The organism is Herbaspirillum frisingense GSF30, assembly GCF_000300975.2.
In the GTDB taxonomy this organism is placed as follows: domain Bacteria; phylum Pseudomonadota; class Gammaproteobacteria; order Burkholderiales; family Burkholderiaceae_D; genus Herbaspirillum; species Herbaspirillum frisingense.
The window spans coordinates 55,024-170,366 of record NZ_AEEC02000003.1; the positions used below are offsets into that span (position 1 = coordinate 55,024).

The 115,343-nt window shown below is 63.2% G+C and carries 96 protein-coding genes and 1 pseudogene (2 of these 97 only partly in view); 44 read left to right on the forward strand and 53 right to left on the reverse strand.

Translation table 11 applies throughout. From position 1 onward, the window contains the following. The 3 genes in view from HFRIS_RS03065 to HFRIS_RS03075 are tightly spaced (at most 1 nt apart) and all read left to right on the forward strand, a layout consistent with a single transcriptional unit that may run on beyond the window. Nucleotides 1-996, forward strand: partial view of a sensor histidine kinase gene (locus HFRIS_RS03065; RefSeq protein ID WP_006461759.1) — the 3' portion only. It extends 603 nt beyond the left edge of the window; only the last 996 of its 1,599 coding nucleotides appear in the window; its start codon lies off the left edge, out of view; its stop codon occupies nt 994-996. 1 nt (nt 997) lies between these two features. Next, on the forward strand, nt 998-1,282 hold the full coding sequence (locus HFRIS_RS03070; RefSeq protein ID WP_039874156.1) for a DUF4212 domain-containing protein: 285 nt from the start codon (nt 998-1,000) through the stop codon (nt 1,280-1,282). Next, entirely contained in the window at nt 1,272-3,323 is a 2,052-nt protein-coding gene (locus HFRIS_RS03075) for a sodium:solute symporter family protein (RefSeq protein ID WP_006461762.1), read from the forward strand. The genes HFRIS_RS03070 and HFRIS_RS03075 overlap by 11 nt, the downstream gene beginning before the upstream one ends. Nucleotides 3,324-3,338: 15 nt before the next feature. On the opposite strand, the gene HFRIS_RS03080 is transcribed toward HFRIS_RS03075, so the two are convergent. The 4 genes from HFRIS_RS03080 to HFRIS_RS03095 form a co-directional block, all read right to left on the reverse strand. Then, nucleotides 3,339-4,283 (reverse strand): transglutaminase family protein, encoded by a 945-nt coding sequence (locus HFRIS_RS03080; RefSeq protein WP_006461764.1) that lies wholly within the window; start codon nt 4,281-4,283, stop codon nt 3,339-3,341. Nucleotide 4,284: 1 nt separating this feature from the next. Next, nucleotides 4,285-6,786, reverse strand: coding sequence for a circularly permuted type 2 ATP-grasp protein (locus HFRIS_RS03085; RefSeq protein ID WP_006461766.1), 2,502 nt, complete (start codon nt 6,784-6,786; stop codon nt 4,285-4,287). Nucleotides 6,787-6,870: 84 nt separating this feature from the next. Beyond that, nucleotides 6,871-10,257, reverse strand: a complete 3,387-nt coding sequence (locus HFRIS_RS03090; protein WP_006461767.1) for a transglutaminase family protein — start codon at nt 10,255-10,257, stop codon at nt 6,871-6,873. Between the two features lie 244 nt (nt 10,258-10,501). Beyond that, a complete protein-coding gene (locus HFRIS_RS03095) occupies nt 10,502-11,728 on the reverse strand; it encodes a polyhydroxyalkanoate depolymerase (RefSeq protein WP_006461768.1) in 1,227 nt (408 codons plus the stop codon). 358 nt (nt 11,729-12,086) lie between these two features. Here HFRIS_RS03095 and HFRIS_RS03100 point away from each other — a divergent pair, with 358 nt between their 5' ends. The 5 genes from HFRIS_RS03100 to HFRIS_RS03120 all read left to right on the forward strand — a co-directional run bounded on the left by HFRIS_RS03100 (nt 12,087) and on the right by HFRIS_RS03120 (nt 17,013). After that, on the forward strand, nt 12,087-12,743 hold the full coding sequence (locus HFRIS_RS03100; RefSeq protein WP_006461769.1) for a glutathione S-transferase family protein: 657 nt from the start codon (nt 12,087-12,089) through the stop codon (nt 12,741-12,743). 76 nt (nt 12,744-12,819) lie between these two features. Beyond that, nucleotides 12,820-13,263: a cupin domain-containing protein gene (locus HFRIS_RS03105; RefSeq protein WP_006461770.1), complete on the forward strand. Its 444-nt coding sequence runs from the start codon at nt 12,820-12,822 to the stop codon at nt 13,261-13,263. 258 nt (nt 13,264-13,521) lie between these two features. Further along, nucleotides 13,522-14,949: a circularly permuted type 2 ATP-grasp protein gene (locus HFRIS_RS03110; RefSeq protein WP_006461771.1), complete on the forward strand. Its 1,428-nt coding sequence runs from the start codon at nt 13,522-13,524 to the stop codon at nt 14,947-14,949. A gap of 2 nt (nt 14,950-14,951) precedes the next feature. After that, complete coding sequence (locus tag HFRIS_RS03115) at nt 14,952-15,962, forward strand: alpha-E domain-containing protein (protein ID WP_006461772.1); 1,011 nt, start codon at nt 14,952-14,954, stop codon at nt 15,960-15,962. Between the two features lie 172 nt (nt 15,963-16,134). Further along, nucleotides 16,135-17,013, forward strand: a complete 879-nt coding sequence (locus HFRIS_RS03120; protein ID WP_006461773.1) for a proteasome-type protease — start codon at nt 16,135-16,137, stop codon at nt 17,011-17,013. Nucleotides 17,014-17,402: 389 nt separating this feature from the next. Here the strand turns inward: HFRIS_RS03120 and purM are convergent, their stop codons facing one another. Further along, entirely contained in the window at nt 17,403-18,446 is a 1,044-nt protein-coding gene (gene purM / locus HFRIS_RS03125) for a phosphoribosylformylglycinamidine cyclo-ligase (RefSeq protein WP_006461774.1), read from the reverse strand. A gap of 104 nt (nt 18,447-18,550) precedes the next feature. Here purM and HFRIS_RS03130 point away from each other — a divergent pair, with 104 nt between their 5' ends. The 5 genes from HFRIS_RS03130 to folK all read left to right on the forward strand — a co-directional run bounded on the left by HFRIS_RS03130 (nt 18,551) and on the right by folK (nt 23,274). Next, nucleotides 18,551-19,633, forward strand: a complete 1,083-nt coding sequence (locus HFRIS_RS03130) for an AI-2E family transporter (RefSeq protein ID WP_039874161.1) — start codon at nt 18,551-18,553, stop codon at nt 19,631-19,633. A 127-nt stretch (nt 19,634-19,760) separates the two neighbouring features. Beyond that, complete coding sequence (hda, locus tag HFRIS_RS03135) at nt 19,761-20,477, forward strand: DnaA regulatory inactivator Hda (RefSeq protein WP_006461776.1); 717 nt, start codon at nt 19,761-19,763, stop codon at nt 20,475-20,477. Then, a complete protein-coding gene (locus HFRIS_RS03140) occupies nt 20,474-21,157 on the forward strand; it encodes a histidinol-phosphatase (protein ID WP_006461777.1) in 684 nt (227 codons plus the stop codon). Before hda ends, HFRIS_RS03140 begins: the two co-directional genes overlap by 4 nt. Further along, a complete protein-coding gene (gene pcnB, locus HFRIS_RS03145) occupies nt 21,154-22,782 on the forward strand; it encodes a polynucleotide adenylyltransferase PcnB (protein ID WP_006461778.1) in 1,629 nt (542 codons plus the stop codon). Before HFRIS_RS03140 ends, pcnB begins: the two co-directional genes overlap by 4 nt. Before the next feature lie 6 nt (nt 22,783-22,788). After that, a complete protein-coding gene (gene folK / locus HFRIS_RS03150; protein WP_006461779.1) occupies nt 22,789-23,274 on the forward strand; it encodes a 2-amino-4-hydroxy-6-hydroxymethyldihydropteridine diphosphokinase in 486 nt (161 codons plus the stop codon). A gap of 27 nt (nt 23,275-23,301) precedes the next feature. On the opposite strand, the gene HFRIS_RS03155 is transcribed toward folK, so the two are convergent. The 9 genes from HFRIS_RS03155 to HFRIS_RS03195 form a co-directional block, all read right to left on the reverse strand. Then, on the reverse strand, nt 23,302-24,564 hold the full coding sequence (locus HFRIS_RS03155; protein ID WP_006461780.1) for an EAL domain-containing response regulator: 1,263 nt from the start codon (nt 24,562-24,564) through the stop codon (nt 23,302-23,304). Next, nucleotides 24,542-25,723: a protein-glutamate methylesterase/protein-glutamine glutaminase gene (locus tag HFRIS_RS03160; RefSeq protein WP_006461781.1), complete on the reverse strand. Its 1,182-nt coding sequence runs from the start codon at nt 25,721-25,723 to the stop codon at nt 24,542-24,544. Before HFRIS_RS03160 ends, HFRIS_RS03155 begins: the two co-directional genes overlap by 23 nt. Beyond that, a complete protein-coding gene (locus tag HFRIS_RS03165; RefSeq protein WP_006461782.1) occupies nt 25,720-26,595 on the reverse strand; it encodes a CheR family methyltransferase in 876 nt (291 codons plus the stop codon). Before HFRIS_RS03165 ends, HFRIS_RS03160 begins: the two co-directional genes overlap by 4 nt. A 5-nt stretch (nt 26,596-26,600) precedes the next feature. Further along, the gene (locus tag HFRIS_RS03170) at nt 26,601-27,176 is read right to left on the reverse strand and encodes a chemotaxis protein CheW (RefSeq protein ID WP_006461783.1); all 576 of its coding nucleotides are present in this window, start codon (nt 27,174-27,176) and stop codon (nt 26,601-26,603) included. Between the two features lie 103 nt (nt 27,177-27,279). After that, nucleotides 27,280-29,067, reverse strand: coding sequence for a methyl-accepting chemotaxis protein (locus HFRIS_RS03175; RefSeq protein ID WP_039874164.1), 1,788 nt, complete (start codon nt 29,065-29,067; stop codon nt 27,280-27,282). 26 nt (nt 29,068-29,093) lie between these two features. Next, complete coding sequence (locus HFRIS_RS03180; protein ID WP_006461785.1) at nt 29,094-31,295, reverse strand: chemotaxis protein CheA; 2,202 nt, start codon at nt 31,293-31,295, stop codon at nt 29,094-29,096. After that, entirely contained in the window at nt 31,292-31,627 is a 336-nt protein-coding gene (locus tag HFRIS_RS03185; protein WP_006461786.1) for an STAS domain-containing protein, read from the reverse strand. The genes HFRIS_RS03180 and HFRIS_RS03185 overlap by 4 nt, the downstream gene beginning before the upstream one ends. A gap of 87 nt (nt 31,628-31,714) precedes the next feature. Then, a complete protein-coding gene (locus tag HFRIS_RS03190) occupies nt 31,715-32,083 on the reverse strand; it encodes a response regulator (protein ID WP_006461787.1) in 369 nt (122 codons plus the stop codon). Nucleotides 32,084-32,092: 9 nt separating this feature from the next. Continuing rightward, nucleotides 32,093-33,259, reverse strand: a complete 1,167-nt coding sequence (locus HFRIS_RS03195) for a hypothetical protein (RefSeq protein WP_006461788.1) — start codon at nt 33,257-33,259, stop codon at nt 32,093-32,095. Between the two features lie 404 nt (nt 33,260-33,663). Here HFRIS_RS03195 and HFRIS_RS03200 point away from each other — a divergent pair, with 404 nt between their 5' ends. Then, nucleotides 33,664-34,305 carry a deoxynucleoside kinase gene (locus HFRIS_RS03200; RefSeq protein WP_006461789.1) on the forward strand — a complete coding sequence of 214 codons (642 nt, stop codon included), beginning with the start codon at nt 33,664-33,666 and terminating at the stop codon, nt 34,303-34,305. A 7-nt stretch (nt 34,306-34,312) separates the two neighbouring features. After that, complete coding sequence (gene panB, locus HFRIS_RS03205; protein WP_006461790.1) at nt 34,313-35,140, forward strand: 3-methyl-2-oxobutanoate hydroxymethyltransferase; 828 nt, start codon at nt 34,313-34,315, stop codon at nt 35,138-35,140. A 109-nt stretch (nt 35,141-35,249) separates the two neighbouring features. Here the strand turns inward: panB and dnaJ are convergent, their stop codons facing one another. The 6 genes from dnaJ to HFRIS_RS03235 all read right to left on the reverse strand — a co-directional run bounded on the left by dnaJ (nt 35,250) and on the right by HFRIS_RS03235 (nt 43,715). Further along, complete coding sequence (gene dnaJ / locus HFRIS_RS03210; RefSeq protein WP_006461791.1) at nt 35,250-36,380, reverse strand: molecular chaperone DnaJ; 1,131 nt, start codon at nt 36,378-36,380, stop codon at nt 35,250-35,252. Between the two features lie 264 nt (nt 36,381-36,644). Further along, nucleotides 36,645-38,594, reverse strand: a complete 1,950-nt coding sequence (dnaK, locus tag HFRIS_RS03215) for a molecular chaperone DnaK (protein ID WP_006461792.1) — start codon at nt 38,592-38,594, stop codon at nt 36,645-36,647. 155 nt (nt 38,595-38,749) lie between these two features. Further along, nucleotides 38,750-39,313 (reverse strand): nucleotide exchange factor GrpE, encoded by a 564-nt coding sequence (grpE, locus tag HFRIS_RS03220; protein WP_039874169.1) that lies wholly within the window; start codon nt 39,311-39,313, stop codon nt 38,750-38,752. Nucleotides 39,314-39,919: 606 nt separating this feature from the next. Then, nucleotides 39,920-41,029 carry a ferrochelatase gene (gene hemH / locus HFRIS_RS03225; protein WP_006461794.1) on the reverse strand — a complete coding sequence of 370 codons (1,110 nt, stop codon included), beginning with the start codon at nt 41,027-41,029 and terminating at the stop codon, nt 39,920-39,922. A gap of 53 nt (nt 41,030-41,082) precedes the next feature. After that, nucleotides 41,083-42,729, reverse strand: a complete 1,647-nt coding sequence (gene recN, locus HFRIS_RS03230) for a DNA repair protein RecN (RefSeq protein WP_006461795.1) — start codon at nt 42,727-42,729, stop codon at nt 41,083-41,085. 68 nt (nt 42,730-42,797) lie between these two features. Next, nucleotides 42,798-43,715 (reverse strand): NAD kinase, encoded by a 918-nt coding sequence (locus tag HFRIS_RS03235; protein ID WP_006461796.1) that lies wholly within the window; start codon nt 43,713-43,715, stop codon nt 42,798-42,800. Between the two features lie 36 nt (nt 43,716-43,751). Here HFRIS_RS03235 and HFRIS_RS03240 point away from each other — a divergent pair, with 36 nt between their 5' ends. Both HFRIS_RS03240 and hrcA read left to right on the forward strand, forming a co-directional pair. Beyond that, entirely contained in the window at nt 43,752-44,468 is a 717-nt protein-coding gene (locus HFRIS_RS03240; protein ID WP_006461797.1) for an HAD family hydrolase, read from the forward strand. A 78-nt stretch (nt 44,469-44,546) separates the two neighbouring features. Further along, nucleotides 44,547-45,575, forward strand: a complete 1,029-nt coding sequence (gene hrcA, locus HFRIS_RS03245; RefSeq protein WP_006461798.1) for a heat-inducible transcriptional repressor HrcA — start codon at nt 44,547-44,549, stop codon at nt 45,573-45,575. 119 nt (nt 45,576-45,694) lie between these two features. On the opposite strand, the gene fur is transcribed toward hrcA, so the two are convergent. Next, nucleotides 45,695-46,120 (reverse strand): ferric iron uptake transcriptional regulator, encoded by a 426-nt coding sequence (fur, locus tag HFRIS_RS03250; protein WP_006461799.1) that lies wholly within the window; start codon nt 46,118-46,120, stop codon nt 45,695-45,697. A 210-nt stretch (nt 46,121-46,330) separates the two neighbouring features. Between fur and HFRIS_RS03255 the strand changes: the two genes are divergently transcribed. From HFRIS_RS03255 to HFRIS_RS03275, 5 genes are all read left to right on the forward strand, one after another. Beyond that, nucleotides 46,331-46,879, forward strand: coding sequence for an outer membrane protein assembly factor BamE (locus tag HFRIS_RS03255; RefSeq protein WP_006461800.1), 549 nt, complete (start codon nt 46,331-46,333; stop codon nt 46,877-46,879). Nucleotides 46,880-46,926: 47 nt separating this feature from the next. Further along, nucleotides 46,927-47,733 carry a 4-hydroxy-tetrahydrodipicolinate reductase gene (gene dapB / locus HFRIS_RS03260; RefSeq protein ID WP_006461801.1) on the forward strand — a complete coding sequence of 269 codons (807 nt, stop codon included), beginning with the start codon at nt 46,927-46,929 and terminating at the stop codon, nt 47,731-47,733. A gap of 160 nt (nt 47,734-47,893) precedes the next feature. Then, nucleotides 47,894-48,592, forward strand: coding sequence for a MotA/TolQ/ExbB proton channel family protein (locus tag HFRIS_RS03265; RefSeq protein ID WP_006461802.1), 699 nt, complete (start codon nt 47,894-47,896; stop codon nt 48,590-48,592). A gap of 16 nt (nt 48,593-48,608) precedes the next feature. Continuing rightward, nucleotides 48,609-49,052, forward strand: coding sequence for an ExbD/TolR family protein (locus HFRIS_RS03270; protein WP_006461803.1), 444 nt, complete (start codon nt 48,609-48,611; stop codon nt 49,050-49,052). Between the two features lie 12 nt (nt 49,053-49,064). Beyond that, nucleotides 49,065-49,391, forward strand: a complete 327-nt coding sequence (locus tag HFRIS_RS03275; RefSeq protein WP_006461804.1) for a barstar family protein — start codon at nt 49,065-49,067, stop codon at nt 49,389-49,391. 100 nt (nt 49,392-49,491) lie between these two features. On the opposite strand, the gene HFRIS_RS03280 is transcribed toward HFRIS_RS03275, so the two are convergent. The 6 genes from HFRIS_RS03280 to HFRIS_RS03305 are packed head-to-tail and all read right to left on the reverse strand — an operon-like array spanning nt 49,492 to nt 55,291. Next, entirely contained in the window at nt 49,492-50,313 is an 822-nt protein-coding gene (locus HFRIS_RS03280; RefSeq protein WP_006461805.1) for a phosphodiesterase, read from the reverse strand. Further along, nucleotides 50,310-51,413: an ABC transporter ATP-binding protein gene (locus tag HFRIS_RS03285; protein WP_006461806.1), complete on the reverse strand. Its 1,104-nt coding sequence runs from the start codon at nt 51,411-51,413 to the stop codon at nt 50,310-50,312. The genes HFRIS_RS03280 and HFRIS_RS03285 overlap by 4 nt, the downstream gene beginning before the upstream one ends. After that, on the reverse strand, nt 51,410-52,213 hold the full coding sequence (locus tag HFRIS_RS03290) for an ABC transporter permease (RefSeq protein WP_006461807.1): 804 nt from the start codon (nt 52,211-52,213) through the stop codon (nt 51,410-51,412). Before HFRIS_RS03290 ends, HFRIS_RS03285 begins: the two co-directional genes overlap by 4 nt. 18 nt (nt 52,214-52,231) lie before the next feature. Next, complete coding sequence (locus HFRIS_RS03295) at nt 52,232-53,125, reverse strand: ABC transporter permease (protein WP_006461808.1); 894 nt, start codon at nt 53,123-53,125, stop codon at nt 52,232-52,234. Between the two features lie 21 nt (nt 53,126-53,146). Continuing rightward, the gene (locus HFRIS_RS03300; RefSeq protein WP_006461809.1) at nt 53,147-54,154 is read right to left on the reverse strand and encodes an ABC transporter substrate-binding protein; all 1,008 of its coding nucleotides are present in this window, start codon (nt 54,152-54,154) and stop codon (nt 53,147-53,149) included. Between the two features lie 45 nt (nt 54,155-54,199). Then, nucleotides 54,200-55,291, reverse strand: coding sequence for a LacI family DNA-binding transcriptional regulator (locus HFRIS_RS03305; RefSeq protein WP_006461810.1), 1,092 nt, complete (start codon nt 55,289-55,291; stop codon nt 54,200-54,202). A 551-nt stretch (nt 55,292-55,842) separates the two neighbouring features. On the opposite strand from HFRIS_RS03305, the gene leuS reads away from it, so the two are divergent. The 16 genes and pseudogenes from leuS to HFRIS_RS03390 all read left to right on the forward strand — a co-directional run. After that, a complete protein-coding gene (gene leuS / locus HFRIS_RS03310; RefSeq protein ID WP_006461811.1) occupies nt 55,843-58,500 on the forward strand; it encodes a leucine--tRNA ligase in 2,658 nt (885 codons plus the stop codon). Between the two features lie 28 nt (nt 58,501-58,528). Beyond that, nucleotides 58,529-59,068 carry an LPS-assembly lipoprotein LptE gene (locus HFRIS_RS03315; protein ID WP_006461812.1) on the forward strand — a complete coding sequence of 180 codons (540 nt, stop codon included), beginning with the start codon at nt 58,529-58,531 and terminating at the stop codon, nt 59,066-59,068. A gap of 17 nt (nt 59,069-59,085) precedes the next feature. Further along, the gene (holA, locus tag HFRIS_RS03320; RefSeq protein ID WP_006461813.1) at nt 59,086-60,105 is read left to right on the forward strand and encodes a DNA polymerase III subunit delta; all 1,020 of its coding nucleotides are present in this window, start codon (nt 59,086-59,088) and stop codon (nt 60,103-60,105) included. Between the two features lie 79 nt (nt 60,106-60,184). Then, complete coding sequence (locus HFRIS_RS03325; RefSeq protein ID WP_006461814.1) at nt 60,185-61,453, forward strand: glutamate-5-semialdehyde dehydrogenase; 1,269 nt, start codon at nt 60,185-60,187, stop codon at nt 61,451-61,453. Nucleotides 61,454-61,492: 39 nt separating this feature from the next. Beyond that, a complete protein-coding gene (locus HFRIS_RS03330) occupies nt 61,493-61,918 on the forward strand; it encodes a CopD family protein (protein WP_006461815.1) in 426 nt (141 codons plus the stop codon). Between the two features lie 55 nt (nt 61,919-61,973). Further along, nucleotides 61,974-62,579 (forward strand): 2-hydroxychromene-2-carboxylate isomerase, encoded by a 606-nt coding sequence (locus HFRIS_RS03335; RefSeq protein WP_006461816.1) that lies wholly within the window; start codon nt 61,974-61,976, stop codon nt 62,577-62,579. Nucleotides 62,580-62,680: 101 nt separating this feature from the next. Then, complete coding sequence (locus HFRIS_RS03340; protein ID WP_006461817.1) at nt 62,681-63,937, forward strand: THUMP domain-containing class I SAM-dependent RNA methyltransferase; 1,257 nt, start codon at nt 62,681-62,683, stop codon at nt 63,935-63,937. A 179-nt stretch (nt 63,938-64,116) separates the two neighbouring features. Continuing rightward, a complete protein-coding gene (locus HFRIS_RS03345) occupies nt 64,117-64,524 on the forward strand; it encodes a DoxX family protein (RefSeq protein ID WP_006461818.1) in 408 nt (135 codons plus the stop codon). A gap of 141 nt (nt 64,525-64,665) precedes the next feature. After that, entirely contained in the window at nt 64,666-65,496 is an 831-nt protein-coding gene (locus HFRIS_RS03350; RefSeq protein ID WP_006461819.1) for a dioxygenase family protein, read from the forward strand. Between the two features lie 52 nt (nt 65,497-65,548). Continuing rightward, a complete protein-coding gene (locus HFRIS_RS03355; protein ID WP_006461820.1) occupies nt 65,549-66,448 on the forward strand; it encodes a LysR family transcriptional regulator in 900 nt (299 codons plus the stop codon). Nucleotides 66,449-66,765: 317 nt separating this feature from the next. Then, the gene (locus HFRIS_RS03360; protein WP_039874181.1) at nt 66,766-67,293 is read left to right on the forward strand and encodes a 2,4'-dihydroxyacetophenone dioxygenase family protein; all 528 of its coding nucleotides are present in this window, start codon (nt 66,766-66,768) and stop codon (nt 67,291-67,293) included. A gap of 11 nt (nt 67,294-67,304) precedes the next feature. Next, nucleotides 67,305-68,039, forward strand: coding sequence for an SDR family NAD(P)-dependent oxidoreductase (locus HFRIS_RS03365; RefSeq protein ID WP_006461822.1), 735 nt, complete (start codon nt 67,305-67,307; stop codon nt 68,037-68,039). Between the two features lie 237 nt (nt 68,040-68,276). Next, nucleotides 68,277-69,563 carry an MFS transporter gene (locus HFRIS_RS03375; protein WP_006461824.1) on the forward strand — a complete coding sequence of 429 codons (1,287 nt, stop codon included), beginning with the start codon at nt 68,277-68,279 and terminating at the stop codon, nt 69,561-69,563. Between the two features lie 95 nt (nt 69,564-69,658). Further along, complete coding sequence (locus tag HFRIS_RS03380) at nt 69,659-70,384, forward strand: SDR family NAD(P)-dependent oxidoreductase (protein ID WP_006461825.1); 726 nt, start codon at nt 69,659-69,661, stop codon at nt 70,382-70,384. A gap of 142 nt (nt 70,385-70,526) precedes the next feature. Beyond that, nucleotides 70,527-71,324 carry an IclR family transcriptional regulator gene (locus HFRIS_RS03385; RefSeq protein WP_006461826.1) on the forward strand — a complete coding sequence of 266 codons (798 nt, stop codon included), beginning with the start codon at nt 70,527-70,529 and terminating at the stop codon, nt 71,322-71,324. A gap of 45 nt (nt 71,325-71,369) precedes the next feature. After that, nucleotides 71,370-72,311, forward strand: a pseudogene (locus HFRIS_RS03390) (ammonium transporter); the annotation flags it as partial. A 220-nt stretch (nt 72,312-72,531) separates the two neighbouring features. Here the strand turns inward: HFRIS_RS03390 and HFRIS_RS03395 are convergent. The 4 genes from HFRIS_RS03395 to HFRIS_RS03410 are packed head-to-tail and all read right to left on the reverse strand — an operon-like array spanning nt 72,532 to nt 78,712. Next, nucleotides 72,532-73,875, reverse strand: coding sequence for an MFS transporter (locus tag HFRIS_RS03395; RefSeq protein WP_006461829.1), 1,344 nt, complete (start codon nt 73,873-73,875; stop codon nt 72,532-72,534). A gap of 57 nt (nt 73,876-73,932) precedes the next feature. Continuing rightward, nucleotides 73,933-75,384 (reverse strand): aldehyde dehydrogenase, encoded by a 1,452-nt coding sequence (locus HFRIS_RS03400; protein WP_006461830.1) that lies wholly within the window; start codon nt 75,382-75,384, stop codon nt 73,933-73,935. 34 nt (nt 75,385-75,418) lie between these two features. Beyond that, nucleotides 75,419-77,002: a benzoylformate decarboxylase gene (gene mdlC / locus HFRIS_RS03405; RefSeq protein WP_006461831.1), complete on the reverse strand. Its 1,584-nt coding sequence runs from the start codon at nt 77,000-77,002 to the stop codon at nt 75,419-75,421. A gap of 45 nt (nt 77,003-77,047) precedes the next feature. After that, nucleotides 77,048-78,712 (reverse strand): FAD-dependent oxidoreductase, encoded by a 1,665-nt coding sequence (locus HFRIS_RS03410; RefSeq protein WP_039874186.1) that lies wholly within the window; start codon nt 78,710-78,712, stop codon nt 77,048-77,050. A gap of 157 nt (nt 78,713-78,869) precedes the next feature. Between HFRIS_RS03410 and HFRIS_RS03415 the strand changes: the two genes are divergently transcribed. Continuing rightward, nucleotides 78,870-79,361 carry a MarR family winged helix-turn-helix transcriptional regulator gene (locus HFRIS_RS03415; RefSeq protein WP_006461833.1) on the forward strand — a complete coding sequence of 164 codons (492 nt, stop codon included), beginning with the start codon at nt 78,870-78,872 and terminating at the stop codon, nt 79,359-79,361. Nucleotides 79,362-79,766: 405 nt separating this feature from the next. Here HFRIS_RS03415 and HFRIS_RS03420 read toward each other — a convergent pair whose 3' ends face one another. From HFRIS_RS03420 to HFRIS_RS03430, 3 genes are all read right to left on the reverse strand, one after another. Further along, entirely contained in the window at nt 79,767-81,089 is a 1,323-nt protein-coding gene (locus HFRIS_RS03420) for an MFS transporter (protein WP_006461834.1), read from the reverse strand. A 120-nt stretch (nt 81,090-81,209) separates the two neighbouring features. Beyond that, nucleotides 81,210-81,848, reverse strand: a complete 639-nt coding sequence (locus HFRIS_RS03425) for a 4-carboxy-4-hydroxy-2-oxoadipate aldolase/oxaloacetate decarboxylase (protein ID WP_006461835.1) — start codon at nt 81,846-81,848, stop codon at nt 81,210-81,212. 30 nt (nt 81,849-81,878) lie between these two features. After that, entirely contained in the window at nt 81,879-82,745 is an 867-nt protein-coding gene (locus HFRIS_RS03430) for an NAD(P)-dependent oxidoreductase (RefSeq protein WP_006461836.1), read from the reverse strand. Nucleotides 82,746-82,921: 176 nt separating this feature from the next. Between HFRIS_RS03430 and HFRIS_RS03435 the strand changes: the two genes are divergently transcribed. Continuing rightward, entirely contained in the window at nt 82,922-83,611 is a 690-nt protein-coding gene (locus HFRIS_RS03435; protein ID WP_006461837.1) for a GntR family transcriptional regulator, read from the forward strand. A gap of 132 nt (nt 83,612-83,743) precedes the next feature. On the opposite strand, the gene HFRIS_RS03440 is transcribed toward HFRIS_RS03435, so the two are convergent. Continuing rightward, nucleotides 83,744-84,241: a winged helix DNA-binding protein gene (locus tag HFRIS_RS03440; RefSeq protein WP_233207520.1), complete on the reverse strand. Its 498-nt coding sequence runs from the start codon at nt 84,239-84,241 to the stop codon at nt 83,744-83,746. On the opposite strand from HFRIS_RS03440, the gene HFRIS_RS25780 reads away from it, so the two are divergent. Continuing rightward, nucleotides 84,171-84,446, forward strand: a complete 276-nt coding sequence (locus HFRIS_RS25780) for a hypothetical protein (RefSeq protein ID WP_233207524.1) — start codon at nt 84,171-84,173, stop codon at nt 84,444-84,446. The genes HFRIS_RS03440 and HFRIS_RS25780 overlap by 71 nt on opposite strands. Before the next feature lie 9 nt (nt 84,447-84,455). Here the strand turns inward: HFRIS_RS25780 and HFRIS_RS03445 are convergent, their stop codons facing one another. The 8 genes from HFRIS_RS03445 to HFRIS_RS03480 form a co-directional block, all read right to left on the reverse strand. Continuing rightward, nucleotides 84,456-86,120: a methyl-accepting chemotaxis protein gene (locus HFRIS_RS03445; protein ID WP_006461839.1), complete on the reverse strand. Its 1,665-nt coding sequence runs from the start codon at nt 86,118-86,120 to the stop codon at nt 84,456-84,458. 203 nt (nt 86,121-86,323) lie between these two features. After that, nucleotides 86,324-87,400, reverse strand: coding sequence for a porin (locus HFRIS_RS03450; protein WP_039874197.1), 1,077 nt, complete (start codon nt 87,398-87,400; stop codon nt 86,324-86,326). Nucleotides 87,401-87,575: 175 nt separating this feature from the next. After that, a complete protein-coding gene (locus HFRIS_RS03455; protein ID WP_006461841.1) occupies nt 87,576-88,166 on the reverse strand; it encodes a nuclear transport factor 2 family protein in 591 nt (196 codons plus the stop codon). Between the two features lie 151 nt (nt 88,167-88,317). Then, nucleotides 88,318-89,025 (reverse strand): ABC transporter ATP-binding protein, encoded by a 708-nt coding sequence (locus tag HFRIS_RS03460; protein ID WP_006461842.1) that lies wholly within the window; start codon nt 89,023-89,025, stop codon nt 88,318-88,320. Beyond that, entirely contained in the window at nt 89,025-89,738 is a 714-nt protein-coding gene (locus HFRIS_RS03465; RefSeq protein WP_006461843.1) for an ABC transporter ATP-binding protein, read from the reverse strand. Before HFRIS_RS03465 ends, HFRIS_RS03460 begins: the two co-directional genes overlap by 1 nt. Beyond that, a complete protein-coding gene (locus tag HFRIS_RS03470; RefSeq protein WP_006461844.1) occupies nt 89,735-90,769 on the reverse strand; it encodes a branched-chain amino acid ABC transporter permease in 1,035 nt (344 codons plus the stop codon). The genes HFRIS_RS03465 and HFRIS_RS03470 overlap by 4 nt, the downstream gene beginning before the upstream one ends. A gap of 33 nt (nt 90,770-90,802) precedes the next feature. Next, entirely contained in the window at nt 90,803-91,669 is an 867-nt protein-coding gene (locus tag HFRIS_RS03475) for a branched-chain amino acid ABC transporter permease (RefSeq protein ID WP_006461845.1), read from the reverse strand. Between the two features lie 133 nt (nt 91,670-91,802). Further along, nucleotides 91,803-93,089: an ABC transporter substrate-binding protein gene (locus HFRIS_RS03480; RefSeq protein ID WP_006461846.1), complete on the reverse strand. Its 1,287-nt coding sequence runs from the start codon at nt 93,087-93,089 to the stop codon at nt 91,803-91,805. A 693-nt stretch (nt 93,090-93,782) separates the two neighbouring features. Here HFRIS_RS03480 and HFRIS_RS03485 point away from each other — a divergent pair. Continuing rightward, on the forward strand, nt 93,783-97,409 hold the full coding sequence (locus tag HFRIS_RS03485) for a hydantoinase B/oxoprolinase family protein (RefSeq protein WP_006461847.1): 3,627 nt from the start codon (nt 93,783-93,785) through the stop codon (nt 97,407-97,409). Nucleotides 97,410-97,620: 211 nt separating this feature from the next. Here HFRIS_RS03485 and HFRIS_RS03490 read toward each other — a convergent pair whose 3' ends face one another. From HFRIS_RS03490 to HFRIS_RS03505, 4 genes are all read right to left on the reverse strand, one after another. After that, entirely contained in the window at nt 97,621-97,923 is a 303-nt protein-coding gene (locus HFRIS_RS03490) for a hypothetical protein (protein WP_006461848.1), read from the reverse strand. Between the two features lie 147 nt (nt 97,924-98,070). Further along, nucleotides 98,071-99,204 (reverse strand): sensor histidine kinase, encoded by a 1,134-nt coding sequence (locus HFRIS_RS03495; RefSeq protein ID WP_006461849.1) that lies wholly within the window; start codon nt 99,202-99,204, stop codon nt 98,071-98,073. A 199-nt stretch (nt 99,205-99,403) separates the two neighbouring features. After that, entirely contained in the window at nt 99,404-99,781 is a 378-nt protein-coding gene (locus tag HFRIS_RS03500; protein ID WP_006461850.1) for a response regulator, read from the reverse strand. A 173-nt stretch (nt 99,782-99,954) separates the two neighbouring features. Beyond that, the gene (locus HFRIS_RS03505; protein ID WP_006461851.1) at nt 99,955-103,281 is read right to left on the reverse strand and encodes an autotransporter outer membrane beta-barrel domain-containing protein; all 3,327 of its coding nucleotides are present in this window, start codon (nt 103,279-103,281) and stop codon (nt 99,955-99,957) included. A gap of 491 nt (nt 103,282-103,772) precedes the next feature. Here HFRIS_RS03505 and HFRIS_RS03510 point away from each other — a divergent pair, with 491 nt between their 5' ends. Then, the gene (locus tag HFRIS_RS03510; protein ID WP_039874268.1) at nt 103,773-106,304 is read left to right on the forward strand and encodes a chemotaxis protein CheW; all 2,532 of its coding nucleotides are present in this window, start codon (nt 103,773-103,775) and stop codon (nt 106,302-106,304) included. Between the two features lie 83 nt (nt 106,305-106,387). Here HFRIS_RS03510 and HFRIS_RS03515 read toward each other — a convergent pair whose 3' ends face one another. Both HFRIS_RS03515 and HFRIS_RS03520 read right to left on the reverse strand, forming a co-directional pair. Next, nucleotides 106,388-107,362: an XdhC family protein gene (locus HFRIS_RS03515; protein WP_006461853.1), complete on the reverse strand. Its 975-nt coding sequence runs from the start codon at nt 107,360-107,362 to the stop codon at nt 106,388-106,390. 16 nt (nt 107,363-107,378) lie between these two features. Further along, complete coding sequence (locus tag HFRIS_RS03520; protein ID WP_161625959.1) at nt 107,379-108,929, reverse strand: methyl-accepting chemotaxis protein; 1,551 nt, start codon at nt 108,927-108,929, stop codon at nt 107,379-107,381. Nucleotides 108,930-109,546: 617 nt separating this feature from the next. On the opposite strand from HFRIS_RS03520, the gene HFRIS_RS03525 reads away from it, so the two are divergent. Beyond that, nucleotides 109,547-110,644, forward strand: coding sequence for a porin (locus HFRIS_RS03525; protein WP_006461855.1), 1,098 nt, complete (start codon nt 109,547-109,549; stop codon nt 110,642-110,644). Between the two features lie 144 nt (nt 110,645-110,788). Here the strand turns inward: HFRIS_RS03525 and HFRIS_RS03530 are convergent, their stop codons facing one another. The 4 genes in view from HFRIS_RS03530 to HFRIS_RS03545 are tightly spaced (at most 54 nt apart) and all read right to left on the reverse strand, a layout consistent with a single transcriptional unit that may run on beyond the window. After that, complete coding sequence (locus HFRIS_RS03530; RefSeq protein ID WP_006461856.1) at nt 110,789-113,200, reverse strand: xanthine dehydrogenase family protein molybdopterin-binding subunit; 2,412 nt, start codon at nt 113,198-113,200, stop codon at nt 110,789-110,791. After that, the gene (locus HFRIS_RS03535; RefSeq protein WP_006461857.1) at nt 113,197-113,691 is read right to left on the reverse strand and encodes a (2Fe-2S)-binding protein; all 495 of its coding nucleotides are present in this window, start codon (nt 113,689-113,691) and stop codon (nt 113,197-113,199) included. Before HFRIS_RS03535 ends, HFRIS_RS03530 begins: the two co-directional genes overlap by 4 nt. After that, a complete protein-coding gene (locus tag HFRIS_RS03540; protein ID WP_006461858.1) occupies nt 113,684-114,589 on the reverse strand; it encodes an FAD binding domain-containing protein in 906 nt (301 codons plus the stop codon). The genes HFRIS_RS03535 and HFRIS_RS03540 overlap by 8 nt, the downstream gene beginning before the upstream one ends. 54 nt (nt 114,590-114,643) lie before the next feature. Next, nucleotides 114,644-115,343: the 3' portion of an ABC transporter ATP-binding protein gene (locus HFRIS_RS03545; RefSeq protein ID WP_006461859.1), read on the reverse strand. It continues 20 nt past the right edge of the window; only the last 700 of its 720 coding nucleotides appear in the window; its start codon lies beyond the right edge, outside the window; it ends in the stop codon at nt 114,644-114,646.

The following is a 115,343-nucleotide window of genomic DNA, read 5'->3' on the forward strand; positions in this document are numbered from 1 at the left end:
GGCGAGACCCTGGAAAAACGCGCCCAGCTGGCCAACGAAATCATCAAAGGCGTGATCCTGCCGCAGTTCGTGATCCTGCCGGTCGCACTGGCGCTGGTGTGGTTCGCACTCTCGCGTGGCCTGTCGCCCCTGTCCGAATTGCAGCAGCGCATCCGCGCGCGCCGGCCGGATGACCTCTCACCCATCGACTCCGGCCAGGTACCCGAGGAAATCTCGCCCCTGGTCCGGTCGCTCAACGACATGCTGGCGCGCCTGTCGCAGACCATCGCCATCCAGAAACGCTTCATCGCCGACGCCGCACACCAGATGAAGACCCCGCTGGCCGGCATGCGCATGCAATCCGAACTGGCCCTGCGCCAGGATGATCAGGTGGATGTGCGCCGCTCGCTGGAACAACTGGCCAAGAGTTCGGAAACCGCCACCCGCCTGGTCAACCAGCTGCTGTCGCTGGCCCGCGCCGAGAACCAGCAATCGCAGTCCGGCGGCATGGCCGCACTGGAATTGAACGAACTGGCCCGCAGCGTGGTGCAGGAGTGGGTGCCGATGTCCTTCACCCAGCGCATCGACCTGGGTTTCGAGCAGCCCAACCATCCCATCATGATCACCGGCAACGCCATCATGCTGCGCGAGCTCTTGTCCAACCTGCTGGACAATGCCCTGCATTACACGCCGCATGACGGCAGCGGCCGCGTCACCGTGCGCGCCCGCACCGACGAAGGGGGCGGCCTGGCCATCCTGGAAGTGGAAGACAACGGCCCCGGCATCCCCGCCGCCGAGCGCGCCAACGTGTTCGAGCGCTTCTATCGCATCCTCGGCACACCCAGCACCGGCAGCGGCCTGGGCCTGGCCATCGTGCGCGAGATCGCCCAGCAGCACGATGCCGCCGTCGAGATCACCCACAACCCGCGCAGCACCGATCCCAAACAACCGGGCAGCCTGTTCCGCGTGAGCTTTCGCATGATGCCCAATACGCCTTTCCTAGACGACATCACCTGACATGGACCACGGCTCCCCTCCCCTCGACCCCGGCAACCAATGGCACCGCACGCGCCGCATGACCGGATGGCTGCTGGCGCTGTGGTTCCTGGCCACGTTCTTCTTCATCTACTTCGCCCGCGAACTGGACCAGGTACACCTGTTCGGCTGGCCGATCTCCTTCTACATGGCGGCGCAGGGCATGATGCTGATCTACCTGGCCATCGTCGTCATCTACGTACGGCGCATGCGGCGCATCGAACAACTGGTCAGACGTGAACAAGGCGAGCCCTGGCATGGAGAGTAACAAGGACTTTTTCCGGCGCCTATGCCGCTACTACGGTTTCTACACGCTGGGCTTCATCGCCTTCCTGTGCGTGCTGGCCATCCTGGAACGCGAAGGCATGCCACGTTCCTGGATCGGCTACCTGTTCCTGTTCGTCACCATCGGTCTGTATGCCGGCATCGGCGTGGTCTGCCGCACCTCCGACGTGCCCGAATACTATGTGGCCGGACGGCGCGTGCCACCCCTCTTCAATGGCATGGCCACCGCCGCCGACTGGATCTCGGCCGCCACCTTCATCAGCCTGGCCGGCGGCCTCTACCTGCAGGGCTTCGACGGCCTGGCCTACATCCTCGGCTGGACCGGGGGCTATTGCCTGGTGGCGCTGCTGATCGCGCCCTACCTGCGCAAATTCGGCCAGTACACCATCGCCGACTTCCTCGCTGCGCGTTATCCCGGCCGCGCCGGCAGCCATGGCGTCAACTTCATCCGCATCCTCGCGGTGGCGGCCACCATCCTCATCTCCTTTACCTATGTGGTGGCGCAGATCTATGGCGTGGGCCTGATCACATCACGCTTCACCGGCATCGATTTTTCCATCGGCATCTTCCTCGGGCTGGCCAGCATCCTGGTGTGCTCCTTTCTGGGCGGCATGCGTGCCATCACCTGGACCCAGGTGGCGCAATACATCATCATCCTGTTCGCCTACCTGATCCCGGTGATCTGGCTTTCCGCCAAGCACGCAACGGTGCCGGTGCCGCCGGTGGCCTACGGCGCGGTGCTGCCCAAGCTCAGCGCCATGGAACACAAGCTGGAAGACGATCCCAAGGAAAAGGAAGTCCGCCAGATCTTCCAGGCCCGCGCCGACGACTACGAACGGCGGCTGCGCAACCTGCCGCAATCCTGGCTCGATGGCCGGGTGGAAGCGCAGAACCAGGCCGACCAGATCCGCCGTGATGTGCACGCGTCCCTGGCCGACATCAAGGCCGCCAGTCGCACGCTGTCGGCCTACCCAAAGTCGCCCGAGGAAGCCGAACGCAAATGGACCGAAGCCCGCGCCGCCAACCTGGCCCGAGCGCAACCGCCGGTCTCGCAGACCGAACCCTTCCCCGGGCGCGACAAACAGAGTTCCGACATCAAGCGCAACAATTTCCTGGCGCTGGTGTTCTGCCTGATGCTCGGCACGGCGGCACTGCCGCACATCCTCATGCGCTACTACACCACGCCCACCGTGGCCGGCGCGCGCAGTTCGGTCTTCTGGACCCTGTTCTTCATCATGCTGATCTACCTCACCGTGCCGGCCCTGACGGTGCTGGTGAAGTACGACATCTATACCTCGCTGGTGGGCAGCAGCTACAGCCACCTGCCGGACTGGGTCTATTACTGGGGCAACATGGACAAGCTCAATCCGCTGCTCTCCATCAATGACCTGAACCGCGACGGGCTGGTGCAACTGGGCGAGATTTCCATGGATGGCGACATCATCGTGCTGGCCATGCCCGAGATTGCCGGCCTGCCCTATTTCGTGTCCGGCCTGGTGGCTGCAGGTGGCCTGGCGGCGGCGCTGTCGACCGCCGACGGCCTGTTGCTGACCATTTCCAATGCGCTCTCGCACGATGTCTATTACAAGGTGGTCGACCCCAGTGCGTCGACCCAGAAGCGGGTGACCATTTCCAAGCTGCTGTTACTGGTGGTGGCGCTGCTGGCAGCCTACGCGGCCTCGCTCAAGCCGGGCGATATCCTGTCGATGGTGGGCGCAGCGTTTTCGCTGGCCGCCTCGACGCTGTTCCCGGCACTGGTATTGGGGGTGTTCTGGAAACGCGCCAACCAGGCCGGCGCGATTGCCGGCATCGTGTGCGGCTTCCTGATGTGCGTGTACTACATGCTGCACACCAACCCGTCATTCGGCGGCAGTGCAGCCGGACAGTGGTTCCACATCGCACCGATCTCGGCGGGCATCTTTGGCGTGCCGGTGGGCATGGCGGCCATGGTCATCGTCAGCCTGCTCACGCCGCCACCGGATGAGGCCACCATCGCGCTGATCGACCATATCCGCACGCCCTGAGCGCGGAGCATCACCTCAGATCGACAGCTGCAGCCCTCGCGCCTCTTCGCCCGGCATGACGGTGACCGCCACTTGCATGGTCTGCTGGCCGCCGCCGATGAGGACACCACGCAGCGGCGAGATATCCAGGAAATCGCGGCCCCAGCCCAGCGTGATATGGCTGGTATCGGGGAAGACGCCATTGGTCGGATCGGCATCGACCCAGCTGCCCTCGCCCCCTGCGGGGTCGGGGCAATACACCGACACCCAGGCATGCGAAGCATCGGCGCCGATCAGGCGTGGCTGCCCCGGTGGCGGTTCGGTCAGCAGATAGCCGCTGACATAGCGCGCCGCCAGGCCGATGGAGCGCAGACAGGACAGCATCAGGTGCGCAAAGTCCTGGCAGACCCCGCGCCGGTTGACGAAGACCTCGGTCACCGGAGTGGAGACAGTGGTAGCAGTCGGATCGAACGCGAACTCTTCATGGATACGCATCATCAGCGCACGTACCCCCTCCACCACCGACACACCCGGCACGAAGCACTCAGCCGCATACCGGATGAATTCACGCTTGATGCGCACGTGCGAGGATTCGAACAGGAAGTTGGATGCGTCCAGCATCCCCGGCGCCATCATCCGCCCGCCGTGATAGGCCATCAACATCGCCGCCTCGTCCCAGGCCATGCTCTCCTGCGGCTGGCCACGGGGTGTCAAGGCGACCCAGGAATCGGCCTGCACATCCAGGCTGGTGTGGTCCGTATCGAGGGAAAAGGCCTTGATGATATTGCCGAAATTGTCCGCATAACTGCGCACCAGCTGGGGTGCCGGCAGCACGTTGACGGTATGCGACAGGCACTGCTGCCAGGGCAGTTCGCGTGGTGTCAGGTGCAGCACCTGATGCGACAGGCGTACCGGTAGCGCATAGCCGTAATGGGTCTGGTGGTGGATGCGATAGACCACGCGCTGGCTATCCGCACTCATCTCAGACCCCCTGGCTGACCGGTGCGGTCAGCGGCGTGAAGTAATGACGCGACAGGTCATCGGAGAGCATGTAGCCGCCGCTGACCGCATCGCGCATCAGTTGCACCAGGCGTGCATTGGCTTGCTCCATGTTGGGATGATCGTGGGCGAATTCGTTCAGGTTCATCGCCTCCAGCTGGCTGGACAGGTGCGTGGGGATGCTCATGCTGAGCAGGCCGAGCTGCTGGGCGATATCGCTGATGTATTGCTGCAGCATGCGGAACTGGTAGGCCATGCCATGCGGATTGCTGACATCGAACACCAGCAGGTGCAACACCGGCAGCCATTCCGGCGTGCGGCGATAGCGCACCCGATAGGTCACGATACTGCTGGCCGCCTCCAGCAGCCACGACAGCGCCGCCGTCTGGCGCTGCGGCGGCAACCGCAGGAAGTTGTCGAACAGCGCGGCCATGTTGGCCATGCGCTCGATGTGACGGCCCACCATCAGGAACTGCCAGCCGGCATCGCGCGTCATGTCGTCCAGCGCATGTCCGGCCAGACCGGAACAGGCATCGATCACATTGCCCAGCACATGCTGGGCTGCAGCCGGGGTATGGATGCGTTCCTGCACCATGGCCGGCATCTTGGTCAGCGCATGCCAGTTGTCCAGCGAAAGATGTTCCCGCACCTGATAGGCGGCATTGGCCAGCTGTCGCAATTGCGTGGCCACGCTGACCGGCACCGACGGATCGATCACCGCCGCCTGCAGGCTCTGCTGCAGGCCGGTGATGGTCGGTCGTGGTTCCGACTTGGGCATCTGCACGCCGAGCTGGCTGCAGATCCATGAAACGCTACCCAGCATGCCCCGGCTTTCGCTCTGGCCATCAAGGGTGAATTCCAGCGTGGTCCGCAACAGGCGCGAGAGATTCTTCACCCGCTCCGAATACCGCCCCATCCAGAACAGGTTTTCACCAGAGTGCGACGACACATCGACCGTGCCCTTGATGACGGTGACGTTGTTGACACCCTGAACGACCTCCACAGCACTCGGCGCCCACTGCTCCGCCTCGCGCAACACCCACACATCCTTGCTGGTGCCCCCCTGCTGCATCGACACCACATCCCGCCGCTGGCGCGGCGCCACCCGGGTCAGGCCCCCCGGCATCACCTGGTAGCCGCCTTCGCCATCGGCCACTGCGAACACGCGCAGGCTGATGGTGCGGTTCATCAGGCGATAGTCACCGCTGCGCGACATCACCGGTGCCTGCGACAGGCGCACCCATTCCTGCGCCGCATAGGCGTGCGGCTGCAGTTGCAGGCTTTCGATCAGGCGCCGGCGCGCCGTGCCGGTAAGGGCATGGCCGAACACCGGCTGCATGCGCATCGAGGAAAACGCCGGCACGATCACCAGATCATCGAGATGCGCCAGTGTGTAATCCAGCGCAGGTTTTTCACCGCACCACCACGACGCCACCGAAGGCAGCATCAGCGGCTCGCCAAACAGCCGCTCGTTGATCGCCGGCAGGAAACCGTGCAGCGCGGTCGACTCCAGCACGCCGCTGCCCAGCGAATTGGCGATCACCACATTGCCCAGGCGCGCCGCCTGCGTCAGCCCCGGTACGCCCAACGCCGAATCGGCGCGCAACTCCAGCGGATCGCAGTAGTCGTCGTCCATGCGGCGCAGGATGGCATGCACGCGACGAAGGCCATTCAGGGTCTTCAGGAACACCTGCTCGCCACGCACCGTCAGGTCCACCCCTTCCACCAGCGGAAAGCCCAGCGTATGCGCCAGGAAGGCATGTTCGGAATAGGTTTCGTTGTAAGGGCCGGGGGTGAGCAGCACGATCAGCGGCACCTCGCCCTCGGACGGTGCCAGGCGCGTCAGCATCGCGCGCAGCGTATGGAAGTAGCGATGCGGCGACTCCACATGCATGTCGCGCAGCGCCTCCGGCATGGCACGCGCCATGATCTGGCGGTTCTGTAGCGCATACCCGGTGCCGGACGGTCCCTGGGTACGATCCGAGACCACCCACCAGGTACCGTCGGCCGAGCGTGCCAGGTCGATCGCATAGGCATGCAGATGCACGCCGCCCGGCGGCTGCCAGCCATGGCAGGGCATCAGGTAACCGTGCTGGCCGAACACCAGCGCCGGCGGCAACAAACCCTCGGCGATCAACGACTGCGGCCCGTAGATGTCGGACAGCAGGCCGTTCATCAGCCGCGCCCGCTGCGCTACGGCGCGCTCCAGGAAATCCCATTCCTCCGAGGACACCAGGTGTGGCAGCAGATCCAGCTCCCATGGGCGATTGGCGCCCTTGGGATCGGCATAGACGTTGTAGGTCACGCCATCGGAAGCGATGGCGTCACGCACCTCGTTGGCACGCCGGCGCAACATCTCCGGCGAGAGGTTTTCAAGCTGGTCGATCAGCGTTCGCCAGTGCGGGCGCAGGCGGCCGTCGGCCGCCAGCATCTCGTCGAAACGATCGCTGGCTACCGAATAGCTCTCCAGTAGACGCTGGTGCATAGGTCATTGGCGGCCAGGCTGCGCTGCGCGACGGCCTGCATCGCGCAGCGCCAGAGGCGGCAAGACGCCGCGCCCGGCTCAGTTTTAGAAGTAGCGTAAGTCTAACGTAAAAGGAAACTCGATAGACGGCCGCGCCGGGGTGACTCGCAATTTTCCCGGGGTATGGTTCATGCGGAAGTAGCGCGCCAGGCGGCGACTTTCCGCCTCGAAGGCATTGACCGGGAAGGTCTCGTAGTTGCGTCCGCCCGGATGCACCACGTGGTACTGGCAACCGCCCAGGCTGCGGCCGTTCCAGGTATCGACCAGATCGAAGGTCAGCGGTGAATCCACCGGGATGGTCGGATGCAGCGCCGACGGCGGCTGCCAGGCGCGGTAACGTATGCCCGAGACGAACTGTCCGACCGTGCCAGTGGGCTGCAACGGCACCGAGACACCATTGCAGGTCAGCACGTAGCGATCCGAGGCCATGCCGCTGACCTTGACCTGCAGGCGCTCCAGCGAGGAATCGACATAGCGCGCGGTACCGCCGCCGCTGTTCTCCTCGCCCAGTACGTGCCAGGGTTCCAGCGCCGTGCGCAATTCGATCTGCATGCCCTTGACGGCATAGTCGCCGATCTTGGGGCAACGGAATTCCATGTGCGGCGCGAACCACTCGGCGCGCATGGGATAGCCGGCCTCGTTCATGTCGGCCATCACATCGGCAAAGTCCTGTTCGATGAAATGCGGCAACAGGAAGCGGTCATGCAGCTCGGTTCCCCAGCGCACCAGGCGCGCCGGCTTGTACGGGTCCTTCCAGAAACGCGCCACCAGGCCGCGCAGCAGCAGTTGCTGGGTCAGGCTCATGCGCGCATGTGGCGGCATCTCGAAGGCGCGCAATTCCAGCAGACCCAGGCGACCGGTGGCACTGTCGGGGGAATACATCTTGTCGATGCAGAACTCGGCGCGGTGCGTATTGCCGGTGACGTCGATCAAGAGATTGCGCAACAGCCGGTCCACCAGCCAGGGGGGGCAATCCCCCTTGGCGACCTGCTTGTCCATCTCGGCAAAGGCCAGTTCGATTTCCACCGTCGAGTCGTTGCGCGCTTCGTCGATGCGCGGCGCCTGCGAGGTCGGACCGATGAACATGCCCGAGAACAGGTAGGACAGCGAGGGATGGTTGTGCCAGTAGGAAATCAGGCTGCGCAACAGGTCCGGCCGGCGCAGGAATGGCGAATCGCTGGTGGTGATGCCGCCCAGCACCATGTGGTTGCCGCCGCCGGTGCCGGAGTGATGGCCATCCAGCATGAACTTCTCGGTCGTCAGACGCGAGGCGCGGGCAGCGTCGTACAGGTGCGTGGTCTGCTCGACCAGTTCGCTCCAGTTGTTGGCCGGCTGGATGTTGACCTCGATCACGCCCGGGTCGGGGGTGACGCTGAACTTGCGCAGGCGTGGATCATTGGGCGGCTCGTAGCCTTCCAGCAGCACCGGCTGCTTCAGTTCCTCGGCCACGGCCTCGATGGCGGCCACGAGTTCAAGATAATGTTCCAGTTGCGACAGTGGCGGCATGAAGAGGTAGAGCACGCCATTGCGCACTTCGGCGCAAAGTGCAGTGCGGGTGATCCAGTTGGCCGACTCGAAGCTGGCCGGCGCCGCCTGGGTGGCAGTCGTTTCCCTACCGACGGTACCGGCAGTGCCGATCTTGCCCTCAGCGCCCCCGCCGATGGCCGCTCCCATGCTGCTGGCCCTGTCAACGCGACCACCTGGCTCCTGGGGGCTACCCAACTGACGACGGATCTCAGTATTGCTGGGCAAGGGTCGGAAGCTCTGGGCGGGATCGGCCGGATACACCGCCGGGTATTCCCCTTCCTTGACCCACGGCAGCGAATCCAGCGGCATGCGATAACCCAGCGGCGAATCGCCCGGATACAGATAGCAGCGCTCGCTGCGCAGGAACCATGCTCCGCTCTGCCAGCCGCGTCCGTCATCGCGTCGCGCCAGCGGCAGCACATGCCCCACGGCGCTTTGCAGGCCCTGCGTGAAGACACGCATCAGGCGTTCACGTTCCTGCTTGTCATCCACCCGCGAGTCGAAGGGGTCGACATTGCCCGGCAGGCGGCGCTCGCGCCACATGTAGTAGAACACGTCTTCGTAAGCGGGGAAGACGTTCTTGCCATCCACCTTCAGTCGCTGCGCCACGCGGTGCAGGAAGTGGCTGGTCACGATCTTGTCGGTCACGTTGGGCTTGGTCTCGTCACCGATCAGGGCCGGGTTCATCCAGATCGGCTCGCCATCGCGACGCCAGTAGCAATTGAGCGCCCAGCGCGGCAGTTGCTCACCGGGGTACCACTTGCCCTGGCCGAAGTGCGGCAGGCCCTGTGCCGCATACTTGTCGCGCATGCGGTGGTACAACTCGGCCGCCAGCGGCTTCTTGGTCGGCCCCATGGCGGCAGTATTCCATTCCGGCTCGTCCGGATGATCCAGCGAAACGAAGGTCGGCTCGCCGCCCATGGTCAGGCGCACGTCATTGGCCTGGAGGTCGGCGTCGATGGCATGACCCAGCTGTTCGATCGCGGCCCACTGCTCCTCGGTATAGGGCTTGGTCACACGCGGCGCTTCCCAGATGCGCTTGACCGACATCAGGTGTTCGAACTCCACTTCGCAGGGATCGACCAGGCCACTCACCGGCGCGGCCGACGCCGGCTCCGGCGTGCAGGACAAGGGGATGTGTCCTTCGCCGGCAAACAGGCCCGAGGTCGGGTCCAGCCCCACCCAGCCGGCACCCGGCAGGTAGACCTCGCACCAGGCGTGCAGGTCGGTGAAATCGGCCTCGGGGCCGGAAGGACCATCAAGCGACTTCTGGTCGGCCGTCAGCTGGATCAGGTAGCCGGAGACGAAACGCGCCGCCAGCCCCAGGTGGCGCAGCAACTGCACCAGCAACCAGGACGAATCGCGGCAGGAGCCGGACTGCAGTTCCAGCGTTTCTTCCGGCGTCTGCACGCCCGGTTCCATGCGGATGGTGTAGCCGATGTGCGAAGCCAGCTTCTGGTTCAGCGCCACCAGGAAGTTGGCACTGCCCACCTTCTCGCGCGGAACACTGTCCAGGAATTTCTTGAACAGCGGCGACAGCGGCAGCTTCTGCCGGTACGGCATCAGTTCGTTCTGCAGGTCCTTGGCGTACTCGAAGGGGAATTGCTCGGCATACGGCTCAAGGAAGAAATCGAAGGGATTGATGACCGACATCTCGGCCACCAGATCGACTTCGATCTTGAATTCAGTGGTCTTCTCCGGGAACACCAGGCGTGCCAGGTAGTTTGATTCCGGGTCCTGCTGCCAGTTGATGAAATGTGGCTCGGGCAAAACCCGCAGCGAATAGCTCAGGATGCGCGTACGACTATGCGGAGCGGGACGCAAGCGGATGACTTGCGGTCCCAGGTTGATGGCACGGTCGTACTTGTAAGAGGTGACATGGTTCAGGGCCACGTGGATCGACATGGAATTCCTTTACGACAAGCAATGGTTCAAGCACAGGGCTTGGTTGTTGGCGACATGCAGTGACAGACGCAGAGCCCCGTCATGCATACCTTGTTTTTCTTACCGCCTGATTACTTTTCTGAAGACATCCTGAAGGCGACCTCGCTGTGAGTGTAAGTGAGACTGTAAGTGCCCGGCCTGCGACAACCTGGATTTCTGATCCGGAAAACCAGGTCTTCAACAAGACGGGACAGGCGCCGAAGGCTCACCTGTGATGCATATTAATGAAATCCCGCAGACGCGGATAGATTTCGTTTTCCCAGCGCCGGCCATTGAAGACGCCGTAATGCCCGACCGCCGTCTGAACATGGTGCATGCGCATATAGGGCCGGATGTTGCTGCACATTTCCTGTGCGGCCACGGTCTGGCCGACGGCGCAGATGTCGTCCTTCTCGCCTTCGATGGTGAACAGCGCGGTGCGGCGAATGGCACGTGGCTCCACCACACGCTCGCGATAGGTCAGCTTGCCCAGCGGCAGCGCATGTTCCTGGAAGACCGTGCGCACCGTTTCCAGGTAGAACTCGGCCGGCAGGTCGGACATGGCGAAGTACTCTTCGTAGAAATCCTTGATCTGCGCCGCCTGCGCCTCCTCGCCCTCGACCAGATGATGGTAGAGCTTGCGGAAGGCGTCGACGTGGCGGTTCAGGTTCATGTTCATGAACGCCCCCAGCTGCACGAAGCCCGGATAGACGCGCCGCCCCGCACCCGCATGGCGTGCCGGCACGGTACTGATCATGTTCTTCTCGAACCAGGCGATGGGCTTGCTCTTGGCCAGCGCATTGACGGCGGTCGGATTGACCCGGGTATCGAGCGGCCCCGCCATCAGGGTCATGGTGCGCGGCTGGGCCGGATGGTTTTCCTCGGCCATGACCGATGCCGCAGTCAACGCCGCCACCGTGGGCTGGCACACCGCCAGCAGGTGGGCGCCCGGCCCCAGCACGGTGAGGAACTGGATCACATGGGAAACGTATTCATCCAGGCCGAAAGGGCCATGCTCCAGGGCGATGTCGCGTGCATTGCGCCAGTCGGTGATGTAGACGTCGTGGTCACGCAGCAAGGTCTTGACGGTACCGCGCAGCAGCGTGGCGAAGTGGCCCGACATGGGCGCCACTACCAGCACCTTGGGCTGATGGGCTGAAGTTTCCTTGCGGAAATGCAGCAATCCACAGAAGGGCGTACCGGCGACTTCTTCCTCGTGCACCGCAATTGTGCGTCCACCGTCGACCACCTCGCCGATGGCGAAGGGTGGGCGGGCATGGGTCAGCTGCGTGCGCGCAAAGACCTCGCAGGCCGACGCCATCTTGCGCAGATAGGGCTGGGCCGGCACGCCGGGCCAGGTCATGCCCAGCATGGGCGCCATCATGCGGGCACAGGCCCGCAGTGGATCGGTGGCGTCGGCGTAGTTCTGGTAGAGCTGATAGGTATTGATCATGAAAACGCCGCCCTCGGGAGTGTCTCTTCTTGGTTTCCTTGACTGCCGCTCGCTGACCACGGGATGCAATTGTCGTGCCATTGCCGTGCCATCGATGGGCCGCAAACGCCGCCGCCCACCGCTTTTCCAGGCCCTGCACCGGCATTGATGGCCGCACGGAAACCCCGCGGTCGGGCAGGCGGGCATTTCCCGCGAGCTGGCACAAGCTTTGCAAGCAATCCCCTCGCATGCCGGTGACCGGCCTGTGCCTTTCCTGACGCGCAGACAGGAAGGGCTGATCAAGATGATGAAGATGACACCGCCGCTCACGCGGCAGCGTGCCCAAAGTCAACCTGCACAAAACAGAAAAAGGACTGACATGCCTAAGACGACTTTGCGCATCACCAGCAAGAACTACTCCTCGTGGTCCCTGCGCGGCTGGCTCATGGCCAGGTTCGCAGGGCTCTCCTTCGAGGAAGACATCGTGCCGCCGGACGACCCGTCGGCACGGGCAGAGATCCTGCTCCTGTCTTCCTCCATCCTGGTACCCAGCCTCCACCATGGCGATGTACTGGTATGGGATACGCTGGCCATTGCCGAATATCTCAACGAAATCCGCCCCGGCGCCAAGCTGCTGCCCTCCGACCTGGCCGCCCGCGCCCATTGCCGCTCGGTCTGCGGCGAAATGCATTCCGGCTTCTCGGCCCTGCGCGCAGCGCTGCCGATGAATCTCAAGGGACACTTCCCCAACTTCAAGGTGTGGTCGCGCGCGGAAGCCGACATCGTGCGCATCACCACCATCTGGAAGGAATGCCTGGCCAAGTACGGCGGGCCTTTCCTGTTCGGCGAACAACGCACCATGGCCGATGCCATGTATGCCCCGGTGGTCACGCGCTTCATGACCTATGACGTCAAACTCGATCCCGTCTGCACCGCCTATGCCAAGCGCATCATGGCCATGCCGGAGATGCAGGAATGGATCACCGCCGCCAAGAAGGAGCCGGAGGATATCGACGAGCTCGACGTGGAATTCTAGGGCGCTGCATTGAAGAGGATCGCGCCCGTTTTTTGTCGCAGGCCCATTGCGGGAGACCGCAGAAAGGATGGATGTGATGAATACCGTAGCTGATGCAAGCGTACTGGCGCAAAACACCTTCTCGCATGTGAGCGAGGGCGACACGCCCTATGAAACGGGCGGACTGCGCGACTTCTTCCTCTACCGCGACCTGGGCATCGCCGCCGCCACCGGCGGCCAGGTGGTAGCGCAGCTGGTCAAGGCCAACATGGCACCCGAGACCGGCACCGGATGGCATCGGCACGAGGCCAACTTCCACATCGTCATCATGCTCAAGGGCTGGGCGCGCTTCATGTACGACACCGAGGTCACGCTGGTCAAGGCCGGCGACTGCGTGCACCAGCGACCGGGCATCGTGCACTTCCTGTTCGACTATTCGCCGGACATGGAGTACCTGGAAATCGTCAGTCCGGCCGACTTCAAGACCATCGACATGCCGGCGCCCTGCGAGGTACCCGCACCCACTCCATGGAACAACTGAAGCCAATGCGGGTCTGCAGGACATGGCTGCAGACCCGCGCATGAGAGGAGCAAAAGCGTGCAATTTTCCACTGTCAAAAATTTCAGGGCTCTGTTAGTCTTTCTTCGTGCACGCCCCCTCTGGCGTGCCGCTGCAGTCCCCTAGGGTCATTGCTTCACGCTGCAATCCCGCTGGTGTTTTGCCGTACCTACCGCCTCTGTTTTCGTTACAACCTACTTAGAAAGATTCCCGCTCCCCACGGGAACGCGAAGCAAACCTATGGCACATTTTTTTGATGAGATGTATTCAGGAGGCTCCGGCAGCGAAGATCGTGAAGTGCGTCAGCACTATGCAGAATTCGCCAGCTGGCTTTCCGCGCAATCGCCGGAAATCATCGCCCGCAAACGTGCCGAATCCGACCTGATCTTCCGCCGCGTCGGCATTACCTTCGCCGTCTATGGAAACGATGCCGGCACCGAACGCCTGATCCCCTTCGACATCATCCCGCGCATCATCCACAAGGCCGAATGGGCCAAGCTGGAAGCCGGGCTGGTCCAGCGCGTCAAGGCGCTCAACATGTTCATCCACGACATCTACCACGAGCAGAAGATCGTCAAGGCCGGCATCATCCCGCCCGAGCAGATCTTCCAGAACGCCCAGTACCGGCGCGAGATGCAGGATGTGAACGTGGTCAACGACATCTACGCACACATCGCCGGGGTCGACATCGTGCGCGCCGGCGAGGGTGAGTTCTACGTGCTGGAAGACAATCTGCGCGTGCCTTCCGGCGTGTCCTACATGCTGGAAAACCGCAAGATGATGATGCGGCTCTTCCCCGATCTCTTCAAGCGCCACAAGATCGCGCCGGTCGATCACTATCCCGACCTGCTGCTGGACAATCTGCGCTCGGTGGCCCCTGCCGGCGTGACCGATCCGACGGTGGTGGTGATGACACCGGGCATGTACAACTCGGCCTACTTCGAGCATGCCTTCCTGGCCCAGCAGATGGGCGTGGAACTGGTCGAAGGCCAGGACCTGTTCGTCAAGGACAACGTGGTCTACATGCGCACCACGCGCGGCCCCAAGCGGGTCGACGTGATCTACCGCCGCATCGACGACGACTTCCTCGATCCGCTGGCCTTCCGTCCCGATTCGGCGCTGGGCGTACCGGGACTGCTGCAGGCCTATCGCGCCGGCAAGGTCACATTGACCAATGCCATCGGTACCGGCGTGGCCGACGACAAGTCGATCTATCCCTACGTGCCGGACATGGTGCGTTTCTACCTTTCCGAAGAACCCATCCTCAACAACGTGCCCACCTACCAGTGCCGCAAGAAGGAGGACCTCTCCTACACGCTGGCCAACCTGGAAAAGCTGGTGGTCAAGGAAGTCCACGGCGCCGGCGGCTACGGCATGCTGGTCGGCCCGGCCTCGACCAGGCAGGAGATCGAGGACTTCCGCGCCCGCATCATCGCCAAGCCTGACGGCTACATCGCCCAGCCCACGCTGGCCCTCTCCGTCTGCCCGACCTATGTGGAGTCCGGCATCGCGCCGCGCCACCTGGACCTGCGCCCGTTCGTGCTGTCGGGCAAGCAGATCACGATGGTCAAGGGCGGCTTGACGCGCGTGGCCTTGAAGGAAGGCTCGCTGGTGGTGAACTCGTCGCAGGGCGGCGGCACCAAGGACACCTGGATTCTGGAGAAATAACGATGTTGAGCCGCACCGCCGATCACCTCTTCTGGATGGCCCGCTACACCGAGCGCGCCGAGAACACCGCCCGCATGCTCGATGTGCATGTACAGACCGCGCTGCTGCCGCAATCGACCGACGACGCCGAGCAGGGCTGGCGCGCCGTGTTGGGCATCTCGGAACTGCTCTACGGCTACAACCAGAAATACGACAAGCTCACGCAGAAGGACGTCATCGACTTCATGGTGCGCGATCCCAACAACCCGTCGTCGATCGCCTCCTGCCTGCGCCAGGCCCGCGAGAATGCGCGTGCCGTGCGCGGCGCGCTGACCACGGAAGCCTGGGAAATCCAGAACGCCACCTGGATCAAGATGCAGTCCTACCTGCAGACCAATGCGCTGGAGCAGAACCCCAGCGATTTCTTCGAGTGGGTCAAGCATCGCTCGCACCTGTCACGGGGCGTGACCATCGGCACCATGCTGGAGGATGAGGCCTTCCACTTCATCCGCCTGGGGACCTTCCTGGAACGTGCCGACAACACCGCGCGCATCATCGACGTCAAGTTCCACGGCGCCAAGGAAGCGCAGTCGCAGAAGCAGAACGGCCAAGCGCAATCCCAATCGCAGTCCCAATCACAGAGCCAGGCCGCACGCGACGAAGCCGGGCAACTGGACTTCTACTACTGGGCCGCGATCCTACGTTCGGTGTCCGGCTTCGAGATCTACCGCAAGGTCTATCGTGACGTCATCACCCCCGAGCGCGTGGCCGAACTGCTGATCCTGCGCGCCGACATGCCGCGCTCGCTGCTGGCCTGCATGGGCAATGTGATCTCCAACCTGCACCATGTGCGCAACGATGTCTCGGCCGACACCGAGCGCTTCGCCGGCAAGCTCCATGCCGACCTGAAGTTCGCCCGCATCGAGGAAATCCTGGAAGCCGGTCTGCACGACACCCTGACCGAATTCCTGGAACGCATCTTCGAGCTGGGCAATCGCATCAGCCGCGATTTTCTTGTTCCTTTGGCAGCGTAAGTGGCCCCGGCTGTGCTCTGCAGCATGAGAAAGGAGCACAGCCGCTGTCATCTTTTCCGGAAACAGGCCGTTACTGTAGGTACGTCACGACAGATGCCCCCGGTGCGCAAGCTCTGGCGCCGGGCCTTACGGTAAAATCCGGCTTTACGTTTCCAAGTACCAAGATTCCATCATGACCTACTGCGTAGCCATGCGCCTCAACAGCGGCCTGGTGTTCCTGTCCGATTCTCGTACCAATGCGGGTGTCGATCATATCGGCACCTTCCGCAAGATGAGTGTTTACGAGAATCCGGGCGACCGCGTCATGGTCTTGATGACCGCCGGCAACCTGTCGATTTCGCAATCCATCCGCCAGATGCTGACCGAGCGCACCAATGCCGAGGGCCGCAGCATCTGGACTGCGACCTCCATGTACGAAGCGGCCCAGATCCTGGGCGACGCCATCCGCGCCGTGCATGACCGCGAAGCGGCCGAGCTCAACAAGTTCGGCATCGACTTCAACGTCAGCATCATCTTCGGCGGCCAGATCCGCGGCGAGCGCTGCCGCCTGTTCCAGATGTACTCGGCCGGCAACTTCATCGAGTCGCACGACGAGAACACCTATTTCCAGATCGGCGAATCCAAGTACGGCAAGCCCATCATCGATCGCGTGGTGACTCCGCAGACCTCGCTGGACGAAGCCGCCAAGTGTGCGTTGATCTCCATGGATTCCACGCTGAAGTCCAACATCTCGGTGGGCCTGCCGCTGGACCTGCTGGTCTATGAGAGCGAAGACCTGGCCGTGACCCGTTTCGTCACCATCGACGAGCAGAACCAGTATTTCCAGATGATCCGCCGCAGCTGGGGTTCGCAGTTGCGACGCGTCTTCGAGGCCATCGACGACCCGGTCTGGGATGCCCTGCCGGAAGACACGCTCAATGTCCTCTCGACCGCCTCCGACATCAGCGAACCGGTGCGCGTGCCGCCGCCCAATGGCATGGCCCGCGGCGTACAGACGGGGCCGCGACAGATCCTGGCAGAGCAGGATGGGGATGTGGGACAGGCGGGCTGAGGGTACGCCCCCCGAATTTCCTTGAAGAAACTTGTTCTCGTGTTTCTTGAAACACGACGAACACTCGACTATTGCCGGATTGCTGACTACCGTTCGTCCTGAGTAGCGGCGTTGCCGCGTATCGAAGGCGCGCCCCGGATTGTCGCAACAGGCTGCCGTATATTGGCCGGAGCGTCTTCGATACGGCCCTATGGGCCTACTCAGTCCGAACGGGTGAAGTTGTTTCAAGGGCGAGCCTAGTTCGGGCTTCTCGCGGATCACCTCTGCTGCCTGGAATGGCCGACATAGAAAAGGCTGCATTCAATTCAATGAATGCAGCCTTTTATCTTTATAAATCGTTAAAACGATTTATATCGCTGATTGAACACATCGGTCAGCGATCACACCATTCAACGCACGATGGTCTGCGCTTCACCCTCGGCGCGGGCGCGGATGGTACCGATGCGGTAGACGGTCTCGCCCGCAGCCTTCAGGTGGGCTTCGGCGGCGTCCGCGTTTTCCTTGGAGACGATCACGGTCATGCCGATGCCGCAGTTGAAGACGCGGTGCATTTCTGCATCGGCCACGCCCCCATGCTGCTGCAGCCAGGTGAACAGCGGCGGCATGGTCCAGGACTTGGCATCCAGTTCGGCGGTCAGGTGGTCCTGCAGTACGCGCGGGATGTTCTCGACCAGGCCGCCACCGGTGATGTGGACCATGCCCTTGACTTCCAGCTTTTCCATCAGCGACAGCAGCGGCTTGACGTAGATGCGGGTCGGGGCCATCAGCACGTCGGCCAGCTTGCGGCCGTGGAAGTCGGCTTCCAGGTCCGGCTTGGCCACGTCCAGGATCTTGCGCACCAGCGAGTAGCCGTTGGAGTGCGCGCCCGAGGAAGCCAGGCCCAGCACCACGTCGCCCGGAGCGATCTTGGTGCCGTCGATGATCTTGGATTTTTCCACCGCGCCGACGGCAAAGCCGGCCAGGTCGTATTCACCGTCCGGGTACATGCTGGGCATTTCGGCAGTTTCACCACCGATCAGGGCGCAACCGGCCTGTTCGCAGCCAGCGGCGATACCCTTGATCACATCGGTGGCCGAAGGCACGTCCAGCTTGCCGCAGGCAAAGTAATCCAGGAAGAACAGCGGCTCGGCGCCCTGTACCAGGATGTCGTTGACGCTCATGGCCACCAGGTCGATACCGACCGTATCGTGACGATTCAGGTGGAACGCCAGCTTGAGCTTGGTACCCACGCCGTCGGTCCCGGACACCAGCACCGGCTCCTTGAACTTCTTGCTGATCTCGAACAGGGCGCCGAAACCGCCAATGCCGCCCAGCACGCCTTCGCGGGTAGTGCGCTTGGCGAAAGGCTTGATCGCTTCGACCAGGGCGTCACCGGCATCGATATCGACGCCAGCGTCACGGTAGGAGAGGGAGACATTGGAAGGTGAAGTCATGATGAAATATTGCCAGTGAAGACGGTAAAATAGGGGATTCAGGGTGGAGAATGCCCTGCCAAAGCGTGATTTTAACAAAACCGACACTCCCGAACTCCGAATCCATGCCTTTTTCTTTGTCCGAAGAGCAAAAACAAAACCTGGCGTGGCTGATTGTCGGCATTTTGCTATTGTCCCTGCTGGTGGCGCTGGGGCCGATGCTGTCCCCTTTCGTCGCTGCCGGCATCCTCGGCTATGCACTCAACCCGGGCGTGGACTGGATCGCCAGCCGCCGGCTGGGCCCGGTGCGGGTGCCGCGCTTCGTGGGCGTGACCATCATGGTGTTGCTGCTGATCCTGGCCGGCCTGGCGCTGGTGCTGATCGTGGTGCCGCTGGTGCTGCGCCAGATCCCGTTGCTGCAGGCCCAGGTGCCGCCGCTGCTGGACAAGCTGAACGCCTTCCTCTCGCCGCGGCTGCACCAGCTGGGCATCGACGTGCGCCTGGACATGGCCGGCATCAAGGCCCTGCTCACGCAGCAGATCAGCACCAGCGGCGACGAGCTGTGGAGTTCAGTGCTGGCCTCGGCCCGGGTGGGCGGCACGGCGTTGCTGGCGTGGCTGGCCAACCTGCTGTTCGTGCCGATGGTGCTGTTCTACCTGTTGCAGGACTGGCATCCCTTCCTCAAGCGGGTGCAGATCATGATTCCGCGCCGCTGGGCCGGTCGCGTCAATACCATGGCCGCCGAGGTCGATGGCCTGCTGGGACAGTATCTGCGCGGACAATTGCTGGTGATGCTGGTGCTGGCAGTCTATTATTCGGTTGCGCTCACGGTGGCAGGCTTCGACAGCGCGCTGCCGGTGGGCGTATTGACCGGCTTGCTGGTATTCATCCCCTACGTCGGTTTCGGCCTGGGGCTGGTGCTGGCGGTCCTGGCGGCGATCCTGCAGTTCGATGGTGCCATCGGCCTGCTGTGGGTGGCCTTGATTTATGGCGTGGGACAGGTGCTGGAAAGCTTCATCCTCACGCCCAAGCTGGTGGGCGAGCGTATCGGCCTGCATCCGCTGGTCGTGATTTTCGCCCTGCTGGCCTTTGGCCAGCTGTTCGGCTTCGTCGGCGTGCTGCTGGCGCTGCCGGCCTCGGCCATTGTCTCGGTGATCGCCATGCATGTGCGGCGCGAGTACCTGGCCAGCAATTTTTACAACCGCTAGATAGAGTGTCCATGTCTTATCACAGCCTCCATGCAGGACCGGGAAGCTGCGCAGTGTCCGGCGCCGCGCGCCGACCTGCATTAACTTGCCGCAGCACAACTGCGGCACCCGTAGCTGATACACGCCGATGAAACAGATTCCGCTCGATTTGAGCGCGGACCAGCCGCAAAGCTTCGACAGCTTCGTGACCGGCCGCAACGCAGAACTGCTGGAGCGCTTGAAGCTGCTGGCCTCTGCCGGCGTGGGCAAATCCACCCATACCGGCAGTGCCAGCACCGATCGCTTCATCTACCTCTGGGCCGAAGCCGGGGCCGGCAAGAGCCACCTGCTGCACGCCCTGGCCACCAAGGCCGGCCAGGAAGGCAATCATGCCCGCCTGATCCACGCCGACTCGCCCGAGTCGGCCTTCGAATACAGCCCCCGCACCAGCCATTACCTGCTCGACGACGTGGACCAGTTGTTCGAGGAGCAGCAGATCGCTGCCTTCAACCTGTTCAACCAGATCCGCGAACAGGGCGGTTGCATGGTCTGCAGCGGCACCTTGCCCCCTACCCGCCTGGAGTTGCGCGAAGACCTGCGCACCCGGCTGGGCTGGGGCCTGATCTACCAGGTCCATGATCTCTCGGATGACGAGAAGATCGCCGCCCTGCTGCAGATCACGCTGGACCGCGGCCTGGAAATCCCCCCGGCCGTGATGATGTACATGCTCACCCACTACCGGCGCGACATGCCTTCGCTGTCGCGCATGCTCGACGCGCTGGACCGCTACTCGCTGGCTACCAAGCGCGCCATCACCCTCCCCTTGCTACGCGAACTGTTACAACAGGAATCCGGAGAACAATGAACCTCGCCCTTTTCGATCTCGACCATACCCTGCTGCCGCTCGACTCCGACCACGAGTGGGGCGAATTCATGGCGCGCATCGGCGCCGTGGATGCCGACAGCTTCCGGAAAGCCAATGACGAATGGTTCGCCCATTACCAGAACGGCACGCTGGACCCGGTGGCCTACCTGGAGTTCGCGCTGGGCAACCTGTCGCGCATCCCGCGCCAGCAACTCGACGAGATGCACCAGCAGTTCATGGAAGAAGTGGTCAAGCCGGCCATCCTGCCGCAAGCCGTGGCCCTGGTGAAGAAGCACCTGGACGCCGGCGACCTGGTGGCCATCGTCACCGCCACCAACCATTTCGTGACCAAGCCCATCGCCTCGCATTTCGGCGTGGAGCACCTCATCGCCGCCCTGCCGGAGCTGGACGCCCTGGGCAACCTCACCGGCAAGCTGCGCGGCACGCCGACCTTCGGCCCGGGCAAGATCGTCCATACCGAAGCCTGGCTGGACCAGCTGGGCCATACCCTGGACAAGTTCGAGCGCAGCTATTTCTATAGCGATTCGCAGAACGACATCCCCCTGCTGGAACGCGTCACCGACCCCATCGCCACCAACCCCAACGACAAGCTGCTGGCGCATGCACAGTCCCGTGGCTGGCCGGTACTGAACCTCTTCGCCGACGGCCACGTGCAATGATCAAGAAACTGATTCGCTCCATCCTGGGCCGCGGCAAGGCTGCTGCAGCCGCAGAGAGCGCCGAACCGGTCAAGAAGTCGCGGGCCAAGGCCGGCACAGCAGGCGGCAAGATCGAACCCGACGTGCTCGGCCCCAAGCAGCATGGTATCGATCCGGCGCTGGTCTCGCCCAATGCGGTGCGCGTGACGCAGACCCTGCAGGATGCCGGCTACAAGGCCTTCATCGTCGGCGGTGCAGTACGCGACCTGCTGCTGGGCATCAAGCCCAAGGACTTCGACGTCGCCACCAACGCCACCCCGGAACAGGTCAAGCAACTGTTCCGGCGCGCCTTCATCATCGGCCGCCGTTTTCAGATCGTCCATGTCATGTTTGGTCAGGAACTGATCGAGGTCACCACCTTCCGTGGCGCCTCGGCCGAAGCTGCGCCCAAGGATGAACATGGCCGCGTGCTGCGCGACAACACCTTCGGCGAACAACATGAAGACGCAACCCGACGCGACTTCACCATCAACGCCATGTACTACGATCCGGCCAGCCAGACGGTGCTGGATTATCACGGCGGCATCGCCGACATCCGCGACAAGAAGCTGCGCATCATCGGCGAGCCCGAAGCGCGCTATCGCGAAGACCCGGTGCGCATGCTGCGCGTGGTGCGCTTCGCGGCCAAGCTCAAGTTCAGCATCGACCCGGCCAGCAGCGCCCCCATCCGCGTGATGGCACCGCTGATCGACAACGTGCCGGCCGCGCGCGTGTTCGACGAAATGCTGAAGCTGCTGATGAGCGGCCATGCCCTGGCCTGCCTGCAGCAACTGCGCAAGGAAGGCCTGCACCATGGCCTGCTGCCGCTGCTGGACGTGGTGCTGGAACAGCCCCTGGGAGAGAAATTCGTCAGCCTGGCGCTGGCCAATACCGACGCCCGCGTCAAGGAAGGCAAGGGTGTCTCTCCGGGCTTCCTGTTCGCCTCGCTGCTGTGGCATCAGGTACTGGAGAAATGGCGCGCCTACCAGGCTGCCGGCGAATACCCGATTCCTGCACTGCACCTGGCCGCTGACGATGTGCTGGATGCCCAGACCGAGAAACTGGCCCTGCAGCGCAAGATCGCCTCGGACATGCGTGACATCTGGGCCATGCAGCCACGCTTCGAGCGCCGTGTCGGCAAGGCTCCCTACAAGCTGCTGGAACACCTGCGCCTGCGTGCCGGTTTCGACTTCCTGCTGCTGCGCTGCCAATCCGGTGAACTCGATGCCGAACTGGGCGAATGGTGGGAAGCCTTCATCGCCGGCAACGCTGCGGAACGCGAAGAACTGATCGCCCGCAAGCCGGCCGATACTGCCAGCGGCAGTGCCGGCGCCGGCCCCAAGAAGCGCAAGCGACGCGGTGGCCGCAGCCGCAGCAAGTCCGTCGGCGACAGCGGCGGCAATGAGGGCGGTGATGAACAGCAGGCCGCGCCGGCAGAAGTGGCCGACGCGCCAGCCAGGAAGCCTGCCGCGGCGCCCGCCGAGGCAGTTGGCGAAGCAGGCAGTGAAGGCGGCAGCGCCGAAGCGCCCAAGCGCCGTCGTCGCCGCAGCCGCACCAGCACCGGCGGCGCGGGCCCCGATGCAGCGCCCACCGGCGACGACCAGTAAGCAGGCATGAACCGGCCCGAGACCCTGGCCTGGATCGGCATTGGCGGCAATCTGGGCGACGCCCGGGCCACGGTCGAGCAGGCCATCGCGCGGCTCGCAGGATTGCCGCAGTCACGCCTGATGCACAGCTCCTCGCTGTATCGCACCGCCCCCATCGACTCCAGCGGCGACGACTATGTCAATGCGGTGGTGCTGGTCAGCACCACCCTGCCTGCACTGGAGCTGCTGCACGCCTTGCAGGCGATCGAACTGCAGCACGGGCGCGAGCGGCCCTATCGCAACGCGCCGCGTACGCTCGATCTGGATGTACTGATGTATGGAAATGCCAGCATCGCCAGCGCGGAACTGACCGTCCCCCATCCGCGCATGGCACAGCGCGCCTTCGTCCTGGCACCGATGCTGGAGATCGATGAAACGGTGGAGATTCCCGGACTGGGACCGGCCCGCCCGTTTCTGGATGCCATCACGGATCAGCCGGTCAGCAGGCTGTGAACCCTCCGCTGCGGCCTTGTCCGTCGCCTACGCGACCCCGCCCGTAGCCGCCCCGCGCCCCAGCGGTCGCAACTCGTGCAGGCGGCGATGATGTCCCTTCAACCACAGCGACAACTCATTGGCCGGCATGGGCTTGCCGATCAGGTAGCCCTGCCCCAGGCTGCAACCGAAATCCTGCAGCAGGCGCCAGTCTTCCATGGTCTCCACACCTTCGGCGACGGTCACCAGTTCCAGGCGCTGCGCCATGTCCAGCGCGGATTGCAGGATCACGCGCAAGTTCTTGCGTTCATGCGCACCATGCACGAAGGAACGGTCGATCTTCAGTTCCGTGAAAGGGATGCGGGCCAGTTGCTGCATCGATGAGAAGCCGGTGCCGTAATCGTCAATCGACAGGCCGAAGCCCTTGAGCCGCAAACGCGCCAGCATCCCCAGGGAATTTCCCTTGTGCGCGACCACCGAGCTTTCGGTGATTTCCAGCACCACGTTCTCGGCCGGCAAGGCATGCTTGTCCACCAGTTCCAGGATGCGATGCAGGAAGTCGGGTTGCTCCAGCGACAGCGGCGACAGGTTCACCGCCACCTTGATCGCCAACCCCCGGCTATGCCACACCGCCGCCTGCGCCATGGCCTGGTCCATCATGCGGATGGTCAGGTCGTGGATCAGGCCGCACTGCTCGGCCAGGGGAATGAAACGGTCCGGCGGCACCATGCCGCGTTCCGGATGAATCCAGCGCGCCAGTGCCTCGACGCCCTTGAGGATGCCCGTCTGCACATCCACCTTGGGCTGGAAGTAGGGCAGCACCTGCCCACCCTCGAGTGCCACGCCCAGGTCGGTTTCGCACATCGAGGGCAAGGGATCGTCATGCGCATGCGCATCGCCGCCATGACGCCGGAAGCCTTGCAGTGCGGCGCGCAATTGGCCGAGATTGAGTGGTTTCTGCAGTACGCCGATCAGGTTCATGCCCAGCGCATGGATCATGGTTTCCACCGACAGCAGCAAGGAAGTCTCGCGACTGGAGGCCACGATCAGCGGAATGTCGATGCCCTTCTGCTGCAATTGCTGGATCAGCTCGATGCCATCCATGCCCGGCATTTCCAGATCGATCACCACCAGCCCGGGAGGCAGCTTGAGCAGCGCCAGCAGATCCAGCGCCTCGTTGCCGTTACCGGCCTCGTAGATCAGATCGACGCCCAGCTCCTGCAGCAGCGACACGCTATGGCCGCGCTGCAGGGCGCTGTCGTCGACGACCAGCGCGGATTCGATCAGCTCATTGAGATTCTCTAGAGGCATATTTTTCGATCACGGCAGAGATATTGTCGAGCGGGAGGACATCACCGACGCCCCCCATGTGTATCGCTTCTTTCGGCATGCCGAAGACCACACTGCTGGCCTCGTCCTGGGCGTAGGTCGCGGCGCCGCAATCGGCCATCTCCCGCATTCCCCGCGCTCCGTCGTCCCCCATGCCTGTCATGATGATGCCTACTGCATTGCTGCCGGCGGCCTTCGCCAGCGAGCGGAACAGCACGTCCACCGATGGCTTGTGCCGGCTCACCAGCGGCCCTTCCAATGTTTCCACATAGTACTGCAGGCCATCGCGCCGCACGACCAGATGCTTGCCGCCCGGCGCGATCAATACGCGTCCGGGCAGGATCACGTCGAGATGCTCGGCTTCCTTGACCTCGGCTCCCGAGAGACGATGCAACCGCTCGGCGAAGCTGCGCGTGAAACGCTGCGGCATGTGCTGCACCACCACGATGCCGGGACAACGCTGGTCCAGTCGGCCCAGCACCCTCTCCAACGCCTGCGGTCCGCCGGTGGAAGCACCGATGGCGACGATGCGCGCCGTCGGTGGACGGTAGCCGTCTTCCGGCCCTGGCGGGTTCAGGACGGCATCGGCGGTGTAGCGCTGCAAGCCCGAGGTCCAACCCGCATCATGCAGTATTTCGCGCGATGCTGCTTTGACCGGGCGCAGCCTGGACAGCTGTGGCACGGACCGTGTCGGCGCCGGGGTGGCTACGCCGCCATTGCGGCTACCGGGTCCGGCCTGCATCGCGGTGCGGATGGCGCTGGCCAGTTCGACCACGGCCTCCTGCAGGAACTCGCGCACACCCAGTTGCGGCCTGGCAATGACGCTCACCGCGCCGGCCGCCAGTGCTTCGGCCGCGACCTGGCTGCTGTCGCCGGCCCGCGCGCTGCACATGATGACCGGCGTGGGTCGGGTGGCCATGATCTGGCGCAGGAAGGTGATGCCATCCATGCGCGGCATTTCGATATCCAGCAGGATCACGTCCGGCCACTCCTGATGCATCTTGCGCAAGGCAAACACCGGATCGGGTGCCGTGCCGATCACACGGATGTCGGCAGTCTGCGCCAGCAGTTGTAGCATCAACTGCCGTACCACCGAAGAGTCATCGATGACCATGACCCGGATTGCCGGCGGCGCGTTCATTGCGGCCTGCGGTAGATGGAGGGTGAATGCATCAGCAGGTCCAGCTCCATGCCGTGCAGGGATTCCGAATGCCCGACCACCAGATAACCGCCCGGACGCAAGCGCGCAATCACGTCACGCAATACCTTGAGCTTGGTCTCGCAATCGAAATAAATGATCACGTTGCGCAGGAAGATCAGGTCATACATGCCATCGTCATGGGCATGCAGTGCGGTCAGGTTGCGCTGGGCAAACTCGACCTTGGCGCGCAGGTCGGCCTGCACCAGGAACTGGCCCTCGTATTCACCGGTACCAAGCAGGCAATAGCGGCGCAGGTAAGGGCGCGGAATGTTCTGGCCGCGCGCCATCGGATACAGGGCGCGGCGCGCGAAACGCAGCACCCGCGTGCTGATGTCTGAGCCGAACACCGACCACGAGGCGCTCGGCCGGTGATGGTCCAGCAACATGGCCAGGGTATAGGCCTCTTCCCCGGTGGAACTGGCGGCGCTCCAGACGCGCAGGCTCTTGCGCTCGCTCCACAGCGGCAACAGTTCGTCGGCCAGGAAATCGAAATGCCCCTGCTCGCGGAAGAAGTAGGTCTCGTTGGTGGTGATGAGGTCGATGGCGCGCTGCCGCTCCTGGCCACCCTGCTCACTGCTGATGAGGGCATAGTACTGGCCCAGCTCGCGCAGGCCCAGCTCGTGCACGCGGTTGCTCAGGCGGCTTTGTAGCAGGGCCTTCTTCGATAGCGGCAGGTGCAGGCCGATATGCTTCTTGAACAACTGCTGGAACAGCTGCATGTCATGATCGCTGACCTCATCATCCAGTTGCAGACCCAGGCCTGCACTGCCGCTCAGGTGGGTGATGCCGCCGGAACCGCCGATGCTGGCCATGGCCGCTACTCCCGCGTAGCCTGGACCGACAGCACCGGCACGCCGCCCAGGGCGTCGTCGGCGCTCATGCCCAGCAGGCTGGCCAGCTCATCGACCGACAACACGCGCTGCACGTCCAGCACCACCACGAAACGCTCGCTGACGTTGATCATGCCCTCGATGAAATCGGCCCGGATGCCGGCGCCAAAGGAGGGCCGTGGTTCGATGTGATCCACGCCGATGCTCAGCACCGCGCTGACCGCGTCGACCATCACGCCCAGCAGCAGCATCTGCTCGTCCTGCACCAGTTCCATGATGATGATGCAGGTACGCTTGGCCTCGACGGTGGGCGGGCGACCGAAACGCACCGACAGGTCGATCACCGGCACCACCGAGCCGCGCAGGTTGATCACCCCGCGCAGGAATTCGGGCATCAACGGCACTTCGGTCAGACCACCGAATTCGATGATCTCGCGGATGTTGAGGATGGGCATGGCAAAGCATTCCGCACCGACCAGGAAGGTCAGGAACTGGCGGGTCTCGATGACTTCTTCCTGTTGCCGCTTGCGGGCCGATTCGCCGTTCAACGATACGCTGGGCATGGCCTGCTCTCCTGGCTGTGCCGGCGGGGGCCGAACCGGTCTACTGCGCGCCGTATGGGCGCTGACGTGAGGGTGGATGCAATCTTGCTCATGGCTTGCGACCTCAGAAACGCTTGAACGCGGACTCGTCCACGCCGGGCTCGTTCTCGTCCACATCCAGCATGGACAGCCGGCGCACCCGCTCGTGCTTTACACCAGGGGTACGGGGCTCGCCGGGCTTGTCGCCACGCGGTGGCATCTTCTGCATCTCGCCCACGCGGAAGAAGCGCATCAGGTCCTGCAGATGGATGGCCTGGGCACTCATCTCTTCCGAGGTGGCCGACAGTTCTTCCGAGGCCGAGGCCGTCATCTGGGTGGTTTGCGCCATCTGGTGCACGGCGTTGTTGATCTGTTCCAGACCGGTGGATTGCTCGGCCGAGGCCGCAGCGATCTCCTGCACCAGGTCGGCAGTCTTGCGGATCGACGGCACCATCTGGTTGAGCAGGCCGCCGGCCTTTTCGGCCAGGCCCACGCTGTTCTCGGCCACGGCAATGATTTCCTGGGCGGCGGTCTGCGAGCGCTCGGCCAGCTTGCGCACTTCGGCCGCGACCACGGCAAAGCCCTTGCCATGCTCACCGGCGCGTGCCGCTTCGATGGCCGCATTCAGGGCCAGCAGGTTGGTCTGGTAGGCGATGTCGTCGATGATGCCGATCTTGCTGGCGATCTGCTTCATCGCAGCCACCGTCTCGCGCACCGCTTCGCCACCTTCGGTAGCGGCATTGGCCGAGAGGCTGGCGATGCCATCGGTGGTACGGGCGTTATCGGCGTTCTGGGCGATGGTGGCGGTGATCTCTTCCACCGAGGCACTGGTTTCCTCGACGTTGGCGGCCTGTTGCGAAGCATTGTGCGACAGCGCCTGGGAAGACGATGAAATCTGCTCCGATGCCGAGGCCAATGCGCTGGCTGTGCCACTGACATCGCCGATGACGTCGGTCCACTTGGTGACCATCTGTTGCGTGCTGTAGAGCACACTCACCTTGTCGCGCTTGCGCAGCGGCACGGTCACGGTGAGGTCGCCCTCGGCCACCCGGCGCAGCACGCTCATGGCATCACGCGGTTCGCCCCCGATCTGGGAACGGATGGTGCGATAGGCAAACCCCAGGCAGGCGAACAGCACCACCACCGAGGCAGTGAGCAGCCAGAAGATCTTCTGTTCCAGTTCCGCGTAGTCGGTACCGGCCTTGACCACCCGGGCCTGGGTGCGCTCATCGACCAGGCGCAGGAAATCGTTGACCGGACTCATCACCTTGCCGAACAGGGTGCGATAGGTCTGGTCGAACACCAGCTCCTGCGCCATGGCCTGGTTGGGCGCGCCCACCACGCTGTACTTGCCTTCGCCATCGTCGAACTCGCCCTTGACGGCGTGGAAGGCGGTGATCTCGATGCGCGACAGCTGGTCGGCCAGTTTCAGCGCCTCCTGCATCTTGGCCAGTTCCACTTCGGTGAAGCCGGAGCGCTGCATCAGCTCGGACAGCGGCACCGCCTGGGCACCCGCTTCCAGCGGAAGCTTGCGGGCGCTCACCAGGTCCCAGTTGAAGCGGTCATAGTTGGCAGGACGAGGACGCTTGCCGTTACGGATGTCCAGGATCATGTAGTAACGATCTTCGTCGTTGGGATCGCCCGTGGTCACATAGGCACGCGCGAACTTGGTCATATCCTCGGTGGTCCGGCGCAGCTCATTGGCCAGCGCAGCCGACGAATAGCGCGACTGGTGGGCATGCTCCAGGGCCGTGTTGGCCTGCCTGAGGGTATCGGTGAGACTGATCACCACCGCCACCAGGATGGACAGCACCACTGCCAGCCAGATGAAGATCTGCTTGATGCTCATTCTGTTGGTCATCGATTCTTGCATGCTCGCGTCCCCTTGTGCTGCACTCGTCATTGCGCGGACGTCACGCCGCGTTCGGCGTAGACCGCCGTATTGCCTTGTTCCTGCTGCTGGGTGTGATGGACCAGGTGCGGGATGTCCAGGATCAGCGCCACCCGGCCGTCACCGAGGATGGTCGATCCCGACAGTCCCTTGACCTTGCCGAACAGCCTGCCCAGCGGCTTGATCACCGCCTGGCATTCGCCGAGCAAACCATCGACCAGCAAACCTGCGCGCAGCTGGCCGTATTGCACAATCACCAGGCTCTTGCGCGCACGGCCCTGCTGGCGCTCAGGCAGGTCGAACAGCTCGCGCAGCGGGACAAAGGGCAAGGGTTCGTCGCGTACCGCCACGATGTGGCTGCCGCTCTGGTGGGGCGGCATGTCAATGCATTCCACCACCATGTCCAGCGGGATCACGAAGACTGCATTGCCCACCACCACCTGGAATCCGGAGATGATGGCCAGCGTCAGCGGCAGGCGGATACGCACCACGGTGCCGCGCCCGCCCTCGGTATCGATGGAGACCTCGCCATGCAAGGCCTCGATATTGCGCTTGACCACATCCATGCCGACCCCGCGTCCCGACAATTCGGTCACCTGCCGGGCCGTGGAAAAACCGGGCTCGAAGACGAAGCGATAGATGTCGGCATCGCTGAGGTCTTCGTCGCCGCTGGTCAAGCCCTGTGCCACGGCCTTTTCCAGGATGCGGTCGCGGTCCATGCCGCGTCCGTCATCCATGACTTCGATCAACACGCTGCCCGATTCGTGGGTGGCATTCAGGCGCAGGGTGGCCTTGGGTGGTTTGCCGGCGGCGAGGCGCTCGTTGGCCGGTTCAATACCGTGGTCGATGGCATTGCGCACGATGTGCATCAGCGGATCGGCCAGGCGCTCGACCATGGATTTGTCCAGCTCGGTATCGGAGCCGGTCATGATGAGGTCGATGTCCTTGTCGAGGTCGCGCGCAATGTCACGCACGATGCGCGGGAAGCGCTGGAACACTTCATTGATCTGCACCATGCGCAAGGTCAGGGCAGCATCGCGGATCTGTTCCATCAGGCCGTCGATGGCCTGGGTCGCTTCCTCGAACTGGCTGTCCTTGCGACGCCGCGCAATCAGTCGTGCACTGGCACCGGCAATCACCAGCTCGCCCACCAGGTCGATCAGTTGATCGAGCTTGGACACTTCGATCTTGATGAACTTCTGCTCCTGCGCACGACGTTCGTCCAGCAGGCGCGGTCGCTGGCGCGTATCGGGCACGGCCACCGGCACCACCGGCGCGGCGGCTTCGTCAACCGTGGCCGCGCCCAGGCAGCGCCATTGCGTTTCATTGAACAGTCCGTGGTGGCGCCAGAGACCGGCCAGACGCGCCGCATCCTCACGCGCCAGGCGTTGCAGCACGGTGGCGTAGTCAGCCAGCACGCTATGTGGTGACAGGATATCGATGCGACTGTCGTCACGCACGAACTCGAAGACATCCTCCAGCGTCTGGCGGGAAGAGCCCGAGGCAAAACAGATTTCCACGCCCAGGTAGCAGCTTTCGGCATCCATGCTGGCGGCATCGGGGATGCCGCTTTCCACCGGCAGGATGGCGACGATACGGCCGAGCGAGCGCAGATAATGCAGGAAGGACAGGGGGTCGAGGCCATCGCGTAGCACGTTCTCGTTGAACTGCAGCGACAGGTGCCAGTAGGGATAGTCGGCCGGGGCCTGGGCAGTGAGTTCGTCGATCGCCCCCGTGCCCTCCCGCTGGCCCGCCACCGCGTCGCCTGCTGCGGCAGGCTGGCCGGCGCCGGCTGCCTCGGCTGCATCGGCCGTGCTTGCAGTCAGCGCCACCAGGGCCAGCTCGGCCAGCAGCGCCGTGCGCCGCTCGGCATTGGGTTCCTCGGCTTCCTGGCCGCGTTCGATGGCATCGACCAGTTCACCGATGTAATCGCCACACTGCAGCAACAAGGACATCAGGTGGCCATTCAGAGGCAGGCGATCCTGGCGCACCAGGTCCAGCAAGTGCTCCACCTGGTGCGTGAACTGGACGATGCTGTCGAAGGCGAACAGCCCCGCCGATCCCTTGATGGTATGGGCGGCGCGGAAGATGGCGTTGATGCACTCGCGGGTCGGACCTTCCATCTCGATCTGCAGCAATGCGGCTTCCATCGCCACCAGCAGTTCGCGGGCTTCCTGTACCACGGCATCGCGGGCAGAATCCTTTTTCATGCGACCTCCCCTGCCGGCAGGAGCAGGGCATCGGCGGGACTGAAGCGCTCATGCAGTTGCAGCAGGTCCAGCGCCGCCACCACCGCCGGGCTGTAGGCGCCGATCTCCAGCTGGCGGCCCCGCTCTGCCAGTTCGCGCCGCAGCAGCAACAGCAACTGGATGCCCGCGGTGTCGATCTCGTCCACTCCGGCCAGGTCCAGCACCACGCGTGGCTGCACCATCGTCAATGCGTGCAGCAGCTCCGGCTTGCGCTCGGCCGCCTGGAAAATGCTCAGTCCGCCGCTCACGGTGAGCAGCAGGCTGTCCTCTTGCACGGAGTACGTCAGTGGCATGTGGTGGGTCTCGGCTTTCTATCGGTCTTCTATCGGTCGCTTGCTGTCGGTCTATGGCTATCGCTCGGCGGTTCGGCGGTTCGGTGTTCAGGGTTGTACCAGCTTGGCCACCGCATCGAGCAGCACCGGTGGCTGGAAGGGCTTGTGCACCCAGGCACGGATACCGGCGGCCTTGCCTTCCTGCTTGCGCGCTTCGCTGCTCTCGGTGGTCAGCATGATGACGGGGGTGAACTTGTAGGCGGGCATCTGCTTCATCTCGCGCACGAAGGACAGGCCGTCGAGGTTGGGCATGTTGAGGTCGGAGATGACCAGGTTGAACTTGCGGCCGTCCAGTTTCTTCAGGGCTTCGCGCCCGTCAGCGGCCTCTTCCACGTGGTAGCCGGCACTCCTCAAGGCGGCCGAGATGGTCTGCCGCAGGCTGAAGGAATCGTCGACGATCAAAATGCTCTTTTCCATCTCGGTTCCTCAGAAGAAATCCACTTGGGACGGCGCTGCGGGATGGCCCTGCTGGCCGGCGTGTATCTGACGCTGTTCCTGCGTGGTATAGGTCTTTTCGAGATCGGCCAGCCATTGCTGGGGGGAAGGCAGCGCGTCCTGGCCAGGTTCGGCAGCACCGCGCAGACGGGCGATATCCTGTTGTACGTGGTCCAGGATCTGGCTGATGCGGTCCTGGAATTGCAGGTGGACCAGGATGTCGCAGACTTCGCGATCGACTTCGCGGCCTTCGTCTTCCAGCTCCTCCACGGTGGTGGTCAGCTTCATGGCGGACTGGCGGAAGTCGGCAATGATCTGGTCAATCACGGCCCGCGAGTTTTCCACGATCTCGCTGGCGCCGGCGGCCATCTCGCCGGTGCTGCCGATGGCCGCCAGGATCTGCTGGCGGGCACCCTTGGCGCGGGCGGCGATCTGCCGACTGTTCTCGGCCGAACGCTCGGCCAGCTCCTGCCAGCTCTGGGCATCGCTGAGGAGATCGGTCACACCGGTCTGGCCGGCCAGTTGTTCATTTTGCTGGGCCAGACGGCGGATGTCGTCATTGGCGGCCATGAGCGCGTCGAAGCGGGTCGCCAGCACCTGACGGGCGGCCTGCATGCCTTCCAGCGCCGAGGCGATGATGCCCAGTTGCTCTGCAGCATCCTGGATGGTCTGCAGGATGTCGCCGTTGGCCGCGCGGCTGGCGGGGTCCAGCGTGCCACCGAGACGCTCGTGGATGCCGACGAAACGGGCCGTGAGGCTATCGATGGCCGACTGGGTCTGTGCACGTGCCAGCTGGACATTGCCTTGCCACACCGGCAGCACTTCGCGCAGCAGGTCGGTCAGCGGGTGGGCCTGAGTGGCCTGGGAGGGGGACGCCAATTCCGGCTCCAGTACGGGTTCCATTGCAGGCACCAGGACTGGCTCACCCAAGGCTGCGCCCGGCGCCTGGACGCCCGCTGCCTCGCGCGCCTCGGGGGCCCCGGCCACGGCGGTCCGCGAGACGTCTGCGGCGGCGGGTGCCGGCAGGCAAGTCAGATAGAACGCACCGCCGATCAGGAGGCCGACCAGCAAACCCAGCCACCAGTGCTGGGCCAGCATCATGAACAGCAGCAAATTGACCAGGCACAGCACTGGCAAGATATTGCGAAGCGATTTCAAAGCCACGATCCCGATTTGTTGTTCACAGCTTGGGTCAATGCGCGTGGCGCCACGGGCGCACCATGCTCTTGACAGCGTTTACGGCAGGTATTGGCCGATCTTGGGGCAACAGGCAACAGACCGGCACACCGCCTGCTCGGCATGCCGCCCTGCAGCGAACCCGGCACTAATCTCCCACCGGGTTGGTCTATCCTGCGCGCACCAACCCACAGTCTATTGTGCTGGTTGCCAGAGTGTCGCCTTTCGTCGAATAAAGGCCAATTTCCGTTTGAGTTATCGACGCAGTGGATAGGCGAACGGGGATTATTGCAATAGTTACAACAAAACCAAGCTTCCGCGGGTGCCGCCCGTCGGGGGAAATCAACTACAATGCCGCACCCGGCGTGCCGGGGGAAAGAGGACGCATGGAACTGGAAAGTTACCGCTACATTGCAATCGACGGGCCGATCGGCGCCGGCAAGACTTCCCTGGCCAAACGCCTGGCCAGCTTGTGGGACGCCCAGGTGGTGCTGGAACAGCCGGAGGAGAATCCCTTCCTGGCCGACTTCTACCGCAATGCCGGCCAGCATGCCTTCCAGACCCAGGTGTTCTTCCTGTTGCAGCGGATCCGACAGTTGCAGGCGCCGCTCGATCCGGCGCTGCTGGAGGGGCGCTTCGTCGCCGATTTCATGCTGGAAAAGGACATGCTTTTCGCCGGGCTGACCCTGGCCGGCGAAGAACTGGCGCTCTATGAAACCTTGTACCTGCAGTTGCGCCCGCAGGCGCGGCTGCCGGACCTGGTGATCCATCTGCAGGCCGCACCCGAGATATTGCAGGCGCGCATTGCCGAGCGCGGCGTGGCCATCGAAGAAGGTATTTCGCTGGATTACCTGCAACGGCTTTCCGAGTGCTACAGTCAGTTTTTCTATCATTACGAAGGGGCGCCGGTATTGACCGTCAATACCGAACACCTGGATCCGGCGCACAACGACGCCGATCTGCGCACGCTGCTGCAGCACATCGAAGAGATGCGCGGCAAGCGCGCCTTTCTCAATCAAGGAGGTTGAATTTCCAATGGCAGGCTATCTTCAGGAATCCGGCGCGGCACGCGCCAAGCCGGTGACGACCCACACCCTGCAGGCCATGCGCGCCAAGGGCGACAAGATCAGCATGCTGACCTGTTACGACGCCAGCTTTGCGACGCTGATGGAGCGTGCCGGGCTGGAGACGGTATTGATCGGAGACTCTCTCGGCATGGTCTGCCAGGGTCATGATTCGACACTGCCGGTGAGCATCCAGGACGTGGCCTACCACACCGCTGCCGTGGCGCGCGGCAGCCACACCATGCTGATCATCGCCGACCTGCCCTTTGGCACCTATCCGACCCGTGAAGAAGCCTTCCGCAACGCCGCCCTGCTGATGCAGGCGGGGGCGCAGATGGTCAAGCTGGAAGGCGGTGTATGGCTGGCGGACACGATCAAGTTCCTGACCGAGCGCGGCATCCCGGTCTGCGCCCATATCGGCCTGACGCCGCAGTCGGTGCACCAGCTGGGCGGCTTCAAGGTGCAGGGCAAGACCAGCGATGGCGCTACGCAATTGCACGCCGATGCACTGGCCGTGCAGCAGGCGGGGGCGTCGCTGGTGGTGATCGAGGCAGTGCCGGCAACGCTGGGCAAGGAAGTGACCGACCGCCTGGCCATTCCCACCATCGGCATCGGCGCCGGCCCGGACTGCTCCGGCCAGGTGCTGGTGATGCATGACATGCTGGGCGTCTTCCCGGGGCACAAGAGCCGCTTCGTGCGCAACTTCATGGACGGCGCCGGCAGCATCGAGCAGGCGGTGCGCGCCTACGTGGCCGCAGTCAAGGACGGCAGCTTCCCGGCGCAGGAGCATTGCTTCTGAGACTGCCTGATGCATCAATCGCCTGCAGCCTGACGCAGGCGGACAGCAAAACGGCCAGCGATCTGCTGGCCGTTTTGCTTTGCTGCTGTCGCGCGAAGGAGCTCCGGTCTTACTCGAAGAATTCCTTGACCTTGTCCTTCCAGGTCTTGGTCTGCGGGCTGTGCTTGGCGCCGCCTTCGGTGGTCAGCTGCTCGAACTCGCGCAGCAGTTCCTTCTGGCGTTCGGTCAGCTTGACCGGCGTTTCCACCACGACGTGGCAGAACAGGTCGCCGGCATAACCGGAGCGCACACCCTTGATGCCCTTGCCGCGCAGACGGAAGGTCTTGCCGCTCTGGGTTCCTTCGGGAATGGAGAAGGATGCCTTGCCGTTCAGGGTCGGGGCTTCGATCTCGCCGCCCAGCGCTGCCTTGGCAAAGGAGATCGGCATTTCGCAATGCAGGTCGTCGCCATCGCGCTGGAACACGTCATGCGGCTTGATGTGGATTTCCACATACAGGTCGCCCGGAGGACCGCCGTTGACACCCGGCTCGCCGTTGCCGGAGGAGCGGATGCGCATGCCGTCGTCGATGCCTTCGGGAATCTTCACCTCCAGCGTCTTGTTGCGCTTGATGCGACCGGCACCGGCGCAGGTGGGGCAAGGTTCAGGAATGATCTTGCCGCTGCCGTGGCACTTGGGGCAGGTCTGCTGGATGCTGAAGAAGCCCTGCTGCATGCGCACCTGGCCATGACCGCCGCAGGTGGTGCAGGTGACCGGCGAGGTGCCAGGCTTGGCGCCGCTGCCGTGGCAGGTGTCGCACTGGTCCCAGGAGGGCACGCGGATGGTGGTATCGAAACCGTGGGCCGCCTGTTCCAGGGTGATTTCCAGGTTGTAGCGCAGGTCGGCGCCACGATAGACCTGCGGGCCCGAATTGCGCCCGCCACGTCCGCCGCCGCCACCGAAGATGTCGCCGAAGATATCGCCGAAGGCGTCGGCAAAGCCGCCCGCGCCGGCACCGCCGCCGGCTCCCATGTTGGGATCGACACCGGCATGTCCGTAGCGGTCGTAGGCCTCGCGCTTCTGCGGGTCCGACAGCATCTCGTAGGCTTCCTTGACCTCCTTGAACTTGTCTTCCGCGCCCTTGCTGTCGGGGTTGCGGTCAGGATGGTACTTCATCGCCAGCTTGCGATAAGCCTTCTTGATTTCGTCGTCGCTGGCGTTCTTGGCCAGTCCGAGCACTTCGTAAAAATCGCGTTTTGCCATGTTGTATAACCCACCTTGTTATTGTGTTCCGTCGCTGCTGCGAAGGCCTGCACTGCGGCCGCCCTTGCGCGACCGGAAACCAACAATGTGAAAAAGCCGAGTTCAGCTTTTGACTGCGGACTCGGCGTACCGGCCTGGCCGATCAGACAACCCGGCCGGGTGGATGCTGCTGGAGCTGATTTCCTAAAAATCCGCCCGGGCTGCGGAAAAACCGCACCCGGGCGCGAGCGCTGACGTCAGGTGAAACGACGCGTCAGTCCCGGATTACTTCACTTCCTTGAAGTCGGCGTCGACCACGTTGTCGTCCTTCGCGGCTGCACCACCGGCACCGGCCGCACCCGCCTGGGCGCCCGCAGCACCGGCTGCGCCACCGGCGGCAGCGGCTTGCGCCTGCTGGTCGGCGTACATCTTCTCGCCCAGCTTTTGCGCCGCGGTCGACAGGGCAGCGGTCTTGGCATCGATGGAGGCCTTGTCGTCACCCTTCAGGGCCTCTTCCAGCTCCTTGATGGCCGCTTCGATGACTTCCTTCTCGCCGTCTTCGAGCTTGTCGCCGTACTCGCCCAGGGCCTTCCTGGTCGAGTGCACCAGCGCGTCGCCCTGGTTGCGGGTCTCGGCCAGTTCCTTCAGGCGCTTGTCTTCCTCGGCGTTGGCCTCGGCGTCGCGCACCATCTTTTCGATCTCTTCCTCATTGAGGCCAGAGTTGGCCTTGATGGTGATCTTGTTTTCCTTGCCGGTGGCCTTGTCCTTGGCGCCCACGTGCAGGATGCCGTTGGCGTCGATGTCGAAGGTCACTTCGATCTGCGGGGTGCCGCGCGGTGCCGGCGGGATGCCTTCCAGGTTGAATTCACCCAGGGCCTTGTTGCCCACGGCCATTTCACGCTCGCCCTGATAGACCTTGATGGTCACGGCCGGCTGGTTGTCGTCGGCAGTGGAGAACACCTGGCTGAACTTGGTCGGGATGGTGGTGTTCTTCTTGATCATCTTGGTCATGACGCCGCCCATGGTTTCGATACCCAGCGACAGCGGGGTCACGTCCAGCAGCAGCACGTCCTTGCGGTCGCCCGAGAGGACCGAACCCTGGATCGCGGCGCCCACGGCGACGGCTTCGTCGGGGTTGACGTCACGGCGCGGGTCCTTGCCGAAGAACTCCTTGACCTTCTCGATGACCTTGGGCATGCGGGTCATGCCGCCGACCAGGATCACGTCGTCGATGTCGGAGACCTTCACGCCGGCATCCTTGATGGCGGTGCGGCAGGGTTCGATGGTCTTGGCGATCAGTTCCTCGACCAGGGATTCCAGCTTGGCACGGGTGATCTTCAGGTTCAGGTGGACCGGCGCGCCATTGGCCATGGCGATGTAGGGCTCGTTGATCTCGGTCTGCTGCGAGGACGACAGCTCGATCTTGGCGCGTTCGGCCGAAGCCTTGATGCGCTGCAGGGCGATGGCGTCCTTGGACAGGTCCAGACCGTTGATCTTCTTGAATTCCTCGATGATGTAGTCGATCAGGCGCTGGTCGAAGTCTTCGCCACCCAGGAAGGTGTCACCGTTGGTGGAGAGCACTTCGAACTGCTTTTCGCCATCGACGTCGGCGATTTCGATGATGGACACGTCGAAGGTGCCGCCACCCAGGTCATACACGGCGATCTTGCGGTCGCCCTTCTCTGCCTTGTCCAGGCCAAAGGCCAGCGCAGCCGCGGTCGGCTCGTTGATGATGCGCTTGACATCCAGACCGGCGATGCGACCGGCATCCTTGGTGGCCTGGCGCTGGGCGTCGTTGAAGTAGGCCGGCACCGTGATGACGGCTTCGGTGACTTCTTCGCCCAGGTAGTCTTCGGCGGTCTTCTTCATCTTGCGCAGGACTTCTGCGGAGATCTGCGGCGGTGCCAGCTTCTTGTCGCGCACGCCGATCCAGGCGTCGCCGTTGTCGGCAGCCACGATCTCGTAGGGCATCAGGTTGATGTCCTTCTGCACTTCCTTTTCGGTGAACTTGCGGCCGATCAGACGCTTGGAGGCGTAGATGGTGTTGCGCGGGTTGGTCACCGCCTGACGCTTGGCGGGTGCGCCGACGAGGATTTCGCCGTCTTCCTGGTAAGCAATGATGGAGGGCGTGGTACGCGCGCCTTCCGAGTTTTCGATCACCTTGGGCTGATTGCCTTCCATGACGGAAACGCAAGAGTTGGTGGTGCCCAGGTCAATGCCAATGATTTTTCCCATGATTTTTCCTTCGATCTTTCAGCCCTGGATGCCGGGCTACAGTAGTTTTGGATGTTTTTAATATGTGGAGAAAAGATGGACTTTCAAGCGTCGAAACCACCGGAACAAGCAAAAATGATGCCTTTGGCGCTGTTCCCCCTTCGACGCCGGTCCGCTTACTTTCCCTGGGCCACCGTCACCAGCGCGGGGCGCAACAGACGGTCGGAAATCATATAGCCTTTTTGCAGCACGGCCACGACGGTGTTGGCTTCCTGCTCGGCCGGCACGGCCGAGACGGCCTGGTGCTTCATCGGGTCCAGCTTGTCGCCGGTTTGCGGGCTGACTTCCTGCAGCTTGTTCTTGTCGAAGGCCGAGGTCAGTTGCTTCAAGGTCATGTCCACGCCTTCCTTCAGGGATTCCAGCGAGGCGTTTTCGATCTTCAGGGCCATTTCCAGGCTGTCCTTGACGGCCAGCAGGGATTCGGCAAAACCTTCGATGGCGAACTTGTGGGCCTTGGCGATGTCTTCCTGAGCGCGGCGGCGGATGTTCTCGCCTTCGGCACGGGCGCGCAGGAAGGCGTCCTGCATCTCGGCAGCACGGGCTTCCGCGGCGGCCAGCTTGTCTTCCAGGGTGGGCTCGGCCGGAGCAGCCTGCTCGGTGGCATGGGCGGCAGCGGCGGCATCCTGCGACTGCGGATCTTGCTGGGCGGTTTGGGCTTCCTGTTTTTCCATGTCTTGCATTCCTGAATTACCTCCAACGAATCGATTGGTGACGTGCATCCGGCAAATTGCGTGCAGTATCGCCGGCGCAAGATGCGGCTCAAGTAAGGCATATCCCTGCATTTTCAAGGGCTATTTAGCCTTTTTTGAGTGGTTTTTTGCCTGATTCTGCCGTTGCCGCGTGAAATCCCGAGCGTTGGATAGCTTTTACCAGGCCGGCCTTCATGTTCACTCGATGCCGGCCTAATATGAATTTAGCCCCATAGCGGGCTGCCCTCGGACTTATCGTATCAACAAGGTGACATCATGAAACCGCCACTGATTGCGGCCACCATCCTCATCGCCGCCTACAGCCTCTTGGCAACCGCCTGGATCAGCTATACCCATCTGGTCGGCGAATTCACGCTCTGAGACTGCCTCCGGGCTGACATCCTGCTTCTGCCGTCGCGACCGCTGGCAAGCTGTGGCGACCCGCGGAACGGCTGCTTTGTTCTTCTATAGAGCAGGCGATTGTGCAGCAGAGAGTTGCATAATAAACAACAGCGATGCATCCCGTCCGTATTCTAGCAGGCTGCACGCGGCATTCTGTCGATTCCGGGCAACTTGTTGTTGCCCCATGACAATGCGTTATTGGGAGGCCCCCAGGGCCTTGGCGCGTTCGACGGAAATGAGCGCTTGCCGGGCCGCCTCGTCGCGGGCCGCCACGTTGCTCATGGTGGGCCAGCCGGCCAGGTGCTGCTCGACGATCTCCACCATGCCACCGATCCAGGCTGGGGCTTCATTCAGACATGGAATAAAGTGAAACTCCTTGCCACCAGCCTGCAGGAAGTCATGCTTGACCTCCATGGCGATTTCTTCCAGCGTTTCCAGGCAGTCACTGGTGAAACCGGGGCACATCACATCGACCCGGCGCACACCCTGGCGCCCCAGTTCCTGCAGGGTCGGGGCGGTGTAGGGTTGTAGCCATTCCGCCTTGCCAAAGCGCGACTGGAAGGTGACCAGATATTCTCCTTCGGACAAACCCAGCGACTGCGCCAGCAGGCGCGCCGTCTTGTAGCACTCGCAATGATAGGGATCGCCCAGCAGCAGCGTGCGCTTGGGAACACCGTGGAAACTCATGACCAGCTTGTCGGGGCGCCCATTGAGCTCCCAATGATCCAGCACCGACTGGCGCAGGGCCTGGATGTAGCCGTCCTGGTCGTGATAATTGCGGATCAGGCGCAGCTCGGGGATGTTGCGCACCTGGCGGTAGTGCTCGAACACGGCATCGAAGATGGAGGCCGTCGTGGTACCGGAATATTGCGGATAGGCCGGCAGCACCAGGATGCGGGTGCAGCCCTGTTCCTTCAATTGGTCCAGCACCTGCGGCAGCGAAGGCGTGCCGTAGCGCATCGCATACGTCACCTGCAATTGATGATGGCCGCGCGCAGCCAGCTGCACGCCCAATGCGGCCGCCTGGCGCTGCGTATGCACGCGCAGCGGCGAGCCCTCCTCGGTCCAGATGCTGGCGTACTTGGCGGCGGATTTGGAAGAACGGAACGGCAGGATGATGCCATTGAGGATGAACCACCAGACCGCCCGCGGGATTTCCACCACCCGCGGGTCCGACAGGAATTGCCTGAGGTAGCGGCGCAGTGAGGGGGCATCGGGAGCATCGGGCGTGCCCAGGTTGACCAGCACCACCGCAGTGGAGGCCGGACTGCCGTGGGTGTAGGGAGGTTCTTTGCGGAAGGCCATGGTCGCTTGATTGGATGTTCTTGTGGTGATCGCGGACGATCAGGGATCTGGGATCAGGAGGCCAGCAGTTCGCGCGCGTGCTTGCGCGTGGTGGCGGTGATTTCCAGGCCACCCAGCATGCGGGCGATTTCCTCGACACGGGCCTTGGCATCCAGGCCGTCGATGTCGGACAGGGTCTTGCCACCCTCGCTGCGTTTCTTGACCTGGTAATGCTGGTTGGCCTGGCTGGCGACCTGCGGCAGGTGGGTCACGCACAGTACCTGGCGTTCCTGTCCCAGGCGCTTGAGCAAGCGTCCCACCACTTCGGCCACGGCGCCGCCGATGCCGCTGTCGACTTCGTCGAAGATCAGGGTCGGCACGGTCGTGGCCGCCGAAGCGATCACCGAGATGGCCAGCGAAATACGCGCCAGCTCACCGCCCGAAGCCACCTTCGCCAGCGCACGCGGTGCCACCCCGGCATGACCGGCGACCAGGAACTCCACCTGTTCCAGGCCATACGCAGCGGGCTCGCCGACGTTGAGCACGATCTCGAAACGACCGCCGGCCATAGACAGGTCCTGCATGGCTGCCGTGACGGCCTCACCCAGTGCAGTTGCCGCCTTGGCCCGGGCCTTGGACAATTTCTGCGCCTGAGACAGGTAGGCGGCCTGCAGCTTGTCTTCCTGGGCGCGCAGGGCGTCGAGGTCGCTGGCGTCGGCCAGCTGCTTCAATTGTTCGGAGAGCTTGCGATATTCCTTGGGCAGTTCATCGGGCTGCACATGGAATTTGCGGGCGCTGGAATGAATCGCTTCCAGGCGCTCTTCCACTTCCTGCAGACGCGCCGGATCGAGCTCCACCCGCCCCAGGTAATCATTGAGTGCATACACGGCTTCCTGCAGCTGGATCTGCGCCGGCTCCAGGGCGTCGAGCACCGGCTTGAGGGCGGTATCGACATCCACCAGCTTGCCCAGCTTCTGCGTGATCGAGGACAGTTGCGAGAGGATCGGCGACTCCGATTCGGAGATCACGCCCAGCGCTTCCTGCGCACCGCCGATCAGCGCTGCCGCATGCGAGAGGCGGCTATGCTCGGTGCTGATCTCGGCCCATTCACCGGGCTTGACGGACAGTTTCTGCAGCTCCGCCACCTGCCATTCCAGCCGCTCGCGCTCCAGCAGCACATTGCGGGCATCCTGCTCGAACTGCTCGCGTTGACGTGCCAGGGCGCGCCAGGTGCGGTGGGCAGCGGCGACCTCACGCGCCTGGTCCAGCAGGCCGGCCTGGCTATCCAGCAACTGGCGCTGGGCATCGGCCTTCATCAGCGACTGGTGCGCATGCTGGCCGTGGATATCGACCAGCATCTCGCCGACCTCACGCAATTGCCCGGCGGTGGCCGCGCTGCCATTGATGTAGGCCTTGCTGCGACCGGCATTGTCGATCACCCGACGCAGCAGCACGCCGCCATGTTCGTCGGCGAACTCATGCTCTTCCAGCCAGGCCTGGACCTCGGGCGTAGCGGTGAAATCGGCGCTGACGTCGGCCTTGGCCGCGCCCTCGCGCACCACGCTGGGATCGCCGCGACCGCCCAGGGCCAGCGCCAGGGCATCGATCAGGATGGATTTGCCGGCGCCGGTTTCGCCGGTGAAGACGGAAAATCCGCGCGCAAATTCGAGCTCGATGGCATCGACAATCACGAAGTCGCGGATCGTTAAGGTACGCAGCATGGTGGTCTCGCAGCGGGTTGGACGGACAGGCCTGAAGAATGGCGCAAGCCGGCATGCGCCGGCCGCGCTTATTGTAATCGGCCTTCTATCGAGGGGTATTCATTCCAGTGCAGCTTCTCGCGCAGGGTGTCGAAATAGCTCCAGCCCTGGGGATGCAGGAAGGTGATCTTGTGTGCCGAACGGCGGATCACGATACGGTCGCCATGCAGCACGCTGGTGAGCGACTGCATGTCGAAGTTGGCGCTGACCTCGCGCCCGGAAACCACCTGGATCACGATCTCGCAGGAATCCGACAGCGTGATCGGACGATTGGACAGCGAATGCGGCGAGATCGGCACCATCACGATGCCATGCAGGCTGGGGTGCAGGATGGGTCCGCCGGCCGAGAGCGCATAGGCGGTGGAGCCGGTCGGGGTGGCCACGATCAGGCCGTCGGAGCGCTGGTTGTACATGAAGCGGCCATCGACCTCGACCCGCAGCTCGACCATGCCGGAGGTGGAACCCCGCGCCACCACCACATCGTTCAGGGCCAGGGCGCGGAAGATCTCGCCACCCTCGCGATAGACCCGCGCTTCCAGCAGCGAGCGCGACTCGGCTTCGACATTGCCGTCCAGCATTTCGGCCAGAGCCGGTATCATGCGGTCTTGCGCGATGTCGGTGATGAAACCCAGGCGCCCCTGGTTGATGCCGATCAGCGGTACGTTGTACGGTGCCAGCTGGCGCGCGATGCCCAGCATGGTACCGTCGCCGCCGACCACGATGGCCACGTCCGCGTGATGACCGATCTGCTCGGGAGTCATGCTGTCATAGCCTTGCAGGGCGATGTTCTCGGCGGTTTCGGTCTCGAAGACCACGGTGTGGCCGTGCGACTCCAGGAACACGGCGATGTCCGACAAGATCTGCGCGATGCCGACGGCCTGGTACTTGCCGACGATGGCGACGGTTTTGGGTACGGCTGCCTGAACGGGTAATTTGATGGGCCACATGCTGCGGATTAGACCATAATTTGAGATGACATTGTAATGAAACCAAGCGCTTCCACCCTGCCTCCCCCGCCTATCGAAGCGGTCCTGTTCGACCTCGACGATACCCTCTGGGCCATCGAACCGGTGCTGGTGCGCGCCGAAGGCCTGCTCTACGACTGGCTGCGCCAGCACGCACCGGCCGTGGCTGCCGCGCATACCGTGGCCAGCCTGCGCGAACGCCGCATGGCCCTGATGCGGACCGATCCGGTCTACCGCATCGATCTCTGGAAGTTGCGCCATACCGCCTTGACCGAGGTCTTCCGCGAACATGACGTGGACCTGGCCCTGGTCGATCCCGCCATGGCCCTGTTCTCCGAAGCACGCAGCACGGTCGCGCTGTTCGACGATGTGGAACCGGCACTGCTGCGCCTGAAAGACAAACTGACGCTGGGCTCGGTCTCCAATGGCTTCGCCGACCTCGAACGCATCGGCCTGGCCGGGCACTTCGGCGTCTCCATCGCAGCCCACCGCTTTGGTCGCGCCAAGCCCGATCCGGCGATCTTCCACGCCGCCTGCGAAGCGCTGCAGGTCGCGCCGGGCGCCACGGTCTATGTCGGCGACGATCCCCTGCTGGATGTGCAGGGTGCGCAACAGGCCGGCCTGCGCGCGGTGTGGATGAACCGCTTTGCGCGAACGCTGCCCGATGGCATCAGCCCCGATGCCATCTGTCGCGATCTGCACGAGCTGCACGACTGGCTGGCGGCTCAGGCCTGAAGTGCCGGCTGGCGCCAATTCACATCCGCCGTCACGTAGCTGTCACTCTTTGCATCATAAGCCGCTAGAATATGCACCATGCAACTCGATAACCGCGCCCGCACACTCCTGAAGGCACTGGTCGAACGGTACATCGCCGACGGCCAGCCGGTGGGCTCGCGCGCCCTGTCGAAACTGTCCGGCCTGGAACTGTCACCAGCGACCATCCGCAACATCATGGCCGACCTGGAAGAGATGGGCTTCGTCGCCAGCCCGCACACCTCGGCCGGACGGGTGCCGACGCCGCGCGGCTACCGCATGTTCGTCGATACCCTCCTGACGGTCGAGGCGATCGACGAAAGCGCGCTGGAGGGCCGCCTGCAGGCTCGCCTGCAGCACAACACCTCGCCGCAGAAGATCATCACCAACGCAGCCCAGGTGCTGTCGTCGCTGTCGCAGTTTGCCGGCGTCGTGATGACGCCCAAGCGCGAATCGGCGTTCCAGCAGATCGAATTCCTGCGGCTGTCGGAAAAGCGCATCCTGCTGGTGATCGTGGACCAGGGTGGCGATGTGCAGAACCGCATGCTGCTCACCGAGGTCGATTACACCCCCAGCCAACTGGTCCAGGCCGCCAACTACATCAACCAGCATTACGCCGGCCAGTCCTTCGATCAGGTGCGGCTGCGCCTGCAGGGCGAGCTGCGCCAGTTGCGCGACGACATGACCGTGCTCATGCAGGCCGCCGTGGAAGCCGGCAGCGACGCCATGAGCGAGGAGGCCGACAACAACGTGGTCATCTCCGGCGAGCGTAACCTGCTGTCGGTGAGCGACCTGTCCTCCAACATGAATTCCCTGCGCCGCCTGTTCGACATGTTCGAGCAGAAGACCGGCCTGCTGCAGTTGCTGGATGTGTCCAGCAAGGCCACGGGCGTGCAGATCTTCATCGGCGGCGAATCGCAACTGGTACCGATGGACGACATGAGCATCGTCACCGCCCCCTACGAAGTCAACGGACGCATCGTCGGCACCCTGGGCGTGATTGGCCCCACCCGCATGGCCTACGAACGGGTCATCCCCATCGTCGACATCACCGCCAAGCTGCTCTCCAGCGCGCTGAGCCAGCACTGAAGACGGATACGGCTTCCGCCGGCGGAGCCAACGAAAAAAGCCACGTGGGACATCACGTGGCTTTTTCATTTTCTTTGCAAAGGATTGCCTGCGTAAAAATCCGCAAGCAAGGCCCTGACTTATTTCTTCAGTTTCTTGCAGTTCTTGCAATGTCCGTACAATGCCAGCGCGTGGTCGGCGATTTCGAAACCGTGTTCCTGGGCGATCTTGATCTGGCGCTTCTCGATCTCGGCATCGAAGAATTCCTCGACCTTGCCGCAGTCCAGGCAGACCAGGTGGTCATGGTGCGAACCTTCGTTCAGTTCGAAGACCGCCTTGCCGGTCTCGAAGTGGTTGCGCTGGAGCAGGCCTGCCTGCTCGAACTGCGTCAGCACGCGGTAGACGGTGGCCAGGCCCACGTCAAGATTGTCGGAGAGCAACTGTTTGTAGACGTCTTCGGCGCTCAGGTGGCGCACGGAGGTGTTCTGGAAGATTTCCAGGATCTTCAGGCGTGGCAGGGTGGCCTTCAGGCCGCTGGCCTTCAGTTCGGATGGATTGTTCGGCATGGTAGAGTGGGTTCCCGGTTTTTACTGGTCTCAAACAGGCGCGCTGGTCCGCTGGGAGGGCCTGGGGACCGCTCCGGCCGGGCTGGTGGGGCAGCCTTTTGCGTCCGGAACGCACTCATGCCTATTTAAGAAGTAAGTTCTAGCTTATCATATAGCGCTTTAGGCTCATGGCTCAACCCGGTTGAAAACTTTATGCGCATGCTTTCCCGAATGAAGTCCCGTCATCAAACCGCCGCAATCGGCGTCGTCGCGGTCCTGGCCCTGCTGGCGGGCTGTTCCTCGACCAAGTCGCCCGAGCAGGCGGCCCCGACCGACACCTCGGGCGTGAAGGTAACCGGCAAGAGCAACAGCCTGTTCGGCTTCCTCAAGCCCTACCGCATCGACATCCAGCAAGGCAATTTCGTCTCCAAGGAAATGGTGGCGCAGTTGCGCCCCGGCCTGACCCGCGACCAGGTGCGCTTCGTGCTGGGCACCCCGCTGCTGACCGACATGTTCCACGCCAATCGCTGGGATTACGATTTCCGCCTGGCCAAGGGCAATGGCGAAATCATGACCAGCCGGGTCTCGGTCTTCTTCAAGGATGACCTGCTGGATCACGTCGAAGGCGGCGAGAACCTGCCCACCGAGAGCGAATACCTGACCCTGATCACCGACTCCAAGGTCGGCGCCAAGGCCAGTTTCGGCGCCGACAAGGACAAGGCCGACAGCGAAGTCAAGCCGGCCTCTCCCGTGGCGCCCTCCTCGGCCACTGGCAAGTAAGCAATACCCGTCTCCCGTCTCCCGTCATCCGTCATTCCGAGTTTCCCATGACAGTATTGAATATCGCAGTCGCCGGCGCCTCCGGGCGCATGGGCCGCATGCTGATCGAAGCCATCCTCAACGCCGACGACCTCAAGCTCTCCGGCGCCCTTGACACTCCCAGCGCACCGGCCATCGGCACCGATGCCGGCCTGTTCCTGGGCAAGACCACCGGCGTGCTCATCGAATCCGACCTGGCCCGTGGCCTGGCCGGTGCCGACGTGCTGATCGATTTCACCCGTCCTGAAGGCACGCTGAAGCACCTGGAGTTCTGCGCTGCGCATGGCGTGAAGGTCGTCATCGGTACCACCGGCTTCGAAGCCGAAGGCAAGGCCGCCATCGCCGAATTCGCCAGGAAGACCGCTGTCATGGCCGCCCCCAACATGAGCGTGGGCGTCAACGTGACCCTGAAGCTGCTGGAACTGGCCGCCAAGAACTTCTCGCACGGCTACGACATCGAGATCATCGAAGCGCACCATCGCCACAAGGTCGACGCCCCCTCCGGCACCGCCCTGAAGATGGGTGAAGTCATCGCCGACGCGCTGGGCAAGAATCTCGACGACGTCGCCGTCTATGCCCGCGAAGGCGTCACCGGCGAGCGCGATCCGTCCTCCATCGGTTTTGCCACCGTGCGCGGCGGCGACATCATCGGCGACCACACCGTGCTGTTCGCCGGCATCGGCGAACGTATCGAGATTTCGCACAAGTCGTCCAGCCGCGTCTCGTACGCCATGGGCAGCCTGCGTGCCGCGCGCTTCCTGGCCGGCAAGGAGAGCGGTCTGTACGACATGCAGGACGTGCTGGGCTTCAAGTAAGCCTGGCCCGAAACCACAGGAAATGCCCGACGCTGCCGCGCCCCACCAGGTCCGGCAGCGAATTTTTTTGGGGCAGGCCGCTCAAAGCGACAGCCCCCCTTGATTGCTTCCGATTGACCCATTGCCGCGCTGGCGCGGCGCTTTCCCGAAAGAACGCAATATGGAACCGAACGTTGGATTTGCCCACTACTGGGCGCAAGGCGATGCCGTTTCCCACTCCGTCGCCTATCTGCTGCTGATCATGTCGATCGCCAGCTGGTACTACATCCTCTCCAAGGCCTGGGCTGCCTGGCGCATCCGCCGGGGTAGCAACGCGCTGGAACAGTTCTGGCAGGCCCCCACCCTGGCCGACGCCACCGGTGCCATGCAGCGCCTCGACAGCGAGCAGATCTACAGCCCCATGGCCGAGCGCGCCGCCGAAGCCGCCGACATCGGCACCCGCCAGCAAGGCACGCCCTCACTGAACGCCGCCACCGACCCCGGCGAACTGATCACCCGCACCCTGCGCCGCGAAATCAACCGCGTCTCGGCCCGTCTGGAACGCGGCCTGACCCTGCTGGCTTCGGTCGGCTCCACCGCCCCCTTCGTCGGCCTGTTCGGCACCGTCTGGGGCATCTACCACGCGCTGGTGGCGGTCTCGGCCAGCGGTACGGTACAGATCGACAAGGTCGCCGGCCCCGTCGGCGAGGCCCTGATCATGACTGCGCTGGGCCTGCTGGTGGCGATTCCGGCGGTGCTGGCCTACAACGCCTTCACCCGCATCAACCGCGTGGTGCTGGCCGAACTCGACGGCTTCGCCCATGACCTGCACGCCTATCTCACCACCGGCGAACGCGTCGGCGGCATGCGCAAGCCATGACACCCGGGAGCCCATCATGAGTTTCGGCGGATTCAACGACAACCAGAACTCGGCCCCGATGGCCGACATCAACGTCACCCCCATGGTGGACGTGATGCTGGTACTGCTGGTGATCTTCATCATCACCGCGCCCATGTTCACCCACGCCCTCAAGCTGGACCTGCCCACCGCGCAATCGGCGCCGGCCCCTGAAAAACCGGAAACCATCACCCTCGGCATCGATGCCGCCGGCAAGCTGTACTGGAACGACCAGCCGGTCAGCGAAGAGGAAATGGACAGTCGCCTGGCCGATGCCGCCGGCAAGAAGCCACAGCCCGAGCTGCAGCTGCGCGCCGACAAGTCGACCCGCTACCAGACCATCGCCGAGGTGATGTCGGCCGCGCAGTCTGCCGGCCTGACCAAGCTGGGCTTCGTCACCGACCCCAAGGCCAGCAGCAAGACGCAAGCCAAAGCCAACTGAAAGAGATAGCACATGGCCACCGTAACACTGGCGGGCGACCGCATCACCGACTGGGAGAGCTTCCACACCGAGAGCGCGCAAGCCTTCGGCTTTCCCGATTTCTATGGCTGCAACATGGATGCCTGGGTGGATTGCCTGTCCTACCTGCGCGATGACGAAGGCATGTGCAAGTTCAAGCTCAAGCCCAAGGAAGTGCTGGTCATCGAGATCAGCCACAGCGCCGAGTTGCATCAGCGCCTGCCGGACCTGGTCGAGGATGTGGAATTCTGCTGCACGGCCATCAATGACCGCTGCGAGGATTACGGCGAAGCGCCGGTGATCGAGCTGATCTGGAAGTAGATCGGCGCGGTTGACTTATCTTTCGTATCGCTGCGGCCGGATGAATTGATCTCTATTGCAGATCAATCCATCCGGCCCCATCAATCACATTCAATCGACTTCAATCGATCAGTTCATCGCCGTCATAGAACGGATACGGCCCATCGAACTCACCGATGAATGCCGTATGGCTCACCAGGCTGCGCGCCTGCGCATCCCACCAATGCAACTGGAAGCCCGGCGGCTCCATCACGAAACAGGATGGCGCCTGCGGATCCAGGTCCAGTTGCACCTGATGTGACACCCCCGGACAGGTCGTGGCCACCGTGCCGGCGAAACGCCGCTGGATGGAGCGATGCAGGTGACCGCACAGGATGCGCTCCACCTGCGGGTGCTTCTTCACCACCGCTTCCAGCACCTGCGGATTGACCAGCCCCATGTCATCCATGTGTCCGATGCCGGTCGTAAACGGCGGGTGGTGCATGGCGATCACGGTGGGCCGCTCCGGCTGCTGCGCCAGCACCTCATCGAGCCACTGCATGCTCTGCACCGACAACTCGCCGCCACTGGCACGCGGGATCACCGTATCGAGTGCCACGATGCGCACCGGATACTCCTCGACCACATACTCGATGCGTTCACCGCCCTGCTGCAGGTAGGCGTGCTCGGGAAAGGCCGCCCGCAGCGCGTTGCGCTCGTCGTGGTTGCCCGGCAGCAGGTAGTAGGGCATTGTCAGCGGCGCCAGCAGCTCGCGCAGGCAGGCGTATTCGGACGGCTTGCCGAAGTCCACTAGGTCGCCGGTGATGACCAGCACATCCGGGCGCTGCTTCAGGCCGTTGACCTGCGCCACGCAACGGCGCAGGCTCTCGGCGGTATCCACCACCCGGTACGACTTCTTGCCATCGGTCTTGATGTGCAGGTCGGAAATCTGTCCCAGTATCATGCGTTCTCCTTCACGGCGGCGGGCGCCATCTTCACCAGGGCCTCGGCCGGCACCCGCAGCGCGATCTGCTGGCCGGCTTCCCACCAGCCACGGCGGCTGGTCTCGGCGATGACCGGGCGCTCCGCCCCGATCTCGATTTCAAAGCGGGTGCGGTCGCCCAGGAAAAAGGTATTGATCAGCTTGCCACGCAGGCATTGCGCATCGGCTTCGGTGATATCGACCACCTGCACATCCTCGGGACGGAACATGGCCCATGCCGGCTGGCCCTGTTGCGTCGCATTCATCGGATTGCCGGCATCGGGCAGCGGCAGGCTGCCATTGGGCAGCAACAACCTATCTCCGGAAACGATACCCTGCACGCGATTCATCGCACCGATGAAATCGGCCACGAAGTCATTGGCAGGATGATAGTAGATCTCCTGGGGCGTGCCGATCTGCGATATCTTGCCGCGCTCCATCACCACGATGCGGTCGCCCAGCGCCATCGCCTCACCCTGGTCGTGGGTGACATAGATGGCGGTGATGCCGAGGCTGCGCAAGAGCTTGTTCAGGTCACTGCGCACCGCTTCGCGCAGCTTGGCGTCGAGCGCTGTCAGCGGTTCATCCAGCAGCAGCACGCGGGGCTCCATCGCCAGCGCCCGGGCCAGCGCCACACGCTGCTTCTGACCACCGGAAAGCTGGTCCACGCGACGATGCGACAGCCCCTGCAGATGCACCATCTCCAGCAGCTTTTCCACGCGCTCGGCGCGCTCGCCGGCCGGAATCTTGCGGATCTTCATGCCGTAGGCGATGTTCTCGCCCACGCTCATGTTGGGGAACAACGCATAATTCTGGAATACCATCCCCACGCCGCGCTTTTCGATCGGCAGCGCGGTCACGTCATCCTCGCCGAAGAGCACACGACCGCCCTCGTCGGGGAACTCCAGACCGGCAATCATGCGCAGCGTGGTGGTCTTGCCGCAGCCCGACGGGCCCAGCAACACCAGGGTTTCACCGGGATGGATTTCCAGGTCCAGCGGCTGCAGTGCCCGTGTGCCGTTGGCGAAGGACTTGGCACACTGGTGTAGGCGAATGGAAACGGCTTCTTTCTTGGACTTCATAGACTGACTTTCTTGCGTGTTGCCTGGGTCGCCCACTGCATGCCGATCAGGAGCGGAATGATCATGAAAAAGAAGATCAGCGTATAGGCCGATCCCACCTCCAGCCGCATCGATGCATAGGCATCGGCCAGGCCCACCGGCAGGGTCTGGGTCAGCGGCGTGTGCAACATCCAGGTGATATTGAATTCGCCGATCGACAGGGTCACCACCATCAGCGCGCCGGCCAGGATGCCGGAGGCCGCATTGGGAATCACGATGCCGAAGAAGCGACGCAGGCGCCCCGCACCCAGGCTGGCAGCGGCTTCTTCCAGCTGCGCCAGTTGCGAGGACTGCATCACCGCCAGCACCGGGCGCACCATGAAGGGCAGCGTGAAGAGCACATGCCCCACCAGGATGAAGAGAATGCTGGCGCGGAACTGGCGATACTGCCCATAGGCCATGATCAGCGCCAGCGCAGTGGCCAGGCCCGGCACCGCCACCGGCATCATCAGCAATTCCTCGATCACCCGTGCCAGGCGGCTATGCCCACCGCGATAGCGCGCCAGCATGTAGGCCAGCGGCACCCCCGCCACCAGCGTCACCGCCAGGCAGGCCAGCGCGATGAACAGCGAGCGCCAGATGGTGGGCTGGTACATCTCCCACACCTGGGCCACCCAGCGCAGCGTGAGTCCGCTGGACAAGCCCACGAAGAAATTCTCGGTGACGCCGGCCAGCATCGACAGCACCACCGGCACCACCAGGAAAGCGCACACCAGCAGCGTAAAGGCCAGTTGTACGTAAAAACGCAATCGTTTCTGCATCATCGTTCCTTGCGCGCCTTACGCCGCTGCCGCCACGCCGCTGCCGGTGAGCGAGCGCGCCAGGGCCAGCATGGCCCAGGTGATCAGGCCCAGCACGATGGACAGCGAGGCCGCCGTGGCGAAGTTGGCGTAGCCGGTAAATTCGTTGTAGATGGTCATGGGCAGCACATCGATATTGGCGGCCAGGGTAAAGGCCGTACCGAAGGCACCGACGCTGGTGGCAAAGCAGATCGCCCCCGACGAGATCAGGGCCGGCAGCAACGCCGGCAGCACCACATGCAGCAACACCTGCCAGGGTCTCGCGCCCAGCGAACGGGCCGCCTCTTCCAGTGATGGATCGAGTTTCTCGGCCGCCGCCACCACCGTCAGGATCACCCGCGGAATGGAGAAGTACAGGTAGCCCAGGAACAGCCCCACCAGCGAATAGGCAAACACCAGCGATTCACCGAACAGCCAGTTGGTGAAGCTGCCGATCAGGCCTTGGCGCCCGGCCAGCATGATCACCATGAAGCCGACCACCACGCCGGGAAACGCCAGCGGGAAGGTCAGCATGGCCAGCAATACCGACTGGCCGGCAAAGCGGTTGCGTTGCAGGAACAAGCCCACCATCACCGAGATCGCCAGCGTGGCCAGGGTCACCACCGCCGACAGCGCCAGCGTGGACAAGAGGCTGGCGAAGTAATGGCGATTGGTCAGCACCGACAGATAGGCCATGGCACCGTCCGGGCCGGATGCGCCGACTGCGACCAGGCGCGCCATCGGCAACAGCCAGAAGGCGCAGAACAGGGTCAGGCCCGGTGCGGCAAACCACAGCCACACGCCGTTGCCGGCGCTGCGCACACCGGCGCCCGGTTTGCGCTCGGGCTTGAGCACGCCCGGTGCACCTGGCGTAGCGGGGATGGCGTTTTTCATGCTTGCTCCTGCGTCTCGCATTTATCGCACTTCAGCCAGGTAACGCTCGCCGAACTTGCGCTGTGCTTCGGCCATCTTGCCGTAGTCGACCGACTTGGCACGGGCATATTCGGCCGCCGGCAGGAAGCGCGATTCGGCTTCCTTGGACATGGCCGCAGCACGCACCGGACGCAGATAGGCGTTGGCCCAGATGGCCTGCCCCTGATCCGACAACAGGAAGTCCAGCACCTTCTTGGCCTCGGCCTGGTGCGGCGCATTCTTCACCAGCGACACCACGTAGGGCACGGTCACGGTGCCTTCGGTGGGGATCACGAAGGCGACGTTGGCGTGGTCCTTGTACTTGGCGCGATAGGCGTCGAAGTCATAGCCCAGCAGGATGGGAATCTCACCCGAGATCAGGCGCGCATAGGAGGTCTGCTTGGGCACGATGGGCTGGTTCTTCTGCAGGTTCTTGAAGTAGCCGATGGCCGGCGAGAAGTCATCCAGCGTGCCGCCCAGGGCCTGGTTGATCGCCACCGCGCCGACGTAGCCGACGAAGGCCGAGGCCGGGTCCAGGTAGCCGATCAGGCCCTTGTATTCCGGCTTCTGCAGGTCAGCCCAGGACTTGGGGACCGGCTTGCCCTTGAGCGCATCGACGTTGACCATGATGCCCATGGTGCCGGAGTGGATGGTGAACCAGTAACCGTCCGGGTCCTTCAGGCCATTGGGAATGTCGTTCCAGTTGGCCGGCTTGTAGGGGGCCACCAGATCCTTGTTCCTGGCTTCGATGCCGAAGGACACACCCAGGTAGGTGAAGTCGGCCACCGGACTGGCCTTTTCGGCCGTCAGCTGGGCCAGGGCCTGGCCACTGTTCTTGTTGTCGGGCGGCACGGTGATGCCGGTCTTGTCCTTGATCGCCTTGATCTGGGCAGCCCAGTCGGCCCACTCCGGCGGACAGTTGTAGCAGATCGCGGTCTGGGCAGAAGCAGCGACGGAAGCCGACAGCAGCAGTGCGCCGGCAGCGGTTTGAATAACACGTTTCAGGAACATGTCAGATCCTTTCCTAGAGGTTGAACAACGAAAGCACGACAAAATTCAGGACAGCGAATGTGCAGCCGGCGGCGGCGCCACCGACCCGCCCTCGCGCAGTACATGCGGCAGGATGTGACGCAGCGCCGGCTGGGCAGACTGCGGGGACTGCGGGGACTGCAATGACGGGCCCTCCGCAGCCGCCGGCACGGCACGCTCGATGGCTTCCACCAGCGTGCGCAGGGCGACATCACCGATGCGCTCGGAAGGCTGCACCACGCTGGCCAGCACCGGAGCCATCAGGGCGCCGACCGGGATGCCGTCGAAGCCCATCACCGAGATATCGCCCGGCACCTGCAGACCCAGTGCGCGCAGGTCGCGCATGGCGCTCAGGGCCAGCAGGTCGTTGGAGCAGAACAATGCGGTGGGGCGCTGCAGCGGGTCGGCCATCATCTGCTGGTAGTCGGTGGCGGCGGTGAGGGTATGGCGCTCCACTTCGATGGCCGGCAGCGGCGCCAGGCCGGCCGCCTGCATCGCATCGAGATAGCCGTAATAGCGCTGCATGGCACGGTCGGACGCATTGAAGCGCCCCGACAGCATCTGGATGCGCCGATGACCCAGCCCGATCAGGTGGGCCACCGCATCACAGGCGGCAGCCCGGTTATCCACCGAGACCGAAGCGCGATGGGTGGTCGGGCCGGACGTGGCCAGCTGGTTGTAGGTCAAGACGAAAGGGATGCGTTCACGTTCCAGCAGGTCCAGCGTGGCATTGGAGCCGGCATCGGCCACCGTCAGGATCACCCCGTCCACCCGATGCCCCAGCAACAGCTCGACGGCCGCCGATTCTTCCTCCGGCAGGTATTCGGTGGTGGTGAACATGACCGAGTAATCCAGCGCGCGCGCCGCCAGTTCGATGCCCTGCAGGCACTGGGCGAAGACGGTATTGGACAGCGTCGGCACCACCACCCCCACGGTGCGCGAATTGCCGGCCCGCAGATTGCGACCGGTGAAATTGGGCCGAAAACCCAGTTCGGCGATGCTGCGATGGATCTTCTCGGCCGTTTCCGCGCTCACCGAACCAGGCTTGTTGAGCAGGCGGGACACCGTGGCGATGGACACACCGGCCAGATGGGCAACTTGTTTGATGGAAGGACGCACGGCGGCACCAGGGGGCGAATGAAAACGATTTCATGATGCCGCCCGATTGTTACGACCTCATGACCATGCGCGACAGGCATGCGGTATGCCGCAGGCGACCGGGGCGCCGGGCCCCCTGGGGGGCGGCCCCAACCAGGGGCGCCAAATTCATCGGTTCTATCGTAAAAAAATAGCTTTTTCGCAATTTTTCGATATTTGATGAGAACAAATTCGAGAATCGACATCGCCCGACGTGAAGATGGTTTCATACGTCTGCTCGATCAACAACACCGCCTACAGCCGCGCGAATCCAGCCGATCCGTCCCCCCTGACCGGCCGGATGCACGTAGCTGCGGTCCCTGATGCCGCCCTGCTCTGGCACAGGGATCTTTGCCCGCCTCCGGCTTTTTCCAGGGGGGCGGGCTTTTTTTGTTTCCCGTCGGAAAACCCCCATCCAGGCCTGCCCCTGGCCTGACCGGCGCAGTCTGCGTCGACGGGGTGGCGAGCCGGTATAATGCAGGGTTTCGAATCGCATTCCCTTCCCAACCGAATCCCATCCGTATCAGCCCGTCATGCAAGATAAATACAGCCCAGCCGAAGTCGAACAATCCGCGCAGCAGCACTGGAACGCCATCGACGCCTACAAGACCGTCGAAAACGCTCGTGACAAGCAAGGCCGCGACAAGAAGAAGTTCTACGCCTGCTCGATGCTGCCCTACCCCTCCGGCAAGCTGCACATGGGCCACGTGCGCAACTACACCATCAACGATGTGATGTATCGCTACCTGCGCATGAACGGCTACAACGTCCTGATGCCCATGGGATGGGACGCCTTCGGCATGCCCGCCGAGAACGCCGCCATGGCCAATGGCGTGCCACCGGCGCAGTGGACCTATTCCAATATCGACTACATGAAGTCGCAGATGCAGTCCATGGGCCTGGCCATCGACTGGTCGCGCGAGATGACCGCCTGCCGTCCCGAGTATTACAAGTGGAACCAGTGGATGTTCCTGAAGATGCTGGAGAAGGGCATCATCTACAAGAAGACCGGCACCGTGAACTGGGACCCGATCGACCAGACCGTGCTGGCCAACGAGCAGGTCATCGACGGCCGCGGCTGGCGCTCGGGTGCGGTGATCGAAAAGCGCGAAATCCCGATGTACTACGCCCGCATCACCGACTACGCCGACGAGCTGCTGGAACACGTCGAGACCAAGCTGCCCGGCTGGCCCGAGCGCGTGCGCCTGATGCAGGCCAACTGGATCGGCAAGTCCACCGGCGTGCGCTTCGCCTTCCCGCATGAGATCAAGGACGCCAGCGGCCAGCTGATCAACGACGGCAAGCTGTTCGTCTTCACCACCCGCGCCGACACCATCATGGGCGTGACCTTCTGTGCGGTGGCCCCGGAACATCCGCTGGCCACCCTGGCCGCCGAGAACAACCCGGCCCTGCAGACCTTCATCGCCGAATGCAAGCAAGGCAGCGTCATCGAAGCCGACATGGCGACGATGGAAAAGAAGGGCATGCCCACCGGCCTGTACGTCACCCACCCGCTGACCGGCGACAAGGTCGAGGTCTGGGTCGGCAACTACGTGCTCATCACCTACGGCGATGGCGCCGTGATGGGCGTGCCGGCGCACGACGAACGCGACTTCGCCTTCGCCCGCAAGTACGACCTGCCGATCAAACAGGTCATCGGCGTGGAAGGCAAGACCTACTCCACCGACGCCTGGGAAGAATGGTACGGCGACAAGGAAGCCGGCAAGACCATCGCCTCCGGCAAGTACGATGGCCTGGGCTACCAGGCGGCCGTCGATGCGGTGGCAGCCGACCTGGCTGCACAGGGCCTGGGCGAAAAGAAGGTCACCTTCCGCCTGCGCGACTGGGGCATCTCGCGCCAGCGCTACTGGGGCACGCCCATCCCCATCATCCACTGCCCGGATTGCGGCGACGTGCCGGTGCCTGAAAAGGACCTGCCGGTGGTGCTGCCGGAAGACTGCGTGCCGGACGGCAGCGGCAATCCCCTGAACAAGCATGAGCAATTCCTCAAGGTCGACTGCCCCAAGTGCGGCAAGCCGGCCCGTCGCGAAACCGACACCATGGACACCTTCGTGGACTCGTCCTGGTACTACATGCGCTATACCTCGCCGGGCAGCAACGACGCCATGGTCGATTCCCGCAACGATTACTGGATGCCCATGGACCAGTACATCGGCGGCATCGAACACGCCGTGCTGCACCTGCTGTACGCGCGCTTCTGGACCAAGGTCATGCGCGACTTCGGCCTGGTCAAGTTCGACGAGCCCTTCACTAACCTGTTGACGCAGGGCATGGTCCTGAACGAGACCTACTATCGCGAAGAAGCCTCGGGCAAGAAGATCTGGATCAACCCGGCCGATGTGGAACTGACCTTCGACGACAAGGGCCGCCCGGTCTCGGCGATCCTCAAGACCGACGGCCAGCCGGTGGAGATCGGCGGTACCGAGAAGATGTCCAAGTCCAAGAACAACGGCATCGACCCGCAAGCCCAGATCGACCAGTACGGCGCCGATACGGCCCGCTTGTTCACCATGTTCGCCTCGCCCCCGGAACAGACCCTGGAATGGTCGGGTGCCGGCGTGGAAGGCGCCAACCGCTTCCTGCGCCGCGTGTGGGCCTTCGGCTACAACAATGCCGCGCGCATCACCGCAGCCGGTGCCATCGCTGCCATCGACGCGACCCAACTCGACGATGGCCTGAAGACCCTGCGCCGTGAAGTCCACAAGGTGCTGCAACAGGCCGACAACGACTTCAAGCGCATCCAGTACAACACCGTGGTCTCGGCCTGCATGAAGATGCTCAACACACTGGAAGCCGCCAAGCCGGCCGCCGGCGCGCCCGGCGACGCCGTGCTGGCGGAGTGCTTCTCGATCTTCCTGCGCGTGCTCAATCCGGTGGCGCCGCACATCACCCACGTGCTGTGGCAGCAACTGGGCTACGCCGCCGCCCAGGGCGACATCCTCGACGCCGACTGGCCGCAGGTGGATGCAGCCGCCCTGGAGCAGAGCGAGCTCAAGCTGGTGGTGCAGGTCAACGGCAAGCTGCGTGGCGAAGTGACGGTTCCCAAGGATGCCGACAAGGCCGCCATCGAAGCCGCTGCCCTGGCCAACGAGGATGTGAAGAAATTCCTCACCGGCGCCCCCAAGAAGGTGATCGTGGTGCCCGGCAAGCTGGTCAACATCGTCGCCTGATCCGGCCCAACCCAACCGACGGAACTCCATGCACGCTCAAGTCCAAATCAAGCGTTTCTCGCAATGGCTGCTGATGGCCCTCGTTGCCGTGATGCTCACGGCCTGCGGCTTCCACATGCGCGGCGCGGCCGACCTGCCCTTCAAGACCATCTACCTCGGCTTTGCGCCCAACTCCGCCGTCGGCGTGGAACTCAAGCGCAACATCGAGGCCAGTGGCGCCAAGGTGGTCGCCGACGCCAAGGATGCCGAAGCCAACCTGAAGGTGTTGGCCGACTCCCGCGACCGCCAGGTGCTGACCTTGAACACCAACGGCCGCGTGCGTGAATATGCGCTGTTCCAGCGCTTCACCTTCTCCGTCACCGACCCCAAGGGTGTGGTGGTGATTCCGCCCACGGCCATCACCCTGCGTCGCGTCATCACCTATGACGAGAACCAGGAACTGGCCAAGCAGGCCGAGGAAGCACTGCTCTACCGCGACATGCAGTCCGACCTGGTGCAGCAGATCCTGCGTCGCCTGGCGGCCTCGAAGTCGGCCATCAGCACCGAGAAGGCGCAGTCGGATTCCTGATCCGGCCACGCACAATCATGCAATTGCGCCACGACTCCCTGGACGCCCATCTCGGCAAATCGCTGGCGGCACTCTATGTGATCGCCAGCGACGAGCACCTGCTGGCGCTGGAAGCGGCCGACAAGATCCGCCGCAGCGCCCGCGCCAATGGCTATACCGAGCGTGAAGTGCTGGTGGTGGAACGCAGCTTCAAGTGGGGCGAACTGCTGGCGGCCAACCAGTCGCAATCGCTGTTCGGCGACAAGAAACTGATCGAACTGCGCATCCCCAGCGGCAAGCCCGGCAAGGATGGCGGTCAGGCCCTGCAGGATTACGCCGCCAACCTCTCGCCCGACAACCTCACCATCATCAGCCTGCCCAAGCTGGACTGGGCCACGCAGAAGGCGGCCTGGGTCGGCGCCCTGCAGCAGGCGGCGGTATACATCGACATCCCGCTGGTGGAACGCGCCCAGTTACCGGGCTGGATCGGCAACCGCCTGGCTGCCCAGCAGCAGAGCGCTGACCGTCCCTGCCTGGACTTCATCGCCGACCGCGTGGAAGGCAACCTGCTGGCCGCGCACCAGGAAATCCAGAAGCTGGCCCTGCTCTACCCGCCCGGCAAGCTCGGTTTCGAACAGGTGCAGGACGCCGTGCTCAATGTGGCCCGCTACGATGTCTTCAAGCTCAACGAAGCCATGCTCTCCGGCGACATCGCCCGTCTCACGCGCATGATGGACGGCCTGAAGGGTGAAGGCGAGGCCCTGCCACTGGTCCTGTGGGCCGTGACCGAGGAAATCCGCACGCTCCTCAAGCTCAAGTCCGGCATGGCCCAGGGCAAGCCCGTAGGCGCACTGCTCAAGGAATACCGCATCTGGGGTCCGCGCGAACGACTGATGGAACCGGCCCTGCGCCGCATCAGCCTGGCCGCGCTGGAACAAGCCCTGCAGGAAGCCGCCCTGGTGGACCGCATGGTCAAGGGCCTGCGCGCCCGCACCTTCGCCGGCGACCCGTGGGACGCCCTGCTGCAACTGGGACTGAAACTGGCCCGCGGGCGCTGAGCCACCGGCAGGCCCATCAAGATCGCGCAACACAGACATACCAACACGGCCGCGCCCATCGCGCTGCGGAGGAACCAGAATGGAAAACATCGAACTCTACATGAACCGCATCGGCCAGCAGGCCCGTGCCGCCTCGCGTGCCATGGCGCGTGCCGATACCGCCGCCAAGAACCAGGCGCTGCTGCTGATCGCCGCCGCCATCCGTCGCGATGCGGACGCCCTGCGCGCCGCCAATGCGCTGGATCTGGATGCGGCCCGCGCCAATGGTCTGGCCGAGGCCATGCTGGACCGCCTGACACTGTCCGACAAGGCCATCGCCACCATGGCCGAAGGCCTGGAGCAGATCGCCTCCCTGCCCGACCCGATCGGCGAGATCAGCAACATGAAATACCGCCCCACCGGCATCCAGGTCGGGCAGATGCGTGTGCCCCTGGGCGTGATCGGCATCATCTACGAGGCCCGTCCCAACGTCACCGTGGACGCCGCCGGCCTGTGCATCAAGAGTGGTAACGCCACCATCCTGCGCGGCGGTTCCGAAGCCATCCATTGCAACCAGGCCCTGGCCAGGCTGGTGAAAGAAGGCCTGGCCGGTGCCGGCCTGCCGGAAGATGCGGTGCAGGTGGTCGAGACTACCGACCGCGCCGCCGTCGGTGTGCTCATCACCCTGCAGGAATACGTGGACGTCATCGTGCCGCGTGGCGGCAAGGGCCTGATCGAACGCCTGATCAAGGAAGCCAAGGTCCCCATGATCAAGCACCTGGACGGCATCTGCCACGTCTACATCGACGACAAGGCCGACACCCGCAAGGCGCTGGACGTGGCCTTCAACGCCAAATGCCATCGCTACGGCACCTGCAACACCATGGAAACGCTGCTGGTGTCGCGCAACATCGCCGCAGCCGTGCTGCCCCCGCTGGCCGAACTGTATCGTGTCAAGGAAGTGGAACTGCGCTGCGACCCTGAGGCGGCCGATATCCTGGCCGACTACCCCTTCCTGAAGCCGGCCACGGCTGAAGACTGGGACACCGAATACCTGGCCCCGATCCTGGCCGTGAAGGTGGTGGCCGACATGGATGAGGCCATCGATCACATCAATCGTCATTCCTCCCAGCACACCGACAGCATCATCACCGAGGACTACACCCGCGCCATGCGTTTCCTGCGCGAAGTGGATTCGGCCTCGGTCATGGTCAACGCCTCGACCCGCTTTGCCGATGGTTTCGAATACGGCCTGGGTGCCGAGATCGGCATCTCCAACGACAAGCTGCACGCGCGCGGCCCGGTGGGCCTGGAAGGCCTGACCTCGCTGAAGTATGTGGTGCTGGGCCAGGGCCAGGTGCGCCAGTAACCGATCACGTCAACCCGAACGCCAACGCCAAGGACCGTCATGCTCTGGATCAAAGCCCTGCACATCGTCTTCATCGCCTCCTGGTTCGCCGGCCTGTTCTATCTGCCGCGCATCTTCGTGAACCTGGCGCAGGAGACCGACCTGGTCTCCCGCGAACGCCTGCTGGGCATGGCGCGCCGGCTGTACCGCTTCACCGGCATGACCGCGCTGGTGGCGCTGGTGCTGGGCGCATGGCTGCTGGCCATCACCTGGCAATTCTGGAAGGGCCCGGGCAACGGCTGGCTGCATGCCAAGCTGTTCCTGGTGGTGCTGGTGATCGGCTATCACCACGCCTGCGGCTCCCTGCTCAAGAAATTCGAGCACGGCAAGAATACCCGCAGCCACGTCTGGTTCCGCTGGTTCAATGAAGTCCCGGTGCTGCTGATGCTGGCCATCGTGATCCTGGTCGTCGTCAAGCCGTTCTGATATCCCCAAGCCACGTACCTCTCACCACACACCATCATCCCTTCCGGAGCCGGTCATGAGCAAAGTCTGTGAATACTTTTTCGCCCCGCATTCTCCGTTCGCCTATCTGGGGCACGAACGTTTCGTCGCCCTCGCCGAGAAATACGAGGTGCAGATCCTTCCCAAACCCTTCGACCTGTCGAAGATCTTCGGCGTCTCCGGCGGTCTGCCGCTGGCCAAGCGCGCCCCGCAGCGCCAGGCCTATCGCCTCAAGGAACTGGCGCGCTGGAGCGAATTCCTGGGTAAGCCGATGATCCTGCAACCGACCTATTTCCCGGTCAACAGCGATACCGCCGCCCGCCTGATCATCGCCACCCAGCTCGCGCACGGCACGGCCGCGTCGCTGCGCCTGACCGGGGCCATCATGCGCGCCGTCTGGGAAGAGCAGAAGAACATCGCCGACACCGATACCCTGGTCGCCATTGCCAACGCCCAGGAGCACGATGGTGCGGCCCTGCTGAAATCAGCCGAGACCGCCAGCGTGCAGGCCGAGTTCGACCGTTTCACCGATGAAGCCAATGCCGCCAGCGTGTTCGGCGCCCCCTGGTTCGTCTACGAAGGCGAAGGCTACTGGGGCCAGGACCGCCTCGATTTCGTCGAGCGCGCCTTCGCGAAAGGCTGAGCGGCCAGCGTACAATGACGCCGGGCTGCGCAATGAACAGAAGCGCAGCCCGGCGTTCTGATTTTTGAAGCCCTGTTTTTCAACGGATAAAAGGTACTCCCATGCAATCCCAAGACACTCAATACTCTTACTTCTGCCCCTGCCCGCGTGGCCTGGAAGCGGCACTGGCAGAAGAACTCAACGAGATCGCCGCCCATGCCGGCCCCGCCGCCAATCTCAAGGTGCACAACCAGGTTCCGGGTGGCGTGCACTGCTCCGGCACGCTGCTGGCGGCCTACCAGATGAACCTGCATTCGCGCATCGCCAGCCGCGTGCTGCTGCGCATGGGTCACGGTTCCTACAAGAACGAAAACGACATCTACGACCTCACCCTGGCGCAAGCCTGGGAAGACTGGTTCAAGGTCTCGCACACCATCCGCGTGGACCTCACCGCCGTGAAGTCGCCGCTGCGCAGCCTGGAATTCAGCACGCTCAAGATCAAGGATGCCATCTGCGACCGCTTCCTCGACCAGTTCAAGCTGCGTCCCTCGGTCAATACCCGCACGCCCGACATGCGCATCGCCGGCTTCGTCGATGCCCACAACTTCACGGTCTACCTGGATACCTCCGGCGAAGCGCTGTTCAAGCGCGGCTGGCGCGAAGAGACCGGTGACGCCCCGCTGCGCGAGAACCTGGCTGCAGGTCTCTTGCGCACCTCCGGCTGGAAGCCGGGCGTGCCGCTGTTCGATCCCATGTGCGGCTCCGGCACCATCCTGGCCGAAGCGGCGCAGATGATTGCCGGCGTGCCGCCGGGCGCACGTCGCCGCTTTGCCTTCGAAAAGTTCAGCAACTTCGACGCCGATGCCTGGTTCGCCATCAAGGGGGACTTCAAACCCAACCCGATCCCGACCACGCCGACGCTCTTCGGCAGCGACATCTCCGGCGACATGGTGGAACTGACCCGCAAGAACCTGGTGCGCGCCGGTATCCAGTTCGAGATTCCACTGAAGCAGATCGAGGCGCAGGAGATCAAGCCACCGCTGGACGCCGATGGCCAGCCGCTGGTCGGCATCATCCTCTCCAACCCGCCCTACGGCGAACGGATCGGCGTGCGTGGCGACCGCGCCCTGCCGACCGAAGAACTGTTCACGCAATTCTTCAGCGCCTTCTCCAGCACCCTGAAGCAGCGCTTTGCCGGCTGGAGCGTGTTCCTGTTCTCGGCCGACCTCGGCCTGCCCAAGCTGATGCGCCTGAAGGAATCGCGCAAGACCCCGTTCTTCAACGGCGCCCTGGAATGCCGCCTGTTCCGCTTCGACATGGTGGCCGGCTACAACCGCCGCGAAGAGGCCAAGCCGCATTCCCGCGACAGCGAGGACTGACGCAGGACAGGCGGGACCGGATTGTCAACCACGCCAAGACAATCCATCCCGCCACGGCCGGTTTATCCGGCCCGCATTCTTCCCTACAGTGTGGACATGGCCCATCTCCATCACGCCCGCCAGAGAGCGAGCACGATAGCTGGCCTGCCTTCATCCACTCCACACTTCCCGGGATCATCATGAGCACCGTCAATACCCGCGCCGACTACGCCGCCTTCCTGCTGCGCGTCACCATGGGCATCTTCTTCCTGGTCCACGCCGGACTGAAAATCTTCGTCTTCACCCCGGCAGGCACCGTGGGCTTCTTTGCCTCGCTGGGTGTACCCGGCTGGTTCGCCTATCCCGTCATGGCGCTGGAAGTGGTAGGCGGCATTGCGCTGGTGCTGGGCTACTACGGTCGTTGGCTGGCACTGCCCCTGGCGGCCGACCTGCTGGGCGCCATCGTGCTGGTCCACGGCAAGGCAGGATTCTTCTTCACCAACCCCAAGGGTGGCTGGGAATACCTGGCGCTGTGGATCGTCGGCCTGGTCGCCGTGTTCCTGCTGGGCGACGGCGCCTTTGCCCTCAAGCGTGAAGAGCGCAGTTGATCGCCCTGTTTGCCGAAATCATCCAGCCGGGCCACGCGCCCGGCAAAATTCATATAGATTCAGTTTGATCGTCGAGATCTTTTAGTTCAGTTCTTGCGTGCGGGAAATCAAGTTTTCCACAGGCGATTCAAGGAAACCATCATGTCCGATACCCTCCACCTGCCCTCGCTGTTCGTCTCGCACGGCTCGCCCATGCTGGCCGTGGAACCCGGCCGTACCGGTCCGCTGCTGGCCGGCATCGGCGCTGCCCTGCCGCGCCCGCGTGGCATCGTGATGATGTCGCCACACTGGGAGACCTTCACCCCCCGCGTGGGCAACCAGGCCAGGCCGCGCGTGATCCACGATTTCGGCGGTTTCCCGCAGGCGCTCTATGCACTGGACTACCCCGCACCAGGCGCGCCCGCACTGGCCGAACATGTGGCCCAGCGGCTGCGCGATGGTGGCCTGCCGGCCAATACCGATGACGGCTGGGGGCTGGACCACGGTGCCTGGGTACCGCTGCGTTATCTTTATCCACAGGCCGATGTGCCGGTGATCCAGCTGTCGCTGCAATCGCAGCAACCGCCAGCCTATCATTTCCAGGTCGGCCAGTTGCTGGCACCGCTGGCCCGCGAAGGCATCCTGCTGGTCGGCTCGGGCAGCTTCACGCACAACCTGCGCGAACTGCGTCGCAACGATGCCGATGCCGGCGACGCCCCGCATACGCTGGAATTCCTGCAATGGTTCCTGGACCGCATGCAGGCTGGTGACCTGGAAGCCCTGTTCGGCTACCGGACCACGGCCCCGCACGCGGTGCGCACCCATCCCAGCGACGAACACCTGCTGAGCCTGTTCTTCGCCATGGGCGCGGCCGATGACTGGACCCGGCTGGTTCACCTGGACAGCGGTTCGACGTATCATAGCCTGCGCATGGACGCCTTCGCCTTCGGCACGGCCTCCAGCCTGCTGGCACAACTACCGGCTGCCGCCTGAGCCACCGTCTCCCTGACGGGGCCGGCGCGGCGCCATCAGGGGGATAGACGGGTTGAACAAACTGCGTGAAATCGAATGCTTCATTGCCGTGGCCGAGCTGGGCAGTTTCGTCAAGGCCGCCGATGCGCTGGGCATCTCCAAGGCGGCCGTCTCGCGCACCGTACTTGAACTGGAAGCCCGCCTGGGCTCCCGCCTCATGCAACGGACCACGCGCCGGCTCTCGCTCACCGAAGCCGGCAGTCTCTACCTTGAACGCTGCAAGCAGATCGTGGCCGACCTGGAAGCCGCCGACGACCTGCTCTCGGCCGGCGCCGCCCGACCGGCCGGCCTGCTGCGCATCAACGCCCCCGTCACCTTCGGCGTGCTGCACCTGGCGCCACTCTGGCCGATGTTCCTGGAGCGTTACCCGGAGGTGGAGCTGGACATCACCTTGTCGGACCGTATCGTCGACATCATCGATGAAGGCTACGACCTGGCCATTCGCATCGCCCGGCTGGCCGATTCCACCCTGATCCACCGCAAGCTCACCAGCACCAGCCTGCCGGTATGCGCCTCGCCCGCCTACCTGGAAAAACACGGCACGCCCGCCCATCCGCACGACCTGGCGCGGCACCAGGTCATCAGCTACAGCTACAACCAGGGCAAGGATGAATGGCAGTTCAGTGGCCCGGAAGGGCCGGTCAGCGTGCGCGTAAATTCGCGCATGCACGCCAACAACGGTGACAGCTGCGTGCAGGCGGCGCTGGGCGGCGTGGGCATCACGCGCCAGCCCACTTTCATGATCGACCAGTATCTGCGCAGCGGCCAGCTGGTTCCCATCCTCGCCGACTACGGCACGCCTTCGCTGGGCATCTACGCCGTCTACCCCAGCCGCGCCCACCTGCCAGCCAAGGTCAGGGCGATGATGGACTTCCTCGCCGAGGCATTCGCCCAGGTCCATTGGGACCACTGACGGCGCCACGCCCCCGCTGGCACCCGGCCCTACCTTCCCATCCCCTGCAGCAGCGCTCCCGCCCGATGGCTTGAACGTCATCTGCGCATAAATTTCATCATTCCAGGCCAAGTCCTTGCGCTCGTGTTGCGTGCCTCGGCCTGCCTTTGTCTGCCTGACGCTTGATCGATATCAAGGATGGTGACTCGCTTTTGTGGAAACGGAAGCGGGCCACTGCGCTGTTGACTTTCACTTTCTGATCACCCAAAGTGACCATATTGCAGACGCATTGTTCATATAATGGACAATAAAAGACAAATATTCCAACTGGAGACCTCATGAGCACTCTCATGCCGGCTGACTCGAAGATGCAGCCCTATCAATTCCCCAACCCCAAGGAAGCCCCGCTGGAAATCGTGGTCAACCCGGCCATCCCCGAGGACGAGCGCGTCTGGGTCCCGCAGGCCGACAACGTCTGGTTCCGCCCGCTCTGCCTCAATGTCTCGCAGGGCTACTGGACCAACCTGCTGCGCGTGCGCAAGTCCGGCGTGCTCTCGCGCCACCGCCATCCCGCGCCCGTCCATGGCATGGTGCTCAAGGGGAAATGGCGCTACCTGGAGCATGACTGGATCGCCGAACAGGGCAGCTATGTCTTCGAACCGCCCGGCGAGACCCATACCCTCTACGTCCCGGAAGACGTGGAAGAAATGATCACCTACTTCCACATCACCGGCGTGATGTTCTACTGCGACCCCTGGGGCAAGTTCGAAGGCTATGAAGATGTCTTCACCAAGCTCGATATGTGCCGCAAGCATTACGAAGCGGTCGGGCTGGGCAGCGACTACGTCGACCGCTTCGTGCGTTGAGGGCGGAGCGCATGCATTACGACACTGCGAACTACGATTTCACTGACTGCGTGGCCGTGGTCACCGGCGGCCATGGCGGTATCGGCGCGGCCATCGCGGCGCGCCTGGCCGAGGCCGGCGCACACGTGGTGGTGTGGGACCTGCACCAGGCTGCCAGCTCCCCCTACCGGCAGCAACAGGTGGACATCACCGATGCAGGCTCGGTCGAGGATGCCGTCCATCAGTTGCTGGTGGAGACCGGCCGCATCGACTTCCTGATCAACAATGCCGGCTATGCCGGCCCCACCGTGCCGCTGGACGAATACGACGTGGCCGAATGGCATCGCATCGTGCAGGTCAATCTGCTGGGCGTCTTCCACGCCTGCCGCAGCGTGGTCCCGGCCATGCGCGCGGCCGGACGCGGGCGCATCGTCAACATCGCCTCGCTGGCCGGCAAGGAAGGCACGCCCAATGCGTCAGCCTACAGCGCCGCCAAGGCCGGCGTACTGGCGCTGACCAAGTCGCTCGGCAAGGAACTGGCCGAGACCGGCATCCTGGTCAATGCCATCGCCCCGGCGGCGGTGAAAACCGCGTTGCTGGAACAGATGTCGCCAGCCCACGTCCAGACCATGATCGCCAAGAGCCCCATGCGCCGCCTGGGCAGCGTGGAAGAAGTGGCCGAACTGTGCGCCTGGCTGTGCTCGGGCTCCTGCAGCTTCAATACCGGTGCCGTATTCGACCTCTCCGGTGGCCGCGCCACCTACTGAGCAGAGCAGGAAGGCAGGACCGCAGAATCATCCGGGCAAGCGAGGATCACGGCCAGGGGCGATGCAGACATCACCCGGCCGTGCCGGAGCAGTAGCAGGGACGGCATCCACAACGTCCTCAAGACCGCGTCCTCGCATGACGCTTTCGCCATGTCACCGACACAGAGCGCCGCAGCAGACGGCGCCGGCAGGAAGCACGCCAATGGCATCAACTCATTCACTCTGGAGACGTAACCCATGGAAGTCCAAAAGGAAAAGAGCCCCCGGCTCAAACGCATACAGGTCGTCGCACTGACCTTCCTGATGCTGGCAGGCATCGTCAACTATCTTGACCGCAGCACCCTGTCTATTGCCAATCATTCGGTGAGCCAGGAACTGAACCTGAGCGCCTCGCAGATGGGTCTGCTGCTGTCGGCCTTCTCGCTGGCCTATGCCTTCTCGCAATTGCCCATCGGCGCCATGCTGGACAAGTTCGGGGCGCGCGTGATGCTGGGCGCCGGCATGTTCGTCTGGTCGCTGGCGCAACTGGCCGGCGGCTTTGTCAACACCCTGCAGCAATTCCTGGTGGCCCGCGTGTTCCTGGGCCTGGGCGAGGCACCGCAATTCCCGGCCGGGGCCAAGGTGGTCTCGGAGTGGTTCGCCATGCGCGAACGCGGTGGACCGACCGGCATCTTCGTGGCCTCCTCCACCATCGGCCCCGCGCTGGCCCCGCCCATCCTCACCATCCTGATGCTGTCCTTCGGCTGGCGCATGATGTTCGTCATCATGGGCGTGCTGGGCATCGCGGTATCGGTGGGCTGGTATCTGTTCTACCGCAATCGCAACGAGGTCGAGCTGACCCCGTCCGAGGTGCTGTACCTGGCCGACGACCACGACACCGATCCCAATGCCAACGCCAAGCTGACCTGGAACGAGTGGAAGAGCCTCTTCAAGTACCGCACCACCTGGGGCATGCTGTTCGGCTTCATGGGCGTGATCTACATGGTCTGGCTGTACCTGACCTGGCTGCCGGCGTATCTGGAGCATGAGCGTCACCTGTCCATCGCACGTACCGGCTGGGTGGTGGTCATCCCCTACATCTTCGGCACCCTCGGCATGCTGTCCTCCGGCTATATCGCCGATGGCCTGATGAAACGCGGCATGCCCGCCATCCGCAGCCGCAAGTGGCCGATCTGTGCCGGTCTGATCGGCGCCGGTGCCTTCACCATCCCGGCCGCCTACACCCCCAGCACCACCCTGGCGATCGTCTACATCTCGCTGGCCATGGCTTTCGTGAACATGGCCTCGGGCGGTGCCTGGGCACTGGTGTCGGTGGCCATCCCGCGCCGTCTGGTGGCTTCGCTGGGCAGCATGCAGAACTTCGGCGGCTACCTCGGTGGCTCGCTGGCGCCGGTCATCACCGGGGTGGTGGTGGACCAGACCCACTCCTTCGTCAACGCCTTGCTGATCAGCGCGGCGGTGGCCTTTGCAGCAGCACTGGTGTACATGTTCGTGGTCGACAAACCCATCGAATCGCACGCCTGATCCCGCTCTACGCAGTCGCCTGACCCGATGCCGCCGCCTGCGGGTAGCGGCATCCAGCCAGTCCCCTGCCACCCTCGCTATCCACAAGGAACACCATGAGCTTCATTCCCGATCTTCTGCAGGGCAAGACCGCCCTCGTCACCGGCGGTACCCAGGGCATAGGCGGCGCCGTCGCACGCCAGCTGGCAGCACTCGGCGCCCGCGTCATCGCAGCCGGATTGCCGCCCTTCGCCCACGAGGAATTCGCCGGCACCGACATCACCCTGGTGGAAATGAACGTGGCCAGCGAAGAGAGCGTGCGCACTGCCCTGGCCGGCCTCAAGCAACTGGACATCGTGGTCAACTGTGCCGGCATCATCAAGCGCGGCGCGGAACTGGAGACCGAAGTCTTCGAACAGGTGATCGCCGTCAATCTCACCGGCACCATGCGCGTGTGCGCGGCTTCCCGTGAATTGCTGCGACAGTCTGGCGGCTGCATCGTCAACACGGCCTCGATGCTCAGCTTCTTCGGTGGCGGCCTGGTCCCCGGCTATAGCGCCAGCAAGGGCGGCGTAGCGCAGCTGACCAAGTCACTGGCCATTGCATATGCGGCCGACGGCATCCGCGTCAATGCGGTGGCACCGGGCTGGATCGCCACCCCGCTCACCCAGGCCCTGCAGGACGACCCGACCCGCGCCGGCCCGATCCTGGCGCGCACTCCCTTGAACCGCTGGGGACGCCCGGAAGACATCGGCAATGTCGTGGCCTTCCTCTGCTCACCCGCCGCTTCTTTCATGACCGGCACCATCATCCCGGTCGACGGCGGCTATCTGATTGCCTGATCACCCCATGCCATGCATGCCTTTTCCCGCGTCCGCTGCTCCAGGCGGCGCGGGCTTTTTTGCGCTGGGGCACTACCAGGCTCCGCTATAATCTGCCCGCTCCCGCTCCCGATTCTGCTCCTGTCTCCTTAAGCCTGCGCCCATGCCAGACCACGACAAACATCCCGACGACCCGAACAAGATTGCCGGCACCGCCGCCTTCTCCAAGTTCGTCGCCGTGCTGCAATTGATCGCCGACCAGGACGCGCCACTGAACATCGCGCAGCTGGCGGCGCTGTCTGGCTATCCGCGCCCTACCGTCTATCGCATCCTGGCCGCCTTGATGGCCGAGGGCATGGTGGTGGAAAACCCGCGCAGCAAACAGTTCGAGGTGGGACCGCGCCTGATCAACCTGGCCAGCCGCGCCTGGGACCGCAGCGATATCCGCACCACTGCCATCGAACCGCTGCGCCAGTTGCGCGACATCACCCGCGAGACCATCCACCTGGCCGTGCCCAGCGACGTCAGCATGGTCTACATCGAGAAACTGGAAAGCCCGCAAGCCGTGCGCATGGCCTCGCGCATCGGCACCCGCGTGACGCTCTATTCGAGTTCGGTGGGCAAGGCCTATCTGGCCGGCCTGGAAGAATCGCGCCGCGAAAACCTGATGCGCACGCTGCAGATGGAGCCCTTCACCGAGCACACCCACACCGATCTGTCGGCTCTGCGCCAAGACCTGGAACAGACCCGCACCCGCGGCTATGCCGAAGACCGCGAAGAGAACGAAGCCCAGATCTTTTGCTACGGTGCCGCCATCGTCGGCGCCGACGGCTTGCCGGTGGCCTGCGTGAGCGTGAGCATCCCGCTGTTCCGGCGCCTGCCCGATCCACAGCAGGCCTATGTGGCGCCGCTGCTGCAAGCCTGCGCCACCATCTCGCGCAAGCTGGCCGGACCGGGCTGAAGCCGGTCCGGCCTTCAGCTCAAGGCCGCATCACGCACTGAACATAAGTTCTTCTTCCTGCTGACCTTCGCCGCCGCCATTCCGGCCATCATCTCGGGCGGCATCGCCGAACGCTCCAAATTCAACCCGCAGCTGCTGGCCACCGCCGTACTGGTCGGCCTGGTCTATCCCTTCTTCGAGGGCATCGCCTGGAACCAGCACTTCGGCGTACAGGCCTGGCTGGCAGCCACCTTCGGCGCCGAATTCCACGACTTCGCCGGTTCCATCGTGGTCCACGCCGTCGGCGGCTGGATCGCCTTGCCCGCCGTGCTGCTGCTGGGTGCGCGCCGCGGCCGCTACAGCAAGGAAGGCGCGGTCGCCGCCCATCCGCCCTCCAACATCCCCTTCCTGGCACTGGGCGCATGGATCCTGACGGTGGGCTGGTTCGGCTTCAACGTGATGAGCGCGCAGACCCTGGACAAGATGAACGGCCTGGTCGCGATGAACTCCCTCATGGCCATGGCCGGTGGCACCCTGGTCGCACTGCTGATGGGCCGCAACGACCCCGGCTTCGCCTACAACGGCCCGCTGGCCGGTCTGGTGGCGGTATGTGCCGGCTCCGACCTGATGCACCCGCTGGGCGCGCTGGTCACCGGCGGCATGGCCGGCGCCATCTTCGTGTGGATGTTCACCCGCACCCAGAACAAATGGAAGATCGACGACGTGCTGGGTGTCTGGCCCCTGCATGGGCTATGCGGCCTGTGGGGCGGCCTGGCGGCGGGCATCTTCGGCTTGCAGGCGCTGGGGGGACGCGGTGGCGTGTCGTTCATGTCGCAACTGGTGGGCAGCGTGATGGGCATCGCCATTGCGGCGCTGGGCGGATGGATCGTGTACGGCCTGCTGAAGAAGACGGTCGGCATCCGCCTTGACCCGGAACAGGAATTCGAAGGCGCCGATCTGGCGATCCACAAGATTTCGTCGACGGCGGAGCGGGAGACGAGTTGGTGAAGATGACGGTGGAATGAAAATTACCGCCCTATTTTCACAATAAAGTCGGCTGAGCCCTAACATCCGCCGAGCACCCTGATAGTGGGCTGATAGCGTAGTCAAAGGCGGATCAGCTCCCATGGAAAGACCACCAGTACGGTGGTCTTTCCGCTATTGGAGCACGATAACCGCCACTGTCCACCTTCGAGTAGTCGCGCACTTAGTGCATCGCCTGAACTTTTCAGCCAGTGATTGCGGGTATATGTCGTCGCACAACCGCCAGCGCCAACAACACCAACGTCATCGCGCCAGCCAGCAACACCAGGTAGGAAAACGCGCCACCGCTGGTGATCACTGATGCGCCGGCGAACGCGCTCAAAATGGAGCCCAGGCGGCCGAATGAAAATGCCGAGGCAGTGCCTGTGGCACGCACGCTGGTTGGGTATACATGGGCACACAAGGCAACCATGGTCACCTGCACGGCGTTGACGAACATACCATGTGCGAACAGACCACTCATGGTCGCGGCGACGTTGCTGCTCAGGTTCAGCCTTGTCAGCAACAATACACTCAGCGTCGCACCCAGGCAGCAGAGCAGCAACGGCACACGTGATCCGAAGCGGGTGATCATCAGGGCACAGAGTAGCGCACCCAGCGCCCCTCCCATGTTGTAGAGCGTCAATCCGAAACCGGCGCTGGTGATCGAAAAGCCTTCGCTACTCAGCATCGTCGGCAGCCAACTGAATGCGGTGTATACCGACAGCAGGCACATAAAGAAGGCGCACCAGATCGCAATGGTATCGAGTGCAAGGCCACCTTTGAATAAGGCCGAGAATCCCGCGTGCTGTTCCGCATTCTGTTCGCGACGGTCGACGAACTGGACATCACCAGCCTCTGCAGAGAGCGGACGGGACATGCGCGCCAGCAGGACTTTCAGTTCGGGCCAGCGCGCGGGACGTCGCGACAGGAAGCGCGGCGACTCCGGCAAGGCCATAATCATCACCGCGACCAGCCCCATCGGTAGCACGCCTCCGACCAGGAACAGTGCACGCCATCCAAACATCGGCAACACGAAACTTGCCAGCAAGCCAGCCACCATCCCGCCCAAGGGGATGCAGAGGATAGTGATGGTGATGGCCAGGGTGCGGAAACGTGCTGGAGAAAACTCCGCCGTGAGGGTCGATGCAGTTGGCACTGCGCCGCCTATGCCTAGGCCCGCGATGAAGCGCAGCAGCATGATGGTCGTGGTGTCCGGTGCCATACTGATTGCGGCCGTGGCGACAGAAAACACCACGACACTGACGATGACTGCCCGGCGACGCCCGAATCGGTCCGCCATCAGTCCTGCCGTGGCGGCGCCAATGGCCATGCCGACCAGACCGGCTGCTACGACCGGGGCAAAGGCGGCGCGGGTAAGTCCCCATTCCTTGATAAGGATGGGCATGGCAAAGCCGATCAGTTGGGTATCGCAGCCATCGAAGATGACCGCCAGTGCCGTCAGCAGCACGATGAGTTTCTGAAAGCGAGTGAAGGGACCATCGTCGAGCACCTTACCGATGTCGATGGTCGTGGTGGGGCTGGTCATGCGTGTCTCCTCATGTGCGGCTTTTTGCCGCTTGTTTTGAGTGCGGTGTGGGAACGACTAGAAGGGGTAGTGCCTGGGAGTTGTTTGCAGGGTGATCCAGCGCAGATCGGTGAATTCAGCAATCCCGGCCTTGCCACCGAAACGGCCGATGCCACTGCCCTTGACGCCACCAAAGGGCATCTGTGCTTCGTCATGCACGGTGGGGCCGTTGATGTGACAGATGCCCGATTCGATGCGGCGCGCCAATTGCATCGCCCTGGCAGCATCGCGACTGAAGATGGCGGACGACAATCCGTACTGGTTATCATTGGCCAGAGCAATCGCGTGTTCGTCATCATTGGCGCGGATGATCGGCTTGACAGGTCCGAACGACTCCTCATGGAAGATGTGCATCTCCGGCGTCACATGGTCAAGCAGGGTAGCCGGCATCAGCGTTGTATCGGCACGCCCACCGCATACCAGCGTCGCCCCCTTGACGAGTGCATCCTCGATCAATGCATTACAGCGCTGCACCGTAGCCATATCGCACACCGAACCCAGCACCACGGGCCCACGCCGCGGGTCTCCCACGGGCAGCGCCATCGCCTTGAGACGCAGGCGCGCAACGAAGTCGTCGGCGATACGCGCATCAACGATGATGCGCTCGGTCGACATGCAGACTTGACCTGAGTTGATGAACGCGCCGAATGCAGCGCCATCGACGGCGGCATCAAGATCGGCATCATGCAGCACCAGCAGCGGTGCCTTACCGCCCAGTTCAAGTACGGCCGGCGTCAGGTATTCTGCGCAGCGCCGGGCAATCAGTTTGCCAACCCGAGTCGATCCGGTGAAGTTGACGCGGCGTACAGCCGGTGCGGCGATGATGGCGTCGACGATGGCCGGCGCATCTTGAGGCGCATTGCTCAGGTAATTCAGTACGCCTGGCGGCAGGCCCGCATCGGCGAAGGCCTCCACAATGAGCCCATGGGTGGCCGGGCAGATCTCCGATCCTTTGAAGATCACCGTATTGCCACAGGCCAGTGGCGTGGCCACGGCGCGCACCCCCAGAATCACTGGTGCATTCCATGGTGCGATGCCCAGCACCACGCCGGCGGCCTGGCGCACACCCAATGCCAACGAGCCAGGAATATCGGACGGGATGACTTCACCCGCTATCTGGGTGGTCATGGCTGCGGCTTCGCGCAGGGTTTCCACACCCAGGTGCACATTGAAACGTGCCCAGACTTCGGAGGCGCCAGTCTCAGCCATCATCGCCGCAACCAGGGCATCGGACTTGTCATGCAGTGCACGAGCCGCGTTCTCAAGCATGTTGCGGCGGACGCCGGGGCCGGTCTGGGACCAGGCCGGGAAGGCGCGTGCCGCACTGTGGACGGCAGCGAGCGCATCCTCGGTAGTGGCTGCGGCTGCCTCAGTGGCAACGGCGTTGTCGAGAGGATTGCGGCGCTCAAAGCTGGCGCCGGCGGTGGATGGTACACGGGCGCCGTCGATAAACAGTTGAGTCTGGTTCATGTCATGAATCTCCTTTTATGGCGAATGAGCAGGATCAGTCCACCACGATCTCGACCAGGTTCGGCCGGTTCTCGGCCAATGCACGGCGCAGGGTGTCCGCCAGCGTAGCGGCGTCCTCGACGCGCGTGGCAGGGCAGCCCATGGAACCGGCGAGGGCGACGAAATCGATGTCAGGCAGTTGCGTCCCTTGCACCGCCTCGTCCTTGCCGAAGCCGAAGTGAAGTGCGAAATCGCATAGCGCTTCATATCGCCGATTGTTGAGGATGATGAAGGTCACCGGCAAACCCAATTGGCTGGCGCTCCACAAGGACTGGATCGAATACATGCTGGAGCCATCTCCGATGAGGCCGATGACCTTGCGCGCAGGCTCGGCCAAGGCCACGCCAACGGCGGCGGGCATGCCATAGCCCAGGCCGCCGCTCGCCATCGTAAAGAAGGTGTGCGGCTGCGTGAACGGCAGATAGTGCTGCATGGTGCGACGTGAACTGGGTGACTCTTCCACCACGATGTGGCTGGCATCGCGCACCTCGGACAATGTCTGCAGGACGAAGGCAGCCGTCATCACGGGCGATGGCTCGGCACGCGGCACCGGCGCGCGAGGTGCGGGCGTCGGCCGCTGCGGATCGTCCGTACGCGCCAGCAGATCGGCCAGGCCCATCTTGATGTTGCCCAGCACAGAGATACCCGCTGGTGCTGACGCGGCGACCGAGATGTCGTCGACCAGTTGGCACAATGTAGCGTCAGGTGGGAGATGCGGACCGCTGCCCTCGACATGGTAGGTGAAGGCAGGCGCGCCGACCACGAAGACCAGATCGTGTCCGCCCAGCGCTTGTACGATGCGCTCGCGCATCGGCGGCAGAAAGCCCGCGAACAAGGCATGGTTTTCAGGGAAGCTGCAGCGTGCCGACATCGGCGCGACAAACACACGCGCCCGGTGACGTTCGGCCAACGCGACGATCTCATCCCAGGCATTGGCCTGATCGATGGCAGCACCGACCACGAAGGCAGGCCGCCGGCACTGCGCCAGCGCCGCAGCAAGCGGCTCGATGGAGTCCGGCGCCGGACGTACCTGGGTCAATACTTGCAGGGGCTGCAGCGGTGTGGTGGAACGATCCCAGTCATCCACCGGGATCGACACGAACACCGGGCCGCGCGGCTCTTGCATGGCCACATGATAAGCGCGCACCAGGGCCAGTGGGACGTCTTCGGCGCGAGCCGGTTCGATGCTCCACTTCACATAGGGCTTGGGTAGTTCGGCCGCGTCACGCGAGCCCAGATAGGGATCGAACGGCAGGATGGAGCGGGCTTGCTGACCGGCGGTGACGATCATGGGCGTGCGGTTCTTGAAGGCGGTGAAGAGGTTGCCCATCGCATTGCCGACACCAGCGGCCGAATGCAGGTTGACGAAGCTGGCCTTACCGGTGGCCTGTGCATAACCGTCCGCCATACCGATCACGACCGCCTCGTGCAAGCCGAGTACATAACGGAAGTCGGAAGGGAAGTCGCGAAGCAGGGGCAACTCGGTCGAACCAGGATTACCGAATATCTTGTCGATGCCGACCTGACGCAGGAAGTCAAATACGGCATCACGTACAGTGAAGGAAGCGGTGGAACTCATCGTGGGTGTCTCCTTGTCGTTATCACTTATGGGATTGGCCGGACGTCAGCCTGGCAGCACATGGCACAGCAGCCGATCGATGATGCGTTCGGCATCACTGCAATCGGCGAGACTGCCGCGCCAGGCGACGATCTGATCCGGGCGGATCAGGACCAGCGGTACCTCATAGCCGGCGATGACATCGGGGTCATCGAGGTGCAGCACCGTCAGGCTGCCGCGATAGCGCTGCATGGCATGGCTGAACGGTGTGGTGTCGGCATCCGGCTGGCCCAGGCACAGCAAGGTCCAACCGAAACCAAAGTGGTCATACAGTGAACTGCCGTCCTGCAGCCAGAAATGCGGGGGGCGTCCGCCAGGGCTGGCCGTCGGCGTATAGGTATTGGCCGCATCCGCAGGAGCCGGGCTGCCGTCGGCGATGATCGCCGGAGATCCATCGTAGCGACCACCGAAGGTGATACCGGGGATATTGAATTCGGCTCGACCATGTTGTTCCAGGTAGAGGCCTGCAGCGGCACGCGCGGCGGCGCCCTCTGCGCTGTCCTGCTCCAGTTCGGCTACGGGGGTGAACAGCCCCAACGAGTCGGCGAACTTGCGCGCGTAGCTGGTATTGCGCAGCGCCAGCGGTCGGCGTTCTGCCTCATAGGTGTCCAGCAACGCCGGACTGGCCTGGCCGTGCAGTACGGCCGCCAGCTTCCAGCCGAGATTGACGGCGTCCTCGACAGCGGTGTTATAGCCCAGACCACCGGTGGGGGTGAACAGATGCACCGCATCGCCGCCAAGGAATACACGTCCACGCCGGAAATGATCAGCGACCAGCGAATGCCCTGCAGTCCAGCCGCCCTTGGACAGTATCTCCACAGGCAAGTCACGTCCTACCGCCGCGCAGAACAGTCCGCGCGCATCCGCCTCCGTGATGGCGTCTTCCTTCTCATGAGGCCGCAGCTGCGTATGGAAAGCAAACTCTCCCTTGCCGTCGACAGCAGCCATGAAGGCACGCCGGTCACCGTTGAAGGTGACATTCATCCATGCTGGCGCATGTGGCATCTGTTCGTAGAAAGTCGGACAGCGTAGGTAGACAGCGAACATTCGGCCGCCCATGAAATCGCGCTGCACGCCGGTTTCGCCCGTGTAACTCAATCCCAGCCGCTCTCGCACCGCACTGCGGGGACCGTCGGCGCCCATCAGGTAATGGCTGCGGACCTCAAAGCGTTCACCGGTATGGCGATGCTCGACGGTCGTGATGACGTGGTCTGAATGCTCGGTGAAATCCAGTATCCGATGCGCATAGCACACGTCTACGCCATCAAGCCGTTCAGCCTGGCGGCGCAGCTCGGCTTCGACATACTTTTGCGACACCCGGTGCGGCAGCTCCGCCGCACTCCACGAGCCCCGCAACTCGCGTGCACGGGTCTTTGCCTGCTGTGCCGACGGTAACCGAAAGCGCGCCAGTTCATGCCCGGCATAGCGCGTGAAATAGGCAATGTCGGTGGGGAAATCCGCCGGTAGCCCCTGGGCACGGATCTCATCGGCAAAACCCAGCCGCCGGAAATGTTCCATCGTCCGTGCCTGGGTGGCATTGGCCTGCGGGTTGAATGCCGTGCTGTCCTTTTCATCGGCCAGCAGCACACTCACACCGCGTCTTCCCAGTTCGTTGGCCAGCATGAGGCCGCACGGCCCTCCGCCGCAAATCATTACGTCTACCGCCTTCATCTGCTTTCCTTTGTCTCTTGTTATAGGCCGACCTATAGTAAGGATGCCTTACTATATTCGTCAAGCTGGATTTTGTAAAAGCAAGGAAAACCGAAGGTGCCGGTATACTTCGCGTAATCTGCCTCATTGACACCACGCCCACCCGGCGGCCAGACGCATGGATGTGACACCCAAGAAGACCCGAAAGCCGGCCAGGCCGGCAATTCCCGCCAGCAATGATGCCTGGCGTGCAACCAACCTCGGCCGCCTGCTCAACCAGGCCGTGCAGCGTTTTGAAGAGAGTGTGCTGGCCAAGATGGTCGCGGCCGGCCATGGGCAATTCACCCTGAGCCACATCAGCGTTACACGCAACCTCGACGTCCAAGGCACCCGCGCCACCGAAATTGCCAAGCGCGCCTCCATCACCAAGCAGTCCCTGGGAGAACTGGTACTACAGTTGGAGAAGCTGGGCATCGTCATGCGCGAACCCGATCCTAGCGACGGCCGGGCCAAGATCGTGCGCTTTACGCCGCAAGGCATGTTGTGGCTGGAACAGTTCCACCAGGCGGTAGAAGAGACGGAAGCAGAGATCGCGGCAGCCCTTGGACCCAAGCTTTACCTGGCCCTCAAGGAAGGGCTACTCGGTTACACCGGACGACATCAGACTTGATATCCACGCCCGACGGCTATCCAGCAGTTTGGCAACACGCTTGCTCAGCCTGATGTGTTGATTGCGATGTATCGATAGTGAAGTCGCGCGCCTGGTCGGCAACTTGCGCGATATGAGAGCGTGCATTGAACAGCGCCAGCGCGACCAGACGTATGGCCAGGCCCACCCAGAACAGGGTGAAGGCAAAGAACACCGGTATCCCTGCACAGAGACCAAGGCGTGGCTCTTTCGAGTGCTTTGACAGGACTCGCGGCGCGCATAAGCTTGAAAAGTAGCTGTCTTTGCTACAGGCCGCTGGTTGGGCAACAGCGGCAATACGCAAGGCTGCGTGGCTTGCGCGTCACCGATTCCATCGCAGGCGCCGTCCTCCGCCCAGAAGCGAGAGACAGCGCCGAACAGGACCGTTCAAGCGTGCGCCGGCTCGCGAATGGTCAGGATGGTGATGAAGCACAGCACCGAGCACACCGCCAGAAACACCCAGACATAGCTCCAGCTGTAGTTGTCCAGCAGGAGACCGGCGATCAGCGGCGCACAGGCCCCCCCCAGTTGCCCGAGTGTATTGACCATCGCACTGGCCATCGGATAGACCTTGCGGGAGGTCATGCCCATCGGATAGACCATGTACGTGGAATAGCCGATGTTGAGCAGGATCCCCGTCAGCAGCAGCAGCGCGCCATACAGGAAGGGATCGGCCGGCGAGTTGATGAGGATGACCATCATGATGGTGGTGAAGAACGCCGAAATCAGCATGGCCGGCTTGCGACGCTTGTCGAGCAGGCGATCGGTCATCATGCCGCCCAGGAGATTGCCGATCACCGCGCCCACCCAGGGGGCGGCAGCGACCATGCCCATGTTGGTGACGGAGTAGCCCTTGACGCTGATCAGGTAGGTCGGAATCCAGGCGAGCAGGACGTTCACGATCGCGGTCATGAAGAAATAGCCCAGCGCCGCACCCATGATGTTCCATGAACGGAAGATGCCCTTGGTCGTGTCGACCGTGGCGACCTTGCTGGTGCGGATCAGGCGATCCAGCAGGGCGAAGTCGCGCTTGCTGCTCGGGGCCTGGGCGGTACCGCTGGCGGCCCGATCATCATTGATGTGCTGTAGCTCTTCCTCGGACACATGACGGCTTTCCGATGGCCGGTTCTTCACCACCAGCAGCCACACCACCGACAGGACGATGCCGGGCAGCGCGAAGATGTAGAAGATATAGCGCCAGCCCCAGTAATGGATGATGACCGCACAGACCGGCGGCACCAGCACCGGGCCGAACTTGGCGGCGGCCAGGAAGATCCCGGTCATGGTGCCTTTTTCGCGCGCCGGAAACCAGTTGTTGATGGTCGAGGTGATCCCGATGGGCAGGGGGCCTTCCGCCAATCCCAGTCCGAAGCGGTAGATCTTCAGCATCAGCAGCGATGAAGCCGTACCGATCAAGCCGGTGAACAGGGAGGTCGCCAACATGGCGAGCGAAAACACGCGGGGGATACCGAAGCGCGTGTAGGCCAGGCCGGAAGGCAGCTGTGCGAGGCTATAGGCGAACAGGAAAATACTGGCCAGTGCACCGGCTTCGGTGTTGGACATCACGAATTCCTTGCGCAGGAACGGCAAGGCGACGCCCAGGTTGGCACGGTCGGCGGCAGCCACCGTGTACACAATGAAAATCAGTGCGCCGATGACCCATCTGAAATGGCTCTTCGACTTCGTACGTTCCATGGCTACCGCTTCCATTCAAGTCTCCTTCAGCGATTGAAGCATTTTCTGTTTTCATCTGCGCCGCCCCGCGCCATCAGGCCAGGGGCAGGCAGGAAGATGGAGTCCGGTCTTGCGCCGGCTCTCCCTTTCGGTGGCTTACACCAGACCGTAATTCTTGAGGATGTCCTGCAACTTCATGAGCTCGACGGTGGAGGCGCCGTCCTCGATGGCGCGACGCATCTTTTCTTCCTTTTCTTCGCGCGCGATGCTGCTGGCGATGGTCGCTTCGACTTCGTCTTTTGCCACCACTGCCAGGCCGTCGCGGTCGCCCACGATGATGTCACCGGGATGGATGACGACATCGCCAATGACCACCGGAACGTTGACCCGGCCCGGCTGGTGCTTGCCGGTGCCCTTGATGGACAGGCCGCGGCAGAAGACCGGGAATCCCAGATCGATGATGGTGTTCGCATCGCGTACGCAGCCATTGACCACCAGCCCGGCGATGCCGCGCTTCATTGCCAGCACGGTCAGCACGTCACCCCACGGACCGGCTTCCATGAAGGCCTTGGCATCGACCACCAGCACGTCGCCCGGTTTGGCCTGCAGGACCGCGTAGTGCAGCACCAGGTTGTCGCCCGGGCGGGCATCCACTGTCAGGGCCGGACCGGCCAGGCGAGAGGTGGGATCGATCGGTTTCATGCCGTGGTCCAGGGCGCCCTTGGCACCCTGTGCTTCGTAGACCGTGGCCGAACCGAGCTCACGCAACTGGGTAATCTGTTCTTTGGTGGTCATGATGGATATATCCTGGGTTGGAAGTTGAAGTCAGGTTGCGTCGCCAGCGGCGAGCAACCAGGTAAGAGCCTGTCCGACGTCGGGGTTGTCCACGTCCAGTGGACGTCGCTCCAGCAGCGCCGAAGTGGCATTGAAACGCTCCTCCACGCCCGGCAGCACCAGCGATGGCAGTCCCTGGCCGTCGAGTTCCCGGCGTGCATCGTGGACTTCATGGGCACGGCGTTTCGCATGGATCACGTGAGTGCGCACCAGCATGTCGATGAAGCTGCGCAGTGGGGTCTCGTCGATATCCTTCAACTGGTGATACAGCTCTTCGCGTACGCCCTGCTTTTCGGCGCTCATCAACAGCTCGACCGCCAGCGCTTCCATGCCTTTGGTAAAAATGCTGCGCAGGATCTTCAGCGAAATCGCAGCACCCGGACTGGCGCCCTCGATGACCTGCACCCGGCCGTTGGCAGTGAGCAGCACCTCCCTGAAATCGGCAGCCTTGCGGCCGGCCACCAGCAGCGGGGTCTTTTCCCAGTTGAGCGAAATGGCGCCCATGATGGCCACATCCACGTATTCGAATCCCGCCGCAAGGGCGGTGGCAAAGGCTTGCTTCTTGGTCTCCGGGCTGGCGGTGGTCAGATCGGCAAATCCGGTCCCCGCGTCCAGGAACGCTGCCACCTGTTCGACCACGGCCAGGGCCTGTGCCCCGGTCACGCAGGAAAACACCCACTGTACATTTTCGAAGCAAACGCCTGGCTGCTGGTGTAGCTCCAGGCTCCATTGGCTGGCCAGCTCCCGGGCCGCCGGGGAAGGAAAGGCTTCGCAGAGGATCAGTTCATGCCCTGCTGCATAGAGGGCTTTGGCATAGCAGCGACCAACTTCGCCCATGCCGACGATTGCGATGCGCATCGGTGTCTCCGGTTTGAATATTTTTACAAAGAATACAAAAAAAGTACATTTAAGGCAAATCAGTTTCTTACCTAGCTTAAAAAAACCACAAAAAGAACAATATTGGGACATTCAAGCCGAATGAGCCGCCCTGTTGGACGAGGTCGGGATGGCGCATATAGAATCCGCCATCGGCAATGGAAACGGGAGCATCGAAGGTGGAACGCGGCAAGGACAAGGTCTACGAAGTACTCCGTCAGCGGGTTGTCGGAGGACGATACAAGCCAGGCACCCAGCTCAAGGAAGAACCGCTTGCGCGTGAATTGGGAGTCAGCCGTACGCCTGTGCGGACCGCCCTGAGACGTCTTGTCGAGGAGGGCCTGGCCACTGCCGACGCCGGCCAGGGCATCCACGTGGCGGCCTGGAGCGAGTGGGATATCGAAGAAACCTTCCAGCTGCGCATGTTGCTGGAGCCCTATGCAGCCAGCCTGGCTGCCGAGCGTGGCGACGAGGAAATGCTGAAGATCCTGAAGGACAGCAATGAGAGGATGGCCTCTGCCATCCGCGATGGCGGCCCCCATTCAGTCGAAAATATCCAGGCGGCCAACAGCACCTTCCACCGGACCATCCTGGATTATTCCGCTTCGCCGCGCTTGCGTGCGATGCTGGAGACCATCATCGACATGCCCATCATCGTCCGTTCCTTCCACCTCTATGAACCGGCACAACTGGAGCAAAGCCTGCATCACCATCAGGACCTGGTCCTGGCAATGGAAGCAAAAGATGGCGAACTGGCACGCCAGGTCATGCGCCTGCACCTGCGAATGTCCTACCACCGCTTCATGAAGCGGCGCAGCGAGTATCAGGGGCTAGGCGCGCCCGGATGATTGCGTGCAGACAGGTCCGTAGCATGACACCCGGAAGGGCTTCCGCACGGATTGAGGAGGGAGTCCGGGCGATGCAGGTAGGGGGGCTACGAGAAGGCGCCGGCCCGCAGACGGCCGGCCACCCTGTTGTTCTTACATCGACGTCGCCGACCGCGCCGCCTGCTCATACAAGCCCGACAGCACGCGCAGGAACCGGGCCAGCTCTTCCAGTTCGTAGCTCTCGGTGTTGTCACCGGTGAGGCTGGAGACCAGCAGCTGCTCCCTGATCTCGTAGTACCGCTTGCAAAGATCCTGCCCGGCCTCATTGGTCGAATACAGCACTTCCTTGCCGCGCCGCTCGGTGCTCACCAGGCCCAGGGCGTGCAGTTTCTTGAGCGAGTAGTTGACCACGTGCGTGTCCTCGATATTGAGGATGAAGGCGATGTCGGCCAGCTTCTTCTCGCGTGCGCGATGGTTGATATGGTGCAATACCAGGACGTCGGTGGCCGTCATGTCCTTCATGCCGGCCGCCGAGATGCAGCGGATCATCCATCGGTTGAAGGCATTGCTGGCGATGATCATGCCGAACTCGAATTCGCTCAACTCCTTGCTCCTTCCTGAAGCCAGATGCAGTGACGATACGATCGGCACCTTGCCTGGGGTGTTGGGCTGGGCGAAATTGGCTTTCGGGGTTTTCTTTTCGGTTGGCATAAAGGTCTTTGGAAAGCAGACAAGATCACTGACCGCCACAGGAAATATCGTCGAGCGATTTTTCCCGCCGCCGGCAGTCAGTCGAGAAACCCCAATTTTAAACCCCAATTTCCTCGGCAAGGTGAGCCAGATTGGGCTCTGTTGAATCTGCAGTCTACTTTTCCACCAGCAACTTCCTGCCCTCCGGCGTCCATGCCAATGGCGCCTCGGCATGCTCGCCTGACAATTCCCAGTCCGCCGCGCCAGGTTCGTGCGTCGTCTGGCTTGCCTGCGCACCCTGTGTCTTGAAGATCGATACCGCGCGCCCCAGCGCCAGCGAGCGGTCATGCATCTGCTGCGCGGCCGCTGCCGCCTGTTCCACCAGGGCCGAATTCTGCTGCGTCATGTCATCGATCTGCTCGACCGCCTGGTTGATCTGGCGGATGCCTTCGCTCTGTTCGTCGCTGGCGGCCGATATCTCGATCATGATGTCGGCCACGTGTTTCACGCTGGAGACGATCTCCTGCATGGTCTGCCCGGCCTGGTCCACCAGCGCGCCACCGGCGTCGACCTTCTTCACCGAGCTCTGGATCAGCCCGGCGATCTCCTTGGCGGCAGCGGCGCTGCGCTGGGCCAGGGCGCGCACCTCGGCGGCGACCACGGCAAACCCGCGTCCCTGCTCACCGGCGCGGGCTGCCTCCACGGCAGCGTTCAACGCCAGGATATTGGTCTGAAAGGCGATGCCATCGATCACCCCGATGATGTCGACGATCTGGCGCGAGCTCTCCTTGATTTCCTTCATCGTGCTGACCACCTGGGTGACCACGTCGCCCCCTTGCGTGGCGACCTGCGAAGCGTTGAGCACCAGATGATTGGCTTCGCGGGCGTTCTCGGCGTTCTGGTTGACCGCATTGGTCAGCTCCAGCATGGAACTGGCGGTTTCTTCCAGCGTGCTGGCCTGCAGTTCGGTACGGGCCGACAGGTTGGCATTGCCTTCGGCGATCTCGCGCGCCGCCACGGAAATGGCGTCGGACCCCTCGCGTACCTGCGTCACCGCGCCTACCAGGCCGTCGCGCATGTGTTGCAGTGCCGCCAGCAGCTTGGCCGTTTCGTCCGAGCCGGTGGCCTCGACCTGAACCGCCAGATCACCACCGGCCACGCGTTCGGCAATATTGATGGCGGCATTGAGCGGGCGCGTGATGCCGCGCATGACGGAATAGCCCACCAGCGCGGCCAGCAGCGTGGCAATGCTGGCCATGGCAATCATCAGCATGCTGGCCGAGGTGGCCACCTGTTCGGCGTCACGCCCGCCCTCTTCCATGCGGCTGCCCTGGTAGGCGATCAGATTGTCGAGAGCCTTGAAATAGGCGCTCTGGTAGGGGGCGATCTCGGGCAGGATCAGGTCCCGCGCCTGCTCGACCTGTCCATCCTTGACGGCGGCGATGAAATTGTTCAGCACCGGCGTGTACTGGGCACGCGCCGCATTGACCGCCTTGAGCATGCGCAGCCCGTCTTCCGAACTGGTATTGGCGGCAAACTGCTTGAGCGTGTTGTCGATGGTCTTGCCGGCCCGATCGATGGTGTCGAGCTCGCCCTTGATCTCGTCGACCGTGCTCATGAAGAGCAGGTTGCGCATGCTGCGCGCCGTCTCGTCCAGCGCACCCTTGACCGAGTTGGCCATCACGGTGCGCGGATAGTAATCCTTGGCGATCATGGCGATGCTGCCGTTGATCTGGTTCAGGCGCAGTACGCCAATGGCCGTCAGCGCCAGCATCAGGAAAATCACAATGCCGAAGCCTGCGCTCAGGCGTTGTCCGATGTTCAGATTCTTCAACTTCATGTGGATGCTCCTTGCAAGTCGAAATGCGGTAACGACGATGGTGTCAGCCTGCATCTCCTCCGCACCTGGCCGACGACTCCCCTCAAGACATGGAGCCGTCGGCAATCAGGCCCGGCGTCACGCACAGTAAGAAACTGCGTGCCTGAGAAACCTAGGCACTACTTACCTTTCCCCCTCAAGACTGCATGCGCCGGAAAAAGCCGTTAAAACGTATGGCGGATGCCAAAGTTCCAGGCGCTGTTACCGGAGCCGGTTTCGATGGAGCTACCCACGGTGTAGGGTGCGCCATTCTTGTTGCTGATGTGTGCATACATCGCATACAGATCGGTGCGCTTGGACATGGAGTAGCGATACCCCAGCGCGACCTGGTTGGCGTCCTGGTTGCGGGCGGTCTTGTCGTTCTTGTGGATGTACGAGGCCAGCACGGTGTGCTGCACGCCGAACGGTACGGTCACGCCGATGAGCATGTCGGCGCTGTCGGTGGAAGCGAACACGGGACCGGTGCCATAGGAATTGACGGCGCTGCGCAGCGGCGAGCTGTTGACGCCCTTGTTGATGCCATAGGCGCCGTGCAGCTTGAGCACGCCGAAGTCGTACACCGCGCCCAGCAAGGTGCTGCGTCCGCTGCTGGTCTCGGCGGTGGTAGTGTCGTTGTTGCGACCATGGAAGCCCAGGCGCACATTGAGCGGACCGTTGCTGTACTGCACGGCAGCGCCGACCTGGCTGGCGGCCTTGGTGGAGCCGGCCGTTTCGCCGAAACCGTAAGCCAGTTCACCGGTGAAACCAGCCACCTTGGGCGAGATGTACTTGACGGTGTTGTCCATGCGGCTGGAGCTGTTGCCGGTGTTGGGCATCAGGTTGGCTGCATCACCGGCATAGCCGGTACCGAACGGATCCACCATGGCCAGCGTCATGTATTGAGGCGTGTACTGACGTCCCACCAGCACCGAACCCATGCCGCCATTGAGGCCGACATAGCTTTGGCGACCGAACAGCAGACCGCCCTGACCCAGTGCACCGGTGTCGTTCTGGAAACCCGACTCCAGCAGGAACACCGCCGACATGCCGCCGCCGAGATCTTCCGTACCCTTGAAGCCGATGCGCGAACCGCCGCTGATACCGCTGGTCAGCTTGTTCACCTTGCCTGCAGCGCCGCCGGTTTCGATGACGTAACCGGTATCGATCAGACCGTAGATGGTCACCGACGATTGCGCCGATGCGGGCAGAGCGTAGATACCTGCCGCAGCCATGATCGACGCAGCCAAAATCCTTTGTTTCATTGTGATTCCCCGTAAATGATTTCCAAAAAATCGCGTATCGGCATGATCGTGCGCGCCCTTCCATGCCGATACGCGCCAGCCCGCCGCACACCGGAAGCAATTGGCCTTTTTGCCTCCAGCGCTTGAACGGGAACTGCAAAACCACTGCTTTCACGACCCTCTTCGGGGTCCTCGTTCACGCCGGAGCGAACACGCCCTGCTCCGGCCTTTCAAATTTTTCGGACAGGAATTCCGTCACGAAGCCAAACGCCGGATTGCAGCGGGCCAGCGGTGCCAGCGCCTCGTCCAGTGCTGCCGGCCGCAACCACGGGTATGGCAGGAAAGATTGCAGCGTCGTCACCAGACCGCCCGCCCGGTCGGGCAGGCTATCCATGCGGTCGATGCGGATATGCATTTCCGAGATACGCCAGCCTTCACCCTCAGGGACGAATGACCAGCGATAGCTGCCGCGTCCGATGCGCAGCTTGGCCTGGACCTTGTCGCGCATGATGACCAGCCACGGCAGGTGATCGATCTGGGTACTCGCACCGGCTGGCACGTCGGCCAGGTAATAGGTGCGGCATTGCGAGAACTGACGACCAAAATCGGTCACCAGCGTCTGCGCGATCCCTTCGCTGCCCACCACCAGCGGCGGAAACGAAATGCCGTCATCGCACACGGCAATGGTCAACATGGTATTGGGCGCGAAGATGTCGTGGATCAGCCCGGGACTGCCTTTGTCTTTTGCATGGACGTACGCTTCCAGCAGGGATTTATGCGTCAACATAAAAGTCCTTGGTTCATGACGGCCACAGCCGTCGCTCGCGATGTGGAGGGAAGCGGCGTCCCGGGAACGGGACGCCGGCTCGGGCCCGATGGGCTACTCGTTCAGGCGGTCTGTCACGGCTTTCCTCTCGGGCATGGGGTGGGCCTGCATGTCACAGGCCGCCCAGATAGGCCTTCTTGATGTCTTCGTTGTGCAGCAGTTCGTCGCCGCTGCCTTCCATGACGATGCGCCCGGTCTGGATCACATAGCCGTAGTGGGCGATGTCCAGCGCCTTGTGCAGGTTCTGCTCCACCAGCAGGATGGACACGCCCTTGGCGTTGATCTGCTGGATGGTGTCCAACACCTTGGTCACGAACTTGGGTGCGATGCCCCAGGACGGCTCGTCCAGCAGCAGCAACCTGGGCTTGGCCATCAGGCCGCGCCCGATGGCCAGCATCTGCTGTTCGCCGCCGCTCATGGTGCCGGCCAGCTGATGGCGCCGTTCCTTGAGGATGGGGAAGGTGGCATACATCTCGTCCAGGGAGGCCGCCACTTCGGTGCTGTCGGTACGGGTGTACGCGCCCAGCTCCAGGTTGCGTTCCACCGTCAGGCGCGGGAACAGCCGACGCCCTTCCGGCACCAGCGACAGGCCCAGCTTGACGCGGTCGAAGGAAGGGATCTTGCCGATATCCTGGCGCTCGAAGCTGATCTGGCCGGCATCGGGCTTGTTCAGGCCGGCGATGGCGCGCAGCGTGGTGGACTTGCCGTTGCCGTTGCCACCGACCAGCGCCACGATGCTGCCGGCTTTGACTTCCAGGTCGACCTTGGACAAGGCCAGCACGCCGTCATAGCTGGCGCGCAGATTGGTTACTTGCAACATCATTCATCTCCCAGGTAGGCGGCAATCACGTGCGGGTCGTTGGAAACCTCGGTGGGGCTTCCATCGGCGATCTTCTTGCCGTAGTCCAGCACCACGATCTGGTTGGCGATGGGCATGATGCCTTCCAGCACGTGCTCCACGATCAGGCAGGAGATGCCACGGTCGCGGATCTTCAGCACCACCTCCACGGTTTCCTTCACCTCGGTGGGATTGAGGCCGGCCATCACTTCATCCATCAGCAGCAGCTTGGGCTTGACCGCCAGGGCGCGGGCCACCGCCAGGCGGCGTTGTTCGCTGATGGTCATGCTGCCGGCCGGCTTGTCGGCGAAGCGTCCGAGGTTGACGAACTCCAGCAGCTGGCGCGCCGTGTCCCGCACCTTGGCGACGCTATGCTCGTTGAGGAAGGCACCGACCATCACGTTCTCCAGCGCGGTCATGCTGGTGAAGGTGCGCGCCACCTGGAAGGTACGGCCGATGCCGATGCGGGCACACTGCTCCGGGTTCATGCCGGAGATCTTCACGTCTTCCAGCCAGATGTCACCAGTGGTCGGCGGCGAATAGCCGGCAATGCAATTGAACATGGTGGTCTTGCCGGCGCCGTTGGGCCCGATCAGGCCAACGATCTCGCCGACCTGGACATTGAAGGAGATATCCTGGTTGGCGGTCAGGCCGCCGAATTTCTTGTAGACGTTCTCGACACGAAGCAGGCTCATTTGCTGCCCTCCTGATGTTGCTTGTTGGCTTTGCGGCGGGCCAGATAGGTCCGCACGTAACCGACGATGCCGTTCGGGTAATAGACCGCGATGGCGATGATCAGCGCGGCGTAGATGATCAGGTCGGTACCGCGACCGGTGCCGCCGAAGAGGGTACGCGTGCCTTCCTCGATGGCCGTCAGCAGCCCGGCACCGACGATGGGGCCGAACAGGGTGCCGATACCACCCAGGATGGAGACCAGCGCCATCTTGATCGAGATGCCGGTACCGAGTACCGATGCGGGATCGATATAGAGTTCCTTCTGGGCATACAGGCTGCCTCCCATGGCGGTGAAGAAGCTGCTCACGGCAAAGGCGATCTGCTTGTACTTGGACAGGCTCACCCCCAGGCTGCGGGCGGCATCCGGTTCATCCTTGATGGCCCGGAAGTAATAGCCCAGATAGCTGCGCTCGATCCAGGCATTGGCCAGCAAGGTCACCAGCAACAAGCCCAGCGCGATGTAGTAGTAGGGCTCCTTGCCGCTGAAGATCATCTTGGACCAGCCCTCCTCGCTCATGGGAATGGTCAGGCCCACGGCGGCGCCGGCGAAGTCCCAGTTGGTGAAGACGATCTGGATGATCTCGGCCACGGCAATGGTGGCCATCGCGAAGTAGTGACCTTTGAGGCGGAAGCAGGACCAGCCGATCACCAGGCTGGTGGCGGCGGCGATCAGTCCGCCGGCCAGCATGGCGATCCAGGGACTGATGCCCCAGATCGAGAACATGATGGCCGAGGTATAGGCGCCGATACCGTAGAACGCCACGTGACCCAGCGAGACCTGGCCGGCATAGCCGCCGACGATATTCCAGGACACGCCGATCTGGGCCGCCATCAGGATCAGGATCGCCAGGTTGAGGTGGGTGGGAGAGGTGACGAACGTGGGCAGGGCCACCGCCACCACCAGCAGGATCGCCAGGGCGATGCGCATCTTGTTGGCCAGCGCGCCCGACGGCGGCGCTGTGATGATCAGGCCGGAGGTATTCTTGGACATGGATTTTCCTTCTTGACTGTATCGGTGGCGTACTCAGGCTTTGCCCATCAGGCCCTGCGGACGGAACATCAGCATCCCCAGGAACAAGGCCAGCACGATCAGCATCTTGTATTGCGGTCCCAGGAGGAAACCGCCCATCACTTCAATCAGGCCTACCAGCACGCCGGCGATGAGGGCACCGACCACGCTGCCGAAGCCACCCAGGTTGACCACCACGAAGGCGATCAGGATGAAGTTGGCGCCCACTTCCGGGAAGATCGGGAAGAAGGTCGACAGCAGCACGCCGGCCACGCCCGCGCAGGCCGCGCCGATACCCCAGGCCAGGGCAAACATCTTCTGCGAATCGATACCCATCAGCTGGGCGGCTTCCTTGTCGGCGGCAGTCGCCTCCAGGGCCGCGCCCAGGCGGGTACGGGTGAGGAAGGTATAGATCACGCCGGTGACGATGATGGCGCCCAGGCCTGCGGTCAGCTGGGGCGTGCCGATCTGGATGCCGGCGATGGACACCTGGCCGCTGACCATCGAGTTCTCGATGGTGCGGAAGTCGGCCTTCCAGAAGAATTGCGCGATACCACGGAACAGGATCATCAGACCGAAGGTCGTAAAGATCTGCGACACCATCGGTGCATTGGTGATCTTTCGGATGACCAGTTTGTAGAGCAGTGCACCCAGCGCAAAGAGGAACAATGCCGTCAGCGGCAGGGTGAAGATGGGGTCGAGCGCGAACAGGGCGAACAACCAGAAACTGGAGTACATCCCGAACATCAGGAATTCGCCATGCGAGAAGTTGACGATATCCATGACGCCAAAGATCAGGGTCAGGCCGATAGCAACGAGCGCATAGATCAGTCCGATCAGCAAACCGGACGCAAGGGTCTGCGCCAAAATATCCCAAGACATAATTTTTCCCTCCAACGAACTATTCACGCACCGTCTTATCAGCCGCCTGCGATGAAGATTTTTCCGCGGGGAGGCCGGCCCGGCCTACGTCGCCGGCCTGCCGCCCCGTGGCACCATGAGTGCTATCGCCTGCTTACTTGCGTTGATCCCACTTCGGCATCGGCCAGACCACGTCGCGGGTGGCCATGTCGAACGGCCACACGGTGTAGTACTTGCCGTTGATGATCTGCAGCAGAATGCCCGAGCTCAGGGTGTTCTGGCCGTGCTCGTCGAACTTGATGCCCTTCCACGGCATGATCAGCTTGTCGCCCGGGATGTTGGTCTCGGCCAGTGCCTTGCGGATGGCTTCGGCATCGGTCGAACCGGCGCGGTTGATGGCATCGGCCAGGGTCATGAGACCCGTGAAGGTGCGCGACGAGTTACCAGTGAAGTTGATCTTGTAACGGTTGTAGAACAGATCGTTGACCTGCTTGATCAGCGGGTTCTTGGCAGCCAGGTCGAGCGACCAGACATCGCGGGTGATGATGTAGTCGGCGTCCTTGCCCAGGGTCTTGATGAACTCGGTATCGATGAAGCCGGCGTCATTGGCCAGGATCATGTCGGGGTTGAAGCCCAGTTCCTTATAGGTCTTCATCGACAGGATGGCGTCACCCAGGTAGGACGACTGCAGCACCACCTGCGGTGCGGCTGCCTTGAGCTGCTGCACTTCCGAGGTCAGCTGGGTGCTCTTGGCCGGGTAGACCACGGTCTTGACCAGGTCGAAGCCACGGTCCTTGGACAGCTTGGTCTCCAGCTTGGTGGTCTCGTTGCCCCACAGGGTGTTTTCGTTGAAGGCGCCGAGCTTGTTGACCTTGATGCCCTTCTTGGCTTCCAGCTCCTTGAAGAACTCATAGAAGTTGGTCACGAACAGGTCATCGTGGGCCGTGGTGCGGAAGAACCACTTGAAGCCGCGCTGGGTCAGCGATGCCGAGGACGATTCCGGGTTCAGGTAAGGCACCTTGTAGCGTTCTGCCACCTGGCTGGTGGTGGCGGTGACGTTGCTGAAATAGCTGCCGACCAGGGCCACGACCTTCTCCTGGCTGATCAGGCGTTCGGCTTCGGTAGCACCGACCTGCGGGTTGCCCTGGGAATCGGCGAACACCAGCTTGATCTTGGCGCCCTTCAGGTTGGGCAGGCCGCCACCGGCCGAAAACGGCAGGTTGGGTACGCCCTTGGCGCCGTTGTTGATGATGTCGGCAGCCAGTTCCAGCGCGTCCTTCATCTCGGCGCCGGTGGAGGCGGCAGCACCGCTCAGAGGATAGATGACACCGATCTTGATTTCTTGCTGTTGCGCGTGTGCCGCAAACGCGACCAGGGAAAACGAGACCGCTACCCCTGCCGTGCGGACCGCTTTGACGCTGTTGGAGATGAGACCTAGCATGATGAGACGCTCCTTGTTGTATTGAATGACACCCAAAATCCCCCACCGCATGAAGCCTTTAGCGGGAGCTACCCCAAATAACCGGCGCACATTGCAAGCTCTTCCCTGAAGAAGCTTGCACGACGCCCTCCTCGCCGGCGGACCGGCAAGGCTTACTGCCATCTTCGGAACCTGCGCGACATGGCTGCCCTGGCGGAACAGCCCGGCCATCGCGGCCCAGGTGATGCGGTTCTTTCTGCTGACTATCGACTGACGGATTCGGACTGCTGGAATGTCGCTGTGCTGGTTGACAGGGCTCCCCGTCAACAAAGCGTCACTCCCCAAATGGCGACGTGCATTGATGCCACGTCCTTATTGCTTTGCTTCTTTTTCCATTTTTTGTCTCTGCTTGTTTTTTTTGTTGAATCCTATATTTTTCATCGATAATATGTCAATAAATTATTTTTAAATAAAAAACTAAATACCGACATTTTCCTCGTCGTGTTATTAGCAAAGCGCGTGCCAGAATTTGTAGTCGAGTGGGGACAAGGTGGAAAACACAGGCGCAGAAAGGGTTTCAGGCCTGTTCATGATTTTCGGCGGGGGATCGGCCGACTCAGGAAGCAGCATTTAATCGCACGTTTTGAGTGCACTATCTCAATAATTCATCAATAAACTGCACTAATAAAGTTAATTCAGAAAGGTTGGGCGTCCATGGAACAAGGTCAGAATTTGTTGGGGGAGCAGCGTTGGCAGTTTTGGATCGACCGCGGTGGCACCTTCACCGACATCGTCGCGCGCAAGCCGGATGGCACGCTGTTGACGCACAAGCTGCTGTCGGAAAATCCCGAGCAATACAAGGATGCGGCCGTGGCCGGCATCAAGCGTCTGCTAGGACTCAAACCCGGTGAGGCGATTTCGCCACAGGTGGTCGAAGCGGTGAAGATGGGCACCACCGTCGCCACCAATGCCCTGCTCGAACGCAAGGGTGATCCGACCGTGCTGTTGATCACCCGGGGCTTCCGCGATGCCTTGCGCATCGCCTACCAGAACCGCCCGCGCCTGTTCGATCGCCACATCGTCCTGCCTGAACTGCTGTTTGAAAAAGTCGTGGAAGTCGACGAGCGCCTGGGCGCCCACGGCGAAGTGATCACGCCCCTGGACACCACTTCGGTGCGCGAGCAACTGGCGGCGTTGCACCAGGAGGGCTATCGCGCCGTGGCCATCGTGCTGATGCACGGCTATCGCTTCACCGAACATGAAAAGAAGCTGGCCGACATCGCCACCGAACTGGGCTACACCCAGGTCTCGGTCTCCCACGAGGTGAGCCCGATGATGAAGCTGGTCTCGCGTGGCGACACCACCGTGGTCGATGCTTACCTCTCCCCCATCCTGCGCCGCTACGTGGACCAGGTCGCCAGCGAGATGGATGGCGTGCGCCTGCTCTTCATGCAGAGCAACGGCGGCCTGACCGACGCCCACCGCTTCCAGGGCAAGGACTCCATCCTCTCCGGCCCGGCCGGCGGCATCGTCGGCATGGTGCGTACCGCCGAGACGGCCGGCTTCAACAAGATCATCGGCTTCGACATGGGCGGCACCTCGACCGACGTGTCGCACTATGCCGGTGAATTCGAGCGCGAGTTCGAAACCCAGGTCGCCGGCGTACGCATGCGCGCCCCCATGATGAGCATCCACACCGTGGCTGCCGGCGGTGGCTCCATCCTGCATTTCGACGGCACCCGTTATCGTGTCGGCCCGGACAGTGCCGGTGCCAACCCCGGCCCGACCAGCTACCGCCGTGGTGGTCAGCTGGCGGTGACCGACTGCAACGTCATGCTGGGCAAGATCCAGCCGGCCTATTTCCCCAAGGTCTTCGGCCCGGCTGCCGACGAAGCCCTGGATCGCGACGCCGTGGTTACCAAGTTCAGCGAACTGGCTGAACAGATCCATCAACAGACCGGCAATCGCCGTACGCCGGAAGAAGTGGCCGAAGGCTTCATCGAGATCGCCGTCGGCAACATGGCCAACGCCATCAAGTTCATCTCGGTGCAGCGCGGTCACGACGTCACCGACTACACCCTCACCACCTTCGGCGGCGCCGGTGGCCAGCACGCCTGCCTGGTGGCCGATGCGCTGGGCATGACGCGCGTCTTCGCGCACCCCTTCGCCGGCGTGCTGTCGGCCTACGGCATGGGTCTGGCCGACCAGACCGCCATGCGCGAACAGGCCATGGAACTGCCCCTGTCCGGGCAGTCGCTAGGCCAACTCGACGCCGAACTCGGCAAGCTCTCCGACGAGGCCAGGAACGACCTCCTCACCCAAGGCGTGGCAGCACAGCAGATCAACGTCATCCAGCGCGCCCACCTGCGCTATGACGGCACCGATTCGGTGATCGTGGTCAACTTCGGCGACCTGGCCGGCATGGTGGAGCAGTTCGAGTCCGCCTACAAGAAGCGCTATTCCTTCCTGATGCCGGAAAAGACCATGATCGTCGAGGCCATCTCGGTGGAAGCCATCGGCATCTCGACCGACCGTGAAGAAAAGCCCGAACACCTGCCTCCGCGCCAGGGACCGTTGACCGTCACCGAAACGGTGCGCCTGTTCTCCGGCGGCCAGTGGCACGACACCGCCCTGTACCGTCGCGAAGACATGCGCCCCGGCGACATCGTCCACGGCCCGGCCATCGTGGCCGAGAAGAACGCGACCAACATCGTCGAACCCGGCTGGCTGGCCGAAGTCACGCCGCTGAACCATCTGATGATGCAACGCTACCAGGCCCGCCCGCAACGCAAGGCCATCGGCACCGACGCCGACCCGGTCATGCTGGAGGTGTTCAACAATCTCTTCATGAGCATTGCCGAACAGATGGGCCTGCGCCTGCAGAACACTGCCTTCTCGGTCAACATCAAGGAACGCCTGGACTTCTCCTGCGCCCTCTTCGATGCCCAGGGCAACCTCATCGCCAATGCGCCGCACATCCCGGTGCACCTGGGTTCCATGGGCGAGAGCATCCGCACCATCATCCGCGAGAACGCCGGCAAGATGCGGCCGGGCGATGTGTTCATGCTCAACGACCCCTACCATGGCGGCACCCACCTGCCCGACATCACCGTGATCACGCCGGCCTTCGACAAGGATGGCCGCGAGATCCTGTTCTATGTCGGCTCGCGCGGCCACCACTCCGACATCGGCGGCATCACCCCCGGCTCCATGCCGGCCAACAGCACCGTGGTGGAGGAAGAAGGCATCCTCATCAACAACTTCCAGCTGGTACGCGGCGGCCGCTTCCTGGAACAGGAGACCGTGGCCCTGCTCGGCTCCGGCCCCTACCCGGCGCGCAACATCGCCCAGAACCTGGCCGACCTGCAAGCCCAGATCGCGGCCAACCAGAAGGGCGTGGAAGAATTGCTGAAGATGGTGGATCACTTCGGCCTGGACGTGGTGAAGGCCTACATGGAACACGTCCAGAACAATGCGGAAGAAGCAGTGCGGCGTGTCATCACCCTGTTGAAGGACGGCAGCTACGACTATCCGCTGGACAATGGCGCCGTGATCAAGGTCGCCATCCGCGTGAACCACGAACAGCGTACCGCCGACATCGATTTCACCGGCACCTCGCCGCAGCTGAACAACAACTTCAACGCGCCCAGCGCCATCTGCATGGCCGCGGTGCTGTATGTCTTCCGCACGCTGGTGGATGACGAGATTCCGCTCAATGCCGGTTGCCTGAAGCCCCTGAACGTCATCATCCCGGAAGGCTCGATGCTCAATCCGCGCTATCCCGCAGCCGTGGTCTCGGGCAACGTGGAAACCTCCAGCTGCATCACCAATGCCCTGTACGGCGCACTTGGCGTGCTGGCGTCGGCACCGGGCACGATGAACAACTTCACCTTCGGCAACGGCCGTTACCAGTATTACGAAACCATTTCCGGTGGCTCGGGGGCCGGCAAGGGTTTCAACGGTACCGACGTGGTGCAGACCCACATGACCAATTCACGCCTGACCGATCCGGAAATCCTGGAATGGCGTTATCCGGTCCGTCTGGAGAGCTATGAAATCCGTGATGGCTCCGGTGGTGCAGGCGCCTGGCACGGCGGCAACGGCGGCATCCGCAAGATCCGCTTCCTGGAGCCGATGACGGCATCGATCCTCTCCAACAACCGCATCGTGCCGCCTTTCGGTGCCGATGGTGGCGATCCTGGCAAATGCGGCCGCAACTATGTGATCCGTAACGATGGTCGGGAAGAGGATGTCGGCTTTGTCGCCAGCACCGAGATGCAGGCCGGCGAAGTGTTCGTCATCGAGACGCCGGGTGGCGGCGGTTATGGAAAGCCCGTCTGAGACTGCCTCGGGCGAGTGGAAGTAGAGAGTAGTGGTTTGTAAGTGCAGTAGCAGTACCAAGTAGTACCGAGCAGTACCGTGTAGTGCCGTAGCAAGTAGTACTTCTGGTGGTAGTGTGTCTCTTTGCGGCGTCCTCTTCGATATCGAAGGCGACGCCGCTTTTTTCTGAAGCTGCCGATCCCTCGGGCTTCAGATTCGTTGGCCACCCTGCTTAGCTATTCTTGTGGCTTTGCTGGCCGGCCTTGACGTGTTGCTCGTGTGAGCCACCACGCGACGAATCACCTTGCTGCTGACCCGAACCGCTGCTGCTCTGGTTCTGCTGATCGTTCTTGTGGCTCTGCTGACCGGCTTGCGAGTGCTGCTCGCTCGAACCGCCCCGCGTGCCACCGCCTTGCTGCTGTCCCGCCTGGTTGCTGCTCTGGTTCTGTTGATCGTTCTTGTGACTCTGCTGACCGGCTTGCACATGCTGCTCGTGGGAACCGCCGCGGGTTCCGCCTTGATTCTGGTTCGACATGTCTTCGCTCCTGGTTTGATGCTGCGCTCATGCGCAGTAACTGCATAATCAATCTGCAGCCTCTTCGCGCGTATCGGTCAATGGCTTCTGCTGGCGTAGGCGCCCGCTGTCGGAGACGTCATCGAAATCCGCTGGCTTGCCCAAGTGCTACCGGCCACTGCGCGGCAGGCGAAGGGCAAACGTCGTGCCCTCGCCAGCCGATGAGCTGGCCGTGGCAGAGCCGCCGTGTGCGATCGCCACCTCGCGCACGATGTAGAGACCCAGCCCCATGCTGCCTGGCCGGTCCCCCTCCTTGCTGTCGGAGGCCACCAGACGCACCAATGGCTCGAAGATGGCCTGGCGCTGCTCTTCCGGAATCACAGGTCCGCGGTTATTGACGGAAACGACCACCTCCTCATCGCCGGCGTCGATCGCGATGAGGATGCGTTCAGCAGGCAGACCGTGTTGTATGGCGTTGCCAAGCAGATTGGACAAGGCCTGTGCAATACGGCCAGCGTCCCAATGACCGTCCAGCCTTCCCGAACTCTTCAATACGATCTCCCGGTCCGGGTAGGCGCTGCCGATTTCGTCGATCACGCGTCTTGCGATCTCGCCCATGTTGGCGGACTTCACGTCCAGCGGCAGGCCGGCTCCGAGGTGGGTCCTGGTATAGTCGAGCAGGTCGCTGACGAGCTTGCTCATGCGATGACCGCTGTTGTAGATGCGCGCGGCAATCTTGCGGTGCTGATCGTTGATATCGTCCGCCAGCAGCAATATCTGCGCCCCCTGGATGGTCGCACCCAGCGGATTGCGCAGATCGTGGCCCAGGATGGCCAGGAACAGATTGCGCGACTGTTCGAACAGTCTGGTGTAGCGTGCCAGCGATTCGGCCAGCGCCTGATCAATGGCCTCGTTGAAGCGTGTGATGTCGTCCACATTGGTTTCATACCCCTCCTTCCATTCCCGCGCCCAGAGCCGCAAAACACTGGAGCGCAGGGCACGGTATTCGGAAGCCAGCTGCTCCACATTGAAGCCCGACAAGAGCCTGGCGATAGCGTGGGTCTCGGCCGCGGTGTCATCGGCGGCGCGTGGCGCACGCCCTTCCGATTTGACGATGCCCTCGGCCTCGGTCTGGGTATTGTCCAGATCATCGGCAATGGCCCGCAGCATCACTGAGGCGTGGTTCCTCAGTGCTTTCGAATCCATGGTCAAGGCGGGCGGGGTGATCGTTTTGGCAAATTGCTCCCAGGCTTCCAGGATCAGCTCCATGCGGGAGCGGATGAAGTCGGACAAGCGCAGCACAGGTCTGTTTGACATTTTTTTTCTTCCTCCGGATCAGACTTCCAGTTATTAGAGCTTAGGGAAATGAGAACGGAAAAGCCAATGTATTGTTCCTGATGAGCGGAAAGATTCCTCGCAGAAACCAAGGATCATGCGTCGATACCGCGTCGGTGTACAAACCTTTCCCCGATGCAAGCAGATATCTGGACAGCCTGTTCCTTTACAGGACCGCCTCAATGGTGGAGAGCAACAAGGTAAAGGCACACGGCTTGGTGAGCAGAGCGGCAAAGTTTTCGCGTGCCTGCCAGGAGTTCTTCATCGGCGTGGCACTTAGCAGGACCACGGGAATGGCCGCGAATTGGGCCTCAGATTTAAGTTTGGTCGCCAGCTCCAACCCATCCATGACGGGCATGCGCAGGTCGGTAAGGACGACATCCACCCTCTGCTGTGGGTCAAGCAGCAACTCATAGGCCTGCGCGCCGTTGGCAGCCTCCAGGACCAAATAGCCTTCAGTGCGCAGCACTTCACAAAAAAGTGCGCGGACATCGGTGTTGTCTTCCACCACCAGAATGGTGCGGGCAATTTCCGTTCGTTGCATGGATGAGTCCGCTCTCTCGTACAGCGCCCGAGGTGGGCGTCAATATCGATTATGAGGCGCCCTGATCGCCACCGGGATCAGGGAATCACTCAAAACTCGCAAAAAATCGCCTACGCCGACGTAGGAAAAATCGCACAAAGCGCGGCCATGGCATGGCCTGCCGTGCACAAGGATCAGAAACGCCAGTTCGCAGAGACGGCCGCCGTCAGCTCTGCATCACCGCCGCGCCAGAGCGTGCTGGACAAGGATGCGTCGACCACCATGTCCTGCCGTACCCGGTAGGAGGCGCCGGCCTGCAGGTCCAGGCTGTCGCGCTGGATCACTTCACTGCTTGCCGCAAATGCGACGTCGGGATATCCCGCCAGGCGCGCTGTCTGCGTGGTCGTACGCGCCAGCATGTCGCGGCTGACGCCGGCACGCAGATTGGCACGGACCTGCCGCCCCGAGGCCAGCGACAGGTCGCTGCGCCATTCACCCCCCAGGCGTGCACGCATGGAACGCAAGGAATTGCTGTCCAGTTGCAGGCCCGGCCCGTCCGTATTGTTTTCCGTGATCGCAGGCCGCGACAGCACCGTATAGTCAAGACCGGCCAGCGGCCCGGCGCTGCTACCCTCGCCGATGCGCCAGCGCCAGCCACCACCCAGCGTGGCGCTGGCGACGGTCCCAGTCCAGGTGCCACGCGGCGCGCTCTGATATCCGTTGAAATCGATCTTGCGTTCCAGGCGCCCGTCTTCCACGCCCACGCGGGCCTGGGCAAAGGCATGCGGTCCGGCCAGGGGATCGGCAGCATAGGCCAGGTGTGCGCCCACATCCAGCGCCGAGGTCTCGCCGGATGCCGGGGTGCGGCCATCGACCCGGGTCGACTGCCCACTGACCGCGCCATGCAGGCCCACCGTCCAGCCATCCATGGCCAGGCCACTGCGCTCCACCCCCAGCACCACGCCATAGGTATTGCCGTTGGCGCCCACGGCACGCCCGGACCGGTCGCGCCAGTAGGCACTACCGAAAGGCATGGCGAACGCCGTCCAATCGCTGCCCGCCGGCACCTGTCCGTCCAGCATCGTGACAGCCGGTGCGCGGGCGGCCACCAGATCACCGATGTGCCGCTCACGCAGCAAGGCGCCCGAGAACATTTCGCCATAGGCCACCGGCGACAGCTGCCGCAATGCCGGTGCGATGCCACTGCCGTCGGCCGCCGAAAAGTCCAGCGCGGCCACCAGCGAACGCATGTCGCCCCGGGCATTGCCCGCTGCCACGTCAAGCGAACGCGCGACCTGCAGCGTCACGTCATCGTTGGCGTAGCGCGAATAGGCTGCATCGCGGCGCTGCACCGAAACGGTATAGCTCAGGCCACCTGCTGCGGTGACATCGGCCACCAGGGTGGGCGAAGCCAGCAGGGCGCTGGCCGACGCAAATGCGCCGCTGATGCTGCCAGCCTGCAGCCATTGATCGCTGGTGAGCGCGAAACGGTTTGCGTACCAGCTGCGTTGCGGCGCGATGCTCAGACTGCCATCCAGCGCCGCGTTGCCGCTGACGACCAGGGAACTGATATTGCCGCTGCCGTCCACGCTGGTCTGCAACCGGCCGTCGGCCCCCTGCGCGTAATTGCCGACCACCGTGATGCTGCTGCCCGGCGTGGGGGCCAGCGTGCCATGGTTGGTGAACAGGCCGGCGCTATTCAAGGTATAGCGGCTGCTGCCACCCAGCAGGGCACCGTGGGCGATATTGACCTGGTAGATCTGGTGGTCGCCGGTCAGGAAGGTGGCGCCGCCCTCGAAGGCCAGTGACAGATTGTTGATGCCCACGATATTGCCGTCATAGCGTAATGCGAAGCCAGGATCGGCCAAAGCGGTGGCGCGTCCATCGGCGTCTGGCAGGTAACCGAAGCTCAGGGTGGTCAGGCGTGGCGCACTGCCGTCGAGCTCGGCATAGTCGGAACGGATATCGCCCTGCAGCGAAGCGCCGCGCATGACGTTGATCTGGCCCACATAGGCGTTGCTGGAGATATAGATGGCGGCACTGCGGCCGGCCAGGCGCCCGGTCAGGTCGAAGCGGCTGACCAGCGGGCCATCCAGCTCCGCCAGCAGGGAGCCGGTGGCCTTCGATCCCCGGTAGATGTAGGAGCCACGGTAGTCGCTGTCATTGCCCAGGATATTGTTGCCGAAGTCGAAACTCACTGCGATACCGTCCTCGCCCAGGGCCTGTACGTCACCGCGCTGGGTGAGGGTGTGGTCCTTGCCATAGGTGAACATCACCCCGCGCCCATAGGCGCCATCGGCATAGACCCGGGTACCGGGCAGGATGATGATATGGTTGCCGGCGCCGTCGATGCGCATGCCCGCGCCACCTGCGCCAGCCGAGAGCAGGTCGGCGCGCTGGTAGATGGTATTGTTGCTGCCGTAGACATGCAGGCCCAGGCCCAGCGCGGCCAGGTTATAGGTATTGGGCAGGTAGGCGCTGCCTTCTGCATTGCGCTGGAAAAAACCGTCGTCGTTGAGGATCACCTGGCCGTCGGCGTAGACGGAACGCCCGAAGAAATTGCGACGGTCGATGTCATAGCCCAGGTCCTGCAGGATCGCCAGTTCGGCTTCCATGAAGGTGGTGTAGTTGCGGTAGCTCTGATGGCTCATCAGGCTGTTCTTGAGCTCCAGATGCGACATGAATGGCGGATCGGAATCGGTCTCGGTGCCGGTGCTGAGCGGTATGCCGCGCATGCCGGAGCCGGCCAGCACCTGCGCCACGTTCGGACCGATGAAATATCCCGAGTTCTTGCTGACGTCGAACACATCGGCACCGCTCACCTTGCTGCATGTCATGCACCAGATCACCTGGCCGGGCTGGGCCGCCTTGCCGTTGTCGTCGCGCAGGTAGGAGGTCCACTGGCTGATTCCGTCGCTGAAGCGATACACGGAAGGGCCGGAGGGCTGCTCGGCTTCGTCAATAGAAGAGCCGATCCCCAGTGCATGCCCGATCTCGTGAAAGGCGACCGCCGGCAGATCCCAGCCGGTGACATTGCGTGGCAGCTGTGAAGGGATGTAGACATTGGTGCTCGCCGGGATGTCCTGAATCCCCACGAAGCCATGCGCGCCCAGTGTCAACGGGCCGGCCTGCAGATTCTGCAGCGCCGCCTGCACCTGGGTCGGTGCAATGATCAGACCCGGCACCGACGGACTGTAGGCATGGGCGTTGTCGTTGCCAGGCTCGCTACCGATATTGATCACCGCCGGGGACGTACCGGGGATCACCTTGATATAGTTGGCCCACTGTCGAAGCCCCGCCAGGGTCTGCTGCTTGAACATGTCCGAGAGCGCAAACGGCGAGGATTGGAACGTGTCGCCCTCTTTCTGGAAGGCGCCGTCAGCAGGCCCGTAGAAACGGGCCTCGAAGATCGGCACCTGATTGCTGTCGAGAATCGTGTGTGGTTCATAGGTCTGCGCCTGTGTCTGCGCGCAGGCCAACATCGCCGCTGCGGCGACGGCCTTCAATACCAAGCCCTTCATGCTACCCCCCTGATGGCGCCGGCCGTTCCGGCCTCTGACGCATTTCTTAACGTTTTACGTGTTTTTGTTAAGGCGCCACCGTACAGCAGCCAGAGAAGGGGCAAAGCCGGCAAATAGGACGGTTTTCCACCCCTGATTGCGCGGTTCACCACCGGCGTTGCCCCCAGCCCGATCTATTGGCTGCACGCAATTACTGCTGAGCATCATTTTTGCGACAGTGGCGATGAATGGCCAGCGGTCACGACTTCGCTTGCTTCCTTGTTACGTCGTTTTTACGTCCCGTGGACGTCGCTGTTACGCGTCTGTCACAGGTCTGTCATGCCGCGGTCATGTGCCTGTCACATGCCTGTCCCGGCAGGCGGGAACACGCTTCCAGCCAGACGAAAAGCGTTCTCATTGGCGCGCAACTTGCTTAGTGTCAATGGGGGTTTCAACGGGTAGTTCACAAGATCATGCATGACAATCAACAGACCGAAGAATTTTTGCGGCATATGCCTGCCGTCGTCGACTGCGAACGTTCGCTCAGGGAGCTCAGCGTTGCCTGGCGCCTGATCGAGTCGACTGCCAAGATGGTATGTCCCACCGAAGCCAAGAGCATCCTGCCCACCATCAAGGTGACGCGCGAGGGCTTCAACCAGTTGGAAAAGAGGCTCATCGCCAATCTGGTGCAACAGAACGTGTCGAAAGTGGTGCAGGAGTTCGATTTCAAGGCCCGGGTCATCATCGACATCGTGGTCCGCAACCTGTTCGAGCGCACCGCCGATGTTGGCTTCCTGGCCATGGACGAGGCCATCCGCCAGTTCATCCTGGCCGGAGCGGACGGCGAGCGCCACCAGATCGTGGCGCGACTCAATGCCTACCGGCAAAAGTACACGGTCTATGACGAGATCTTCATTCTCGATCCACAGGGACAGGTGCTGGCCAATCTCGACCCTGCCAATACCGTCACGCAATCGCGCGACCCGCTGGTAGCGCGCACCCTGGCCGCCAACGGTTATCTGGAGACCTTTGCCGTCACCGATCTGCGCGGCGGCAGCGAACGCTCCCTGATCTACTCCCACAAGATCGTCAACCCCGAGGATGGCAAGACCATCGGCGTGCTGTGCCTGTGCTTCCCGGTGGCGGTGGAGATGGACGACGTCTTCGGCGGGTTGCGCAAGCCCAACGACCGCAGCGTCATGCTCATGCTGGACCAGGACGGACGCGTCATCGCCAGCAGCGATGCCGAACATGTGCCGGTCGGTCGCACCGTGCCGCTGGCGCTGGAAGGCCCCTACCAGTTGGTGACCCATGCCGGACGCGACTACCTGGCGCGTACCTGCGCCGCGCGCAACTACCAGGGCTACAGTGGCCCCGGCTGGTACGGCCATGTGATGGTGGCCTGCGATGTGGCCTTCCGCCAGCCGGGCCAGGACATGCTCTCGCAATACGACGCGGACCTGCTGGCCGGCGTGATGTCGCACGCCCGCTCCTTCTGCCCGCCTCTGCATGACGTCACGCTGCTGGCCGACTCCATCAACCACTCGCTGCGGCGCGTGGTGTGGAACGGCAAGATCATGGCCTCGGGCGACGCTGGCGACCTGCTGCGGCTCAAGGCCATCCTGCAGGAAATCAGCCAGACCGGAGACGAGACCAACGAAGTCTTCCGCGAATCCATCCTGGACCTGTACGCCACGGCGCTGTCGTCTAGCCTGCAGGACCTGCAGTACATCTCGCGCCTGATGGTCGACATCATGGACCGCAACCTCTACGAACGCGCCAACGATTGCCGCTGGTGGGCACTGACCCCGCGCCTGCGCCAGCTGCTGGCCCAGGAGACGCGGCGGCCCGCCGAACTGGCCGAGCTCCAGAAAATCCTGGCCTCCATCAATGCGCTCTATACCGTCTACACCAGGCTGGTGGTGTTCGACAGCCACGGCCACATCGTCGCGATGAGCAAGCCCCTCGCCGAAGCCAGCGAGGGCAGCAATCCCGGCGCCTCCGGCGGCAACCTGCGGGTGGACGAACAGCTGCTGCGCAATACCATGCGCCTGAGCGATCCAGGCCAATACTGCGTGTCGCCCTTCGAAGCGACGGCCCTCTACGATGGTGCGGCCACCTATCTCTACAGCGCAGCCATCTTCCCCCCTGAGCGCAGCGGTCCTCCGGTCGGCGGCATTGCCATCGTGTTCGACGCCACGCCCGAGTTCGCCAACATGCTGGGCTCTGCCCTGCCCGAGCAGGAAGGCGCCTTCGCCGCCTATACCGACCGCCAGGGACAGGTCATTTCCAGCACCCACCCGGATTACCCGCCCGGCAGCGTGCTGCCGCTGGGCGCGGCCACCAGCAGCAGCGCCAACGGCAGCAGCGCAGCTGAAATCCGCATCCATGACGGCCACTACATGGTGGTCGGCCACACCACCTCATTCGGCTATCGCGAGTACAAGAACAGCGACGATTACGTCAACGATGTGATTGCCATGGTCTTCACGCCCATCGGCCAACAGAGCGACGCCGTGCGTGCGCTCGACGGCGCCGATATCGAAGTCGCCAGCAGCGGCGGCAAGCTGCGCGAATTCGCCACCGTCACCATCGACGGCGCTGTCTTCGCACTGCCGGCCGGTAACGTGATCGAAGCCATCGAAGCCTCGCGCATGCTTTCCACCTCCACCTTCAAACCGGTGCTGGCGGGTGCGCTGGACTATCACGAAGGAGGCGCGGCGAAATCGGTGTTCGTACCGGTGGTGGATATGCGCCAGCTGTTGCTGTCGACCGCATCGACCACCGCCGACAGCCGCGAGATCGTCATCGTGCGCCATGCCGGGCGCCTGGTCGGACTGCTGGTCGATGGTCTGCATGACGTACTGGAATTCGGCGAAAGCCACATCGATGCGCCGCTGATCATGTTCGGCGGTGGCGTCAATTACATCGGCAACCTGATCCGGACCGCCAAGCCTGGCGACACCATCCAGGTAGTGGATGTGGAACGCATCGTCATGAATTTCTTCGGGCCGCGCAAGGAGGCCTACCTGGCCGCATCCTGATGCGAGTGGTGGATAGCAGCGGGTGACCGACGGCATCTGTCATCGGTCACCCGCCCTCAGTTACCTTCCTCAATTGCCCGCCCTCAGCCGTCACCGCCGGATAGACCCGCGGCATTCCTGACGGCTGTCATCTGCGCCAGGATGGAGACGGCGATTTCAGCCGGCCTGTGACTATCGATAGGCAGACCGATCGGCGCATGCAGTCGCGCAATCTGCGCCGCGCCGAGATCGAACAAGGCCAGCCGCTCGCGACGGCGCTGGCTGCTGGCACGCGAACCCAGGGCGCCGACATAGAAGGCCGAAGAAGTCAGCGCCTCCAGCAGGGCCATGTCATCCAGCTTGGGATCGTGGGTCAGTGCCACGATGGCAGTGTGGGAATCGGGCTTCATCTCCAGCACCACATCATCGGGCATGCCGGCGACCAGCCGGGTACCGGCGATATGCCAGCCCGCCGCATACTCCTCGCGCGGATCGCAGACCAGGACCTCGTAGTCGAGCATCATCGCCATCCTGGCCAGCGCCTGTGACAGCTGTCCGGCGCCGATGATCAAGAGGCGCCAGCGCGGCCCGTAGCATACGGTGAAATCAGGCTGCGCCAGCACTGGCCCGGGCAAGGCACCGTCGGCATGGCCCAGCCGCGTGCAGCGGGACAGGCCGCTGGCCAGATCGAGCTGGCGCCGGATGCGCCCCTGCGCGGCGGTGACCTGCAGCACTTCGTCGAGCCAGCCGGAGCCCGGCAGCGATTCGCGTACCAGGACCAGGGTTCCTCCACAGGGCAAGCCAAACCTTGCGGCCTGCTCCCGCGTGGTGCCATATTCCAGAACAGCGGGGCGCACAGATGTCGCACCCTCCTGACGCACGCGCTCGATGAGGTCATCCTCGACGCATCCGCCGGAGACCGATCCCACCACGCAACCATCGTCCCGGATGGCCAGCATCGCCCCGGGACTGCGGGGCGCGCTGCCCCAGGTACGCGCCAACGTGAACAGGTGTACCTGGTATGCTTGCCGCCGCCAGTCGCGGGCCGTGCGCAAGACCTCCAGATCCAGGCTTTCCATGTCTGTCCGCCCTGCCTCAGACCGCGGCCAGACGAAATACGCCCATCGACAGCTTCACCGCCCCGGCCTGCTCCACCAGCGACGCCGACGAGGCCGCAGCCTGCTCCACCAACGCCGCATTCTGCTGGGTAATGCGATCCAGCGAAGACAATGCCGCCGCCACCTGCTGCACGCCCTCGCGCTGCTCGATGCTGGCGCGGGAGATCTCGTCGATCAGGCCGCTCACGCCACCGATGGATGAGACAACCTCAGTGATGGTGGTCGCCGAGGTCTTCACCTGCGCCTGTCCCTGGCTCACGCTGCGTAGCGATGCGGTGATCAGCTCGGCGATTTCGCGTGCTGCCGTAGTGCTGCGCTGGGCCAGCGTACGCACCTCGCTGGCCACCACCGCAAAGCCACGTCCGTTCTCACCGGCGCGGGCCGCCTCCACTGCAGCATTGAGCGCCAGGATATTGGTCTGGAAGGCGATGGCCTCGACCACCTTGACGATCTGCCCGATCTGCGCGGCATCGTCGGCCATGGCCTGCATGGTCTGAACGATGCGATCGAAGGCCTGCCCACCGCGTTGCGCCACATCCGCAGCCGCCACCGCATTGGCCGCCGCAGAGACGGCGTGATCGGCATTGTTCTGGATGGTGGCGGCCAGTTCCTCCATGCTGGAGGCAATCTCCTGCAGCGACGATGCCTGGCTCTCGGTGCGCTGGGACAGGTCCATGTTGCCGGCCGCGATGTCCGAACAGGCCCGCGTCACGCCATGCACATCACGACCGACTTCGCCGATCAGGCTGACCAGGCTGCTCCTCATCAGCAGAAGCGCCCGTACCAGATCGGCGGCATGTGGCTGGGCGGTCTGATCAAGGGGCGCATCGAGATCACCGGCAGCCATCCGATATGCAAAGTCGGTGGCCTGCTCCAGCGGCCGCATCAACTGTCGTCGCTGCCAGAGACTGCCCAGCACCAGCATGGCCAACGCCACCGCCAGCATGACCAGTGCCGGCACCCGGCTTGCTGCAGACCACAGCAGGCCGGCTGCCAGTGCGCTCGCCAACGGCAAGGCCTGCCACAGCACGATCCGCTTGAGCAACCCCGGTCGCCACAGCCGCTGCACCATCCCCGGCATACCGGTGCGCAGGAACTGGCCGCCGCGCACGGTCCAGCCACGGGCGCGCCGCTCCTTGAAGCGGCGCAACATGGCAGCGGCGAAACTGACCTGCTCCGCTGGCGCATGGGTGCGCACCGAGGTCGATCCGATCACGCGCCCGCCTTCCCGCACCAGCGAGACATTGGTCATGGCCCAGATACGCTGCCCATCGCTGCCCCGGATGCAGGTCAGTCCGGCCCACCGGCGTCCCTGCTCGATCGTGGTACGGCGCATGTCCTTGACGGCTTCGGCCGGCACGTCGGGATCGATCAGGCGCGTGTAGGGCATGCCCACCAGCTCCTGCATGGGGATACCTACCTCGTCGGCGAACGCCTGGTTGGCATAGGTGATGATGCCCTCCGAGCTGGTCCGGCTGATCAGATACTGTCCCGGCCGCAGTGCGCGACCATCTTGCTGCTGGCTCACCATCCCCCTCCTCAGCACCGTCCGGCCAACCCTCCGGCGGCGATAGTTTCCCGCGATTAATAACGAACATCATTCTGTTATTTTGCATCCTTCGATGTCAAGAAGAATTCCGCGATCGAGATCATCATCAGGTGGCGCAGCAGCGCGTCGAACTATCCGCGTCACGGCATCGGCAACGCAGCGTCGCACACGAACAACGACGGAACGCAGAGGTGTGCGATAGCGAGCATTTCCTCACATCGCCCCACAATCCACTACGCATATGGCTTCCATGAGCATGAAGAATAAAAAACGCACCAAAAACGCGAATATGGACAGCTGAACTTCTTTTTTAAGTGCATGTGACGGAACGACTGCACCATTTGTTTCCCCTGCCATCCTGCCCTGCCTTCCCCGGCAAGGACGCGTGAAGAAAAAACTTTCGCCTCACACGACAATAACGATTGACATTCATTTTATTGAGATTAAATAATGTCATTCATTATTTGACGCACATCAAAGCAGGCGCCGCGCCGCCCACTCGTTCAGATCCATTGCAGTCCGATTCATCCGTAGCGCCACCGCCAGCGGTGGTTTTCAACGCTGTCTTGATTGTTCAACCTGAAGGGGAAATAAAAGTGAAGAAACGTCTGTTAGCCGCCGTCTCCGCCGGCCTGTGCCTGGGGGGGCTGGGTACCGAAGCGATGGCCCAGAGCAGTGTCACCATCTACGGCATCATCGATACCGGGGTCGAATATCTCAATCACACCAATGCCGCCGGCCAGGGCAAGCTGCGTACGCTGCCGCTGACCGGACTGCTGCCCTCGCGCATCGGTTTCAAGGGAGTCGAGGACCTGGGCGGTGGCTTGCGCGCCTTCTTCAATCTGGAAAGCGGCTTCGTGCCGACCACCGGCGGCATGGGCCAGGGTAACCGCCTGTTCGGACGACAATCCAATGTCGGCCTGATGGACCCGACCTGGGGTACCTTCACGCTGGGTCGCCAGTACAACATGACGGCCATCTCGCTGATCGCCGCCGACATCATGGGGCCGGCCAACCACGGCCTGTCCAACATGGACTCCTACCTGCCCAACACGCGCAGCGACAATGCGCTGGGCTACATGAACAAGATCGGCAACACCACCGTGGGCGCCACCTATAGCTTCGGTCGCGACACCTCCACGGCGGGCGGGCCTGCGGCCACCAATTGCGCTGGCGAGAACGCCGCCGATGCGCAAGCCTGTCGCCAGTGGACGGCGTTGATCAAGTACGACACTGCCACCTGGGGCGTGGCCACCGCCTACGACACCCTGCGCGGCGGCGCCGGGGCGGGCAACCTGCTCACCAGCAGCAACTACAAGGACAACCGCGCCTCGTTCAATGGCTGGTTCAAGGTCGGCGATCTGAAGATCGGTGGTGGCCTGATTGCCCGCCACCTGCAACGTGCGGTCGATATCAACTACAACCTCTGGTATCTCGGCGCCAGCTACGCGCTCACGCCACAGTGGCAGGTCGAAGGCCAGGTGGCCCATCTGGATACCCGCAACTCACCCGACGACAGCACGCTGGGAACGGCACGGGCGATCTACTTCCTGTCCAAGCGCACCAGCCTCTACGCGTCGTATGCGTACATCAAGAATCGCGGCAACGCCGCCATTGCCGTCAGCTCCGGCAGCACGGTCGGTGTCGGCCAGAACCAGTCCAGCGTGATGGCCGGCATCCGGCATACCTTCTGAAGCAGCTTTACTCCTGAGGATCCCTTTGTAGGACTTGGCGGAACGCATCGAGGCGTTCCGCTTTTTTTTGGGCGTCCCGGAGGGCCGGAGAGGGACGAAAAAAGGCGCCGTCGCGACGGCGCCTGCTCTTCCATCTGGTCGGCCTCAGAAGGGAGGCAGTCTTGCCTCGCCCTGACGCATCTCGGGATGATGCAGCACGTCCAGCACATGTGCCGGCGTAAACGGCTGCTGCCATACACCCTGCCCAAGCGGGCGCAAGGCGTCGTTGACGGCGCACCAGATGGCGCCAATGGCCCCCACCGTCCCGGCCTCGCCCACCCCCTTGGCACCGAGACTGGTTTCGCGCTCGGGCGTGGTCACATGGCCCACATGGATCTGGGGCATCTCTGAGGCCATCGGAATCAGATAGTCCGCCAGCGAGGCATTGCTCATCTGCCCGTTCTCGGAATAGATGCACTGCTCGAACAGGGCCGCGCCTATCCCCTGCACCACGCCACCTCGGATCTGCTCATCGGTCAGCAGCGGGTTGACGATACGTCCGCAATCTTCCACCACCCATACGTCCAGCACGCGGATCATGCCGGTCTCGATATCGACCTCGACCTGCGCCGCCTGCACCCCATTGGCGGCGAAGTAGGGCTTGCCGGTCGGCGCATAACTGCGCTCCATCGTCAGTTCCGGGATGACGTCCAGCTTGATGGCGGTCGAATCGTAATGCGCCTTGAGCGCCACCTCCGCCAGGCTCATCAAGGCTTCGCCGTCACGCCCGATGATCATGCCATCGACGATATCGAGCCCGTCCTGCGATTGCTCGCCAAGGGCCGCTGCGATCGACAGGATATTGGCGCGCAGCTGCGCTGCGGCCAGCAGGGCAGCTTCCCCGGCCAGGGAGATGCCGCGCGAGGCCCAGGCACCGCCCCCCAGTGGATCGCGGGAGGTATCGCCGGCCGCCACCGCCACCGTCTCCAGCGGACTACCCATGGCCTGGGCCACGATCTGGGTCAGGCCGGTGCGCGTGCCCTGCCCCTGGTCGGTCGCGCTCGTGCGGCACTGGATGTGACCAGAGGGCAGCAGGCTCAGGCGCACTCCCTCCTTGCCGGCCACCCTGACCTGATTGGGTCCGTAAAGGCCCGCGCCCACGCCGGTCAGCTCGACGAAGGTGCACAAGCCGATGCCACGATAGACGCCGCGCTGGCGCAGCGCCTCCTGCGTGGCGCGCAGCTGGCGGTAATCCATGTTCTCCAGCAACTGATCCATGCAGGCGTCCAATGACAGCGGCCCCAGCGGGATGCCGCCGGCAGCAGGCAGCATCGGCGCCTCGGCCGGACGCGCCGGCAGATGATTGCGGCGGCGCATGGTGACCGGATCCATGCCGATGGCCGCCGCCGCGTCATCGATCAGTTGTTCGATGACGGCGCAGGCGATGGGCTGGCCCACGGCACGATAGGCACCGGTCGGTACCTTGTTGACGAAGGCCCCGCGCACCCGCCCGCGGAAGGCGTCGATGCGGTAGGCCGAGCCGCACAGGTCGAGCGCCTGCAAGGCTTCGCCGATACTGGAACGCGGGTAGGCGGACACCGCCCCGAAGCAGAACAGCAGATCCACGTCCAGCCCCAGCAGGTGTCCTTCGGCATCCACCGCCAGTTGCGCCTCGACGCTGGCGTCCCGGGCGTGGACATCGGAGACGAAGGATTCCAGGCGGTCCGCCTGGAATTTGACGGGCCGGCCCAGCAGCATCGCAATGGCGACCACCGCGATCTCGTCGGCATAGGCGTGCAGCTTGATGCCGAAAGCGCCCCCCACGTCGGGGCTGGCGACCCTGACCCGCTCCAGCGGCAGGCCCAGCAGGCTGGCGTAGATCTCCTGCATCTGGAAGGGCGCCTGATGGGATTGCTGGATATCCAGCTCGCCGGTGCGCCGGTCAAAGCTGGCCAGGATGCCACGTGGCTCCAGCGGCACACCGGTCTGGCGACCGAAGCTGAAACGGCGTCGTACCACCTGGGCAGCGCCGGCAAATGCGGCGGCCACATCACCCTTGCCGATCTTGCGCTCCAGCGCCAGGTTGTGCTCGATGGCCGGGTGGCAGGGTGGACAGCCGGGTTCCAGTGCGGTGGTCGGGTCGACCACGGGCTCGCCCTCCTCCCAGTCGATCTCGATCAGTTCGAGCGCGTCCTCGGCCTGCGCGCGCGTAGCGGCCACCACCGCCGCCACCGCTTCGCCCTGCCAGAACACTTCGTCGATGGCCAGCGGATTCTGCGGTGCCGAGACATGCTCCGGCCACATGGCAAAGCGGGTGGTCCAGCCAGCGCAGACGGTCGCCAGGTCGGCGCCGGTGACGACCGCACTCACCCCGGGCATGGCCGCAGCGGCGTCGACATTGATCGCGTGCAAACGCGCACGCGCGAACGGACTGCGGTAGAACACCACATGCTGCATATCGGCCAGCACCAGGTCGTCGAGATAGCGTCCGCGTCCGGCCACGAAACGCTCGGCATCCGCGCGGGCGACGCTACGGCCGATCAGGCCAGCGGCCGCGGTCTGGGCGGCGGCGCTCATGCATCCTCCCCGGCGGCCATTTCGATGGCATCGACGATGGCCTGGTAACCGGTGCAACGGCAGTAATTGCCCGAGATGGCATCGCGGATCTCCAGGCGGCTGGGGCAGGCCTTGGCCTGCAGCAGTTCGTTGGCCGTCATCAGCATGCCCGGCGTACAGAATCCGCATTGCATGGCATTGCGCGTCACGAAGGCGCGTTGCAGGGCGGCGATCTCGCCGCTTTCGGCCAGCCCCTCCAGGGTCTCCACGCTCAGGCCGTCGACCTGCACCGCCAGCATCAGGCAACCGCGCACCACCGCGCCATCGACGCGCACATTGCAGGCACCGCAGACGCCGACCTCGCAGCCGACGTGAGCTGCCGTCAATCCCATGTCCTGGCGCAGGAAGTCCACCAGGTTGCGGCGCACCGGCACCAGGCAATTGACGTCCTTGCCGTTGAGGGTGAATTGGATGTTGGCGTGTTCCACGCAACGGACGGACAGGTCATCCATGGCTGGCTCCGTAAGGAATGGTTGAATCGGCCGGCGCGCCGAAGGTCGCCGCCAGCACGCGACGTATCAGGGCGGCCGCCTGCAGGCGCTTGACCTCGGGGCTGCCGAAGTGGTTGTGATCGGGATTGAGCTCGGCCACGGCAGCCCTGGCGATCTCCTCGCCCAGCGCAACGGACCACGCCTGCCCCTGCGCCAGTGCAGCGGCCGCGGTGGACAGGATGGGCATGGGATCGGTGCCGAAGGTGGTCAGCCGCAGGTCGCCGATGATGCCCTCGGCATAGCTGGCCCGCAGCGCGACGCCGACCATCGCGAAGTCCCCATGGCGGCGCGCCAGCTCGTCGAAGCCGAAGACCTCCTGCGGCTGGCAGGCCGGATAGAGTGCTTCGATCAGGATTTCGTCATCCTGGCGGGCCGTCTCGTACAGACCGAAGAAATAATCCACTGCCGGCACCTCGCGCACGCCGCCGTCACGGCTCTGCAGCACCAGCAAGGCATCCAGGGTGATGGCGCAGGCCGGCATCTCCGCCGACGGATCGGCCAGCGCCAGACTGCCGCAGGTGGTACCGCGGTTGCGCACCGCCGGATGGGCCACATGGCGCATGGCCATGTGCAGCAAGGGCAGATGTTGTTCCACCAGCGGTGAGCTGGCGGTCTCGGCATGACGCACCAGGGCACCGATGCGCACATGGCTGGCATCCTCGGCCAGCACGATGCCCTTGAGCTCCTCGATGCGATTGATGTCGATGAGCAGGCTCGGCGCCGACAGGCGCAGATTGAGGGTGGCGAACATGCTCTGGCCGCCGGCCAGGATGCGCGCATCGCTGCCGTGTTCAGCCAGCAGCGCGCACGCCTCTTCCAGCGAACTCGGGCGGGCGTATTGGAAACCTGATGCCTTCATGCAATATCCGATAAGTTGTGACAGGCCGGGTGGGCGCAGCCGGGATGCGCACGCTCACACGCCCATGTAACGATGCACCAGGGAGGGGTCCTGCTGCAACTGTTGTGAGCTTCCACTCCAGGCGATACGTCCCTTCTCGACCACATAATGGCGGTCAGCCAGTCCCATGAGCGACTGGATGTTCTTGTCGATGACGATCATCGACAACCCTTCTTTCTTCAGTTCGTGCAGGGCGCGCCAGATATCGGCACGCGCCACCGGCGCCAGGCCTTCGGTGGCCTCGTCCAGCACCAGCAGGGAGGGATTGGTCATCAGCGCACGCGAGATGGCCAGCATCTGCTGCTCGCCGCCGGACAACTGCGAACCCATGTTCTGACGCCGTTCCGCCAGCCGTGGAAAGAATTCATAGGCGCGTCGCAAGGTCCAGGGACGACTGTCGGCCTGCCCGGCGCGCGCCGGACGGGCGGTGGCGATCAGGTTTTCTTCCACGGTCAGGTCGGCGAAGATCTGGCGCCCTTCGGGCACCAGCCCCAGGCCACGGCGCGCCACTTCGTGACAAGGCAGGGTATCGATGCGCTGGCCGCCAAAGCTGATGCTGCCGGCACTCGGACGCAGCAGACCGAACAGGCATTTGACGGTGGTGGATCGGCCCATGCCATTGCGACCGAGCAAGGTGATCACCTCACCGCGCTGCAGGTCCAGCGAGATGTCGAACAGGGCCTGCGCCCGACCGTAGGAGGCCTGCAGCCCGCGG

What these genes read in the sequence shown, in the direction of transcription:
- recN (WP_006461795.1), bottom strand. Translation starts at nt 42,729, where the DNA reads ATGCTGCGTACCTTAACGATCCGCGACTTCGTGATTGTCGATGCCATC.
- HFRIS_RS03100 (WP_006461769.1), top strand. Translation starts at nt 12,087, where the DNA reads ATGCCTAAGACGACTTTGCGCATCACCAGCAAGAACTACTCCTCGTGG.
- HFRIS_RS03155 (WP_006461780.1), bottom strand. Translation starts at nt 24,564, where the DNA reads ATGCCTCTAGAGAATCTCAATGAGCTGATCGAATCCGCGCTGGTCGTC.
- HFRIS_RS03115 (WP_006461772.1), top strand. Translation starts at nt 14,952, where the DNA reads ATGTTGAGCCGCACCGCCGATCACCTCTTCTGGATGGCCCGCTACACC.
- HFRIS_RS03165 (WP_006461782.1), bottom strand. Translation starts at nt 26,595, where the DNA reads ATGGCCAGCATCGGCGGTTCCGGCGGCATCACCCACCTGAGCGGCAGT.
- dnaJ (WP_006461791.1), bottom strand. Translation starts at nt 36,380, where the DNA reads ATGGCAAAACGCGATTTTTACGAAGTGCTCGGACTGGCCAAGAACGCC.
- HFRIS_RS03185 (WP_006461786.1), bottom strand. Translation starts at nt 31,627, where the DNA reads ATGCCACTGACGTACTCCGTGCAAGAGGACAGCCTGCTGCTCACCGTG.
- HFRIS_RS03140 (WP_006461777.1), top strand. Translation starts at nt 20,474, where the DNA reads ATGAACCTCGCCCTTTTCGATCTCGACCATACCCTGCTGCCGCTCGAC.
- HFRIS_RS03235 (WP_006461796.1), bottom strand. Translation starts at nt 43,715, where the DNA reads ATGTGGCCCATCAAATTACCCGTTCAGGCAGCCGTACCCAAAACCGTC.
- HFRIS_RS03365 (WP_006461822.1), top strand. Translation starts at nt 67,305, where the DNA reads ATGCATTACGACACTGCGAACTACGATTTCACTGACTGCGTGGCCGTG.
- HFRIS_RS03460 (WP_006461842.1), bottom strand. Translation starts at nt 89,025, where the DNA reads ATGTTGCAAGTAACCAATCTGCGCGCCAGCTATGACGGCGTGCTGGCC.
- HFRIS_RS03190 (WP_006461787.1), bottom strand. Translation starts at nt 32,083, where the DNA reads ATGGAAAAGAGCATTTTGATCGTCGACGATTCCTTCAGCCTGCGGCAG.
- HFRIS_RS03110 (WP_006461771.1), top strand. Translation starts at nt 13,522, where the DNA reads ATGGCACATTTTTTTGATGAGATGTATTCAGGAGGCTCCGGCAGCGAA.
- dapB (WP_006461801.1), top strand. Translation starts at nt 46,927, where the DNA reads ATGACAGTATTGAATATCGCAGTCGCCGGCGCCTCCGGGCGCATGGGC.
- HFRIS_RS03515 (WP_006461853.1), bottom strand. Translation starts at nt 107,362, where the DNA reads ATGGAAAGCCTGGATCTGGAGGTCTTGCGCACGGCCCGCGACTGGCGG.
- HFRIS_RS03255 (WP_006461800.1), top strand. Translation starts at nt 46,331, where the DNA reads ATGAAGTCCCGTCATCAAACCGCCGCAATCGGCGTCGTCGCGGTCCTG.
- HFRIS_RS03330 (WP_006461815.1), top strand. Translation starts at nt 61,493, where the DNA reads ATGCTCTGGATCAAAGCCCTGCACATCGTCTTCATCGCCTCCTGGTTC.
- HFRIS_RS03425 (WP_006461835.1), bottom strand. Translation starts at nt 81,848, where the DNA reads ATGACCACCAAAGAACAGATTACCCAGTTGCGTGAGCTCGGTTCGGCC.
- grpE (WP_039874169.1), bottom strand. Translation starts at nt 39,313, where the DNA reads ATGCAAGACATGGAAAAACAGGAAGCCCAAACCGCCCAGCAAGATCCG.
- HFRIS_RS03470 (WP_006461844.1), bottom strand. Translation starts at nt 90,769, where the DNA reads ATGTCCAAGAATACCTCCGGCCTGATCATCACAGCGCCGCCGTCGGGC.
- hda (WP_006461776.1), top strand. Translation starts at nt 19,761, where the DNA reads ATGAAACAGATTCCGCTCGATTTGAGCGCGGACCAGCCGCAAAGCTTC.
- HFRIS_RS03410 (WP_039874186.1), bottom strand. Translation starts at nt 78,712, where the DNA reads ATGAAGGCGGTAGACGTAATGATTTGCGGCGGAGGGCCGTGCGGCCTC.
- HFRIS_RS03360 (WP_039874181.1), top strand. Translation starts at nt 66,766, where the DNA reads ATGAGCACTCTCATGCCGGCTGACTCGAAGATGCAGCCCTATCAATTC.
- HFRIS_RS03285 (WP_006461806.1), bottom strand. Translation starts at nt 51,413, where the DNA reads ATGAAGTCCAAGAAAGAAGCCGTTTCCATTCGCCTACACCAGTGTGCC.
- HFRIS_RS03175 (WP_039874164.1), bottom strand. Translation starts at nt 29,067, where the DNA reads ATGCAAGAATCGATGACCAACAGAATGAGCATCAAGCAGATCTTCATC.
- HFRIS_RS03095 (WP_006461768.1), bottom strand. Translation starts at nt 11,728, where the DNA reads ATGATCAATACCTATCAGCTCTACCAGAACTACGCCGACGCCACCGAT.
- HFRIS_RS03180 (WP_006461785.1), bottom strand. Translation starts at nt 31,295, where the DNA reads ATGAAAAAGGATTCTGCCCGCGATGCCGTGGTACAGGAAGCCCGCGAA.
- pcnB (WP_006461778.1), top strand. Translation starts at nt 21,154, where the DNA reads ATGATCAAGAAACTGATTCGCTCCATCCTGGGCCGCGGCAAGGCTGCT.
- HFRIS_RS03070 (WP_039874156.1), top strand. Translation starts at nt 998, where the DNA reads ATGGACCACGGCTCCCCTCCCCTCGACCCCGGCAACCAATGGCACCGC.
- HFRIS_RS03375 (WP_006461824.1), top strand. Translation starts at nt 68,277, where the DNA reads ATGGAAGTCCAAAAGGAAAAGAGCCCCCGGCTCAAACGCATACAGGTC.
- HFRIS_RS03240 (WP_006461797.1), top strand. Translation starts at nt 43,752, where the DNA reads ATGAAACCAAGCGCTTCCACCCTGCCTCCCCCGCCTATCGAAGCGGTC.
- HFRIS_RS03275 (WP_006461804.1), top strand. Translation starts at nt 49,065, where the DNA reads ATGGCCACCGTAACACTGGCGGGCGACCGCATCACCGACTGGGAGAGC.
- HFRIS_RS03160 (WP_006461781.1), bottom strand. Translation starts at nt 25,723, where the DNA reads ATGAACGCGCCGCCGGCAATCCGGGTCATGGTCATCGATGACTCTTCG.
- HFRIS_RS03385 (WP_006461826.1), top strand. Translation starts at nt 70,527, where the DNA reads ATGCCAGACCACGACAAACATCCCGACGACCCGAACAAGATTGCCGGC.
- HFRIS_RS03200 (WP_006461789.1), top strand. Translation starts at nt 33,664, where the DNA reads ATGGAACTGGAAAGTTACCGCTACATTGCAATCGACGGGCCGATCGGC.
- HFRIS_RS03340 (WP_006461817.1), top strand. Translation starts at nt 62,681, where the DNA reads ATGCAATCCCAAGACACTCAATACTCTTACTTCTGCCCCTGCCCGCGT.
- HFRIS_RS03510 (WP_039874268.1), top strand. Translation starts at nt 103,773, where the DNA reads ATGCCTGCCGTCGTCGACTGCGAACGTTCGCTCAGGGAGCTCAGCGTT.
- HFRIS_RS03430 (WP_006461836.1), bottom strand. Translation starts at nt 82,745, where the DNA reads ATGCGCATCGCAATCGTCGGCATGGGCGAAGTTGGTCGCTGCTATGCC.
- HFRIS_RS03500 (WP_006461850.1), bottom strand. Translation starts at nt 99,781, where the DNA reads ATGCAACGAACGGAAATTGCCCGCACCATTCTGGTGGTGGAAGACAAC.
- dnaK (WP_006461792.1), bottom strand. Translation starts at nt 38,594, where the DNA reads ATGGGAAAAATCATTGGCATTGACCTGGGCACCACCAACTCTTGCGTT.
- HFRIS_RS03480 (WP_006461846.1), bottom strand. Translation starts at nt 93,089, where the DNA reads ATGCTAGGTCTCATCTCCAACAGCGTCAAAGCGGTCCGCACGGCAGGG.
- HFRIS_RS03335 (WP_006461816.1), top strand. Translation starts at nt 61,974, where the DNA reads ATGAGCAAAGTCTGTGAATACTTTTTCGCCCCGCATTCTCCGTTCGCC.
- HFRIS_RS25780 (WP_233207524.1), top strand. Translation starts at nt 84,171, where the DNA reads ATGCCGAACTCGAATTCGCTCAACTCCTTGCTCCTTCCTGAAGCCAGA.
- HFRIS_RS03105 (WP_006461770.1), top strand. Translation starts at nt 12,820, where the DNA reads ATGAATACCGTAGCTGATGCAAGCGTACTGGCGCAAAACACCTTCTCG.
- HFRIS_RS03420 (WP_006461834.1), bottom strand. Translation starts at nt 81,089, where the DNA reads ATGGAAGCGGTAGCCATGGAACGTACGAAGTCGAAGAGCCATTTCAGA.
- HFRIS_RS03540 (WP_006461858.1), bottom strand. Translation starts at nt 114,589, where the DNA reads ATGAAGGCATCAGGTTTCCAATACGCCCGCCCGAGTTCGCTGGAAGAG.
- HFRIS_RS03475 (WP_006461845.1), bottom strand. Translation starts at nt 91,669, where the DNA reads ATGTCTTGGGATATTTTGGCGCAGACCCTTGCGTCCGGTTTGCTGATC.
- HFRIS_RS03350 (WP_006461819.1), top strand. Translation starts at nt 64,666, where the DNA reads ATGTCCGATACCCTCCACCTGCCCTCGCTGTTCGTCTCGCACGGCTCG.
- mdlC (WP_006461831.1), bottom strand. Translation starts at nt 77,002, where the DNA reads ATGAGTTCCACCGCTTCCTTCACTGTACGTGATGCCGTATTTGACTTC.
- HFRIS_RS03315 (WP_006461812.1), top strand. Translation starts at nt 58,529, where the DNA reads ATGCACGCTCAAGTCCAAATCAAGCGTTTCTCGCAATGGCTGCTGATG.
- HFRIS_RS03085 (WP_006461766.1), bottom strand. Translation starts at nt 6,786, where the DNA reads ATGCACCAGCGTCTACTGGAGAGCTATTCGGTAGCCAGCGATCGTTTC.
- folK (WP_006461779.1), top strand. Translation starts at nt 22,789, where the DNA reads ATGAACCGGCCCGAGACCCTGGCCTGGATCGGCATTGGCGGCAATCTG.
- hemH (WP_006461794.1), bottom strand. Translation starts at nt 41,029, where the DNA reads ATGGCCTTCCGCAAAGAACCTCCCTACACCCACGGCAGTCCGGCCTCC.
- HFRIS_RS03080 (WP_006461764.1), bottom strand. Translation starts at nt 4,283, where the DNA reads ATGAGTGCGGATAGCCAGCGCGTGGTCTATCGCATCCACCACCAGACC.
- fur (WP_006461799.1), bottom strand. Translation starts at nt 46,120, where the DNA reads ATGCCGAACAATCCATCCGAACTGAAGGCCAGCGGCCTGAAGGCCACC.
- HFRIS_RS03530 (WP_006461856.1), bottom strand. Translation starts at nt 113,200, where the DNA reads ATGAGCGCCGCCGCCCAGACCGCGGCCGCTGGCCTGATCGGCCGTAGC.
- HFRIS_RS03400 (WP_006461830.1), bottom strand. Translation starts at nt 75,384, where the DNA reads ATGAACCAGACTCAACTGTTTATCGACGGCGCCCGTGTACCATCCACC.
- HFRIS_RS03465 (WP_006461843.1), bottom strand. Translation starts at nt 89,738, where the DNA reads ATGAGCCTGCTTCGTGTCGAGAACGTCTACAAGAAATTCGGCGGCCTG.
- HFRIS_RS03075 (WP_006461762.1), top strand. Translation starts at nt 1,272, where the DNA reads ATGGAGAGTAACAAGGACTTTTTCCGGCGCCTATGCCGCTACTACGGT.
- HFRIS_RS03445 (WP_006461839.1), bottom strand. Translation starts at nt 86,120, where the DNA reads ATGAAGTTGAAGAATCTGAACATCGGACAACGCCTGAGCGCAGGCTTC.
- HFRIS_RS03280 (WP_006461805.1), bottom strand. Translation starts at nt 50,313, where the DNA reads ATGATACTGGGACAGATTTCCGACCTGCACATCAAGACCGATGGCAAG.
- HFRIS_RS03270 (WP_006461803.1), top strand. Translation starts at nt 48,609, where the DNA reads ATGAGTTTCGGCGGATTCAACGACAACCAGAACTCGGCCCCGATGGCC.
- HFRIS_RS03290 (WP_006461807.1), bottom strand. Translation starts at nt 52,213, where the DNA reads ATGCAGAAACGATTGCGTTTTTACGTACAACTGGCCTTTACGCTGCTG.
- leuS (WP_006461811.1), top strand. Translation starts at nt 55,843, where the DNA reads ATGCAAGATAAATACAGCCCAGCCGAAGTCGAACAATCCGCGCAGCAG.
- HFRIS_RS03170 (WP_006461783.1), bottom strand. Translation starts at nt 27,176, where the DNA reads ATGCCCAGCGTATCGTTGAACGGCGAATCGGCCCGCAAGCGGCAACAG.
- panB (WP_006461790.1), top strand. Translation starts at nt 34,313, where the DNA reads ATGGCAGGCTATCTTCAGGAATCCGGCGCGGCACGCGCCAAGCCGGTG.
- HFRIS_RS03265 (WP_006461802.1), top strand. Translation starts at nt 47,894, where the DNA reads ATGGAACCGAACGTTGGATTTGCCCACTACTGGGCGCAAGGCGATGCC.
- HFRIS_RS03120 (WP_006461773.1), top strand. Translation starts at nt 16,135, where the DNA reads ATGACCTACTGCGTAGCCATGCGCCTCAACAGCGGCCTGGTGTTCCTG.
- HFRIS_RS03325 (WP_006461814.1), top strand. Translation starts at nt 60,185, where the DNA reads ATGGAAAACATCGAACTCTACATGAACCGCATCGGCCAGCAGGCCCGT.
- HFRIS_RS03295 (WP_006461808.1), bottom strand. Translation starts at nt 53,125, where the DNA reads ATGAAAAACGCCATCCCCGCTACGCCAGGTGCACCGGGCGTGCTCAAG.
- HFRIS_RS03345 (WP_006461818.1), top strand. Translation starts at nt 64,117, where the DNA reads ATGAGCACCGTCAATACCCGCGCCGACTACGCCGCCTTCCTGCTGCGC.
- HFRIS_RS03485 (WP_006461847.1), top strand. Translation starts at nt 93,783, where the DNA reads ATGGAACAAGGTCAGAATTTGTTGGGGGAGCAGCGTTGGCAGTTTTGG.
- HFRIS_RS03090 (WP_006461767.1), bottom strand. Translation starts at nt 10,257, where the DNA reads ATGTCGATCCACGTGGCCCTGAACCATGTCACCTCTTACAAGTACGAC.
- HFRIS_RS03455 (WP_006461841.1), bottom strand. Translation starts at nt 88,166, where the DNA reads ATGTTGACGCATAAATCCCTGCTGGAAGCGTACGTCCATGCAAAAGAC.
- HFRIS_RS03380 (WP_006461825.1), top strand. Translation starts at nt 69,659, where the DNA reads ATGAGCTTCATTCCCGATCTTCTGCAGGGCAAGACCGCCCTCGTCACC.
- HFRIS_RS03535 (WP_006461857.1), bottom strand. Translation starts at nt 113,691, where the DNA reads ATGGATGACCTGTCCGTCCGTTGCGTGGAACACGCCAACATCCAATTC.
- HFRIS_RS03490 (WP_006461848.1), bottom strand. Translation starts at nt 97,923, where the DNA reads ATGTCGAACCAGAATCAAGGCGGAACCCGCGGCGGTTCCCACGAGCAG.
- HFRIS_RS03300 (WP_006461809.1), bottom strand. Translation starts at nt 54,154, where the DNA reads ATGTTCCTGAAACGTGTTATTCAAACCGCTGCCGGCGCACTGCTGCTG.
- hrcA (WP_006461798.1), top strand. Translation starts at nt 44,547, where the DNA reads ATGCAACTCGATAACCGCGCCCGCACACTCCTGAAGGCACTGGTCGAA.
- HFRIS_RS03435 (WP_006461837.1), top strand. Translation starts at nt 82,922, where the DNA reads ATGGAAACGGGAGCATCGAAGGTGGAACGCGGCAAGGACAAGGTCTAC.
- holA (WP_006461813.1), top strand. Translation starts at nt 59,086, where the DNA reads ATGCAATTGCGCCACGACTCCCTGGACGCCCATCTCGGCAAATCGCTG.
- HFRIS_RS03505 (WP_006461851.1), bottom strand. Translation starts at nt 103,281, where the DNA reads ATGAAGGGCTTGGTATTGAAGGCCGTCGCCGCAGCGGCGATGTTGGCC.
- purM (WP_006461774.1), bottom strand. Translation starts at nt 18,446, where the DNA reads ATGACTTCACCTTCCAATGTCTCCCTCTCCTACCGTGACGCTGGCGTC.
- HFRIS_RS03395 (WP_006461829.1), bottom strand. Translation starts at nt 73,875, where the DNA reads ATGACCAGCCCCACCACGACCATCGACATCGGTAAGGTGCTCGACGAT.
- HFRIS_RS03450 (WP_039874197.1), bottom strand. Translation starts at nt 87,400, where the DNA reads ATGAAACAAAGGATTTTGGCTGCGTCGATCATGGCTGCGGCAGGTATC.
- HFRIS_RS03130 (WP_039874161.1), top strand. Translation starts at nt 18,551, where the DNA reads ATGCCTTTTTCTTTGTCCGAAGAGCAAAAACAAAACCTGGCGTGGCTG.
- HFRIS_RS03415 (WP_006461833.1), top strand. Translation starts at nt 78,870, where the DNA reads ATGGATGTGACACCCAAGAAGACCCGAAAGCCGGCCAGGCCGGCAATT.